The sequence below is a fragment of the Bradyrhizobium sp. T-1 genome (assembly GCF_053592855.1).
In genome coordinates this window covers 7646234-7759403 of record NZ_CM132115.1, presented here as the reverse complement: position 1 = coordinate 7759403, position 113170 = coordinate 7646234, and the positions used below count along the sequence as shown (strand labels likewise).

At 61.4% G+C, this 113170-nt stretch carries 103 protein-coding genes and 2 pseudogenes (2 of these 105 cut by a window edge); 53 read left to right on the top strand and 52 right to left on the bottom strand.

What is annotated here, in order from left to right; translation table 11 throughout:
* The 3 genes from ACWAT4_RS37090 to ACWAT4_RS37080 form a co-directional block, all read left to right on the top strand.
* A protein-coding gene (locus ACWAT4_RS37090; RefSeq protein WP_449729386.1) for a beta strand repeat-containing protein crosses the window boundary here: on the top strand, positions 1–2810 show its 3' portion. Its footprint begins 1153 nt before the window's first position; the window shows 2810 of its 3963 coding nt (coding positions 1154–3963); its start codon lies beyond the left edge, outside the window; its stop codon occupies positions 2808–2810.
* A complete protein-coding gene (locus ACWAT4_RS37085; RefSeq protein ID WP_449729385.1) occupies positions 2792–5287 on the top strand; it encodes a phage head spike fiber domain-containing protein in 2496 nt (831 codons plus the stop codon). The genes ACWAT4_RS37090 and ACWAT4_RS37085 overlap by 19 nt, the downstream gene beginning before the upstream one ends.
* A gap of 67 nt (positions 5288–5354) precedes the next feature.
* A complete protein-coding gene (locus tag ACWAT4_RS37080; protein WP_449729384.1) occupies positions 5355–5585 on the top strand; it encodes a hypothetical protein in 231 nt (76 codons plus the stop codon).
* 72 nt (positions 5586–5657) lie between these two features.
* Here the strand turns inward: ACWAT4_RS37080 and ACWAT4_RS37075 are convergent, their stop codons facing one another.
* Entirely contained in the window at positions 5658–7178 is a 1521-nt protein-coding gene (locus ACWAT4_RS37075; RefSeq protein ID WP_449729383.1) for a DUF2235 domain-containing protein, read from the bottom strand.
* A gap of 240 nt (positions 7179–7418) precedes the next feature.
* Between ACWAT4_RS37075 and ACWAT4_RS37070 the strand changes: the two genes are divergently transcribed.
* From ACWAT4_RS37070 to ACWAT4_RS37060, 3 genes are all read left to right on the top strand, one after another.
* Positions 7419–7652, top strand: a complete 234-nt coding sequence (locus ACWAT4_RS37070; protein ID WP_449729382.1) for a hypothetical protein — start codon at positions 7419–7421, stop codon at positions 7650–7652.
* Positions 7652–7879 carry a hypothetical protein gene (locus tag ACWAT4_RS37065; protein ID WP_449729381.1) on the top strand — a complete coding sequence of 76 codons (228 nt, stop codon included), beginning with the start codon at positions 7652–7654 and terminating at the stop codon, positions 7877–7879. The genes ACWAT4_RS37070 and ACWAT4_RS37065 overlap by 1 nt, the downstream gene beginning before the upstream one ends.
* 117 nt (positions 7880–7996) lie before the next feature.
* On the top strand, positions 7997–10129 hold the full coding sequence (locus ACWAT4_RS37060; RefSeq protein ID WP_449729380.1) for a KAP family P-loop NTPase fold protein: 2133 nt from the start codon (positions 7997–7999) through the stop codon (positions 10127–10129).
* 10 nt (positions 10130–10139) lie between these two features.
* Here the strand turns inward: ACWAT4_RS37060 and ACWAT4_RS37055 are convergent, their stop codons facing one another.
* Both ACWAT4_RS37055 and ACWAT4_RS37050 read right to left on the bottom strand, forming a co-directional pair.
* Complete coding sequence (locus ACWAT4_RS37055) at positions 10140–11696, bottom strand: hypothetical protein (protein ID WP_449729379.1); 1557 nt, start codon at positions 11694–11696, stop codon at positions 10140–10142.
* Positions 11697–12069: 373 nt separating this feature from the next.
* Positions 12070–12345, bottom strand: coding sequence for a DUF2285 domain-containing protein (locus ACWAT4_RS37050; protein ID WP_449729378.1), 276 nt, complete (start codon positions 12343–12345; stop codon positions 12070–12072).
* Positions 12346–12741: 396 nt separating this feature from the next.
* Here ACWAT4_RS37050 and ACWAT4_RS37045 point away from each other — a divergent pair, with 396 nt between their 5' ends.
* The gene (locus ACWAT4_RS37045; protein WP_449729377.1) at positions 12742–14631 is read left to right on the top strand and encodes a ParB/RepB/Spo0J family partition protein; all 1890 of its coding nucleotides are present in this window, start codon (positions 12742–12744) and stop codon (positions 14629–14631) included.
* 282 nt (positions 14632–14913) lie between these two features.
* Complete coding sequence (locus tag ACWAT4_RS37040; RefSeq protein ID WP_449729376.1) at positions 14914–15282, top strand: DUF2958 domain-containing protein; 369 nt, start codon at positions 14914–14916, stop codon at positions 15280–15282.
* Between the two features lie 3 nt (positions 15283–15285).
* Here the strand turns inward: ACWAT4_RS37040 and ACWAT4_RS37035 are convergent, their stop codons facing one another.
* Positions 15286–16245 (bottom strand): glycosyltransferase family 32 protein, encoded by a 960-nt coding sequence (locus ACWAT4_RS37035; RefSeq protein WP_449729375.1) that lies wholly within the window; start codon positions 16243–16245, stop codon positions 15286–15288.
* 134 nt (positions 16246–16379) lie between these two features.
* Here ACWAT4_RS37035 and ACWAT4_RS37030 point away from each other — a divergent pair, with 134 nt between their 5' ends.
* Both ACWAT4_RS37030 and ACWAT4_RS37025 read left to right on the top strand, forming a co-directional pair.
* Positions 16380–17027 (top strand): tyrosine-type recombinase/integrase, encoded by a 648-nt coding sequence (locus ACWAT4_RS37030; RefSeq protein WP_449729374.1) that lies wholly within the window; start codon positions 16380–16382, stop codon positions 17025–17027.
* A gap of 31 nt (positions 17028–17058) precedes the next feature.
* Positions 17059–17814, top strand: a complete 756-nt coding sequence (locus ACWAT4_RS37025; RefSeq protein ID WP_449729373.1) for a TIGR02391 family protein — start codon at positions 17059–17061, stop codon at positions 17812–17814.
* Between the two features lie 24 nt (positions 17815–17838).
* Here the strand turns inward: ACWAT4_RS37025 and ACWAT4_RS37020 are convergent, their stop codons facing one another.
* From ACWAT4_RS37020 to ACWAT4_RS37000, 5 genes are all read right to left on the bottom strand, one after another.
* The gene (locus tag ACWAT4_RS37020; protein ID WP_449729372.1) at positions 17839–18159 is read right to left on the bottom strand and encodes a hypothetical protein; all 321 of its coding nucleotides are present in this window, start codon (positions 18157–18159) and stop codon (positions 17839–17841) included.
* A gap of 79 nt (positions 18160–18238) precedes the next feature.
* Complete coding sequence (locus ACWAT4_RS37015; RefSeq protein ID WP_449729371.1) at positions 18239–18673, bottom strand: hypothetical protein; 435 nt, start codon at positions 18671–18673, stop codon at positions 18239–18241.
* A 170-nt stretch (positions 18674–18843) separates the two neighbouring features.
* Positions 18844–19080: a hypothetical protein gene (locus tag ACWAT4_RS37010; RefSeq protein ID WP_449729370.1), complete on the bottom strand. Its 237-nt coding sequence runs from the start codon at positions 19078–19080 to the stop codon at positions 18844–18846.
* Between the two features lie 28 nt (positions 19081–19108).
* Positions 19109–20422, bottom strand: a complete 1314-nt coding sequence (locus tag ACWAT4_RS37005) for a DUF4407 domain-containing protein (protein WP_449729369.1) — start codon at positions 20420–20422, stop codon at positions 19109–19111.
* Between the two features lie 424 nt (positions 20423–20846).
* Positions 20847–21362: a hypothetical protein gene (locus ACWAT4_RS37000; protein ID WP_449729368.1), complete on the bottom strand. Its 516-nt coding sequence runs from the start codon at positions 21360–21362 to the stop codon at positions 20847–20849.
* A gap of 267 nt (positions 21363–21629) precedes the next feature.
* Between ACWAT4_RS37000 and ACWAT4_RS36995 the strand changes: the two genes are divergently transcribed.
* The 4 genes from ACWAT4_RS36995 (at position 21630) to ACWAT4_RS36980 (ending at position 27361) form a co-directional block, all read left to right on the top strand.
* Positions 21630–25034, top strand: a complete 3405-nt coding sequence (locus tag ACWAT4_RS36995; protein ID WP_449729367.1) for a tetratricopeptide repeat protein — start codon at positions 21630–21632, stop codon at positions 25032–25034.
* A gap of 264 nt (positions 25035–25298) precedes the next feature.
* Positions 25299–25937 (top strand): hypothetical protein, encoded by a 639-nt coding sequence (locus tag ACWAT4_RS36990; protein WP_449729366.1) that lies wholly within the window; start codon positions 25299–25301, stop codon positions 25935–25937.
* Positions 25937–26614 (top strand): hypothetical protein, encoded by a 678-nt coding sequence (locus ACWAT4_RS36985; protein WP_449729365.1) that lies wholly within the window; start codon positions 25937–25939, stop codon positions 26612–26614. The genes ACWAT4_RS36990 and ACWAT4_RS36985 overlap by 1 nt, the downstream gene beginning before the upstream one ends.
* Positions 26615–26722: 108 nt before the next feature.
* Complete coding sequence (locus ACWAT4_RS36980; protein WP_449729364.1) at positions 26723–27361, top strand: hypothetical protein; 639 nt, start codon at positions 26723–26725, stop codon at positions 27359–27361.
* A gap of 1 nt (position 27362) precedes the next feature.
* Here ACWAT4_RS36980 and ACWAT4_RS36975 read toward each other — a convergent pair whose 3' ends face one another.
* Positions 27363–28922 (bottom strand): type IV secretory system conjugative DNA transfer family protein, encoded by a 1560-nt coding sequence (locus ACWAT4_RS36975; protein ID WP_449729363.1) that lies wholly within the window; start codon positions 28920–28922, stop codon positions 27363–27365.
* A 395-nt stretch (positions 28923–29317) separates the two neighbouring features.
* Here ACWAT4_RS36975 and ACWAT4_RS36970 point away from each other — a divergent pair, with 395 nt between their 5' ends.
* From ACWAT4_RS36970 to ACWAT4_RS36955, 4 genes are all read left to right on the top strand, one after another.
* Positions 29318–29539 (top strand): hypothetical protein, encoded by a 222-nt coding sequence (locus ACWAT4_RS36970; protein ID WP_449729362.1) that lies wholly within the window; start codon positions 29318–29320, stop codon positions 29537–29539.
* On the top strand, positions 29536–29931 hold the full coding sequence (locus ACWAT4_RS36965) for a hypothetical protein (protein ID WP_449729361.1): 396 nt from the start codon (positions 29536–29538) through the stop codon (positions 29929–29931). Before ACWAT4_RS36970 ends, ACWAT4_RS36965 begins: the two co-directional genes overlap by 4 nt.
* Before the next feature lie 251 nt (positions 29932–30182).
* Positions 30183–30518, top strand: coding sequence for a plasmid mobilization protein (locus tag ACWAT4_RS36960; RefSeq protein WP_449729360.1), 336 nt, complete (start codon positions 30183–30185; stop codon positions 30516–30518).
* Positions 30515–31975 carry a relaxase/mobilization nuclease domain-containing protein gene (locus tag ACWAT4_RS36955; RefSeq protein WP_449729359.1) on the top strand — a complete coding sequence of 487 codons (1461 nt, stop codon included), beginning with the start codon at positions 30515–30517 and terminating at the stop codon, positions 31973–31975. The genes ACWAT4_RS36960 and ACWAT4_RS36955 overlap by 4 nt, the downstream gene beginning before the upstream one ends.
* 154 nt (positions 31976–32129) lie before the next feature.
* On the opposite strand, the gene ACWAT4_RS36950 is transcribed toward ACWAT4_RS36955, so the two are convergent.
* On the bottom strand, positions 32130–32306 hold the full coding sequence (locus ACWAT4_RS36950; RefSeq protein ID WP_449729358.1) for a hypothetical protein: 177 nt from the start codon (positions 32304–32306) through the stop codon (positions 32130–32132).
* A 260-nt stretch (positions 32307–32566) separates the two neighbouring features.
* Between ACWAT4_RS36950 and ACWAT4_RS36945 the strand changes: the two genes are divergently transcribed.
* The 3 genes from ACWAT4_RS36945 to ACWAT4_RS36935 all read left to right on the top strand — a co-directional run bounded on the left by ACWAT4_RS36945 (position 32567) and on the right by ACWAT4_RS36935 (position 40001).
* Positions 32567–33721 (top strand): tyrosine-type recombinase/integrase, encoded by a 1155-nt coding sequence (locus ACWAT4_RS36945; RefSeq protein ID WP_449729357.1) that lies wholly within the window; start codon positions 32567–32569, stop codon positions 33719–33721.
* Positions 33722–33859: 138 nt separating this feature from the next.
* Positions 33860–36436, top strand: a complete 2577-nt coding sequence (locus ACWAT4_RS36940) for an AAA family ATPase (protein ID WP_449729356.1) — start codon at positions 33860–33862, stop codon at positions 36434–36436.
* 139 nt (positions 36437–36575) lie between these two features.
* Positions 36576–40001 carry a DEAD/DEAH box helicase gene (locus ACWAT4_RS36935; protein WP_449729355.1) on the top strand — a complete coding sequence of 1142 codons (3426 nt, stop codon included), beginning with the start codon at positions 36576–36578 and terminating at the stop codon, positions 39999–40001.
* 255 nt (positions 40002–40256) lie between these two features.
* Here ACWAT4_RS36935 and ACWAT4_RS36930 read toward each other — a convergent pair whose 3' ends face one another.
* From ACWAT4_RS36930 to ACWAT4_RS36910, 5 genes are read right to left on the bottom strand one after another with little or no spacing between them, the layout of a single operon-like run.
* A complete protein-coding gene (locus ACWAT4_RS36930; RefSeq protein WP_212426073.1) occupies positions 40257–41024 on the bottom strand; it encodes an ABC transporter permease in 768 nt (255 codons plus the stop codon).
* Positions 41021–41785 carry an ABC transporter permease gene (locus ACWAT4_RS36925; protein ID WP_449729354.1) on the bottom strand — a complete coding sequence of 255 codons (765 nt, stop codon included), beginning with the start codon at positions 41783–41785 and terminating at the stop codon, positions 41021–41023. The genes ACWAT4_RS36930 and ACWAT4_RS36925 overlap by 4 nt, the downstream gene beginning before the upstream one ends.
* A complete protein-coding gene (locus ACWAT4_RS36920) occupies positions 41782–42588 on the bottom strand; it encodes an ABC transporter ATP-binding protein (RefSeq protein ID WP_449729353.1) in 807 nt (268 codons plus the stop codon). The genes ACWAT4_RS36925 and ACWAT4_RS36920 overlap by 4 nt, the downstream gene beginning before the upstream one ends.
* Positions 42585–43286, bottom strand: coding sequence for a GntR family transcriptional regulator (locus tag ACWAT4_RS36915; RefSeq protein ID WP_212426076.1), 702 nt, complete (start codon positions 43284–43286; stop codon positions 42585–42587). The genes ACWAT4_RS36920 and ACWAT4_RS36915 overlap by 4 nt, the downstream gene beginning before the upstream one ends.
* Positions 43287–43298: 12 nt before the next feature.
* Complete coding sequence (locus tag ACWAT4_RS36910) at positions 43299–44249, bottom strand: ABC transporter substrate-binding protein (RefSeq protein ID WP_449729352.1); 951 nt, start codon at positions 44247–44249, stop codon at positions 43299–43301.
* A gap of 88 nt (positions 44250–44337) precedes the next feature.
* On the opposite strand from ACWAT4_RS36910, the gene ACWAT4_RS36905 reads away from it, so the two are divergent.
* The 5 genes from ACWAT4_RS36905 (at position 44338) to ACWAT4_RS36885 (ending at position 49246) form a co-directional block, all read left to right on the top strand.
* Positions 44338–45327: a fumarylacetoacetate hydrolase family protein gene (locus ACWAT4_RS36905; protein ID WP_449731313.1), complete on the top strand. Its 990-nt coding sequence runs from the start codon at positions 44338–44340 to the stop codon at positions 45325–45327.
* A 61-nt stretch (positions 45328–45388) separates the two neighbouring features.
* Positions 45389–46165: a cyclase family protein gene (locus ACWAT4_RS36900; protein WP_212302646.1), complete on the top strand. Its 777-nt coding sequence runs from the start codon at positions 45389–45391 to the stop codon at positions 46163–46165.
* Positions 46166–46615: 450 nt separating this feature from the next.
* Positions 46616–47569: a hypothetical protein gene (locus ACWAT4_RS36895; protein ID WP_212302645.1), complete on the top strand. Its 954-nt coding sequence runs from the start codon at positions 46616–46618 to the stop codon at positions 47567–47569.
* 11 nt (positions 47570–47580) lie between these two features.
* The gene (locus tag ACWAT4_RS36890; protein ID WP_212302644.1) at positions 47581–47910 is read left to right on the top strand and encodes a hypothetical protein; all 330 of its coding nucleotides are present in this window, start codon (positions 47581–47583) and stop codon (positions 47908–47910) included.
* A 367-nt stretch (positions 47911–48277) separates the two neighbouring features.
* The gene (locus ACWAT4_RS36885; RefSeq protein WP_212303881.1) at positions 48278–49246 is read left to right on the top strand and encodes an IS110 family RNA-guided transposase; all 969 of its coding nucleotides are present in this window, start codon (positions 48278–48280) and stop codon (positions 49244–49246) included.
* A gap of 247 nt (positions 49247–49493) precedes the next feature.
* On the opposite strand, the gene ACWAT4_RS36880 is transcribed toward ACWAT4_RS36885, so the two are convergent.
* Complete coding sequence (locus ACWAT4_RS36880; RefSeq protein WP_449729351.1) at positions 49494–50531, bottom strand: thermonuclease family protein; 1038 nt, start codon at positions 50529–50531, stop codon at positions 49494–49496.
* A 226-nt stretch (positions 50532–50757) separates the two neighbouring features.
* Positions 50758–51216 carry a hypothetical protein gene (locus ACWAT4_RS36875; RefSeq protein ID WP_249149089.1) on the bottom strand — a complete coding sequence of 153 codons (459 nt, stop codon included), beginning with the start codon at positions 51214–51216 and terminating at the stop codon, positions 50758–50760.
* A gap of 326 nt (positions 51217–51542) precedes the next feature.
* Here ACWAT4_RS36875 and ACWAT4_RS36870 point away from each other — a divergent pair, with 326 nt between their 5' ends.
* From ACWAT4_RS36870 to ACWAT4_RS36860, 3 genes are all read left to right on the top strand, one after another.
* On the top strand, positions 51543–54599 hold the full coding sequence (locus ACWAT4_RS36870; RefSeq protein ID WP_449729350.1) for an ATP-binding protein: 3057 nt from the start codon (positions 51543–51545) through the stop codon (positions 54597–54599).
* A 272-nt stretch (positions 54600–54871) separates the two neighbouring features.
* A complete protein-coding gene (locus ACWAT4_RS36865) occupies positions 54872–56092 on the top strand; it encodes an OpgC domain-containing protein (RefSeq protein ID WP_449729349.1) in 1221 nt (406 codons plus the stop codon).
* A 10-nt stretch (positions 56093–56102) separates the two neighbouring features.
* Complete coding sequence (locus tag ACWAT4_RS36860) at positions 56103–56591, top strand: DUF2059 domain-containing protein (RefSeq protein WP_212297394.1); 489 nt, start codon at positions 56103–56105, stop codon at positions 56589–56591.
* On the opposite strand, the gene ACWAT4_RS36855 is transcribed toward ACWAT4_RS36860, so the two are convergent.
* From ACWAT4_RS36855 to ACWAT4_RS36820, 8 genes are all read right to left on the bottom strand, one after another.
* On the bottom strand, positions 56588–57700 hold the full coding sequence (locus tag ACWAT4_RS36855) for an ABC transporter permease (RefSeq protein WP_449731312.1): 1113 nt from the start codon (positions 57698–57700) through the stop codon (positions 56588–56590). The genes ACWAT4_RS36860 and ACWAT4_RS36855 overlap by 4 nt on opposite strands.
* A 2-nt stretch (positions 57701–57702) precedes the next feature.
* A complete protein-coding gene (gene rbbA, locus ACWAT4_RS36850; RefSeq protein ID WP_449729348.1) occupies positions 57703–60474 on the bottom strand; it encodes a ribosome-associated ATPase/putative transporter RbbA in 2772 nt (923 codons plus the stop codon).
* Positions 60471–61538: an HlyD family secretion protein gene (locus tag ACWAT4_RS36845; protein ID WP_212426080.1), complete on the bottom strand. Its 1068-nt coding sequence runs from the start codon at positions 61536–61538 to the stop codon at positions 60471–60473. The genes rbbA and ACWAT4_RS36845 overlap by 4 nt, the downstream gene beginning before the upstream one ends.
* A gap of 200 nt (positions 61539–61738) precedes the next feature.
* Positions 61739–63235 (bottom strand): sugar ABC transporter ATP-binding protein, encoded by a 1497-nt coding sequence (locus ACWAT4_RS36840; protein ID WP_449729347.1) that lies wholly within the window; start codon positions 63233–63235, stop codon positions 61739–61741.
* Positions 63232–64329: a hypothetical protein gene (locus tag ACWAT4_RS36835; protein WP_449729346.1), complete on the bottom strand. Its 1098-nt coding sequence runs from the start codon at positions 64327–64329 to the stop codon at positions 63232–63234. Before ACWAT4_RS36835 ends, ACWAT4_RS36840 begins: the two co-directional genes overlap by 4 nt.
* Positions 64326–66449, bottom strand: coding sequence for an ABC transporter permease (locus tag ACWAT4_RS36830; protein WP_449729345.1), 2124 nt, complete (start codon positions 66447–66449; stop codon positions 64326–64328). Before ACWAT4_RS36830 ends, ACWAT4_RS36835 begins: the two co-directional genes overlap by 4 nt.
* A 78-nt stretch (positions 66450–66527) precedes the next feature.
* On the bottom strand, positions 66528–67544 hold the full coding sequence (locus ACWAT4_RS36825) for a sugar ABC transporter substrate-binding protein (RefSeq protein WP_212297387.1): 1017 nt from the start codon (positions 67542–67544) through the stop codon (positions 66528–66530).
* A 46-nt stretch (positions 67545–67590) separates the two neighbouring features.
* Complete coding sequence (locus tag ACWAT4_RS36820) at positions 67591–68562, bottom strand: ABC transporter permease (RefSeq protein WP_212297386.1); 972 nt, start codon at positions 68560–68562, stop codon at positions 67591–67593.
* Between the two features lie 377 nt (positions 68563–68939).
* On the opposite strand from ACWAT4_RS36820, the gene ACWAT4_RS36815 reads away from it, so the two are divergent.
* Complete coding sequence (locus ACWAT4_RS36815; protein ID WP_212426084.1) at positions 68940–69884, top strand: helix-turn-helix domain-containing protein; 945 nt, start codon at positions 68940–68942, stop codon at positions 69882–69884.
* A gap of 49 nt (positions 69885–69933) precedes the next feature.
* Here the strand turns inward: ACWAT4_RS36815 and ACWAT4_RS36810 are convergent, their stop codons facing one another.
* Positions 69934–71139, bottom strand: coding sequence for an ABC transporter substrate-binding protein (locus tag ACWAT4_RS36810; RefSeq protein WP_449729344.1), 1206 nt, complete (start codon positions 71137–71139; stop codon positions 69934–69936).
* Between the two features lie 163 nt (positions 71140–71302).
* Here ACWAT4_RS36810 and ACWAT4_RS36805 point away from each other — a divergent pair, with 163 nt between their 5' ends.
* Positions 71303–72070 carry a FadR/GntR family transcriptional regulator gene (locus tag ACWAT4_RS36805; RefSeq protein ID WP_212426086.1) on the top strand — a complete coding sequence of 256 codons (768 nt, stop codon included), beginning with the start codon at positions 71303–71305 and terminating at the stop codon, positions 72068–72070.
* 66 nt (positions 72071–72136) lie between these two features.
* Positions 72137–73744 carry an acyl-CoA synthetase gene (locus ACWAT4_RS36800; protein WP_449729343.1) on the top strand — a complete coding sequence of 536 codons (1608 nt, stop codon included), beginning with the start codon at positions 72137–72139 and terminating at the stop codon, positions 73742–73744.
* A 132-nt stretch (positions 73745–73876) separates the two neighbouring features.
* On the opposite strand, the gene ACWAT4_RS36795 is transcribed toward ACWAT4_RS36800, so the two are convergent.
* A complete protein-coding gene (locus tag ACWAT4_RS36795; RefSeq protein WP_449729342.1) occupies positions 73877–75070 on the bottom strand; it encodes an MFS transporter in 1194 nt (397 codons plus the stop codon).
* A gap of 179 nt (positions 75071–75249) precedes the next feature.
* On the opposite strand from ACWAT4_RS36795, the gene ACWAT4_RS36790 reads away from it, so the two are divergent.
* The 3 genes and pseudogenes from ACWAT4_RS36790 (at position 75250) to ACWAT4_RS36780 (ending at position 78178) form a co-directional block, all read left to right on the top strand.
* Positions 75250–76053: an MBL fold metallo-hydrolase gene (locus ACWAT4_RS36790; RefSeq protein WP_449729341.1), complete on the top strand. Its 804-nt coding sequence runs from the start codon at positions 75250–75252 to the stop codon at positions 76051–76053.
* A gap of 141 nt (positions 76054–76194) precedes the next feature.
* Positions 76195–77215: pseudogene (locus ACWAT4_RS36785) on the top strand (alpha/beta fold hydrolase).
* Positions 77216–77230: 15 nt separating this feature from the next.
* Positions 77231–78178, top strand: a complete 948-nt coding sequence (locus ACWAT4_RS36780) for a fatty acid desaturase (RefSeq protein WP_212426090.1) — start codon at positions 77231–77233, stop codon at positions 78176–78178.
* Between the two features lie 57 nt (positions 78179–78235).
* Here the strand turns inward: ACWAT4_RS36780 and ACWAT4_RS36775 are convergent, their stop codons facing one another.
* Both ACWAT4_RS36775 and ACWAT4_RS36770 read right to left on the bottom strand, forming a co-directional pair.
* Positions 78236–78475: a hypothetical protein gene (locus tag ACWAT4_RS36775; protein WP_212297377.1), complete on the bottom strand. Its 240-nt coding sequence runs from the start codon at positions 78473–78475 to the stop codon at positions 78236–78238.
* A 98-nt stretch (positions 78476–78573) separates the two neighbouring features.
* Complete coding sequence (locus tag ACWAT4_RS36770; protein WP_212426092.1) at positions 78574–79596, bottom strand: helix-turn-helix transcriptional regulator; 1023 nt, start codon at positions 79594–79596, stop codon at positions 78574–78576.
* 87 nt (positions 79597–79683) lie between these two features.
* Here ACWAT4_RS36770 and ACWAT4_RS36765 point away from each other — a divergent pair, with 87 nt between their 5' ends.
* Together ACWAT4_RS36765 and ACWAT4_RS36760 are read left to right on the top strand one after the other, a co-directional pair.
* Positions 79684–80322 (top strand): glutathione S-transferase family protein, encoded by a 639-nt coding sequence (locus ACWAT4_RS36765; protein WP_449729340.1) that lies wholly within the window; start codon positions 79684–79686, stop codon positions 80320–80322.
* The gene (locus ACWAT4_RS36760) at positions 80306–80773 is read left to right on the top strand and encodes a DUF6157 family protein (protein WP_449729339.1); all 468 of its coding nucleotides are present in this window, start codon (positions 80306–80308) and stop codon (positions 80771–80773) included. Before ACWAT4_RS36765 ends, ACWAT4_RS36760 begins: the two co-directional genes overlap by 17 nt.
* Before the next feature lie 3 nt (positions 80774–80776).
* On the opposite strand, the gene ACWAT4_RS36755 is transcribed toward ACWAT4_RS36760, so the two are convergent.
* From ACWAT4_RS36755 to ACWAT4_RS36740, 4 genes are all read right to left on the bottom strand, one after another.
* Entirely contained in the window at positions 80777–81562 is a 786-nt protein-coding gene (locus ACWAT4_RS36755; protein WP_212426094.1) for an enoyl-CoA hydratase/isomerase family protein, read from the bottom strand.
* Between the two features lie 12 nt (positions 81563–81574).
* Positions 81575–82684 carry a cyclic nucleotide-gated ion channel gene (locus ACWAT4_RS36750; protein WP_212297372.1) on the bottom strand — a complete coding sequence of 370 codons (1110 nt, stop codon included), beginning with the start codon at positions 82682–82684 and terminating at the stop codon, positions 81575–81577.
* Between the two features lie 155 nt (positions 82685–82839).
* Positions 82840–83058 (bottom strand): hypothetical protein, encoded by a 219-nt coding sequence (locus tag ACWAT4_RS36745; protein ID WP_212297371.1) that lies wholly within the window; start codon positions 83056–83058, stop codon positions 82840–82842.
* A gap of 118 nt (positions 83059–83176) precedes the next feature.
* A complete protein-coding gene (locus tag ACWAT4_RS36740) occupies positions 83177–84622 on the bottom strand; it encodes a TAXI family TRAP transporter solute-binding subunit (RefSeq protein WP_449729338.1) in 1446 nt (481 codons plus the stop codon).
* Between the two features lie 404 nt (positions 84623–85026).
* On the opposite strand from ACWAT4_RS36740, the gene ACWAT4_RS36735 reads away from it, so the two are divergent.
* Together ACWAT4_RS36735 and ACWAT4_RS36730 are read left to right on the top strand one after the other, a co-directional pair.
* Positions 85027–85374, top strand: a complete 348-nt coding sequence (locus ACWAT4_RS36735) for a DUF3307 domain-containing protein (protein ID WP_177248139.1) — start codon at positions 85027–85029, stop codon at positions 85372–85374.
* Between the two features lie 206 nt (positions 85375–85580).
* A complete protein-coding gene (locus ACWAT4_RS36730) occupies positions 85581–85979 on the top strand; it encodes a hypothetical protein (protein ID WP_212297369.1) in 399 nt (132 codons plus the stop codon).
* Between the two features lie 55 nt (positions 85980–86034).
* On the opposite strand, the gene ACWAT4_RS36725 is transcribed toward ACWAT4_RS36730, so the two are convergent.
* Both ACWAT4_RS36725 and ACWAT4_RS36720 read right to left on the bottom strand, forming a co-directional pair.
* On the bottom strand, positions 86035–86349 hold the full coding sequence (locus tag ACWAT4_RS36725; protein ID WP_449731311.1) for a YkgJ family cysteine cluster protein: 315 nt from the start codon (positions 86347–86349) through the stop codon (positions 86035–86037).
* A 5-nt stretch (positions 86350–86354) separates the two neighbouring features.
* A complete protein-coding gene (locus tag ACWAT4_RS36720; protein ID WP_025575324.1) occupies positions 86355–87053 on the bottom strand; it encodes a helix-turn-helix transcriptional regulator in 699 nt (232 codons plus the stop codon).
* Between the two features lie 112 nt (positions 87054–87165).
* On the opposite strand from ACWAT4_RS36720, the gene ACWAT4_RS36715 reads away from it, so the two are divergent.
* A complete protein-coding gene (locus ACWAT4_RS36715; RefSeq protein WP_212297368.1) occupies positions 87166–87441 on the top strand; it encodes a hypothetical protein in 276 nt (91 codons plus the stop codon).
* A gap of 38 nt (positions 87442–87479) precedes the next feature.
* A complete protein-coding gene (locus ACWAT4_RS36710) occupies positions 87480–88208 on the top strand; it encodes a glutathione S-transferase family protein (protein ID WP_449729337.1) in 729 nt (242 codons plus the stop codon).
* A 77-nt stretch (positions 88209–88285) separates the two neighbouring features.
* Here the strand turns inward: ACWAT4_RS36710 and ACWAT4_RS36705 are convergent, their stop codons facing one another.
* The 9 genes from ACWAT4_RS36705 to ACWAT4_RS36665 all read right to left on the bottom strand — a co-directional run bounded on the left by ACWAT4_RS36705 (position 88286) and on the right by ACWAT4_RS36665 (position 97262).
* Positions 88286–89437 (bottom strand): ABC transporter substrate-binding protein, encoded by a 1152-nt coding sequence (locus ACWAT4_RS36705; RefSeq protein WP_212297366.1) that lies wholly within the window; start codon positions 89435–89437, stop codon positions 88286–88288.
* Positions 89438–89528: 91 nt separating this feature from the next.
* A complete protein-coding gene (locus tag ACWAT4_RS36700) occupies positions 89529–89948 on the bottom strand; it encodes an acyl-CoA thioesterase (protein WP_212297365.1) in 420 nt (139 codons plus the stop codon).
* Between the two features lie 15 nt (positions 89949–89963).
* Entirely contained in the window at positions 89964–90725 is a 762-nt protein-coding gene (locus tag ACWAT4_RS36695; RefSeq protein ID WP_212426096.1) for an SDR family NAD(P)-dependent oxidoreductase, read from the bottom strand.
* Positions 90726–90747: 22 nt separating this feature from the next.
* A complete protein-coding gene (locus ACWAT4_RS36690) occupies positions 90748–92631 on the bottom strand; it encodes a feruloyl-CoA synthase (protein ID WP_449729336.1) in 1884 nt (627 codons plus the stop codon).
* Positions 92628–93437, bottom strand: a complete 810-nt coding sequence (locus tag ACWAT4_RS36685; protein WP_212297362.1) for a crotonase/enoyl-CoA hydratase family protein — start codon at positions 93435–93437, stop codon at positions 92628–92630. The genes ACWAT4_RS36690 and ACWAT4_RS36685 overlap by 4 nt, the downstream gene beginning before the upstream one ends.
* 260 nt (positions 93438–93697) lie before the next feature.
* Positions 93698–94159, bottom strand: a complete 462-nt coding sequence (locus ACWAT4_RS36680) for a DUF3237 domain-containing protein (RefSeq protein ID WP_449729335.1) — start codon at positions 94157–94159, stop codon at positions 93698–93700.
* A 10-nt stretch (positions 94160–94169) separates the two neighbouring features.
* Entirely contained in the window at positions 94170–95489 is a 1320-nt protein-coding gene (locus tag ACWAT4_RS36675; protein WP_449729334.1) for a TRAP transporter large permease, read from the bottom strand.
* 2 nt (positions 95490–95491) lie between these two features.
* Complete coding sequence (locus ACWAT4_RS36670; RefSeq protein ID WP_449729333.1) at positions 95492–96001, bottom strand: TRAP transporter small permease; 510 nt, start codon at positions 95999–96001, stop codon at positions 95492–95494.
* A gap of 244 nt (positions 96002–96245) precedes the next feature.
* A complete protein-coding gene (locus ACWAT4_RS36665) occupies positions 96246–97262 on the bottom strand; it encodes a TRAP transporter substrate-binding protein (protein ID WP_449729332.1) in 1017 nt (338 codons plus the stop codon).
* A gap of 265 nt (positions 97263–97527) precedes the next feature.
* Between ACWAT4_RS36665 and pobA the strand changes: the two genes are divergently transcribed.
* Together pobA and ACWAT4_RS36655 are read left to right on the top strand one after the other, a co-directional pair.
* Positions 97528–98697: a 4-hydroxybenzoate 3-monooxygenase gene (pobA, locus tag ACWAT4_RS36660; protein WP_212297358.1), complete on the top strand. Its 1170-nt coding sequence runs from the start codon at positions 97528–97530 to the stop codon at positions 98695–98697.
* Positions 98698–98931: 234 nt separating this feature from the next.
* Positions 98932–99351: a PaaI family thioesterase gene (locus tag ACWAT4_RS36655; RefSeq protein WP_212297357.1), complete on the top strand. Its 420-nt coding sequence runs from the start codon at positions 98932–98934 to the stop codon at positions 99349–99351.
* Positions 99352–99353: 2 nt separating this feature from the next.
* Here ACWAT4_RS36655 and ACWAT4_RS36650 read toward each other — a convergent pair whose 3' ends face one another.
* Positions 99354–100238, bottom strand: coding sequence for a LysR family transcriptional regulator (locus tag ACWAT4_RS36650; RefSeq protein WP_449729331.1), 885 nt, complete (start codon positions 100236–100238; stop codon positions 99354–99356).
* A 123-nt stretch (positions 100239–100361) separates the two neighbouring features.
* On the opposite strand from ACWAT4_RS36650, the gene ACWAT4_RS36645 reads away from it, so the two are divergent.
* A complete protein-coding gene (locus ACWAT4_RS36645) occupies positions 100362–100991 on the top strand; it encodes a pyridoxamine 5'-phosphate oxidase family protein (protein WP_212445244.1) in 630 nt (209 codons plus the stop codon).
* On the opposite strand, the gene ACWAT4_RS36640 is transcribed toward ACWAT4_RS36645, so the two are convergent.
* Complete coding sequence (locus ACWAT4_RS36640) at positions 100988–102073, bottom strand: AbrB family transcriptional regulator (RefSeq protein ID WP_212297354.1); 1086 nt, start codon at positions 102071–102073, stop codon at positions 100988–100990. The genes ACWAT4_RS36645 and ACWAT4_RS36640 overlap by 4 nt on opposite strands.
* A 100-nt stretch (positions 102074–102173) precedes the next feature.
* Positions 102174–102449, bottom strand: a complete 276-nt coding sequence (locus tag ACWAT4_RS36635; protein ID WP_212426105.1) for a PsiF family protein — start codon at positions 102447–102449, stop codon at positions 102174–102176.
* Positions 102450–102637: 188 nt separating this feature from the next.
* Here ACWAT4_RS36635 and ACWAT4_RS36630 point away from each other — a divergent pair, with 188 nt between their 5' ends.
* A complete protein-coding gene (locus ACWAT4_RS36630) occupies positions 102638–103135 on the top strand; it encodes a hypothetical protein (protein ID WP_188104093.1) in 498 nt (165 codons plus the stop codon).
* A gap of 106 nt (positions 103136–103241) precedes the next feature.
* On the opposite strand, the gene ACWAT4_RS36625 is transcribed toward ACWAT4_RS36630, so the two are convergent.
* Entirely contained in the window at positions 103242–103790 is a 549-nt protein-coding gene (locus ACWAT4_RS36625; protein WP_212297352.1) for a TetR/AcrR family transcriptional regulator, read from the bottom strand.
* 107 nt (positions 103791–103897) lie between these two features.
* Between ACWAT4_RS36625 and ACWAT4_RS36620 the strand changes: the two genes are divergently transcribed.
* The 5 genes and pseudogenes from ACWAT4_RS36620 (at position 103898) to ACWAT4_RS36600 (ending at position 106710) form a co-directional block, all read left to right on the top strand.
* On the top strand, positions 103898–104326 hold the full coding sequence (locus ACWAT4_RS36620; protein ID WP_212297437.1) for an acyl-CoA thioesterase: 429 nt from the start codon (positions 103898–103900) through the stop codon (positions 104324–104326).
* Between the two features lie 3 nt (positions 104327–104329).
* Positions 104330–104806, top strand: a complete 477-nt coding sequence (locus ACWAT4_RS36615) for a PaaI family thioesterase (protein ID WP_212297351.1) — start codon at positions 104330–104332, stop codon at positions 104804–104806.
* 40 nt (positions 104807–104846) lie between these two features.
* Positions 104847–105230 (top strand): CidA/LrgA family protein, encoded by a 384-nt coding sequence (locus tag ACWAT4_RS36610; RefSeq protein WP_212445246.1) that lies wholly within the window; start codon positions 104847–104849, stop codon positions 105228–105230.
* Positions 105227–105948: pseudogene (locus ACWAT4_RS36605) on the top strand (LrgB family protein). The gene ACWAT4_RS36610 and the pseudogene ACWAT4_RS36605 overlap by 4 nt, the downstream one beginning before the upstream one ends.
* 87 nt (positions 105949–106035) lie before the next feature.
* Positions 106036–106710 carry a DsbA family protein gene (locus ACWAT4_RS36600; protein WP_212297349.1) on the top strand — a complete coding sequence of 225 codons (675 nt, stop codon included), beginning with the start codon at positions 106036–106038 and terminating at the stop codon, positions 106708–106710.
* A gap of 84 nt (positions 106711–106794) precedes the next feature.
* Here the strand turns inward: ACWAT4_RS36600 and ACWAT4_RS36595 are convergent, their stop codons facing one another.
* The 3 genes from ACWAT4_RS36595 to ACWAT4_RS36585 all read right to left on the bottom strand — a co-directional run bounded on the left by ACWAT4_RS36595 (position 106795) and on the right by ACWAT4_RS36585 (position 109172).
* Positions 106795–107001, bottom strand: coding sequence for a hypothetical protein (locus ACWAT4_RS36595; RefSeq protein WP_212297348.1), 207 nt, complete (start codon positions 106999–107001; stop codon positions 106795–106797).
* An 82-nt stretch (positions 107002–107083) separates the two neighbouring features.
* Positions 107084–108154, bottom strand: coding sequence for a carboxylesterase family protein (locus ACWAT4_RS36590; protein ID WP_449729330.1), 1071 nt, complete (start codon positions 108152–108154; stop codon positions 107084–107086).
* A gap of 28 nt (positions 108155–108182) precedes the next feature.
* Positions 108183–109172, bottom strand: a complete 990-nt coding sequence (locus ACWAT4_RS36585) for a S1C family serine protease (protein ID WP_212426109.1) — start codon at positions 109170–109172, stop codon at positions 108183–108185.
* Positions 109173–109471: 299 nt separating this feature from the next.
* Here ACWAT4_RS36585 and ACWAT4_RS36580 point away from each other — a divergent pair, with 299 nt between their 5' ends.
* From ACWAT4_RS36580 to ACWAT4_RS36570, 3 genes are all read left to right on the top strand, one after another.
* The gene (locus tag ACWAT4_RS36580; RefSeq protein WP_449729329.1) at positions 109472–110890 is read left to right on the top strand and encodes a M20 family metallopeptidase; all 1419 of its coding nucleotides are present in this window, start codon (positions 109472–109474) and stop codon (positions 110888–110890) included.
* 261 nt (positions 110891–111151) lie between these two features.
* Positions 111152–112942, top strand: a complete 1791-nt coding sequence (locus ACWAT4_RS36575; protein WP_212426111.1) for a peptide ABC transporter substrate-binding protein — start codon at positions 111152–111154, stop codon at positions 112940–112942.
* A gap of 22 nt (positions 112943–112964) precedes the next feature.
* A protein-coding gene (locus ACWAT4_RS36570) for an ABC transporter permease (protein WP_212297343.1) crosses the window boundary here: on the top strand, positions 112965–113170 show its beginning. 754 nt of this gene lie beyond the right edge of the window; the window shows 206 of its 960 coding nt (coding positions 1–206); it begins with the start codon at positions 112965–112967; its stop codon lies off the right edge, out of view.

Below are 113170 nucleotides of genomic sequence, written 5' to 3'. Positions count from 1 at the left end.
CGGCGAATGACGGTGGAATTTACGCGCAGGGTTACAGCTCGGTCGGCACGAGCGGTGTTGCTCTCGGCACCGTTGGTGCGGGCACGCGCATGATCTGGTACCCGAAAAAGGCCGCGTTTCAGGTTGGTGGTGTTGATTCAGTCAACCCGAATGACACGTCGAGTGCTTGGCGCGACGATACGAATATCGGAAATTACTCTGTCGCTTTGGGACAGGGTTGCAAGGCTTCCGGATCGAACTCGTTCTGCGTGGGGCAATATGCAACAGCCTCCGGCACACAAGCATTTGCCATGGGAGGCTCCTTCGCCACAGCAAGCAGTACCGAAGCGACTGCGATGGGGCATGCCGCGAATGCTGCTGCTAGTAATGCTTTTGCGATCGGTTACACTCCATCGGCCTTCGGAACTCAGGCCATTTCGTTTTCGACCGGTGGTTCTCAAGCCAGCGGCAAAGCCAGCATGGCACTTGGCTATCAGGCGCACACCGGCAGCAGCTATGGCGGCAGCGGCGGCGACTATTCGATGGCCGTCGGCCTTGGCAGTACAGCCGCCACCATGCCTTATGTCTCCGGCACCTATTCGCTCGGTATCTTCATGGGTGATCAAGGCGGCGCGGCTGTGACAGCCGACAAAGTGATGGCCATTCTGGGTGGCAATGTCGGCATCGGGACGACCAATCCGCAGGCGCTGCTGGATGTGTATTCAACCAGCAACGGCATTTTGCCGCCGCGCATGACGACGGCGCAGCGCAACGCCATCAGCTCCCCCGCCACGGGCCTGGCCATCTACAACACCGACTATGACGAACTCGAAACCTACAACAGCGTGACCTATGGCTGGGAAGCGGTCGGCGCAGGCGCGCTGGATGCCGCCGGTTCGAATGGTCAGGTGCAGTGGAACAACTCCGGCATTCTCGGCGCCAGCAGTAACCTCTATTGGGATAATACGAATATAAGGCTGGGCATCGGCACTTCAACAATAAACAACGCGCTCAGCTTCGGCGGCGATGCCGGAAGAACAATAGCCGTTGAAGCCGCAAGCTCTGGCGCCGGTAACGGCCTAACCATCCGCGCGGGTAATGCGCAGTCCGGCTCGACCAACCAGAATGGCGGCAACCTGACCCTGATTGGCGGCATCGGCACCGGCAACGGCAGTAGCGGCGGCCAGATTATTTTCCAGACCACGACCAACGGCGCTTCCGGCACCACTTATGAATCGTGGAGCACCCGCATGAGCATTTCGGGCAATAACGGTGGTGTGCAGATCAATTCGACTTTCACACCGCCGACCGACATTTTCACCGTCGGCGGCAATATCAGCCTTTTCAGTAACCCCAGCAGCGGCGGCATCGGTGGTCTGAATTTCAGAGGCTTGAATGCATCGGGAAACCAGATTGTGTTCGCCAGCACAGCGGGCGGTATTACGTCAAAAGTAGCGGGCGCCGAAAACGGCTATATGAATTTCGCCGTTTATGAGGCAGGTACCAACACCACCACGATGCAGATCAATGATGTTGGGGGTGTCGCAATCGGCAACAGCTATATAGCCGCGCTGGGCACTTCCTCCGCGCCCAGCAACGGTCTCATCGTTCAGGGCAATGTCGGCATCGGGACGACAAGTCCTGCTGCGCTACTCGAGGTCAACGGGGCTGCCCTGATTGATACCGGTGCAGTGATCGGTACTGGCGCGAGCTCACCCTATCTGCAACTGAAAGGAGCGACAGCATATAAGACCATCAAAGACGATGCGGGCACACTTGATATCTGGAATGGTCCGCAATCTCAGGCGCTCATGTCCATACAAGAAGGCGGCAATGTCGGCATCGGGACGACGGCACCGAGTGCTGCTCTCGACGTTGTGGGAACGATATTGGCGCGTGATAACACGACCGGAACCAATAACCAGGTTTACATCAACGCTGGAAACTCAACCACGGCCGGAAGCGCCTCCGTCAACAGACTCCGTTTTGGAGGCAGCGAAAGCCCAAATGCCTATTTCACAATTCAGGGCGTCGGGAATATCGATGCACTCACCATCAACGGTACCAGCGGCATCTACAATGTCGGTATCGGAACCAACGTGCCGCTTAACAAGCTCGATGTCTCGGGCGGTTCGGTGATCGGCGCGGGCTATATCGGCACCACCACCGCGCCCAGCAACGGTCTTATCGTGCAGGGTAATGTGGGAATTGGAGCCACATCGCCATCCTATCCGTTGTCTGTGACATCGGCTTCAGCAACTCAGGCTGCATTTGTAAGTACGGGCACTAACAGTGCCATGATCGTTGTCGATGATTTTGGCGGCGGCAATCAGTCTTCCCTGAAACTCCGGGATGCAGGCTCTGATATCTACCAGATCGGCAAACAGGGCGATAACAGCTTCTTCATTTGGGACCAGGCGCACACGCGTGATTCCCTGCGCATCAATACGTCAGGCAATCTTTTGTTGGTGCCTGTCGGCGGCAATGTCGGCATCGGGACGACTTTGCCGCAAGCAACACTCGATGTGCATGGGTCGATGTTTGTTGAATCTGTGAACGCGGGCTCAGCGACGTCCATCGACTGGTCGCAGAGCACGACGCAATACACGACGGCAAGCTGCGGCTCGTTCACCTTCACAAACATGCAGGATGGCGGCACCTATCAATTGTTCGTCGAGGGGACGACCTCGGGAACATGTTCGTTCAGCCAGAGCGGGATGACCTTCAAAATGCCAAGCAATCATGGTGCGACGACCGCAGGCACCATGACGGTCTATTCCTTCACGCGCGCGGGTACCAACGTCTTCGTCGCATGGATACCCGCATACTGAGGCTCATTCTAGCGATCGTATTGCTGGTCTTGCCAGCTACGGCTGCTCATGCCGACAAGGTCTCGTTGCCGCACTGGCAGTCAACGCAGTGGTACCACAACGGATCGACGCTGGATCTCGATTTCTATAATAATCGCTACTACCTGAACGGCACCAGCTATTCGTTCCTAAACGATTTCCTGAACGGCGCGGGCACCTTTACCCGCAGCGACAGCAGCACCAACGCCACCTATTTCGACAACACCGGCACCCTGCAAACGGCTGCCAGCGGCGCGGTGCGGCCGAATTACACCTATAACGGATCGTCATGGGTCTATAGCGGCGATCTGCTAGAGGAAAGCCGCACGAACTATGCGTTGAACTCAGGAGATCCCAGCCAAAGCAGCTGGTCTGCACCACAGGGCAGTGTCGTCACGTCTAGCCCTGCTACCGCACCCGATGGCGTTTCACCGGCTTACGAGTATGTCCCGAACACCACGAACACGCTCCACTATATTGGCCAGGATGTCTCGTCGCGCACGCAGCTGTTGAGCACCTACTATACGTGTTCCGTCTATTACAAGCCGGCGGGATACAATCTCGCACAGCTTGAGCTGTATGGCATGTCGTACGTCACTTCCACCACCACCGTTCAGTTTGCCAATGGATGGTACAGGGCCATCATTACCGGCCAGTCTCCTGCAAGCGCGACGGGCGGCGTGCCGCGCTGCATACTTTACCCAAATGTTTATGGTGGCTTCGCTGGCGATGGAACGTCGGGCATCTATGTCTGGGGTATGCAGATGGAGGTTGGCGCGTTCCCGACCTCTTACATTCCAACATCCGGCAGCATCTCGACGCGCGCGGCGGAAAGCTTCTCCGTCTTTTCGCGTTCGGGCAGCGGTTCTGCAACATACTTTGATTCAACTGGCATCTTGCAAGTTGCCAACGCCAATGCGCCGCGTCGCGATTACGATCGAACGACCCACGTTTCTAAAGGCCTGCTGATCGAGGAAAGCCGGACGAACAGCATCCGCAACAATACAATGGTCGGTGCCGCTGTCTCCAACACGACCGAACTTACGACCACCGGCACTTTCAGCGGCTGCTCGGGTTCAACTTGTACCGGCTGGACCACAACGATCAATGGCGGCGCCGGTTCGGTCAGCTTTGCATCCAATACGGCAACGCTCACCGGCGACGGTACGAATGCGGCGTCAATCTATCAGGCTATCCCAACCGTATCGGGGTACACATACACACTTGCCGTGACTGCTGCCCAGGCTGTAACGGTGCAAATGGGAACATCTGCGGGCGGAACGAACCTCGGTGCCGCCACCAGCACCACGGGTATATCTCCCGCCTATTTCCAGTTTACGGCAACAACGACGACGTCATACATACAAATCAACAATACCAATGCCACGCCGGCCAATGTAACCGTGGTTTCCGTGCAAAGCGCCGGCGCATTTCCAACTAATTGGGCTGTAGGAACAAACAACGGAAGTTGGGACAATGTTATAAAAAAAGTGTCTGCGATCGGCTTTGTGAACGGCATGGATTATATTGACCTAAATTTCTCCGGAACATCATCATCGGCGAGCCAAAATTTCTCTATTAAACCAGAAAATCTAAATGTGGTTTCGGCATCAAACAGCCAGGCCTGGACCTATAGCGCCTATGTAGCCCTCGTCGGCGGCAGCCTCGCCAATGTAACAAGTGAGGCTTTGGGCATCGACCAGTATGACTCGACGCCAGCCTATCTGAGTGGCTTGACAACTAGCTTCACTCCAACATCCACACTTACCCGCTATACATCGACCCAAACAACCAATAACGCATCGATCGCCTATGTACGACCCGTGATGTATTTCGGTTTCGGGAATGGTGCTGTCATCAACGCTACCATTCGGGTTGTCATGCCGCAGCTTGAGCAAGGTGCATTCCAAACTTCCATTATTCCCACCACGACAGCCGCAGTCACACGCAGCAGAGACAGTTTCGCCATCCCGACCGGAGCATGGTGGAACGCAACAACCGGAACATTCCTGTCGTGGAGTTACGGGCAGCAGAATTCTCATGACACCAACTACGGTCGTGTCATCGGTGGTGACTACCCAAAGGCATTTGCGGGCTTTGGTGGCAATCTTACCAGTGCAAACCCATGGAATGGCTCTTCGCAGTATACGCTTGCCGGCACTGTCACGGCTTCATTAACGACACCGGTCAAGATGGCCTTCGCATGGGATCAGAACGCGACGACGGCGACCGCCGCGATGAGTAGCGCACAGTACAATTCAACCGCTTGGAATGGTGCTCACAGCGTTTCGTCATCTACCTACAGCGGGGACTGGACGACCAACTACCTTTATCTGGGGTCAGGCGGCATCAGCGGACAGAATGTTGGTGGCTACGATCCACTAAATGCGGGCCTCTTGCGCGTTACGTTCTTTCCAATCCGCATGCCGGACGCCGCAATGGCAGATTTCACGCGGTGACCGAGACTTTAGGGATCAGGTGGTCTAACCTTGGCGAGCTTATCGCGTGCGCGCAAGGAACCGACAAATGAGCGACTACATTTATGACGAGAACGGGAAGCAACTCGCCTGGATCGAGAACGGCGATATTTTCGTTGCTGCTGAGGGAAAGCGAAAGATCGCGACCGTCCGCAACGGTCGGCTCTACTCGTTGCAGGGGGAGCCTCTGGACCTCTTCCTGAAAGGCACGGGCGTCATTGGCCTGGACGGCAATGCTGAAACCCCTGTCGAATTCAGGAAACTTTGCGGAATCGAGTAAGCATCTTCAACGGATGGTCACTAGGCGGGTTGCGCGGCTCGCGCGCGAAACATGCTTCAAGAACGGTGCAGGTCAAAGGCGGCCCACCCAGCCACCATTCTTCCATTTCAGTTCGATGTCGTCGGCGACGCACTGCGGCGGCGGAGCTTGGCTCTCGTCAAAGTAATGCCTGAAATCCACATGAACCCGCATGTTGTTCGGGCGATAGGCGGCCATGCGGTCGTAGAGCAGGACCGATGCCGCTTCGAAGCGCCGGTAAACCGATTTGTGCATCGGCGATTTGGATATGCCAGTCTCGGGATCGACAGGAATGGGGCGCACGCCCGCCTTCAGAAATCCGCCCGCCTGCTCGTTATGCTGCGGCCCGGCTGGGTCAGGCGAGAGTCGCAGCACGCTGCCGTCGTGCTTAAGCCCGTCCGGAATGAGCGAAGAGCCGGCCAGCATCCAGTTGAGCGCAACGTCCGACAGGCGCGCTTCATTCTCCAGATAGCCGCCACCAACATCAGCGTGCACACCGGGAAACCAGACCTGTTCAAAGAATATATTGCCGAGCGCATCGCGCGTTGATGTGCGTGACTCGTCCAGTGGGGCCCAGCCAACCCGCGCAAAGTCCGCGCGGTTCTCGTCGATGGATATCGCATGCTTGGCGTAGGGAACGTTTGGGTTAAGCGTCGTGTCGTAGAATTTATGTTTCGGCGGCGCGAAGTGCAGCGTGGCGAGGCGCTTGAAGAAGCCATAGCCCGGCAAGGGTGGTGCGACCTTTAGATAGTTCTTCAATGTGAGGAGAACTGCGGCCGCAACGCCGAAGCAGCTGAGATCACGCGTCAGGCGCCCAGCCCAGGGATAGGTCGGCTCGAGGCAACCGCCGATATAGTGCAGGCCGACCAGCAACGCGACGCCGACGCCCGCCAGGACCCAGCCGAGATATTTGTGGCCAAGCGCTGCGACGGTGTCGAAGACGCCGATGAAGTAGGGAACGACGTTGGCCTGCTCGATATTGCCGACGGTCTGCGAGCTCCCGTGCTGCCGTCGAAACTCGGCAGCGATTGCGGCGCGGGTCTCCATCAGAAATTTCCAGTAGCCATGAGCATCCTTGCGGCTATAGGACGGGCAGAACTGATAGACGTCTTTGACGGCATGCTCCGCGAGTTCTTGTATGCTCTTCGGATCGCGGCGCAACGCGGACCCGTCAGGAAGATGTCGCGGGATGCCGCATTGCGACAGAACGCCCGCGACCGATCGTACTGTATAGGCGCCCCGGCTGAAGCCGATCAGAAAAACGCGGTCGCCTTCCTCGTAAAGGCTGATGATCGCCGCATAGCAATCGACGATGTTGCGCGTGATCCCGAGACCCGTCGCCATGCTGGCAAGGTTGTAGAGCCAGCGCATCCAGCCAATCTTGAAGTGGCCGCCGTCCGATGCCGAGCCAAGGCCGGGATCATAGAAGGCAACCTGCTGGGATGGCTCGATCTTGGTGTCGGGGCCCACGCGGCAGGCGCGGTAGAGCTTGTAGACGTTGGTCCTGGCTTCATCGAAATTGATGCCGCCGGCCTGGCCAGTGCCGTCGGAAAAAATCACAATATTCTTCGGCATCGCACACTGATCCCCCAAAGTGCGCCAGATGCAGACCTTTATCACAGATTGTAGGCGCTGAAGTATGTGACTTCGGCGTTCGCAAACCGCCGCGCCTCTGGTCCTTCTTGACCCGGCGTCGTCTACATCCGGTCGAGGCGGTTTCGACGCCGTGCTCTTGTTGCTCCTCCCAACGTTTAACTTGATTGTTTGTTCCTGTTTTGTTCTCATGGCCACCTTTCCAGTTCTGAGAGGCGGGACATGCCGGACATTGACTTCATCCGGGGTGAAATCGAGCGCATGCGCGCGCAGGTCGGGCGGCAGCGCAGGGAGATCCTTCTGCTTCAGCGTGCAGGCATTGCCACGGCCTCCGCTGAAGCCTTGCTCGGGCGGATGCAGGCCAAGATCGAAAACCTTTGTGCCCAGCGCGACGCGCTGAAGAAGCTTCAGCCGGGGCCCGTCAAGGGCAAGGTGCTTGGCGGTCGGAGGTGGTGATGGGCGAGCTCAAGTATTTCACCGACAGTACGGATCAACCGCCATTCCTCAAGGCGCTTGCGGAAGTGCGGCGCATCGGCGTCCACGAAGGCTGGTGCTACCACCATGTGCAGGCAATCATCATTGCCATCGATCAGTACGCCGAGGCAGCCACCGGTAATCGCGAGTTCTTCTGGAACAGACCGCAGTCGATTGGTGGAAGGCGCAGGAGCAACGAAACTCCGTAAGTCTGCTTGCGTAGCGAGTCTACGACTGAGCACCGTTTTCTGGATCTCGCCTTGCGGCTGTTCGTGCTCTATTCTACAGGTCTACGTAGAACCTTTTTTAATCGGACGCATTGCGCAATGGCCAGCAAAGACCTTCCCGACGATCCGACATCTGCTGCTCTCGAAGTTGTCTCCAGCTCACCGGGTCACCCAGAACGCCCCATCGAACGAGCAAGCGAGGATGCTCTCGGCAGGATGAACTTTGTGCGCCGCCTGACGGACGCGCTCATCGACAAGGGCACCACCAAATCTCGCGGCATCGCAATCGGCATCACGGGGGCCTGGGGCAGCGGCAAGTCATCCGTCCTTAACCTCTTGCGCCAACATATCAAGGAGACTTACCTGCAGGCGCTGGTGGTAAGCTTCGATCCGTGGCTCGTGTCCGGACGGAATGACCTGATATCCGAATTCATCAGCGAGCTGATCCGCACCATCAACGCCGATCCGAAAGCCAGTGAGCGGCTTAAGAAGATCGGTGGCACAATCGCAAAATATGGAGAGCTTATCGCGCCCGCCGCCGCCACCTGGATTCCCCTGCTCGGACCGATCATCAAAGGCGGGAGCGGCCTGATCAAGGAGGCCGTGAAGAGCGATGAAAGTCTCACCGGGCTCAAATCCCGGCTCATGAAAGAGCTGGCGGCGATTGATGTTCCGATCGTCGTGCTGATCGATGAGCTTGACCGCGTTGAAGACGAGGAAATCCGGACCGTCGCTCAACTGGTCCGGTCCGTCGCCGACTTTCCCGGTATTTCCTACGTGCTGGCTTACGATTCCAAGCGTGTCATACAGGCGCTCGGTCGCGGCGCGAATGGCGCAGAGGCCGAGGATCGGGGCCGGGCCTATCTCGAGAAAATCGTCCAGCTTCAGATTCCGCTTCCGGTCATCTTCGCCAACGAACTGGCGCATCTGCTGGCAAGCGAATTGTCCGCTTTGACGAGCCAGCTTCGCCTGCCGAACAACTTTCAAAGCATCGAGCGCTATCAGAAACTGGCAAAGCTACTCACTGAAGAGGTCATCGATACCATCCGGGATATCTCCCGGCTGACGGGAACGTTTCACGCCATCGCCGGCATGCTCCGCGACGAGGTCGATTGGATCGACCTGCTGGGCTTCTGTGCACTGCTCACCAAAGCACCGCAAACCGTCGAGGTTATCCGTGCAAAGCCGGATCAATTCACCGACGAGATCTTCTCGGAAGCCGGCATGATCCGCGCCATGACAAGCGAGAAGCAGTCTCCAGACGAGCGTCTCGAAGGGCTTCTGCCTGCCTCGGAAAACAACGAGAGCATCAAACATCTCATCGGCTTCCTCTTCCCCGCTCTTTCCGGCTCTTCCCGCGGCTCAAGTCGCGATGACACGCGCTTTGATGCGCTCTTTCGGCGCAGGCCGCTCCTGACGACGTTGCGTCTGGGACTGGTGCCAGGCGAATATTCCCGCGCGGAAATCGAGGCGCTGTTTATCAAGAGCCCCGCGGATATCGCGGCCAAGCTTCGCGAAGCCTATCAATCCGATACGCTCACACAATTGATCGATAGGTTCGACGACATCTACTCCGAGCTTCCCAGCATCGATCACGTAAATCTCTGGCAGGGCATCGCCGAGTTCGCCAAGAAGCCGGATTGCGAGTGGATCACATCGTACAGCCCGATGCATGAGGTGGTGCAGAATCTCGCCGAAGTCCTTGAACGTTGTGTTCGACGTAATCCCTCATTTCAGGGTAAGGCCACGACGATCTTCAGCAATTTGCGCAATCAGGGCGAAGACGAATTAACCGCGCTTTGGCTCAGGCGCCAGATCTTCCTGCATGGCCTGTTTGGCCGGGACCGGCGCTCCGAAAATGCTCCCATATTGACCGACCAACAGACTGAAGCCGTGGCCAAGGACATGTCGCATAACTGGCGCACGCAGCATCTCTCGCGCAAGCTCATCCCTTGCCGTTGGGATCTTTCACCCCTTTACACGATGCTCGATACGGGAATCTGGGACGATCCCTGCCGCAAGGTGCTGGATGACGAACTGGCGGATGATCGCGCGCTCGACGCCTTCACGCTGATGCTGTTCGGCGGCAACTACACCAATGGCAGGGAAACAGTCGAACAGATGTGTTCCTATGATCCCTATATGGCCCGCGTTGAGGCGCGTCTCGCCTCCATTGATCTTCACGAGACGGTTCGCGTCGCGATGGAGAAGGCCAAGCGCGGCGGCTGGTAGTCTGATTGCATCAGGCCTTGGGAGCTCGTCTGCGGCGTTTTGCTGGGGGAGGTGCGGTTGGAAGATCGTCACCCCTGAGAAGCAGCCCCTCATCGATTCGGGCCGGCTCCTGGTATTCGGGATTGGTCAGAAGAACGTTAAGGACGAAGCGAAGCAGGTCTGAGGCAATCAAGCGCTCCTTCGCATGGCTTGTGTCGAGTGGTTCGGACGCCTTCTGCGAACGCTTCTTGCGCCGGCCATGGACGATGGCGGACCTTGCTTCGTAGAGACGCTTGACTTTGGTCGCAATCTCACCCGTGGGAAAAGCGGGATCGGCGTGCAGCAAGGCTAGAGCGGCTGCCCGAAGCCGCAGCTTGTAAGACAGCGACTGGTTTTGATCATCGCCAAGAAGCAGCTCGAGGCCGATCGTGCCGTCAAGGATCGCGTCGGCTGCATCGGTTCGCGTGAGGCATCCATTGAGGCGGTTCAAGGCGAGTCTGATGGCCTCGCTTGGGCTGCCGACGACTGCTTGATAGATTCGGCGTACCTCCTTCATATCGTCAGCCGTAACCGTGGCACCCGGTTCGGCCCAGCCATACTTGTCATATTCTTCCGGATAGCGGCGGAGCGTGGTGCCATAGACCGGCGTCAGATCGCAGAAATAGTCGAGCGCCCAGCCGCGCGGGACCCATAGCAGCTGTGCGTAGCCCGTGTTAATGCCGGTCGCAATCCTGAGAGCACCAAAGAAGCTGTCAATGGCATCGAGGACGTTCGATGACGCCTCGTTGAGCGACCTGCTCACTTCATAAATATTCTCGACTTCGAGGCTCCAGCCATTGGAGACGAAGGCGTGTGTCGCGGCCCCCACGACCATCCCCGTCGCGCCGGAGCCCAGCGTGCTCATACGAGCTCTTGCCAACTGGAGCTTCTTTGGCAGGCGGGTAATGTAAGTCGTATTGCTGAGACGGAAATGATCGACATCGAAGTGAGTCATCGTGACCGGGATAACGAGTCGCAGATCGAGCTTTCGCAGGATCGTGCCCAGTACCAACGGTCGAATAACGACTTCACGATGCTTCGCATCGATCGGAGCGTTCAGCCCATGCAGATGCAAATAGCGCTCGACAGCCCCAGCGACCAGGCTGTCGACATGGAAATCTGAAGCCCTGCCGTTGTAGACGAACTGAGCCAGATCGAGCCTCTTGCCGATGTCGTGATCTCGCAGGAAAGCCGCGAGTTCAACGCCTTTTGGCAATTCAGCTTTCGAGGACATCCCAGAGATTGCGCCGAGAAGCCCGCGAGGGCGAACTCTGCCGACATAGTCGCGCGGGCTGTTGTCTTTGTAGAAACCAGCCTCATGGAAATGAGGAAAACCACTGTCCAGCCTCGACATCGACGGATAATCGTGATGTGGCCCGACATATGCTCCCGGCTTTTTGACCTCGGTGATCACCGCCGCATGAAGCTCATCGAAAGCTTGCTCGAACAGATCGAGGTAGCGGTCGAATTCCTTCCACTCCTTCGTCGCTTCCAACTCCTCTGGTTTGGGTGGCTCTGACGTCATCTGGAAGGATTCACCGGTTCGCATTGAAGTTTTCGTTCTCGGAATCGTATACCCCATACAAGGGCACGAGTCTCTTGCGGGCGCGTCCGCCTGCGGACCGGGCTCTATGAGCGGGCTCACCGAGCCATACTGTCTCGGCCCTGCGGGTGACGATCCCTCGCGCAAGACATCAGGTGCTTCTCGCCGGGGGCACTCGCTGAAGCGGCCCGGCGGCAAGCCGCCGTCGCTATCACTGCCGCGTCAGACGGGTGCCGCTGTTAACCGGTCTCGTCGCTACACTCGTCCCGCGTGTCCCCTTCGGGGTCGCTATGCTCACGCGGTCCGGGTGCCATTTCATCAGGGCGATGCGCATCCGCGCACGCCGGTTCAGGCCTGTCGTTGCCTAGCCCAAGCTCGGCTAGCCCTGCCTTAGCAGCAGCTTGTACCCATACTCGGTCATCCATTTGGCGCGGGCGAGGTGACTTTCGTAAGCGCGTCGGGCCCGTATCGGCTCAAGTTCGGCATCGATTTGCAGCACGATTTCAGTCACCCTGCGCCAATCGGCGCCTTCCGCATTCGCATGGAGCATGCGCAGATAGATGAAGATGTGCTTATGGTCATACGGTGTCAGCGCCGCCGGATCAGACGGTGCTGTTTCCGACATGTCGGGATCGAGCGGGATGATCTTTTGCATTCCTGGACCTGAACTCAGCTTGATAGATTCTCGGAGCGAGAACTTCTCCGCCGAATGCCGTCGCGCATAGTCCCGATTTATGCACCACGTGGTGCCGCCGCAGCACCACTCTCCCCGAGGCTTTCGAAATACTTCTATTCCCAAGCGCTGCGCGCCCCTTTCGTTCTCTAAAGCATTGTATCGCCGCTGCCGCGGCAGCAGCTTAGGGGCGCGGCCCCTCAGCGCGGCGCAAGGGCAGGCCTGCGGTTTTGGCTCCCCCACGCTCCGCGCGGTGCCTCCAAAAAAGTTGTTCCAACTTCCTTCAGCCCTTGCGCCTTGCACACCTCGCTACTCGCCGCGAGGCAGGGGTTATGGCGGCTTTTTGCCGCGCACAACCCCAGCCAAGAAGGAAAAACCATGAGCAACAGAAAGAAAATCCCCGCCGAAGCCCGCAAAATCGTCTTTGTGCCGCTCGGCAAATTGAAGAAGTCACCGAAGAATGTCCGCAAGGTGCCGCACACAAGTGCGGAGATCGAAGCGCTTGCCGCCAGCATCGCCTCACTCGGCATGCTGCAATATCCCGTCATCGAACCCGAACTTGGTCCGAAGGATAAACCGACCGGCCACTATCTGGTCAATGCAGGCGAAGGACGCCGCCTCGCGCAATTGCTTCGCGCGAAGCGCAAGCAGATCAAGAAGGACGAGCCGATCCCCTGCATCCTCGACACCGAGCACAGCGCGACCGAGATCAGCCTCGCCGAGAATGCTATCCGCTCAAATATGCATCCCGCCGACGAGTACGAAGCCTTCGCCGAGCTGCACAACAAGGAAGGTATGGGCGCCGAAGATATCGCCGCCCGTTTCGGCGTGACCCCTGCCGTCGTCAAGCAGCGCCTCAAGCTGAGTGCCGTAAGCCCCGCGCTTCTCGCGCTCTACCGCGAAGGCGAGATGAATCTCGAGCAACTCACCGCCTTCACCGTCACCGATGATCATGCACGGCAGGAAGAAGTCTGGGAAGCGCTTGGCTGGGACACTGGCCGCCGCGCCATCCTGCAAGCCCTGACAGAAGGACAGGTTTCCATCAGGGACCGCCGCGCTGTATTCGTCGGGGTCGATGTCTACGAAAAGGCCGGCGGCACCATCATTCGCGATCTTTTCGATGAGGAAGGCGGTTACCTGACCGATACGCCCCTGCTCAACCGGCTCGTGCGTGAAAAGCTGCAATCCGCCGCCGAAAGCGTCATGGCCGAAGGCTGGAAATGGGTCGAAGTGTCATCCGAGTTCGATTATCAGCGCGTCTCGTCCATGAGCACCATCGATACCGTGGCGAAGGAACTGAGCACGGACGATCAGCAGAGGCTAGAAGCGCTGCAAGAGCGGCTTGAGGCGCTTTGCAGCGAGTCCGAGCAGGACGACCCGTCCGAAGAAGCCCTCAACGAGATCGAACGCCTTGAACAGGAGATCGCTGCTCTTACCGAAGAGGTCTTTCGGGCTGAGGACATCGGTCGAGCCGGAGCGTTCGTTGCCTTGGGACGCGAAGGCGAAGTCCGCATCGAGCGCGGCTATCTTCGTCCCGAAGACGAGCAGCAGGAAGAAGGCGAGGGCGAGAGCGAGGACGAAGCCACGCCGAAGGCCGCGACGGAGGTTGAAGGTCTTTCCGCCGCCTTGGTCGCCGAACTGACCGCCCATCGCACGGCGGCGCTGCGCAACGATCTTGCAGATGCTCCCGAATTGGCATTGATCGGAGTGACCCATGCGTTGGCCGCGAAGGCGTTCTATCGTTTCGAGACCCTGTCCTGCCTTGGCATTACGCTCAATCAGACGTCACTGTCGGCAGGCGGGGTTGAGGAGAGCACCGCAGGGCAGGCGATTGCCGCACGGCATGAAGCTTGGGCGGCGCGGATGCCGGACGAGGGTGGGGCGCTCTGGCCGTTTGTGGCCTCATTGCCGATGGACGAACTAATGTCCCTGCTCGCGCATTGCGCATCCTTGTCCCTGAATGCCGTGCAGCGTCCGGGCGACGACTCTCGGGAAGGTGCCATCGAACATGCGGCAACACTGGCTAAAGCGATGCCGCACCAAATGAGCCGCTACTGGCAGCCGACCGTCAGCAACTATCTTGGCCGCGTCAGCAAGGAACGTATCCTTGAAGCTGTGCGCGAAGGCGTTGACGACGATGCCTCACGGCGGATCGTCAACCTCAAGAAGCAGGCGATGGCCGAACGTGCCCAGCAACTGCTGGCCGGGAGCGGCTGGCTGCCGCCCCTGTTCAAAGCCGCAGATGGCGCTGCCCGGATGGCAGCCTGATCGGGAGGAGAGCCGCGCGAGTGCGGCTCTCCTTTGCCTTTGCACAATCCGGCGCAGGCGAGGGTGAGGCGTTTGCCGTCCTTCGCCACCGCGCCGGGATTGGCGATCTCACATCGTTTCCGTTCAGCCTGCAAGGCGGCGCTCGCTGTCAACACCGAACGGGTGCCCGCCTACGGCCTGCCTCCCCATTACGGTTTTGACCGCTTCGCTCGTCCCGCCTTGCGCATCCGAACGGCAACGAGATCGCCAATCCCGGCGGTCTTCGAGCCGAAAGGACTTACCATGAAACTCCTCACCTCTACCCAGCGCCAGAAGCTGATCGAGAATGGCCGCCGTCAGGCCGAGGTCAAGGGCACGCCCGCCGAGATCGACTTCGAACCAGTCGTGAAGCTGTTCACCCCGGATGCGGCCGCTACATGGCTGTTGACCGAGATCGATCCGTCGGATGACACCGTTGCGTGGGGTCTCTGCGATCTCGGCATGGGCTTCCCGGAATTCGGGACGGTCAGCCTGACCGAGCTTGCCGAATACCGTGGCCGCCTCGGGCTCGGCATCGAGCGTGACCTGCACTTCAAGGCGCGCGGACCGATCTCGCGCTACATCGATGCGGCGAACAAGGCGGATCGTATCGTTGAAGATATCGATAGCTAGGGCTTACAAGGGAGGCGCTTTGCAAGCGCCTCCCTTGGTCATTCCTTGCGAATGCGCCGGGAGTGGAGGCGGTTGCCGCACGGACTTCGTTGCGACAATGGGCCGCTTCTTTTCCTCGTGTGCCCAATATCCTCTCAGCTGCTCGGGATATTGAAAGGACTTCTTGGTAAATTGACCCTGCCGGCAAACCAATCGAAATGGCTCAATCCGGAGAGAGGAGTTCCCGGCAACAAGGTCGATCACGGTCGGCCCCGTCATGTCATAGACGCTCGTGATGGTCCCCGACGCTATATTCTCCGCAATCTTTGCTGCGACGGCGGCGAGCGCGGGATGGGACGGCTCGGCGGCAAGAAAATAGTTGGTCAGCCGTCCGTCCTTCGCTCGCACGAAGAGTTCGGATTGGTCCGCGCTCAGCAGATATTCGGGCGACCAGGAAAATGCTGCGTCAACATCGAGGTAGACTCCTCCATTAGTGAGTAACACAAGAACGCGCCAAAGATCTGCTTTGGCAGCGCCAATCTGTAGGCTCAGGTAAGTCTCGACAAAATCTGGGTGGTGGCTCTTGATGAACGCTTCGCATTCCGGGTCATCGCAGAACCGAAACTCATGTGTTGGCGCTACCAATCGATTGAACAGATAGTTCACGTAGATCGAAAGCGTCACGTCGTGCGTATAGTTGGTCAGCCAGACAACGCGGGGAATTTGCCTTGGCGCGCGCGGCGACAGTAGCGGCGGCGACAGCGCGGGTATCCGGTAGCGTTTGTGCGGTCTGAGGCGAATATCCAGATAGAAGAACAGCTTCAGGATGTTTCCGACCAATTGCATGCAGTCTGTGCTGAAGCGCCGGACGGCAAGCCCGAACAAATGCGACCAACCGTGCTGCGCACCTCGACCGCAGGCGTTAGCTTCTTCTGCTGATTTGATGGTGAAACGGAATGGCCTGAAGTGTTGCAAGTCCTGCAAATGGCCATTGAAACAACGCGTCGGCGCGGGTTAAAGTTCCTAGCCATTTTGGTAACTGCACGCGCTCTCGCAGAAAATAAGGGGATTCCTCGTGCTGAAACACTTCAGGCCATTTTGTTTCAGGCGAGGGTGGGATGCTGGATCGTGCAGATGCCGGGATGAGTCTATTCGGGGCATCGGGCTGCCGTAAGTACCTGAACGCCGCCGAGCGGCGACGGTTCGCCAAGGCCGCCGGTCGAGCATCCACCGAAATCCGCCTGTTCTGCCTTACCCTTCTTCTAAGTGGCGGTCGGATCTCCGAGGTCCTCGCCCTGACGCCCGCCGCCATCGACCTCGATAGCTGCGTGGCCATCATCCGTACCCTGAAACGCCGCAAGCCGGGGGTGATACGGCAGGTGCCGCTTCCACGCAGTCATATCCAAGAGCTCGACCGTGCCTTCGGTATCCGCCGCCGGCAGCGTGATCCGCTGGAAGCCTCGATACGCCTCTGGCGCTGGAGCCGGACCACCGCCTGGCGGCGCATTAAGGAAATTATGACCATGGCCGAGGTTGGCAATACAGCCGCCATGCCAAAGGGCCTGCGCCACGGCTTTGGGGTTCACGCGAGCACAAGCCTCGTGCCGCAACATCTGATCCAGCGCTGGCTCGGGCATGCCTCACCCAAGACAACGGCCATTTATTGTGACGTTTGCGGCCCCGACGAAAGACTGTTCGCTGCGCTGATGTGGGGTAGCGGTCGCCGGGGGAGGCGGATCAGACGCGCGCCGCGGCATACGATATGATCGATCACCGACTCACCTGACAGATCGTTTTATGAACCTCGCTGACATTCTACCCGATGCAGACGCCGTGATCGCTTTGGAACCGGATGAGTTGGGCCTGCGCATCCTTCAAGTACTGTCGCGCTGGCCCGACCACGTGAGGCAGTTGGAGCTTGGCGTGTTCACGAATTCCGCGCTGGGCTCAACCAATCCGCCGAGCGGGCCTTATCCGACGAACAAACGAGGAGAGCTTGAACGGGCGATACGCGAGGCCTGGTATTGGCTTGAAGGTGCGGCCCTCCTGATCCCGCACCCCGGCTATATGGGAGCGCATACGCTCCGGGTTCTCAGCCGGCGTGCCCTCAAGCTTGCCGAAGAGCCCGATCCCATGCGGCGGCTTGGCGCGCGTCGGCTATCCAAGGAATCCTTGCATCCAAAAATCCGCGAGGATGTCTGGCAGCAGTATCATCGCGGAAAGCTCGACACCGCAGTGTTCGAAGCGATGAAGGCTGTCGAAGTCGCTGTGCGCGATGCTTCCGGCCTGACGACCAAGGATATCGGCACAACTCTGATGCGGAAGGCCTTCGATCCCGTATCGGGGCCGCTCACCGATACGAGTACCGATATGGCCGAGCGGGAGGCTCGTGCTCACCTCTTCAGCGGTGCCATCGGATCGTACAAAAACCCGCATTCGCATCGCTACGTCGCGCTTGACGATCCCGACGAGGCCGCCGAGATCATCATGCTGGCTAATCACCTGCTCCGTATTGTTGATGCGCGCACCCAAAAGACCAATGCAACTCCATAGGAGCGCGTTTCCGTCGGCGCCTCCTTAGTTCCTGTACCTCGCTGCCCTGCTCCTTGCACTATCCTCCCGCTCGGCGGGACGCATGTGCTGGGGCAGTTGCGGATGTCTTTGCTGCTGCCTCTTCGCATTGGCTGCGACGAATTGTTCAAGACCGGACATGATGATCGAAATTCCTTGGCCGCCGATCAGAACGGCAAGAATATCCCAGAACCACCACGCACCGTCAGGCCATACGAGCCAGATGGCAAGGCCGAGTATCAGGCCGCCGAAAGCGATCCAGATGAGAGCCTTCATGATATAGGCGATGTAGAGCACAAGGTTGGCAGTGCTGACGGCGGTATACATGCTGGTCCCTCGTGGACAGATCGATTCGGCGAAGCGTCGGGGACGCTCTTACAACGTCCTTTTGCTTTGCGACGTGCATTTAGTTGGGGACGCGCGGCGCTGGGGGCGGCAAGCGCAGCAGTTCTTCGAGCCAGGCGTCGTCATGCGGCGGTGGAATGACCGGTTCATACCTGCAGGAGCAGCACCGGACCGGAACGGAAGATGCGTTGGTGAAGTCGTGGCTATCTTCAAAGAGCGGATCGAGCCTCTGATCGCGAGATTCAAGCTGATCGAGGCCCTCGCATCCAAGCGCGATACCCCACCAGCCTGCCATGAATGCAACCACGTTCCACAGAGGAGCCTGCTGCGCCGGGCCTGTTGCGAGGTAGTAAGCGAGGCCGAGGAGAAGGGCCGCCGATATAACATGGCAAATGCTGTTTGCCACCTCGAAGGTGACCAAGGCCATGCGGATAGCAGTGTAATAGGAGTCGACGATCGCCTTGCGGAGCTCTGCGCGCGCTTGATGCTGAAACAAAAGATGCCTCCTGTTGAATGGATTGAAGTGCAGAGAGGATGAGCCTTGATGTCCGTGGGGTCGACTGAAGCGTGCAGTACCGGTGAGGAATGATCGGTAATGCGTCGAAGGCGCCCCTTGAAATGAAGGGAGGCTCGGCGAGGCCTCCCTTCAATCGTGTGCATCGGTAGTCAATCCTGGTTCGGCTTGCCGAGACGGCGCGCTTCCTGCTCCTCGATGTATTTGAGGAGCGTGGATTTGCGCGCATAGATCGTCGCGGTGCCGAGATGGAAGATGGGCAATCTTCCGCGCGAGACCAGATAGAACACCTTCCGCTGATATTTGGCGCTGCCGTAGAGGTAAATGGCGATTGCGCGAGCGCCCTCCAGAATGTCTTCCGGGAGCTGGTTGTTGTGCATGGCAGACATGGTGATGCATCCCTAGTTGGAAAGTGAATCAGGCAAGCGGTGGAGGCTGGTGGCCGTTGAGGGGCGATTTCCTCGGGCGGCCCCTCTTCCTGCGTGGTTCAGGCGCGGGTGGCTCAGGGTTGGGCCGCTCGCCGTTCGGAACGCCACGAGGCGGGCTCGGGGTCGGCGGCGGTTCGTCAGGTGGCAGATCTTCCGGTGGCCGCCGGGTGATGGCAGCCTCCAGATCCCGCGCTGCAGCGGACGTGCTCTTCAGATGCTCGCAGTAGAGAGCTACGGAGAGCCGGGTCGGGCATTGAGCGATGAACAGGATCAGGACCCAGAGCTCAAGTCCGATGCCAACAACATCGACCAATCCGATTCCAACAGCCACAAGGTTGTCCTCGCGGCTGAGCGTGCGCACCGCCTTGAGCCGCTCTAGAAATCCGTGGCCGATGTCGACAAAGCGAGGATCGCTTTCCGTCATCGTGCGGATGGCATTACCCCGGCTGGCAAGCTTGTCGGCGTACGCTTTCGCGGCGTCTTGGGCCTTCTTGTCGGCGGCGGCGCCTTTGGCCTCGTAGCCTTGCAGTGCCGACGTGGTCAGCATGCGAGCGGTTTCCGTGCCCGGACGCAGTTGCTGCCGATTGGACTGCCGCGCAGCCTCCCGTAGGTTCGCAACGTCCTGCGCGCGCAGTGCGTCGGTCCCTTTCTTGACTAAGTTGGCTTCGTCGGTTGCACGTTTGGCCGCCTCTTGCAGTGTCGCAAGGTCGCGATCGAAGGTCTTCGTGTTCTCCGCGGTGATCGCCGCGTTCTTCTCCGCCGAGAGCTTGGCCAGGTTGGCATTGATCTCAGACGCAAAGAAACTCTGGCCCGCGATCGAGCCGACGACGAGTGCCTGAGCGATGCCGACAACGGCTCGGGCGGTGAGGGCGGCATACCAGGTGATATCTTCGGAACGGGACCCGAGTTCGGCACCGACCTTGATCAATTCCTGCTTCCCGGCGTGATAGAGACCGCGCACATGGAGAAATGCGTCCATACGCAAGAACATGTAAGCAAATCCGGCCCCAGCAGCGGCATGCACGGGATTGAAGAGGCCCTGCGCGCCGAACACACCGTCAAGAGCAACTGTGACCGCAGCAGTCGTATAGGAAAACAGCGCAAGCTCCGCGGCTCCCCGATTTCGAAGGGCCACAACGTCGGACAGATTCCCGAATTGCTCGACGAGAGCTGTCTTCAGCCCGCCGAATTTGATCATTACCTTGTCGGATACGGCGAGCTTGAAAATCCGAGATACTCGGACTGGTGAGCGGTCAGGTGACAGGCCAGCATCAGGCGGCGGACCAAAAGGATCGAAAGTCATTGAAGGTCTCCAAGGAGTTGAGAGGCATGAGGGGTCCTTCCGAGCGTCACGGGGACGTCGGTTGATCGGAAACGGATCGCGCGGAAACGCGCGGACGTCTGATGGGAAGACGGGATCAGTTGGGAGGCGGCACGCGGATGGCTGCGCCGCCCGGCCATGCCCCCTCCGGTGGCGGGCCGTAACCAGCCATCAACAGCGCCGCCGGCGGGTATGCCGCGTTGCTACGCTTCCAGAGAGAGAGGCTTGGAATGGGAAGTGGGGTGGCTTTGGCCTTCATGGCGTCCTCGCTGAAAAAATGCGCAGGACGACTAATGATCATGCCGCTTCCGGGAAGGACAAACGGGAAATCGTTGTCCAGAGTGGGAAATGACTGGGAAAAAGCAAATTCTTTGGGTCGGTCCCGGATTTTTCTCAGCCAAGCCGGCTAGGCAGGTGACGGCACGGAGCGCGTCGACTGCGTCGGAAAGCCCTTGGGTGGCGCTGGTGCCGGGCGGCTTGTCTCTTCAGCCGTCATGGTAAATTGCTCCAAGACCTCGCCAGTCTTGTAGTCCCGTTCAATTTTGTATGGCCCGTCCTCCGGTCGGCGGTAGTACCGGCCATAAACCAGGTACTTTTCTTCGATCACGACACCACTGTCCCAAAGGAGCCAAGCCGGCCCCTCTTTTGGATCACGATGCAACACACCGTGTCGGTACCATTTCTGCTGAACGATCTCATCGTTTTGGTAATCGGTGACGGCAGGACCGTCTTCCCGGTGCAGCTTGCCTTTCCAATAATATTCTTCTGAATCAACGACGCCCAATTCGCGATGACGGTCGATCCGAGCCGGTCCTTCGTTTTCCGGACGATGGAGCTCTTCGTTAAGGCGATACTCCTGCCGCCAAACGAGGCCGGTCTTTTTGTCGAGCCATACGACATAATCCAAATCCCCATCCGACATGAAGTCTCCACCAGTAGTTGACGCTTCAATCTACAGTAGATGCATGTGGTGGACCAAGTGTTCGAAATGGTTTCATATATATATCTAGTATTTAGATGACATTTTACTTTCAGTTTCGCTGGCTAACACTGAAGTTAATTCGAACCTCAGCTCAGTGCTGTGTGTCGCGAGGCGGCTGTTGAAGAGTGCAAACTGCCCGATGATGTCGCTTGTCGCCAACGCAACCTAAGACAAAATGGGCTCTGTGATCCTCAACCAAAAGTTCTCATGCCGCCCGCCGATGAAGATCAGAACATTCCTGTCGCTGCTGGCTCCGGTCAGCCGGAAGCTTCAAGCGAGTCTGAGGAAAAGCGCGATCCCAACGCGGAGCGGGCGGCACGGCTCATCGGCTCAATTGTTAACGAGATGCGCGCGAGGGCAGCAAACGGTGAGATCACAAATGAAGACCTGAGAAACGCGTATACCAAGAACAATGAGATCGAAGAATGGTTCAGGCCCACGTCAGGGAAGAAGAGACTTCAGCCGAACGTCAACGAGTTGTCATTCAACCCTTCTGAGATCAAAACATATGGACATCTCTTCGGCGCGGGAGATTGGGGCCATCAGTACATTTCCTTGGATGGAAAGCGCGCAAAATCTTTGCCGCAGGTCAGGCACGTAAGAACACTTGGGGCGTCGCTCAAACTGCTCGGCATCTGTGATAAGACCGAAGCGCCATTACTGAAAGCGAAAGAGCCCGCCACATGGTTGCCGTTTCTCGAGAGCGCGCTAAAGGCGATTAATCCAGAGTTCGACGTCACGTATGGCGGGACGTTCGCAGCCGCATCGCCCCCCAGTCATGGCGCGAACGATCAGAAGGACAATGCCCAGCCTATCTCCTTGAAGACCGAAGGGGAGCAACCGAGGGAGGTCCCTGCATTTGAACTAGCTCAGCCGGCACCAAAATTTCTGGTTCAACATCTCCGCGCTATTGCTGCGGTCGCCGTAGTTGCTGTGTTGGTCCTGTCCGCTGCGATCATCAAGCGGTTTCCGGCGCCGCCGCCCAGGAACACCCCCATTGAAGCTGCTCCTGAGACCGCTTCACAAGGAACGGATCTCGCAGCTCCGGTACCAGCCGGCACAGCCCCATTTCTTTCCATCCTCGATCTCAAGGCCATGCTTGGCGCAGCCGCTGGCACCGACCAGAGCAATGCGAGCGCACTTCCAATCTCTAAGCTCGACCCGCGAATGGCCGAGGCCGAGCGACTCAGCGCCGCCGGTGACCAAGCGGCAGCAGATCGCTTAACGAAGGAGATCGGCGACGATTGGGCCCGCGCGGTTGTGGTTGGCAATAAAATCGGCGCCGAAACGCATCGTCAGCGGGGCGCTCACGCTTACGGCAATAGGAATTATGACGGGTCCATTGACGAATACTCCCAAGCGATCAATGCCGATGCGACGGCAGACGATTATCAGCACAGGGGGCTCGCCTATCAGGAGAGCCATAGGCTCGCGGAGGCGCTGGGCGACTACAGCGAGGCCATCCGCAGGGCGCCAGATACCTTTGCCAGTGCCTATAATAACCGAGGCAATGTGTACCAAGACCAAAATCCGGCCAACCTGGATGGCGCGATAAGCGATTACACTCAGGCGATAAAAATCGACAATCAAATGGCGTTCGCGTTTAACAACCGAGGCAACGCCTACCAACGAAAAGGCCTATACGACCTCGCGATGAAGGACTACCAGGAGGCCATTCGTCTCGATCCGGGATACGCCTATCCCCACAACGGTCTCGGTAACGTCTATGATCAACTCAACCAAACAGACAAGGCGATCGCGAGCTACAGCGCGGCGATCAAGATCAATTCCAATTATACAAGAGCCTTAATCAATCGCGGCTACGCTCAATTTGCCGCCAACAAGTTCGAGCAAGCTATCGCAGATTTCGACCGGGCCATCGATCTCATCAAGAAGTCTCCCGGTTTCGACAAGAATCTCGCTGCGCGCACCTACGCCGGCCGCGGGCTTGCTCTCAACATCACCTTGAAGCCCGACAAGGCGATCCCGGATTTCGGCAAGGCGATCGAACTCGATGCCGGGTTGGCCATGGCCTATGCCGGCCGCGGCTCCGCATATGGGGCGCTGCAAAAAGACGATCTCGCTTTCAAAGACTTCGCAGAGTCGATTGAGCGAGATCCAGCCGCAGTACCCGCCTATATGATGCGTTCAAGTCTCTATTCCGCCCGCGGAAAACTCGATCAGGCAATCGCCGACTACGACAAGATGATCAGCCTCGCTCCAGATCAGGCTTGGGGTTATTTCGGTCGGGCAATGGCGCGCGCCAGATTGAATGACAGGTCCGGATTCCTCGACGATCTTCAGAAGGCAGCAGAGCGCGCTGGGAACGACCCCGTGATATCGAGCTGGGCCGAGACGTATAAGCTGTTCTTCGATGGTGACTACGTTCATGCGCTCAACGCGATGGAGCCGATGTTCTCGGAGGCGCAGAAAAATAACTTGCTGATATTCCCGAGCGCGCTCATCTTGCGCGCACAGATTTATGCGGCCAAAGGAGACTTAGATCCAGCGATTGCAGATTACGACCACGCGCTGGAGGTCGATCCCCACAATTACGGGCTCTATCTCAGCCGCGGCAAGATCTTCGAGCAGAAGGGAGATGCCAGAAAGGCAATCGCAGACTATGGCCAAGTCCTGGAAAACGATCCGGCGAACGTTCCCGCGCTTCTGGCGCGCGGCAAAGCTCTGTACGAGAGCCATTCCGACACAGCGGCCGAGGCTGATCTGAACGCAATCATCAAGGGAACGCCATCAGGCCGGGACAGAGCCGAAGCCCATCTTTATCTTGGCCACATCTATATCGCGAACGATCCGGACCGAGCGATCAAAGAATATCAAGAGACCATCGACGCACGCGTCGGCGAGCTAAGCGTCGCTGCGTTGTTTAGCCGTGGACGTGCGTTCGATGCCAAGAAGGACTTTGACCACGCAATTCAGGACTATTCTGAGGTTTTGAAGGTTTCACCGCGATCGACAGATGTTTATGGTATAAGAGCACGCGCTTATCGGGCGCTCGGCCAGTTCCCTCAATCGATCTCCGATTTCACCGTCCAGACGATCAACGCCAAGCGCAGTCCGCGGCCGTGGGACAATCGTGGGGACACATACTACGCAGCGGGCAAGTTTCCGAAGGCTGTTGAGGACTACTCCCTCGCCGTCCAGGCCGACGATAAGTTCGTCGATGGCCATTTCGATTTGGGAAAGGCGTACTATGCTCTTGGACAATACGATCTTGCAGCTCAATCCCACGCCAGAGCTGCTGCTTTGGATCCGGGCAGTGTCCGGATCGCGTTGCGCCTTTATATAGCGCGCGTACGCGCCGGTGACGAAACCGCGAAAGGCAAACTCGAAGAGAGCGCGAAGCATCTGGACCAATCCGAACCGCTCTACCCAGTTGCTTCACTCTTTCTTGGCCGAACGCCTGTCGACGGATTGTCGGCGCCTCGTGACGAAGACGACCGTTGCGAGACCCAGCTCTACACAGGAGAGTGGTACCTTCTCCAGGGGAGCAAAACTAGCGCCGCACAAAGCCTCGGCGCCGCGCTCGTCACATGCTCGAAAGCGGACATGCCCTATTACGATGCGAAGATCGCCCTGGATCAGATGCACTAGCACTACTTTAGCAGAATGTGTTTGCGCCATTCATCTGGCCGTGGCCCGGAAAGACCTGCACCGCGTCGGAGCCGAACTCCTTCAAACACTTGCGCAGAAATTCTCGTGAACGTCCAGGTCGCGGCCGTCCCATTGCCCACCTCCGACTCCATGAAACACCTAATCTTGGTGTCCATCAAACCGGCAGCAGCTCCCTCGCCATTTGACCTTTCAGGTTTACACGGTAAAGTTTTGTTCTTGGCTTACTTATAAATGAGGGCGAAGATGCTTTCTAGGCGCAATGTGATGTTGGGTGGTCCTGTTTTGGTCGCGTCTGCAATTCTAGCGCCGACTAACGCAGAAGCAGGACTTGGAGGAATCTTCAAAAAGGTCGTAACCACAGCCGTTCAGGGCGCTACGTTCATCACAAACCCCGCGCAGCAAGTCGCCGCTGCCACGAAAGTCTTAGCTCCGCTTGTGAATCAAGTCTCGCCTGACGCTGGTCGCGCCGTAGAAATGGTGAACAAGATTGCGAGTAATAGTTCTACGCTTGAGGGGAGGCTGAGCATAATTGCGGGACTTGGAGTCACGCAAGGTCTGCCCCTTTTCGTAAATACCGGCTACACGCAGGAAGATGTTCCGACTTATGCAGAGCAATCCGCGCGTCCCATGTTTTTTTCATCCAGCGACGAAGCCGAGCTTCGGGCAGATCCAACTGCATACGTGGCTAAGAATGCTGAGCTTATTGCGGATCAGGTGAAGACGTTTCCATACGCAGTCATCGGCAAAAGTTATCTCGTTGACGCCGGCGGAGTGCTTCTTGATAGGATTGAGGGGCAAGCGCCAAAAGGAGCGGGCTTATACCCATCGGTGCTCAGTATTGGAAATCTCCTTAGGCTTGTCTCCATTTTTCGCGGTGTATGATGTTCAAGAGCCTGTTCGTCGTTTTGATTGTTCTAGCATTGGTGACGGAAAGCAAGGCGGCGGACTGTGGAAATGGAAGCCTCCAGTGCGCTCCGATGTGGGGATTGTATTTAGATCATTCGCTTGAGCGAAAATATCTCACGCAGCTATATGACAAGCTTGTTCGTGCGTCGGATAACGACCTTAGCAAGTTCTACAATGATGCCTTATCGACGGCTGTAAACGAGATTAAGAACAAAGCTGACGACAAATCCTTCAAGTTTTGGATTTTGGTAATAAACCCCAGTGCGACGGAACAGACGGCACATTTCCTTGTGCGTGCAGCTAACAACGCAACTGATCTCAGTGAGTCAGAGCTGAATTCCAGGTATCTGAATTGCGCTCTGGCTTCGGACCTGTGTCCTCCACCGGACAAAAATGTAAACGTCTTTGATCCAAAAAGCTCTCAAGACAAGGCGGTGGACGCTTACAATAAATTGCTAAAAGAACTGGATGACGGAGATGTCGTCGCCGAGACGAAGATTAGCGTTCCGCCTAATTCGGTTAAAGCGATCGGCATCGCCATTCCCGACGACGACGATAAAGAGCGCGTCGTGCTATCGCTACTCGGTGGCCATGCAGCTACAAGAGTTAAATTCGATCATCGCGATATTCTGCGAGTTGGATACGCCAACTAGACGGGTGCGGGCACAACGTCGGAATGTTTTGTAGTCTGTGGGTTTGGCTCTCGTGCGGCAGATTCGGCGTGCTAGTCTTGTAGGGATCAACAAACATCGAGCCCCAAAGTGGTAGTCTATCGTTCTCCGGGAATCAGGATTGACGAAGATTGCCTCAACCGCCTCGAAGGTTGGCTCGATGCGGCAGCTATTGAAACTCACGAAGCGGGCCATCAAGACGGTGGCGGCCCATTCAATGGCTACGAACGATCGCTCACGCATAGTGGCGGCATCCAAATTGTCTACCGGGATCTCAATCGAGGTCTGCTGTGCAAATGCTTACGGATGCTCGCATTTGGTACTGTATCATTATTTGGTCTTTGGATGACCTTCCCGATCCTGAACCTGTCTGGCAAGCCTATGTTCGCGGGGCTTACAGCCCTTGCTTTGGTCGACCTGCTCATTGTGCGCTTCAAGATCAAGGCAAGCCACAGCGTCGAAATCCGCCCTGACTGCATGATCATCGACGGCGAGGACATCTTCTGGGCCGAGGATATCGGCGACAACTGGCCCGAGTTGAAGCCGGACGAGGAAGACCCGACGAAAATGAGCATCGCCGGGATCTGCGGCACGCGGTTGATCGAATACATGACCGCCAATCGCATCGACGAAAATGACCGCACGCCCGAGGTGCTGATGGCTCATCTGCATGAAGCCATGGAACAGATGTGGGGGCGGCGCGAAGTGACCTTCGCGCCGGCTCCCTAGTTCAGTCCTCCCATAGCGAGCGGAGATCTTGGCGGCCGCGCGCGGCGTGCATTGCACGCTCGCGGATCATCTGCACCTCAGCATGCTCGAGGCGCAGCGCCGCTGCGGGCGGCATGCCTTCCATCAGTAGCAATTGGCTGTGACGCTGACGTGAGAAAGCCGTGCGTAACTCGAATGGGGCGATCAGCTTCTCCATCCGGCTCGCTGCGTACCGCAGCGTTTCCTCGTCGCCGTTTGCGAAGAATTGCAAAAGTCCGGCATTGCCGAGGAATGTTTCCCAGCCGGTCTTGTAATAGCGTTGAAGCTGCGTGATATCCTGAAGCACCACCCACAGCTTGACGCCAAAACCGGGGAAGTACGCAGCCGCACGCTCCATGATCTCCATATGACCAAGAGTCGCGAACTCCTCCATCATGAATAGGATCGGGGGACGCGTGCGCGGGTACGGCCCCATTCCTTCAAGCACGGTGCAGGCAAGTTGCACGATGAGCCTCAGCCAGCGCGAATGCTTTTCCATGCGGCCAACCGGCAGGCACAGGAAGATGGTGGCAGGCCGGTCGCCACGCAGCGCCGACAGACGGAAATCCGAGCGCCGCAAGATGCGGCGAAGCATCAGACTGTCGAGAAAGTCCGTCTGTGTTGCTGCCGTGCTGAACACACTGCCGCGCTCCGTCTGGGGGGTGTTGAGGAAACGGTTCGCGGCTGCCGCCGCAATCCCGCCGAAGCGATCGCCAAGCGATGCCATACGATTGAGGAGAGCCCGCACGGCAATCTTGTTCGCATCGAAGTATGCCTGTTTTTCCTCCTTGGACGCCTCGGCAAGCGCCTTGGCTGCCGCCACTTTCACGGCTTCCGCGAGCGGCTTGTATGTCAGGCACAACAGTTCGCGCACTGTGACGAGATTACGTTCCTCCTTCGCCAGTGATAACACCAAAAGAATGATGCCGGTCAGCAACGTGCGTGCGCTGTCGTTCCAGTGCTGTGAACGGCTGTCGCCATCAGAGACGACGAGCGCGTTTGTGATCGATGCGACATCATCGATGAGCGTCGGACTGGCAGGATCGAGTTCATCAAGGGGATTGTAGCATGCGCTGGTCTCGCCGGATTGACCGAATGGGTCGAGCGGGTAAACATCGTGGCCCATAGCGCGGCGGAAACCTGCCGTGCGTGCCAGTTCACCCTTCGGGTCAAGAACCAGAGCAGATCCTGAATAAAGGAAAAGGTTGGGTTCGAGGACGGTTGAGGTCTTTCCGGCGCGCGCGCCCGCGATCGTCACCATCGGGCGGTCATCCAGATAGCCAATAAACTCGTCGCCGAGCTTGCCCAAAATGATCTGACCGAACTCGAACCGGTAGCGCAGCAACTCACTTGGCGACATCCAGTAGTTCATACGCTCGCGGTCGACCTCGAGGCGGGGCAGCAGGACGCCGCGCGGGAGCGCCTTGCCGTACAGGTCCCGCGTCCTCGCATCGAAATTTGGCAGCGTTGGATAAGTCCGTAGCTGCACATCTCTCGCCAAAGTCCGCCATTTCTTCCGCTCACTTCTAAGCCAGTCAAACATGGTCACCTCCGTTGTTGACCGCTTCAGCGGTAACGGCCTTGCGAACCCACGTCGTTCGGAATCTCCGGGAATGTTCGGTAGCCACGTCTGACTAGTGGTGTGGGCGAAGACGGCGCCGAGTTATTGTTACTATCTTGCCTTCACGTTCCTTGACGCTTGGGCGTGGTCGCCTGTTGCTCATCTCCTTTTTGAGAAGCCCACGGGGCTTGAAAGACGCGGGTTCTATTGTCCCTTCCGCCGCTTGGCCCATCCCTCAAAAAAGACAGAAGCCTTTCGCTGCGCGAAGAGGGCTTTGCTTTTTTGACCTGACGGCAAGGGGAGGGCCGCGTCGGAAGGGCCAATCACGAACCGCATCAAGCCCCGCTGTGGGGCTTCTTTCAAAAAGGAGAAGTATCATGAGCAACAGTCAACCGGTTTTCATCGCCTATAGCGTCAAGGAACGTGAAGGCAAGCAGCCTATCTGGCGGAAGATCGGCGTCGCTTTCGCCCACACCAAGAAGCCCGGCTTCAACATCGAACTTGCGGCCTTGCCTGTCGGCGATCGCATTGTTCTGCTTGAGCCAAAAGACGACAAAGCCGAAGTCGAGGCAGATGCCGACAAGGGGGGCGCTCAATGAGCGCCCCTTTCTCGCTCGATACGCCTTCCAACATGCGCGACTTGCCAATGTTGAAGCGTCTCAGAGAGTTCTGGCGTCCTTACATGATGGACGGCGACGGTAGACCCGAGCCGTTCGCATGGGCCGCCAACGGCGGGTACGCCGCCTGTTTCGATCCCAATAGCGGTCGTGTCTTTGCGACCATCTGGCACGACGGATACGGGAAATTCCACCCCGTCGTCTTCGTTCCGATACGCGTGGCAACCCGTATCATTCGGTATGAGCCGGTGATCAACATTCGCTTGCGAGCGCTTCCTCGGATCGCAATCGAGCTGTTGCGTTTGAAGTGCAACTCAATGCGCGAAGCACAGGATGAACTCGAAAGGTGCCTTACCGCCTGGCGAGTTTTCTAGCACAGTTGCATCAGATCAAATGAAAGAGCTCGCCTAACCAGCGGGCTCTTTTTTTGTCAGAAGATATTCGGGCGGAATAATCGCGAATGTCTCAGATTACGAATCCTTTCGGTAGGTCTGACGAAGGTCGAAGTTTAAATTGGGCAAAAGGTAGCGAGTTGTGTTTCGCGGACCGCGAAACCTCGTTTAGGGGCCAATTCTTATGGCCCCTAAAAACCCAGGACGCATGCGCTCTGCAAAGAAAGAGAAAAATGGCCAGACCTCGAATTTCAAATCCGCGCAACATGCCGCTAAAACTGTATTTCACCGCAGGTGAGCTCGCGAGCATAAAAAGCCGTGCGGAAGCACTCGGCATGAGGCCCGTGCACTTCGGACGGGCGGTACTGCTCGCCGGCGGACATCTTGCTGTCCAAGCCGAACGCGCGTCGAGTGCTACAGGCCAGATCTTGGTGCAACTCTCACGGCTTGGTAACAACCTCAATCAGATGGTGCGTCATCTCCATATGACGAATGACCCATTGCCTGCCGATCTTGAACCCCTGCTCGCCGATATTCGCGCGATCCTTACTAGGGAGCAGCGACGATGATCCCGAAGATTTCCGGCAGCGGGTCGTCTTTCAAAGGTCTCTCCGATTATCTGATGCACGATCCGAAGGCACAGACCGATGAGCGCGTCGCCTGGACCCATACGCACAATCTCGCGAATGACTATGTGCCGGCCGCCGTGAACGAGATGTACATCACCGCAGAAAGTGCGGAGTGGCTAAAGCAACAAGCCGGCGTTCGCGCGGGCGGCCGTCCGACCGAAAATCCAGTCAAGCATGTAAGCCTCAATTGGGCTATCGAGGATAAGCCCTCGCGCGAGCATATGATCAAGACCGGCGAGGATTATCTCCGGCATATGGGCTGGTCAGATCACCAGGTCATCATGGTGGCACACCAGGACAAGCCTTATGCCCACCTTCATATGGTCATCAATGCCATTCATCCGGAAACAGGCAGGGCGCTCGACGACAGTTTAGAAAAGCGGCGCAGTCAGGAATGGGCGCTCAAATATGAGCTGAGGCAGAATCGCGTCCATTGCACAGAGCGGCTCAAGAATATGGAAGATCGCGAGCAGAATATGCCGCGCAATGTGTGGATGGATTTCAAGCCGAACGAGCAGGAATTTCTAAAATCAGAGAAGCAAATCCTCAATAATGCGGAAATTGAGCAGTACAAACCGGAAAATCGGCACAAAGCAGAGTGGGAAATCTTCAAGCAATATCAACGCGACGAGCGTGGTGAATTTATTGCCGATGGAAAAGCAAAATTCAAACAATTGCGCTCCGAAATTTACCGCGAAGTGCATGCCGATTTTCGGGAGCGCTGGGCTGAATATTATAAGGCCGAGAAAAATGGGACTGAGAATGCCCCTGCGCAGCTCGCCGCCGTAAAGGCCAAAATTGTTGCCGATGAAAAAGCCGCTCTTGAACCGAGGCGCGAAGCGGCTTTTAAGCAGCTTCGTGAGCAGCGTCACGTAGAAAGGGAAGCTTTAAATGCTCAACAGCGGGAGGTAAGGGCCGAATTCAGGTCAAGGCTCGAAACCGGCATGGATAATTCCGACTTCTTTGCCGGCTTGGCAGCGAAGCGGGACAATCGTGGTGCGGTGCAAGCAGGGTTTCGTGAAGCCGGCCATGAGACTACGTCGCGGCGGATTGACAATGTTGAGACGCCATTCGTCGGCAAGCTCATCGATGCCCGTCTCGAGCCGATCTCGCGAGAGCCGTTCCGGCCCGATGTCAGGCAGGGCCACGCCAGGGAAAAGGATGCGGGCAACTTCGCCAAGAGCCGAGCGTTCGGTGCTGTGAGCGGGCTTGCCGACGGCGTGTTTTCTTTCCTGACGAATCTCGGATCGGCTCCTCCCGCGCCTGTGTCCGCAGCGGAGAGGGCGGACCAGTTCCGTGAAGCTGCTGAAAATGCTCTCAAACAAGAACAGCACCGTGGTCGCGAAGAGGAGGACGCCGCCTGGCGCGAGCGGCAGAAGGTCCATACGCGCGAATAACCAAGGGGCCGGTCCAGCCACGACCGAGCCCCCAGCGATCCCGGCACCTAGGGCGGAAGAGCTGGATCGAGGAGCGAGACCTCTTTTGGTCTCTTCTCGTTACGGCCTATCCCAAGAAAGCTCCCAAATCGAATGGTTGGATTCGACGCCATCGTCAGACGATGGAGCACTGTTTGAGATCAATGCTGAATTCCGTAGGAAGCTTGCGGGTCTGCGCTTTCTGCCACGTCATGCCCGCGCGGGAGCCCGGCGCGAAGCGCGCGAATGGCGAAAAGCGGCCCTGAAGGCTCTTCGAGAAAGATGCGCTGCGGAGCGAGAGGCTGAACATCAACGGAGACGCCATATTCTGAACGGGCGTAGAGCCGGCAGGTACCGAGCCTATGAACCTTGATTATTCGGTTGCGTCGCTGAATCTCACTCGTCTAGAATCGGATTGGGAATATGTGGGAATGTTTTGCAAAGCATACTCCCCGCAAGAGGATTTTTGGGAAGCGCTCATTGCACGCGTGCTAGTTTGTTGCAGGAGTAGTCATCATGTCGATCCGCAAACGGACCTGGAAGAATGCCGACGGCACCGAAAGGACAGCGTGGTTGGTCGACATCATGGACGCCAACGGCCACCGCGAGCGCCGCCAGTTCGATAGCCGGCGCGAAGCCGATGCCTTCCGCATCTCTACCGAAGGCAAGATGCGCGACGGCACCTTCCGCGGCGACGCTTCGAAATTCACGGTGCAGGAGGCAGCGGATCAGTATCTGGATTATTGCGAGGGGCGGCGTCAGCGCGGCGAACGCATGACTCGCCACCACTACAATGTCATCGAAGGACATATCCGCAATTACATCTGCCGTGATCCCAAGCGCCACGCTGGAAGAACGCGCCCGGCGCGCCTAAAGGAATTCGATAGAGGTATCGCTGCCATTCGCCTGTCTCAGTTAACAGCGCGGTCTGTAGGCGATTTTCGCGACCGGCTGCGAGATGCCGGCGTCTCAATTGTCGTGACCCGCAAGATCCTGAGCACATTGCAGCAGCTGCTTCAGTATGCGGTCAGCCGAGACATGGTCGGCGTGAATGTCGCGCGTAGCGTAAAGGTCATCGGCAAGCGCGGCGAGGGCGCGCGCAAGATCGTGCCGCCCACCAAGGAGGCCATGCGAGCCCTGCTCGGCGTCGCCGATCAAGATTTTCGGGTAAAACTCGCCTTCGCGAGCTCGACCGGCGTTCGAGCCGGCGAGTTACATGCCCTGCGCTGGCGACACATCGATCTCGTGAAAGGTGAGGTCGAGGTCGAGGCGCGGGTCGATGCCTATGGCGAAGAAGGTGTGACCAAGACCGCCGCCGGGATGCGAGCAATCCCACTGTCGCAGTCGCTCATTCTGTTGCTCAAAGAATGGAAGCTGCGCACGAAGCGAAAGAAGGCCGAGGACCTGGTGTTTCCAAACCGGCGCGGCTGGTACACCGGCCATGACAACATGGTCAAACGAAAGTTCCTGCCCCTGTTCGACGCGCTTGAGGCGAAACACAAGGAAGACCCTGCCCAGCATTCAGAGGTGCCCGCGCGCTTCAACTGGCATGCGCTGAGGCATTTTGCGGTCTCATGCTGGATCGATGCCGGATTAAGCCCGAAGACGGTCCAGACCTTCGCCGGCCATAGCAGTCTTCAGGTCACGATGGACCGCTATGGGCACCTGTTTAAGTCCGACGACCATAGGAAGGCCATGGACGCGATCGCCGAAGACATGTTCGGCTGAGCCAATTGCCGACGAAACATTGTCACAACTGACGAAATGTATTGTCATTTCTCTGACAAATAGCGAGTATGGCTGCATACAACCTAATTTATTGCCATGCCCGCGAAGAACTCAGCCAGATCCGCTCTGGATATCATATTGGATTGGTCGCAGGACCGGCCGGAGTGGCAGCGCGACGCTTTGCGGCGAATTGTCGTCAACGGATCGCTGCAGGACGGTGATATCTCTGACCTCATCGCCCTGTGCAAGAAGGAGCACGGTGATACCGGCGTAAAGCTCATAGCAAAGCCGCTAATCAAGAGCGACTTGCCGGCGACCCCCGGTGCTGGGGAGTCGATCTCGCTTAGCTCCATTTCCGGCATTGAAGGAGTCAATCAGCTTGCGCGTGACCAGCAGCTACCCTTTGGTCCAACAGGTCTTACCATCATCTATGGCGACAACGGCGCCGGGAAATCCGGGTATGCCCGCGTCTTGAAGCGCGCATGTCGAGCCCGTTTCCCTGGTCAGATTATGGCTGATGCCTATGATCAGGCGAGCCCGAAGCTGGCGACGGCTGCGATTGGATATTTGCGCGGGGGCAAGGAAAAGCCAGCCGTGCAGTGGACGGACGATGACCAGCCTCATCCGACCCTATCCGCCATCAACGTCTTTGACCGCGATTGCGGTGCCGTTCATGTGCGCGAAAAGAACGAAGTGGCGTTTCGCCCGTTTGGCCTGGATGTTCCCGACGAGCTGGCCGGCGCATGCCAGCGCCTGAAAACCGCCTTCACGACCGAGCAAGCGTCGTTGCAAGCAGCGCGGGACGTGGTCTTCGCAAAGCCGACATGGAAGGGCACGACCGCAGTCGGCAAGATCATGTCCTCCTTGAATGCGGCCTCAGATCTTGGTCCCCTTGAAACATTGGGTAAGCTGAGCGCCAAAGAGCGCGACCGCCACAAACGGCTCGTAGAGGATTTGGCCAAGGATCCGGTGAAAGCCTCGTCCGAGCAGGCGCTCTATGCCGATGAGCTGCGAGCCCTTGCCGCGCAGCTCTCTGAGGCCGAAGGCCTAGCCAGCGACGCAACTCTCCAAGGTCTCCAATCGCTGCATGAGACGGCCAAGGGGCACCGACAGGCGGCAACTTTGGCCGCGACCAAGACGTTTGAATCGTCAGCACTCGGCGGCGTTGGTGACGCCGCCTGGAAAGCGCTGTGGGAGGCTGCGCGGAAATATTCGCAACAAGTTGCCTATCAGGATGAACATTTCCCAGCGTGCTCTCCCGATAAGCTGTGTGTTCTCTGCCAGCAATCCCTTTCGGTAGAGGCGCAAGGACGCATGACAGCCTTCGAGGCCTTTGTCCAATCAGATGTCGAACAACGGGCTGTCGATGTGGAGCGCACGTTTTCAGAAGCACTGAAGGGATTTGATCGGAGGCGCATTAGCCTCCACGGGACGGCGCGCCGCAAGCTTGCCATTGCGGACCCGGACTTGGGCCGAGATATCCTCGGCTTCCTCGCGAGCGCCCGCCTTCGTCGGCTCTTGTGCAGGCGCGCCATAGCGGATGGAAAACACCGCGAGATACCCAAGCTTCCGAACAGCTCGGCTAAACGGGTTCAGGCTCTCGAAACCGCAGCTCGTGACTACGCCAAAGAGCTTCTGGAAGCCGCCGACCTCAAGGGGCGTGCGCGCCTCGAAGCCGAGCGCGACGAACTGACCGATCGTATTGCGATTCAAACTCTCCTCGACAAAGCACGTATTGAAGTCGCGCGACTGCGGTCGCTCCAACTCCTGGCCGGCTGTGTAAATGACACAGCCACGACCGCCATTACGCGCCTCGGCAACACAATCGCCGACGAGGTGATCACGCCAAAAATGCGCGACAGATTCCAAGAGGAGATCGTTCGCTTGGCGGCCGACAAGGTTCGCGTTGAGATCGTGCGTGCTGGTGGAAAGTATGGCTCTCCGGTCTACCAGGTAAGGCTGTTTGCCAACAAGAATGCGCCCGTGCATAGCGTCTTAAGCGAAGGCGAACAGACCTGTGTGGCGCTTGCCGCGTTTATCGCAGAACTTGCTACGGCTCCCCACCAATCAGCTCTCGTCTTTGACGACCCGGTCACGTCTCTCGACCATCGTTGGCGCGATAGGGTTGCACAGCGGTTAGTTGAAGAAGCGTCCGTCCGTCAGATCATTGTCTTTACTCATGATCTGGTGTTTGTGAACGACCTCAATGATAAGGCCGAGCAGCTCAAGATGCCGGTGAAGCTCGTCTCACTTTCACGAGGCCCGTCCGGCACCGGCATGGTGGCCCAAGGCCTTCCTTGGATGGCATCCAATGTGCGGGATCGCGTCGATAAGATGGAGAAGGACGTTCGCGCTGCTAAGCTATTGTACGATAAGAACGACGAGGTTGCGTACAAGGAAGAAGTGCACAGAATCTATAGCAACCTGCGCAGCACATGGGAACGCGCCATCGAAGACGTCGCCTTTCACGGCGTGATTTCGCGCCACAGAGACTACATCAACACAAAGAACTTTCGGAAGGCGACGGTCCTCGCTGAGGCCGATGTCGACGCCTTCGAAAAGGGGTTTCAGAAGTGTTGTGACCTCACCGATGCGCATGATGGGTCACGGGGAAGAAACGCCGCACCGCCCACGCCTGACGAGATGCTCAACGACGTTCAGGCGGTGCGAGCCTGGGCCGACAGCCTTCGTCAGCGTCAAAAGGCAATCTCCTGAGGTGAAGGGGTAATTCCTAATAAGTGTGGCCTGGAATAACTGCAACTTAGCTCTTGCCCTGATTGAATAGGGGCGTACCCTGAACTTTTCGGTGAGCGCCGATTCTCGATGGTGTTTGCCTATTTGTTTGGACGCATAGTTGAGCGATAGCGAACCCGTAGCTCGCGATCTGTTCGGTGAGCCTGTTGTTTCTGCGAAGTCGGGCCGCGGAAAGCGTGACGCTGCGCCCAAGCCGCCCGCCGCCGAAGTATCGATCCCTGTTATTAAGCAAAGCTTGCCTCTAGTCAGGCTGAGCCTGCCAGCTCGGTTTCACGAAGAAGGCTCGGTCCTCGGAAATCCGCTGCGCCGATTGGCATTCAAGCAAGGACCCTACGAAGGTACTTTGGAGCCAGTTAAACTCAAACATCTTTCCGCGTTTCGCTTCACGTTCGAGCCGAATTCCTCGCTACTCATCGTTTCGAAGAAGACAACTACTGCAACGGGCGATGAGCCGTTGCTTCTTGCCCCTAGAGCGGAAGACGTTGACGCTATTCGCGACGTACTTGATCGAGGCGAAGGCGTTTGGTTGTCGCCGCGTCCACGTCGACCATCAGCACTCAGTGAAGAGGAAGCTGCGGAAATCTGTGAGGGTGTGTTGGCCTCGTGGCAGGACCAATTTTCGCCCCGCGAGGGTGCATTTGGTACCAATACATCGCCGCCCGTTCCCGGCCTCCGCAGGCCTCAAATAGGTGCGCTCTACGCGGCGCTCGCCCACGCCACAAGTTCAACCGAGCCCGCTACAATCGTCATGCCGACGGGGACCGGCAAAACCGAAACCATGCTGGCGATCTACGCGCACGATCGCATCTCGCGCCTAATGGTGGTTGTGCCGACGGATGCTCTGCGTGAACAGATTGCAAACAAGATGGTGACCTTGGGCGTCCTCCAGGAGCAACAATGCCTGACGTCGGCAATCAGGTATCCAATGGTCCTCCAGTTGGAGCATATCCCAAAGAATGTCCAGGAGGTCGATACACTATTTCGACGGGCGAACGTGATCGTAACAACCATGCCTGTTGCCGGTAGGGCCGATCCCGCGGTTCAGGAACGGATGGCACAACTCTGTGGCGCCCTCTTCATCGATGAAGCACATCATATCAAGGCGCGCACCTGGCGCGAATTTCGCGCTTGGTTTGCGCATGCAGCGGAGACCAAGCCGGTCTACCAATTTACGGCGACGCCGTTCCGGGAAGATGGCGGAAAGGTCGATGGGAAGTTTATCTACTACTACCCACTCGCTAAGGCGCAGGCTGAGGAATATTTCGGAAAGGTCGAGTTTCGGGCCGTAAGTGATTTGGATGGCGCCGAGGCCGACGACGAGATCATGAGGCAGGTCGGCGAAGTACTACAACGTGATCTTAAGGCCGGCTTGAATCATCTGGCTATGGTGCGCTGCAAGTCGATTGGCCGTGCCGAAGATCTCTACCAGAAGTACGCGGCGCTGTATCCGCTGTTCAATCCCGTACTCGTGCACAGCAATCAGAAGTCATCGGAGCGAGGCGAGAATCTTGCAAAGCTCAGGCGCTTTGAGAGTCGCCTCATCGTTTGCGTGGACATGTTGGGAGAGGGTTTTGATCTCCCCGAGCTGAAGATTGCCGGTGTCCACGACGTGTTCGCCAGCGTGGCCGTGACCCTTCAATTCGTGGGACGCTTCGCTCGCGCACGCACTGACCTCGGCACAGCAACGCTCATTGCAAATACGGACCAGGATCGTGTCGATAGGGCGCTCGCCAAGCTCTATGCTGAAGAAGCTGACTGGAACTTGCTGATCTCAACGATTAATGCGGATCGGGTTGGCCGTGAAATGGAGCGCGCTGCCGTGTTCGAGGGGTTTGAGGGCGATCTCTCAGAGATACCCTTGCAGACCATCGAACCTTCGATGAACACGCTGGTCTTTGTGGCAAAAGACTGCAATCGATGGGACCCCCACCGCATAGAAGATATCGTGCCTCAAGGCTCTTTCGTCGGCATGAAGCTCAATGAGCACCAGCGTATTGCCGTTTGCGTTCTCCGCCATGAAACGATCGCCAAGTGGACCGCCTCAAGCACAGCCACGGATGTCGTCTGGGAGTTAATCCTCGCGCATTGGGACGAGGAAAATGGAATCCTCTACGTAAGCAGCACGGGCGGTTCAGCCACGGACATGCTCGCGAAAGCAATCTGTGGAGATCAGGCCACGCGCATTCGCGGCCAGGACGTGTTCCGCTGCTTCCACGAATTCAACCAGCTCGTCATTCGCAATCTGGGCATGACGCACCGCCAGGGCGGCGGTACCCGGTATTCGATGCTTATGGGAATCGACGTCAGTGACGGAATCGACAGTTTGATGCGAACGGAAAGGATTCAAAATAACATCTTTGGCTCAGGTTTCGAGGATGGAGAACCCAGAACGCTCGGTTGTTCGATTAAGGGAAAGTTTTGGTCGCATGCCAAGGTTCACGATCTTACAGATTGGACTCAGTGGTGTCACCGAATTGGAGCTTTGCTCACCAATAGCAGCATTCCCGTGTCGGCGGCGTTTGCCTCAGCAATGCGCCCGCGGCAAATAACCGAAAGGCCCGACGCCCACCCGCTCGTGATTCATTGGCCCATGGGCGTCCTGATGTCGTTCGAAGAGCGAGTTGAAGTCCAGTTCGGCAGCACAATATGCCCGCTTGCGGAGTGCGATCTTGTCCTTACGAGCCACGAACTGACAGGACCAATCAGCTTCAGCGTGCGCAGCGGCGATCAAGAGGCGTCGTTTGAGGTGAGGTTTACCGGTAACGAAGCATCTTATCCTCAGGTGGCGGGCTCCCCGTGTACGATTAAGGGTCGCCGTGGCGTGGTCCCATTGGCGGACTATTTTGCCGATGATGCGCCCCAGGTCGATTTCGGCGATGGTTCTTTCCTGATCTACTCCCACCTCTACGTGCCACCGGCAGAGACTGACCTAGGTCCCGTTCTCGATGAAACGCTGACCGCTTGGGACTGGAAGGGAACAGATATTCGCGTTGAATCTCAGGGGCCGGAACGCCGCGCCGATTCAATTCAATACCGAGTCTTGCGTGAACTTGAAAAGGAAGACCTGGATATCCTGTTCGATGACGACGGAACAGGTGAGTTTGCCGATATTATTGCCATCAAGACACGTGAAAACGTCGTTGAGGTGCTCTTGTGCCACTGCAAGTACGCTTCGAGCGACACGGCCAAAGCGCGCCTTGACGATGTCTATGTGGTCGCCGGGCAAGCCCTGAAGTCAGTGCAGTTTTGTCACAAGCCAAAGCGCTTCATTCGTAACATGATAAACCGTGAGCGTCGGCGCCTCGATCGTGACGAATCCACGCGCTTTGAGCGCGGAACCCTCTCTATGCTGCGGCAGCTCTATTCAAGATGGGATCAATATCGTTTTGAGTACAGGGTATGGATTGTCCAGCCCGGTGTGTCCAAGGCGGCGGTCACCCAACCCATTCTTCAACTCTTGGGCTTTGTGGAAAAGTCCCTCCGGGACCATCGCCGAATACCGCTTAGGGTCATCTTGAGACCGTGACGGCATTACAAGATTTTCCTGATCCTTCCGAAGCAGCACGCCGCGTTCCCACCCCTTCCACGGCACAAAATTGGCACAACGGAATCGCTTGATCATTGAATAAATTCAATTATTTGTCCGATCCGACCACCCTCATAACCTGAAGGTCATAGGTTCAAATCCTATCCCCGCAACCAAATTCGGAATGACCGGTTCCGATACGAAAATGGCCCGCTGCAAAGCGGGCCATTTTTGTTTGGCGATGTGATCGCAATGCTACCGGGCCGCAGCCTGCCAGGCGAGCAGCCGCTGCTCGACCAGCGACACCGCAATCGAGGTCAGATATCCGGTCGCACCGAGCAGGATGACGCCGGCGAACAGGTCGGCGGATCGGAACGCGCGGGCCGAGAGCAGGACCCACTGACCGAGGCCGTCGAGTCCGGCCAGGATCTCGCAGACCACCGAGAGGATCAGCGCGACCGTCAGGCTGAGCCGCATGCCGGCGAGGATGTCGGGCAATGCCGAGGGCAGCGCGATCTTGCCGATGATGGCGGCGCGCGACATCTGCAGCGAGCGGGCGACCTCGTAGAGCCGCGGCTCGACTGCGGCAAAGCCATGAATGGTTGCGAGCATGATCGGCCAGATCGCGCCGAAGGCGATGACGAACAGCGCCATGCCTTGCGTCAGCCCGAGCATCGCGATCGCGACCGGGATGATCGCCGAGACCGGCAGCGGCCGCAGGAATTCCAGCGACGGCGCCACATAGGCGCGCATCATCCTCGACGATCCGATCAGTGCGCCGAGCGCAATGCCGGCGATCGAGGCCGCGAGCCAGCCATAGGCCATGTGCTCGAGCGTGCCGAAGAGCTTGCTGGCGAGATCGCCGCTCGAAAACCCGCGCACCAGCGCGGCCCAGGCCCTATCAGGACCGGGCAGAAAAACCGGCGACACCAGGTGCAGATTGGCAATCAGCTGCCAGGCCGCGATGAAGCCGGCCGCGACCAGGATGCTTGCGACACGCCAGAGGATCGCTGCGCGGTTCATGGATTGTCTCCGGCGAGCGCGGCGCGGCCGAACAGGCGGCGCTGGGCCGCAATCAGCAGGATGTTCAGCGCGTAACCGATCACGCCGATCCACAAGAGATAAGCGAGCATCAGGTCGGCGCGCAGCGCCTGCTGCGCCAGCATGATGCCGGCACCTAAGCCGATCGGATTGATCGCGATCTCGACGGTGACGGCGACGATCAGGGCGATGCCGGCCGACAGGCGAAAGGCGACGAAGATCCGCGGCAGCGCGGCCGGGATCACGATCTTCGCGATCCGTTGCGTCGCGCTCAGCCGCAGGGCCCGCGACACTTCCATCAATCGCGGCTCGATGCTGCGCACCGCGCTGCGCGTCATGATCAGCATCGGCCAGACACAGGCGAACGCCACGATCACGATCTCCATCCGGTAGCCGAAGCCCAGCGCGATCAGCGCAATCGGCAGCAGCGCGATCGAGGGAATTGGGCGGATCGCCTCGACCGTCACCTCCATCAGCCGGTTGAAGGGGTGCGAGATGCCGAAGGCGATGCCGAGCGAAAGCCCGATGGCGCTGCCGATCGCAAGGCCCGCAAAGGCGGCGAACAGCGTGTCGCGGGTCGCGATCGGAATCGACAGATCGGCAAGCGCTGTGGCCAGCGCCGCGAGGATCGCGCTCGGCGGCGCCAGGCTGTCGCTCTGCAGCTGGGTGAGGCGCGCCCAGAGCTCGAACGCCAGCATCAGCGCCAGCGGCAACAGCAAGGGCCTGGCGCGGTCGACGCTCAATGTTCGCTCGCCTTGATGAAGTCGAACAATTGTCGGCGCAGCCGCAGGAATTCCGGATGCTCGCGGGTGGCGAGCTGGTCGCGCGGGCGCGGCAGGTCGACGTCGAGCTCGATGCCGATCCGGCCCGGATGCGGCAGCAGGCCGACGACGCGGTCGCCGAGATAGATGGCTTCGTCGAGATCGTGGGTCACGAAGATCACGGTCGTCTGGCTCGCTTGCGTCAGTGACAAAACCTCGTCCTGCAAGCCCTGCCGCGTCATCGCATCCAGCGCGCCGAACGGCTCGTCCATCAATAGCGTCGTCGGCTCCTGCGCAAGGCAGCGCGCGATCTGCAGGCGCTGCTGCATGCCGCCCGACATTTCGGTCGGATATTTGTCGGCATGGCCGGGCAATCCGACCTTGCGCAGCAGCGCCTCGATGCGCGCGCCGCGCTCGCGCGCCGGCACGCGGGAGGCCTCCAGCGCCAGCGAGATGTTTCCGGCCGCGGTCCGCCACGGCAGCAGCGCCTTGCCGTAATCCTGGAACACGATCGCGACTTCGCGGCGCGGCTCGGTGATCTCTTCGCCGTCGAAGGTCACGGCGCCGCTGGTGGGGCGGTAGAGGCCCGCGGCGAGCCGCAGCGCCGTGGTCTTGCCGCAGCCGGAGGCGCCGACGATGCAGAGGAATTCGCCCGGCCGCACCTCCAGATCGAGATTCTCGATGATGGTCTTGCCGCCGAGCCGCAAGGTCGCGGTGTTGAACGCGATCAGCGTCTTTTGCCGCCGCGCGGCGCGCGCCTCAATGATCCGGGCAACGACGCTCATGATTGCTCCCCGCCGGCCTGCGGATAGACGAAATCGATGGTCGAGTGCAGATGCGCCGCCAGCATTTCTTGCGCGGCGGCGAGGTCGCGCGCGAGCACGTGGTCGGCCAGCATCTGGTGACTCCGGATGAACCCCTCGCCGCTGTCGATGGCACCCATCATCACGCGGCGGTAGCGATAGGCTTGGTCGTAGAGGTCGGAATGGGCGGCCAGCATGCGCGGCGAGCCGCAGGCCGCGAGCAGGGCGGTGTGAAAGCCCTTGTGCAGCCGGTCGAAATCGGCCGCGCCCTCGCGGAATTCATTGCCGGTGCGCTCGATGTGCCGGCGCATCTGGTGCAGCGCGCTGATGATGCCGGCCTCCCAGGCGGCATCGCCGTGAAGGATGGCGAGCCTGACCGCCTCGATCTCCACCGCCGTGCGCATGCAGGTGATGTCGGCGAGATCGTCGCGGCTGACCTCGGCGACACGAAAGCCGCGCTGGCCGATGCCGACGATCAGGCCGCGCGACATCAGCCGCGACAAGCCTTCGCGCAGCGGCGTGGCGCCGATCTCGTAACGCTGCACGAGATCGACGATGCCGAGCCGCGATCCCGGCGCGAGATCTCCGGCCAGGATGTCCTGCTCGATGAGGTTTGCGGCGCGCTCGCTCAAGGTGCCTTCGGCCGGCGGCCGTTCGGAAGTGCGCTCGGGAGCAGGCATCGTCGATGTCCTTTAGTTCAGCACCAGTTTCGCGGTGTCGAGCTTCGATTGCAGCATCTTCTGCGACGACATCACGCCGATCCACCAGGTGAGGTTTTCCGGCTTAAGGTTCGGCTCGGACTGGTTCGGCGGCGTCGCCTTGACGAGCTCGAGCGGCTGCTTGGTGAACTTGGCGATCGAGGCGGAGGCCTTCTCGCGATCGCTGTTGACGATTGCGGCGGCCTCCGCGATGGCCTCGCGGAATCTCTTTACCGTCGCCGCATTCTTCTCCGCCCAGTCGCGCGAGGCGGCATAGAAGATGATCGGATCGGTGCGGGCGAGTTCGGCGCCGTAGCGCGCGCCGACCGAGCCGAGCCCCGCATTGCTCATGCGCGTGACGAACGGCTCGGCGGTGAGCACGGCATCGACGCCGCCGGACTTGATGATGTCGGCCATGGTCGGAAAGGTGACCTCGACGAAATTGACGCTCTTGGGATCGACGCCTTTCTCCACCAGCCATTTCACGAACAGCACATGGAGAAAGGCATTCAGGCCCGGCGCGCCGACCTTCTTGCCGATGAAATCCTTCGGCTCCTTGATGGTGATGCCGTTGCGGACGAAGGCGGCGATCGCAGTGTTGGAGGTCGGGTTCATCACCGAGGCGCCGGCGATCGCGACGAGGTCGAGGCCGCCGTCGACGGCCTGGAGAAAGACGGTGGAGGTGGGGCCGCCGACCTGAATCGAGTTCGACAGGATCGCCGCTGGGATGTTGGAGTTGATCGCGATCGGCGTCATCTCGACGTCCAGCCCGTGCTTCTTGAAGAGGCCTTCGTCGACCGCGACCATGGCCGAGGCGCAGTCGGAGGTTGCGGTGCAGCCGATCTGGATCTTGGCCTGCGCCAGCGCGGGGGCCGTCACGGCAGCCGAGATCCCAACGCCAAGCGCGAGACCCGCCAACATCGCCCCTATCTGCGTTCGCCTCACCGCGCTCTCCCCAATTTGTATTTTTCAGGCTTGTTTATCGATATTTTATCTGATCATATATTTCTAACGATAGCAAGGGGTGCCCAAGGTGAAGCTCGCAACATTCAGATCGGCCGGTCAGGAGAAGGTCGGAGCCGTCCACGCCAACGACAGCCAAGTGTTCGACCTCGCTGCCGCCGCCGCGCGGGACGGTGGGGCCGATCCGGCCTTCGGCTCGATGCTGGCGCTGATCGACGCGGGGCCGCGCGCACTCGATCGGGCCCAGGCCTTGCTCGACAAGCACGGCCGGGACGCGACGCTGTCGGCGGCCGTCAGCGCCGTCGACATCCTTGCGCCGGTGCCGGAGCCGCGGCAGATGCGCGACGGCATGTCGTTCGCGCTGCATATCCTGCAGGCGCCGCGCGGGCAGCGGAAGCTCGCCGCGCGCGCCAAAGGCGACATGGCGGAATTGGCGCGCATCGACGCCGAGCCGCTCGGCGAGTTGCCCGAGGTCTATCGCAAGCAGCCGATCTTCTACATCACCAACCGCTTCAGCGTCCGCGGCACCAACACCACAGTGAAATGGCCGCGCTACAGCAAGGTCATGGACTACGAGCTCGAATTCGGCATCATCACCAAGAACAAGGGCGCGAACATCTCGGCGGCGAAGGCGAAGGATCACATCTTCGGCTACACCATCTTCAACGATTTCTCCGCGCGCGACGCCCAGCGCATCGAGATGGAGGGGCGGCTCGGCCCGGCCAAGGGCAAGAGTTTTGACGGCGGCAACGTGATGGGTCCCTGGATCGTGACGCCGGACGAGATCGGAGATCCCTATCATCTCAAGATGGAGGCGCGCGTCAACGGCGAGACCCGCTCGAAAGGCGTCTCCGAAGGCATGCTGTTTTCCTTCGAGGAGATCATCGCTCACGTCACCCAGGACGAGACGCTGATGCCCGGCGAATTCATCGGCTCCGGCACGGTCGGCAATGGCTGCGGCCTCGAGCTCGGATGGTTTCTCGAGCACGGCGATACGATCGAGCTCGAGGTCGAGAAGATCGGTATCCTGAAAAATCGCGTCGAGCGGCAAGATACCTGAAGGGTCGCCTGAAGGCCGCCAATCAAAAACAGTCAACGAGAACAATCAACGAGGAAGCGCCATGACGAGCAAGCTGATCGACATCTCCGTCCCCCTGCAAAACGACGTGCCGGCCGATCCGCCCGGCAATCATCCGACGATCCAGTATATCGACCACCGGCAGGGCCTGCCGCGTATGCTGCAGTTCTTCGACGGACTGAAGGCCGAGGATCTGCCGGACGGGCAGGGCTGGGCGGTGGAGCAGGTCAGCCTCTCGACCCACAACGGCACGCATCTCGACGCGCCCTGGCATTTTCACCCGACCATGAATCGCGGCGAGCGGTCCTGGACCATCGACGAAGTGCCGCTGGAATGGTGCTTCCAGCCCGGCGTGAAGCTCGACTTCCGGCACCTGCCGGACGGCTATGTCGCAACGGCCAAGGATGTCGAGGCCGAGCTCAAGCGCATCGGTCATGAGCTGAAGCCGCTGGAGATCGTCGTGGTCAACACCAGCGCCGGCGCCAAATATGGCCGGCAGGACTACGTCATTTCGGGCTGCGGCATGGGCTATGAAGCCACCATGTACCTGCTCGAGCGCGGTGTGCGCCTCACCGGCACCGACGGCTGGAGCTGGGACGCGCCGTTCGTTCATACCGCGAAGAAATACGCCGAGACGAAAGACGCCGGGCTGATCTGGGAAGGCCACAAGGCCGGCCGCCATATCGGCTATTGCCATCTCGAGAAGCTGCACAATCTCGAACAGCTGCCGCCGACCGGCTTCAAGGTGTCATGCTTCCCCGTGAAGATCGAGCGCGCCTCGGCAGGATGGACGCGAGCGGTGGCGATTCTGGAGAGCTAGTGAGCTAGGCAGGTTTGCGTGCGCGCCAGTCACGCGTCGAATGGTCGGCATCAGCATTTGTCGGCCCCGGCGGTTGCGCGTCCCAACCATACTCACGGACTTGACCACTCGAATTCCGCTTTTGGGCGCAAAGCGAGCCTTTGTATTTCAACCGCTTTACGTCGGCTTGTGACCCCGAACCAGAAATCGCGTCTCGCGTGCTCGATCCGTTAGGAGCCTAGCTTCTTGGTCTTTGGCGCCCCCAAGGCTTCCTCTGTGCATAACCCGCAACTAACGCATTTCCATGCAATTATTTCGCGCATATGCTGCGTTGTGATATTGGGGGTTGTTATGAGAGCGCGAGGCATTTCCGGGGGACGACGACTTCTGTTCTTTGCTCTTATCGGACTCGCTTCAAGTGGATGTGCCATCCATCCGCTACCCGGCGATCTGGCTGGCGTAGGAACGAGCGTGATTGTAAAGCAGATTCGTTGTGAGGCCCGCGCTGCCGGTGTGCAGGCACTGTTGAACTATTTGGCCGACGACGACAATTTTCGTAACGGTCAAGTCGATTTGACTTCGCATACGATAGGGACAGATCTCCTCAAGAGAGCTAAGGACGACCCGGAAGCTGTTGCCAAATTTGATCCCAGACAATTGAAGGGAAGAGCCAGACATATCGTTGATATCCTCTACAGCACGGGCATTGCGTACAATTTTGATCTGACCGGGTTGGAGATGAATAACTTCGACCCTCAGATAAACTTCATTCGTCCCCTGCCGGTAAGTTCCGTCGTGTCGATGAGCGCAAGCGGGAGCTTTGATCGGTCGCGACAAAACGAGCGCATTTTCACGATCACCGATACTCTTGGCGACTTGATCGCGAACACCAAACACCCGACTTGCACGCGCCCGGTCGACGAGAATTACATTTATCCGATTGCTGGAAGGGTGGGCATCGACAAGGTGGTCGACGATTTTCTCAACCTTACGATTTTTGGGAATCTGGTCGCCGAGAACGACAAGCCCAAGGGTACGGTCAATGTTAAAGGGCCGCCAACCATGGTCGATCAACTACAGTTCGTGACAAAGATCGGTGGCACAGCTACGCCCAAGATCGTGTTCGCGCCTGCCGGCCGCGCCTTCCAGGTGGCTGATGCGAGCTTCGGCGTCACCGCCTCGCGAACGGACACTCATCTACTCACAGTGGGCATCTACCTGGATCAAGCGGCGGCCCAAAAGTTGGATGCGGAGCCCTATCTGCCCCACAGGCTGCCAGTAACACAGGCTGCGGCCGTTGGTGTTCCACATCGCGGCCAGTTCGTCACTTACTCTGGTGGACCTGCGGAGCGGGGAGCTGCGGCCGCTGTTGAGCAGTTCCTTGCCCTCAAAATCTTCAAGCCAACGATCGTTGTTGCTCAGTAGGGAGAATGCTCATGGCAAAGAAGGTCGTGCGAAAGACTGCGACGAAAGCAAAGGCCGCTCGGAAGAAGAAACCGAGGCCGGGCGACGCTTCGCACGTTGAATTCGGAGCCCATGGTTTGGCTCACATTCTGAATGCAGTGAAGACGGCAGGCTTGACTGAAGAGTTCAATAAGCACGTGGGCAAAGCCGGGACATTCGTTAGAGTGCGCCGAACTGGCCTGAAGAGCATCAAACAGTTTGTCGACAGCAAACCCCAATTGGCCGAACTGTCGGATCGAATGGGCCGTTGCAACTGTCCGAAGGACGATCCGGACTGTATCTACTTTGGCCCGACCGGATGACGTTCCGCCGGCGATCGTTGGCGCGCGGCGCCGCAGCTCGTGGGATGGGTTGAGCGAAGCGAAACCCATCGCCTGACGGGCGGAGTCAGCACCAGCAATCGTTGGTGCGATCTGATCAAGAGAACAAAGTTTGATGGGTTCCGCTCCACCCATCCTTGTATTAGCCCGATCGCTTATATTGAGGGCCGTTCCGTGAGGAATGGCCCAGCCCGGGAGGCCGCCCGAACTGGGCCGCCGTTCGATCGGATCGGTACCCACCGAAGCCTTGAGGGCTGTCTGACGTAGCGAGATCGCGATCGGCACTTCATCGGGACCCGAATGGTTGAACGAACTTAAGGTTCGCATCACAAGGGAGGGATCGACGAAGATGGCCAAGTCTACCACGATCTGTGCCGGGATCGATACCGGCAAACGGAAGCTTGATGTGGCGATCGAGGGTTGCCGCGAGCCGTTGCAAGTGAAGAACACGTCGGAAGGTCACGCGGCTTTGTTGGCGTGGCTGCGACAGCATCGCGTCAAACGCATCGGCATCGAGGCGAGTGGCGGTTACGAACAGCCTGTCGTCGCCGAACTGCGGCGCAAGCGGTTTGTGGTTGTGGTGTTTCAGCCGGCTCAGGTCCGGGCCTATGGCAAATTCCACTTGCAGCGTGCCAAGAACGATAGGATCGATGCCGCTCTTATTGCCGCCTGCACCGCAGCGGTGCGCAAGATCCATGCTGCGCCCGATCCGCGGTTACTGCGGTTCGCCGAGCAGCTGACCATGATCGATCAGATCGGCGAGGATATCGCGCGCCTCAAGAACAGGATCGAAAGCTGCCGCAATGTGACGATTAACAAGATCTGGCACGAGGATATCGCTCGCCTGGAGCAACGCGAGAAGGCCGCACTCAAGGCCCTGGTCACCTCGATCCGCAAGCACCCTGATCTTGCCAAGCGGCTCGCGCTGATCAACAGCGTCGACGGCATCGGGCTGCCGACTGCCGTTGCCATCCTGGTGCGTCTGCCTGAGATCGGCCGGATCACGCGGGAGCAAGCCGTCGCTCTCGCCGGCCTTGCGCCCTATGACGACGACAGCGGCGACCAGGTCGGAGTGCGGCATATCGAGGGCGGACGAAAGCGGCTGCGTCGCGCCCTTTATACCGCCTCACTGGCTGCATCGTTTCGATGGAACCCGCAGCTCATCCAGCTCTACCAACGCCTGACCGCAGCCGGAAAGGAGCACAAGCGCGCGCTCGTTGCCTGCGCCAGGAAGATGCTCATCTTCGCCAACACAGTGGTGGCTCGCGGCACGCCATGGTGCGGCGAACCGCCGGTGAGATCATTCCCTGTTTCTTAGTTCGACCGGGACGTGTTTCTTCGTCCCGACCTACGGTCCCTCACGACGCCGCGCGCAGCGTCCGTCAAGGATGGCCGTCGCTCGCCCGCACCTCACCTGATCTGCCGCCAGGCCACGCCTTGACGGATGCGAGCACGGCGTCATCATGGCAGGCGCCGACGATCCGAAAGGCAAAACACAGCCGCCAGTTAATGGTTGCTACGCGCTGCTACGATTGCCCCGCGCGAGCATTTCGTAACGAAGTTTGTCAAAACCCCGCAATCACCTTCCCATCCCGCCCAACCAGCGTCGACGGCGCCTCGCCGAACACCAGCCCGTCCGGCTGAAACTTGATCGTCTTGCCGCCCTCGACGAACTCCGCGAAATTCCGCGGTGTTGCGGAGTGCACGCCGTTGCTCAGGAAATCGTCGATCTCGTAGCAGGTGTCGGGCTTGCCGCCGGAGCCTGCGCTCAAGAACTTCTGGAAGTTCTGGCTGGTCACCTTGGCCGTCTTGCGCGCCGACCAGTTGGTATAGCGGCGGAAGAGCTTTGGCAGGATCACCGGGCCCTTGTCGGTTGCGAGCACGTCGGTCTCGTTTGTCTTGGGCTCGCGCAGGCTGAATTCAAAGGCGGGAATGGTTTTGGCGAGGTTCTTCCAGACCGGCAGCTTCTTGGTGCGCGCGGTCTTGGCGAGCGCCAGGAAGCCCCTGATCTCGTCGTCGTTCATCGAGGAGTAGAATGTCGGATAGGCAAAGCCGTGCTCGACCAGCCAATGGTTGATGTCGACCGTCTTGTTCGCAATCGTCACCTCGATATCGCCGACCAGCCGTCCATAGGTGTCGAACACCTCGTTCGGCGTATCGACATGGGTGAACACGCGGCAGGCGAGCGTCGCCTCGCCAGCGCCGGCGAGGAAGTCATGCAGCGCCTTGGTCGAGGTCGCGCCGAGAAACTGCCGGTAGGAGTGCGTGACCTCGTGATAGGCTTGCCGCTTCGCGTCCGTCAGGCCTTTCTTCTCGGCGGGGGAGAGCGGCGACGGCATGTAGTGCAGCTCGGGCGCGTCGATGCCCTGGAGGCGGATGGTGAGCTTGCCGTTCTTGATCGGCGCGGTGTTGGTCCGGCCCTTGACCTTGGCATTGTCGAAGACGTGGGTCGGCTGGAACGGCGATTGATCGTTCTCGCGGAAACGGATCGCGTCTGCGGCGACATTCACCACGACCTTCGTGGTGTCGGCGTCCGAGCGTCCCTCTGGCCAGAACTGACTGACCTCGATCGTGCCTTCGACCTCGAGCAATCCAACCGGCATCGGTCGCTCCTCCTCATGAGTTTCGCGGCCGCTTCGATAGCGCGACTCGCACATGCAATCGAAGGTAGCGGACCATCTTCGTGCGACAGGCCCATGACGGGAGAAAGTGTAGTGAGACGCCACGGGGCCGGCCTGGTGCGTTCGCCACACAGAAAAAAACGCGGGCCGGCAAATGCCGTCCCGCGCAATTCAGATCAGATGGTGATGCTGCGATCGAGCCCGAGGATCAGCCCTTCTCAGGCCTGTGCGGACAGACCATCGTCAGATGGAGCAGCGTCGGCTTGTCCGATCCCTTCTTGTAATCCCACTCCAACCGGATCTCGTGCCGGTCCGCCAGGGCATCGCCCGGCGCGTGGACAATGATGTTGGTCTTCATCGGGATCGGCGGCTCGGAGTTGAAGCACTTCCGGACGCAGGCATCGAGCAGGTCGCACCGCGTCAAGGGAATGACCCCAGGCTCGTCTCTGGACAGCGGGACAGTGTTCAGCTGGGCGCTGAGGTCGACGCGAGCCCGGCCCTTCTCCTTATGCCAGTGCTTGGCGCTGCCCTCCGGCCATTTCGAGGCCGGTGTCAGAATCAGGTGATACTGGCCGTATTCCAGAGTCGGTACATCGATGTCGTCCGATGCCTTCAGCTTGGCCACGCTCTTCTTCATGTTGGCCAGAGGGAAGTAGTTGCTGTTCATCAAATCTCTGAATGGCTTGCCTCTATAAGGTCTCGACCCCATCGCCTTTTTCCCCTCAATATGTCTTTGGCTGTGCGAAAATACATACAACTCCGCGACGCCGGCCGGTTTGACCAACCCTGCGCCGCCGAAATATATGCCCCCCGTGCTGGGATGTATTGACGCTACCACTCAGGACTGTGTTTCGTCCAGATCGCCACCCGCGCTGTGCCCAGCTAACGGCGCGGAGCGGACGCGATTGCTAAGTAGGTCTCGATGGGTATTCTCATCGGAAGTCGTCCGCGGATTCTGATCGACAGACGGGCCGCGGCCTTTGAGGCGCAGGAATGCATTGCTTCGCATGTCAATCGGCGATCAATCCGGACGATAGCTGGTGCTCCAAATGCGGGGCCGCAGTGCGTCAACGGGTCGATCCCGACAGCGAACGTCGGTTTGTGACGATTCTTCGTGCTGACGTCATCGATTCCACGGGTCTCGTCGCCGAACTGGAGCCAGAGGAAGCGGTCTCGCGCCTCGAGCCGGCGCTCACGGCCATGAGGGCGTCCGTGCGTCAGTTCGGCGGCATCGTCAGCAAGGAGCTGGGCGACGGGCTTTCCGCTGTGTTCGGCGCCCCGATCGCGGACGACAACCATGCGCCGATGGCGTGTCATGCCGCGATCGAACTGGTCCGGCGCGTCGCAAGCCTGGGTGATCCCGCCCTTCAGGTCCGGGTCGGCCTGCACTCCGGCCATGTCGTTGCCTACATGGTCGCCAGCGAATTCTCCAAGGTTTACGAGATTGGCGGTGCTGCCCAGCATCTGGCCGCGCGGCTGGAGCAGGAGGCCGAGGCGAATCAAATCTACGTTTCGGAAGCCTGCCAGCAGCTCGCCGACGGCCATGTCCGGTTCGAGTCCCTCGGCGGCAAATCGCTGCGCGGCTTCAGCCAGCCCGTGCCGGTCTACCGGATCGTCGGTGCCAGCGATCTGTCGAGCTGGCGGGTCCGGCGTGCCCGCAGTGTCTCCCGATTCGTCGATCGCACCACCGAGCGAGCCCTGCTGGACCGCAGTTCGGAACAGGCGAGGGCGAGCCGGCAGACCGTGCTGCTGCTCGGCGATGCCGGCATCGGCAAATCGCGGCTGGCGCATGAGTTTGCGCAGAAGCTCAAGGCCGAGGGTTGGCGGTTGATCGACGCCGAGTGCAGCCCGAATCTGCAAGGCGCGCCATTCAGCACGCTCAAGCGGATCCTGCTGTCGGCCATCGACGCAGCCGCGAGGGATCCTGCCAATCCCGGCGATCTCCTCAGGGACCTGTCCACGATCCAGAGAAGCGCGCTCGACGCGGTGCTCGATGTGCCGATCTCGAATCCGCAATGGGACGAGCTCGAGCCTCATGCCCGCGGCCGCGTGATCTCCGATGCAAGCTGTGCGGTCATCCGGACTCTGGCCGGCCGCCAGCGGACCATCCTTCTGTTGGAGGATCTGCACTGGATCGACCGGGCCAGCGACGTCGTCGTCGCCGCCATCGCTTCGCTGGCGGTGCCCGATCTCCTCGTGCTGCTCACCTCCCGCCCGACCGGCATGCCGGTCTGGATCGCGCGCTGCCACGCCGAGGTCGTCGCGATGCGGCCGCTCGACGACGATTCGGGCCTGGAAATGCTGTCCGACATGCTTGGATCCGCCGAGACCAACGCCGATCTGAAGAGCCGGATCATTTCCCATACGGCCAACGTGCCGCTGTTCATCGAGGAGGTCTGCCGCGGACTGAAGGACAGCGGCACCTTGCGCGGCGAGTGGGGCGACCTCGCTCTCGTGCGTCCGATCGACGAGCTCGGTATTCCCACCAGCATTCAGGGTGTGATCGCGGCCCGCCTCGATCGCGTATCGAGGCAACAGCGCCTGGTGTTGCAAGTCGCGGCCGCCTTGGGCCCGCGATCAAGCGAAGCCGTGGTCCGCAGAGTCTCGGAGCTGCCTGAGGATGACTTTCAGGACTGTCTCGCCTCGCTCGACCGAGCCGAGCTGCTCGTCAGGATCGATAGCGATCTCGAGAATTCGCTCGAATTCAGGCACGAGATGGTCCGCCAGGTGACCTATGAGTCGATGGTCGAAAAGGTGCGCGACAGCGTCCATGCGCGGGTGCTCGCGGCTTTCGAGAGCGACGAAACCTGGCGGGATGATCCCGACGCCCTCTGTTACCACGCCATGCGCGCCAAGGATTGGGCGAAGGCATTCAACTACGGGAGAAGCGCCGCACAGAAATGCCTCGTGCGCTCGGCCTATGCCGAGGCTGTCGACTACTTCCGGACCGCGATGAATTCGCTCGACAAGACGCCGTTGACGCGTCCGCGGGAGACCAACGCCATCGATCTCCGGATGGAGGCGCGCATGGCGTTCATCTGGTCGGGTCGCGTCGCCGAGTGGGTCGATCTCGGAAAGGAGGCGGACCAACGGGCCAGCCAGATCGATGACGTCGGCAGAAAGGTCGCGGCCCTGACGGTCATGGCGGGTGGGCAGAACTTCTACGGGACGCCGGCCGAGGCCGTCGTTCTTGGCGAGGAAGTCGTCGGTCTTGCCGAGGAGTCGGGCAATCCGGGGTGGCGCAACCTTGCGCAATACAATCTCGGACAGGCCTATTTTCTTGCGGGTCGATACCGCGAGGCCGAGCAGACATTCGCGCGGGCGCGCGCACATCTCCTCGCGCCGGAAGCGAGTGCACCATACGGCACGCCGCCGAAATACACCCTCCTGCTTTGCTGCATGATGAAATGCTTCACCCACATCGTCATGGGTGAGTTCGACTCCGCCGAGCGGCTCCAGCGAGAAGCCGCTGCGATTGCGGACGAGACCGGCCGTCCCTATGACCGCGTCGCTGCCGCCTATAGCGGCGGCTGGCTGATGCTCGGCCGGGGCGATCCGGCGGCGGCCGCTTCCATTCTCGAAGGCGGCTTCGTGCTGGCGCAGAAGCACGGCATCCGCCTGTTCGTGCCGGCGCTCGCCTGCCATCTCGGCATCGCCTATCTGGAGCAGGGGCAGCTCGACCGCGCCCGCCGCATGCTGGCCGAGGCGCGCGAAGAGGCGCGCAGCGTCGGCTATACCTCGGCGGTGCTGCGCTCTTCGATCTCCCTGGCGCTGGCGACCAACCAGCTCGGCGACGTGCAGGCCGCGCAGAACATGCTGCGCGAGGCGCGCAACACGGCGCGCCAGCAGGGTTTTTCCGGCCTCGAGGCCGAGGCCCTGTACGGCGAAGCCGTGGTGACGCCTCCCTCGAGCCGGGAGAACCGGGCCGTCATCCTGGCCGCGCTGCGCGCCACGATCGCGATCGCGTCCGACAGCGGCGCGCGGCCGCTGCAGCAGAAGGCCGAGGCGATGCTGAACGGCGTGCTCGCCGAGGGCGATCAGCCGACCTGAGACAGGCCTCCGGCATGCGAGCCCCTTCTTCCCGGCGGGCCAAATGAGTTTCGCTGGCGATGCAAGGACTTAGCTACTGTGCATGGGGTTGTTTTCGCCTTTGTGGGGTGCGGCCCGGATGTGGCCACAAAGCCCCTTGCGCGGGCGCCAAGGTGGGCTACCGTCGGCCGTCCATCTAACTTCAGGGCTAGGTGACGATTTGTTTGATATTTTTTAGCATGTGATTGCATCGGCGCCGCGATGGCGCGACGCCCACCCGACGAGGCGGGGCCATGATCATACGGGACCATGCAGCACTGTTGGCGCCGGTCGAGCGCGACCTGCGGCTCGACCTCTTCCGCGGCATCGGGTTGTGGATGATCTTCCTCGATCACATCCCGCACGACGTCGTGGCCTGGCTGACGCTGCGCAATTACGGCTTCAGCGACGCCGCCGAATTCTTCGTCTTCATCTCCGGCTATCTGGTCGGCTGGATCTACGGCCCCGTCGTCGCCGGCGGCTGGTTCCTGGCCGCGCTGAAGCGGCTGTGGCGGCGGGCGGCGGAAATGTACGTCGCCCACATCATGCTGTTCCTGCTGTTCACGGCGCAGATCGCCCGCACCGCGCGCCGCTTCGACAATCCGATGTACGAGCACGAGTTCAACGTGTTCAATTTCCTGTCGCATCCGGACGAGCTGATCGGGCAGGCGATCCTGCTCAAATACAAGCCGGTCAATCTCGACGTGCTGCCGCTCTACATCACGCTGGTGCTGGCTGCGCCCTTCATGATCTGGTGCCTGGTACGCCGTCCGAACCTGACGCTCGCCGCCTCCGTGGTGCTGTACGTGCTGTCGCGCCGGTTCGACTGGAACATCGCCTCCTATCCGCCCGGCACCACCTGGTACTTCAATCCGTTCTGCTGGCAGCTGATGTTCGTGTTCGCCGCCTGGTGCGGCATCGGCCAGATCGACAGGATCGGCAAATGGGTGTGGTCGAGGGCTACGATGACGCTGGCCGCGGCCTGGCTCGTCTTCGCTTTTCTGATCGTGATGACCTGGCACGTCCACACGCTCGAGGCCCTGGTCCCGAAATGGATGATCAAGGCGATTTACCCGATCGACAAGACCGACCTCGACATGCTGCGCTTCACGCATTTCCTGGCACTGGCGATCTGGGTGACGTATTTCGTCTCGCGCAAATGGAAGGCGCTGCACACCGGCTGGCTGCGTCCCGTCATCCTCTGCGGCCAGCACTCGCTGCCGATCTTCTGCCTCGGCGTCTTCCTGTCGTTCTCCGCGCACTGGATCCTGACGCAATACACCAAGGGCGTCTGGGAGCAGCTCGCAGTCTCCCTCGTCGGCATCATCATCATGGTCGGCGCCGCCTGGCTGCTCGATCGCGCCGAGCGGGTGCCGAGCCTCTTCGTGAGAGTGTCCGAGGTCGAAGAGCCAGACGCTGCCATCGAGAGTGCCCCGGCCGCAACTGGCGCCGCGGCTGCGCCTGCGAGCCGGTGAGGAGAGGCCCATGTCCAGACGCATGTTGACGATCGCCGGCATCCTCCTGCTCCTCGTCGGCGGCGCATCCGCGCAAGCGCCGTCGCCGGAGGCGATGACGACGGCGCGCAAGCTCATGGTGACGTTGAAGATCACCGATCAATACCGCGCGCTGCTGCCGCAGCTTCTGCTCAAGCTGCGGCCGGTGGTGGCGCAGGACAGGCCGGAGATCGAGCGCGACTACGACGCGATGACGGCGCCGGGCGCCCAAATCTACGCGCCGTTCTTCGCGACCATGGTCGAACAGACCGCCGCCGTCTATGCCGCAAGCTTCACCCTGGACGAGCTGCGCCAGATCGAGGCGTTCTATTCGCAGCCGGCCGGACAGAAGCTTCTGGCGCAGTCGGATGCGCTGGCACAGGCGAGTGCGCAGATCGGCCAGAACGTCAGCCAGAAGGCCGCCGACGAATTGAAGCAGCGCCTGATCGAGGCGCTGCGCCAGAAGGGCCACAAGCTCTAGGCCAGGAAGGCGCGGAAACGCCGCAGCGCGATCAGGAAGAACACGACGCCGATCACCGTGAGCGCGAGCAGCTGCGGCCAGACGGCCTCGAGGCCCGCGCCGCGGAACAGGATGGCCTGGGCGAGCATCACAAAATGCGTGTTCGGTGCGGCCAGCATGATGTCCTGGACGAACTGCGGCATACTTTCCCTCGGCGTCATGCTGCCCGAGAGCGTCTGCAATGGCAGCAGGGTCATGATCAACAGCAACCCGAACTGTGGCATCGATCCGGCAACGGTGGCGAGAAAGATGCCCATGCTGGTGGTGGCGAAGAGCTGCAACGCCGCGCCGAGCAGGAACAGCGCCACCGAGCCGTCGATCGTGACCGCCAGCCATCCCTTCACCACGAACAGGATCGACAGAGTGGAGGCGACCAGCACCACTGCTCCCATCGACCAGACCTTGCTCACCATGATCTCCAGCGGAGAGACAGGCATCACCAGGAGGTGCTCGATCGTGCCGTGCTCGCGCTCGCGGATCAGCGCCGCTCCGGTCAGGATGATCGAGAGCATGGTGATCGAGGTGATCACGTGGTCGATGGCACCGAACCAGGACTTCTTCAGTTCGGGGTTGAAGCGCGCTCGCAGCGCCAGATCGATCGGTGGGGTCTGCGCGTTGCGGGTGTGCGCCAGAAATTCCGCGATTTCCGCGCTGACGATCTGCTCGACATAGCCGCCGCCATTGAACGCCTGCGAGATGCGCGTCGCGTCGACATTGAGCTGGATCGCCGGCGACTTGCGCGCCAGGAGATCGCGCTGGAAGTCCGGCGGGATGTCCAGCGCGAAGGTGTCGAGGCCCGCATCCATCCTGCGATCCATCTCGTATAGCGAGATCAGGCGCGGCTCGGAAAAATAGGGCGCGGTGAAGGCCAATCCGATGCGGGTCGAGGCCGGTGAGTGATCCTCGTCGACGATGGCGATCGCGGCGCGGTTCAAGGTTTCCGGCAGGGCCTTGGCGCCGGCATAGACGGCGAGCGTGAAGGAATACACGATGAGCACGAGTAGCATCGGGTCGCGCACGAGGCCGCGCAATTCCTTGATGCCGAGCCGAAGCACGTTGTCGATGCGCATGGTCAACGGGCCTGTTTCTTCAGCAGCATTGCGCCGGCTGCCACCAGCACCGGGATCATGATGGCGAGTGCCAGCAGATCGTTGTGGAGAGTTTCGAATCCCAGACCCTTGGAGAAGGTGCCGCGCGAGATCGTGACGAAATAGGTGGTGGGATAGAGCCGTCCGACCAGTGCGCCTAACCCCTGGAGCGACGAAACTGGATCGATCAGTCCCGAATACTGGATGGCGGGAATCAGCGTGATCAGCACCGTGCCGAACAGCGCCGCGATCTGGCTGTTCATGAAGGCGGAGATCACGAGCCCCATGCCGGTCGTGGCCGTGACGTAGAGCAGGGCGGCCAGGGCATAGGTCGCAAAGCTTCCAGTGAAGGGCACGCCGAAGACAACGAGCGCGAAGCCGACGAGGAGGAGGAAGTTGCCGAATGCCAGCACCACATAGGGCAGTTGCGTGCCGAGCAGGAATTCGAGCCGCGTCACCGGCGTTACGTAGAAATTGACGATCGAGCCGAGCTCCTTCTCGCGCACCACTGCGAGCGCGGCGAGCACCGCCGGAATCATGACCAGCAGCAGCGGGATGATTCCAGGCGCCATGGCGACGACGCTCCTGACATCAGGGTTGTAGCGATAGCGCAGCTGGAGCTGGTAGGAGCCGGCGATCGCCGCTTCGCCATAGAGTTCGCGGCCCTTCTGGGTGAGCCACGTCGCGTGAATCGCCTGGACGTAGGAACGCAGCGTCTCGGCGCGGGTCGGGTTGGCGCCGTCGACCCAGGCGCCGATTTCGACATGCCGGCCGCGGCTGACGTCGCGGCCGAAGCCCGGAGGCAGCTCGATGGCGAGACCAATCTCGCCGGCACGCATGCGGCGGTCGAGATCCGCGTAATCCGTGATCGGGGCTTTTTCCGTGAAGTAGCGCGACCCCGCGATCTGAAGGCGGTAATCGCGGCTGATGGCGCTATCGTCGCGGTCGAGTACGGCGAAGGTCAAGTTCTCGACGTCCATGCTGATGCCGTAACCGAGCACGAACAGCAGCAGCACGCTGCCGAGGACCGCGAGCGTGGCGCGGATCGGATCACGGAGCAGCTCGAGCGTCTCGCGGCGTGAATAGGCGAGCACGCGGGTCGGATTGAATGCCGCACTGCGCCGGCTTGAAGGCGCAGTCGTCGCTGATGCGGGTGCGGGAGATCCAGCAGGCTGGCTGGCCAGCTCTGCCGTGTCCGCGATGGCCTGTTCCAGGCAGGCGATGAAGGCCTGCTCCAGCGTGGCGCTACCGCGTGCCGCTACGATCGCGGCTGGCGTGTCTGACGTCAGCACCCTGCCGGCATGCATCAATGAGACCCGGTCGCAGCGCTCGGCCTCGTTCATGAAATGGGTCGAGACGAAGATGGTCACATTATCCTTGCGCGAGAGCTCGGCGAGTATCTGCCAGAAGCGATCGCGTGCAACGGGATCGACGCCGGAGGTCGGCTCGTCGAGAATGAGGATGTCGGGCGCATGGATCATGGCAACCGCCAGCGACAGACGCTGCCTGAGGCCAAGCGGCAGCGCATCGGGCAAGGCGTCGATCACGTCCGCAAGATCGAATCGGGCGATCATCTCGTCGGTGCGCGCGGCGATGGTCTCCTCCGGCAGGTCGAACAGCCGCGCATGCAGATCGAGATTCTGTGCGACCGTGAGCTCTGAATAGAGCGAGAAACCCTGCGACATGTAGCCGATGCGCCGGCGCACGGACATGTCGCCGGCGTCGATCGCCTTGCCGAACAGCCGCGCGCTGCCTTCGCTCACCGGCAACAGGCCGGTGAGCATCTTCATGGTCGTGGTCTTGCCGCAGCCGTTCGAGCCGAGGAAGCCGAAGATCTCGCCCTTTCTGATGCGGAAGCTGACGTCATCCACCGCAACGAAGTCATTGAACCGCCGGGTCAGATGCTCGGCCTCGATCGCGATCTCGTCATGGTCCTCGCTGCGCGGCGGGATGTCGACGCTGGTGTGGTTGCTGCGGTCTGCCTCGGGCAGAAGACCAATGAAGGCCTCATCCAGTGTATCGGTGCCGGTCTGCCGCTTGAGTTCGTCGGGCGTTCCCGTCGCCAGCACGCGGCCGGCATTCATCGCGATCAGGAAGTCGAACTGGGCGGCTTCTTCCATATAGGCGGTCGAGACGATCACGCTCATGCCGGGGTGGCCGTTGCGGATCGCGGCGATCAATTCCCAGAACTGGCGGCGCGACAGCGGATCGACCCCGGTGGTCGGCTCGTCCAGGATCAGCAGCTCAGGATCGTGGATCAGCGCGCAACACAGGCCGACCTTCTGCTTCATGCCACCAGAAAGTTTTGCCGCCGGCCGGTCGGCGAAAGCCGTGAGCCCCGTGTCTCGCAAAAGGCCTGCGATGCGCCTGTTTCGCTCCGCCTTGTCGTGTCCGAACAGGCGGCCGAAGAAGTCGATGTTCTCGTAGACCGACAGCGTCGGATACAGATTCTTGCCGAGCCCCTGCGGCATGTAAGCGATGTCGGGGCACACGTTGCGGCGATGGCGCGCGCTCGCCATGTCGCCGCCGAGCACGTGGATGCGGCCCTGCTGGATCGCGCGTGCACCCGCGATCAGAGCGAGCAGGCTCGACTTGCCGACGCCGTCGGGGCCGATCAGGCCGACCATGCAGCCGGACGGCAGGTCGAGCGTGATGGCATCGAGCGCCCGGGTTTTGCCGTAGCTCAGGCCCACGCCATCCAGATGCACGACGCTGCCGACGGCAGCCGTGGCATCGGCTGTGGCAGTCGCGCTCATCTCGTTAGCTTGATCTTGAGGTTGTCGGGCCATTGCGCGGCTGGATCGAGCTGCACATAGGCCATTCCGGGCAGACCGGTCTTCACGTGCTCGATATGCTGGCGCAGCAGTTCGGGCGCGATATGCGCCTTGATCCGGAACATCAGTTTCTGGCGCTCTTCCTCGGTCTCGACGGTCTTGGGCGTGAATTGCGCGACGTCGGCGACGAAGGTGGCCTTGGCAGGGATCACGTATTGCGGGATGGCATCGAGCACGAGGCGGACTTCGGCGCCGATTGCGACACGGCCGGCATCGGAAGTCGGCAGGAAAAACGTCATGTAGACATCGCCGAGGTCGACCATGTTGAGGACGCGGCCGCCGGCGGCGAGCACTTCGCCCGGCTGCGAGACGCGGTATTGCACGCGGCCCTCGCGCGGCGCCTTCAATACGCTGTCATTGAGGTCGGCGTTGATGCTTTCGATGGCGGCCTTCGCGGCCTCGACTGCGGCACCGGCGTCGATCACCATGGCGCGAGAGGAGCTGATTGCCGCTTCCGATGCTGCGACCTGCGCCTGGGACGCGGCGAGTGCCGCCTTCGCCGTGGCGTTGGCGGAGCGATCGTCGTCCAGCACCTGCTGCGATACCGCGCTCGTCCGGATCAATTGCTCGGAACGATCGAGCTTGCGGCTCGCGGTGTCCAGCTGCGCAATGCGCTGATCGACCACGGCCTCGGCAGCCTTGCGTTCGGCCTCGCGCTGGTTGACGAGGCTCTTGGCGGTCTCGACGTTGATCGTTGCGCGTTGAAGCTGCGCTTCGGCCTGGCGGCGCTGGGCCTGCAACTGCTCGGTGTCCATGCGCGCCAGAATCTGGCCCGCGTTCACGAAGTCGCCCTCGTTGACCAGGATCTCGCGAATGCGGCCGGGCGTCTTGGTGGCGATGTCGATCTCGACTGCTTCAATGCGGCCATTGCCGCGGGCGAAGCCTGCCGGCAGTGGATTGGAATCGCGATGCAGCCAGTAGTAATAGCCGCCGCCCGCAAGGAGAATGGCGATCGCGGCGATGATGCGCCCCGGTGTGAAGTTCATTTGATCATAACGCCGCGTAGCGGCGCCCACATGTTGCGACACGAACGCCCTTCGCTAACCGCGCGAAGGGAGCAAGCCCAACATGCAGCGATTTTTGCAGCGCAACTTGATGCAGATCAGACGATGGCTATTGCCTTTGCCCAAGGTTCAGGCAATTCCTCGACCTGGAGCGGGCTGATGACAGCGGGTGCGTTCAAGGTCTAGTGAATCGCCGCGTACATGATCTTTTCTTCCGTCGCCTCCAGCGCGGAGAATTCCTCCACGACCTTGCCTTGGCGCGAGACCAGGATGCGGTCCGAGAGCGCCATGATCTCGGGCAGATAGGATGAGATGACCACGACCGCCTTGCCCTCGTCGGCGAGCCGGTTGATCAGTTCGTGAATTTCGACGATGGCGCCGACGTCGACGCCGCGGGTCGGCTCGTCGAAGATGATCAGGTCGGGCTCCTGCACCAGCGACTTGGCGATCACGACCTTCTGCTGATTGCCGCCGGACAGCTCGACCACCTTGCCTTGGTCGCCGATGGCGCGAACCTTGAGCCGCTCGATCCAGGTCTTGCCGACGCTGTCGGTTTCTCGCCGCGACAACATCATGCGGCCTCTCGGAAATTTCGACAACAGCCCAAGATAGATGTTGCGTGCGATGGAAGCGGTCTCGAAGAAACCCTCGACCTTGCGGTCCTCGGTGACATAGGCGATGCCAGCCTTGACCGCCGGCGCCGGCACCCGGTAGCGCACCGGCTGGTCGTGCAGCAGGACCTCGCCGCCATGGAAGAAGTCGCGCTTGAGGACGCCGGCGACGATCTTGAAAGTCTCGGTGCGACCCGCGCCGACCAGACCGAACACGCCGGTGATCTGACCCGCGAACACCGACAGCGAATTGTTCTTCACCATCGGAGCCATCTTCAAATTCTGCACCGTGAGCACGCGCGCACCTGCCGGCCGCACGTTGCTCTTCCGCGCGCCATAGAGCGTGTTGGAGAGATCGCGCCCGACCATGGCCTGCACGATCGCGGCGCGGTCGAACTTGGCGACATCGTCGGTCACGACATGCCTGCCATCGCGCAGCACCGTGATGCGGTCCGCGAGCAGCAGCGCTTCTTCCAGGGCATGCGAAATGAAGACGATCGAGACGCCGCGCCTCTTGAGGTCGCGGACAAGGTCGAAAAAATATTTCTTTTCTTCCGGCGTCAGCGATGCGGTCGGCTCGTCGAAGATGATGACCTTGGCGCGGTGTAGAACGGCGCGCGCAATCTCCACCATCTGCTTCTTGGCCGCGCCAAGGCCGCCGACAGTTGCGGTTGGCGTGACATCGAAATTGAGCGATTGCAGAAACTGCTGCGCGGCGATGTAGATGCCGCGTAGGCGGTTATAAAACTTCTCCTGCCCTAGAAACAGGTTCTGCGCGACCGTCATGGTCGGCACCAGACTGTTTTCCTGGAACACCATGGCGATGCCGAGATTGCGCGCCTCCAGCGGCGTCCTCGGCGCGACATCGGCGCCGTCGACCATCATGGTTCCCGACGACAGCGTCACCACGCCCGCCATCACCTTCGTGAGGGTCGACTTGCCGGCGCCATTCTCGCCGACCAGTGCGTGGATCTCGCCGCGGCGAAGGTCGAAGTCGACCCCGTCGATGGCCGGCACGCCGGCATAGAGTTTCGTCGCCTTGCGCAAGGAGAGTGCAATATCGCTCATGTCCGAAACTCCTCGGCAAGGCCAGCAAGGGGCAGTTTCAGGACTCGGCCGGGGCCCTTGGCAATCAGGACGAGGTCGCCACCCATCTCGACGGCCGCGACGACGCCGTGGTTGATGCCGTCGACCCGGCTGTGCAGCGAATAGAGCGGCTGGCCATCCGCATCGAGACGGATCACGAGGCCATAGGAGCGCGGCGGCGCCCATGGCTTGATGACGCCCATGGTCTTGATGTGCGCGCCCTGCATCGGCTCCTTGAACGAACGCCCGGAACGCAGGCGCGGTGCGACCCAGTAGGCCGGATCGATCTCGGCCATCATGCGGCGCCGATAGCCGGGTTCGCGCAACACGAATTCGACCAGCTGGGTCCGTGCGGCGAAGGCCGTCAGCCAGTAACCGCCGCCGGAGGCCTTCGACAGCCGCGATGGATAGACGGGGAGGTGAGTGAGCACGACCTTGGGTGATGCGCCGAGCCCGATGAGAACAAGGCGATGACGCCAGCTCTCGCTGACCAGCATGGCCTTGCCATGGGCGCAGGCGCCGAAAGCATAGCCGAGGCCCTGGGTTAGTCGTGTCACGGCTTTCGCGCCGGGATCCAGCTTGAACACGCGGCCGGTCCGATTGAGTTCAAGCAGGTCACGAGCCCAATCGTCGACGCCGCATGTCGTCGAGCCGTCCGTTGCAATCAGTGTGTTATCTTCCGCGAATGCCAGCGCATTGACGGCATTGAAGGCGGCGTCGGTGAACGTCACGCTCGGCTGCTCGGCCGAGGGGCTTGCGTAAACACGCACCTCGCGCCCGCCGAGCGCGATAGCGAGGCCGCCACCGGGAAGGGCGCAGAGCGCCGAAATCGGCCGCTCGAAGCTGCGCACCTCCGAGGTCGAGCCACCACTCAGGCACATCAGCCGCTGGCCGTTCGCAATAAACAGGTTGCTTCCATCGGTGGCGAGATCCTCCGGCGCCTCGCATGTCAGCAAGGTCTCGGCCGATTCCAGCTTCTGGTTGGGTTTCAACGCGCCGTCGAAGGACGGCACGGTGATGGTGGCGTCGCCGCGCCCGAGAAAGCGGTTGGCGAAGTCTCTGACGGCCGCAATCACGACTGCTTCCCCCACCGCTTGTCATACTGGACGAAGTTCGGATCGGCGTTGTCGAGCTTGTAGCGGCCGATCCGGTTGTTGAGGATGCCGCCGAGATAGAGATAGCCACGATGCTCGCGCATCGAGGTGATCATCGGATGGTTCTCGCCGTGCAGATCCCAGAACGATTCGACGATCTTGCCCTGCTCGTTGAACTTGACCACGCAGCCGGTATTGATGTTGGGGAAAAGCCATTCGTCGACCGGCACGCGCTTGGCCATGCGGCGGCGGAAGCCCGGCATCTTCCAGGCGAGGTCGAGCGAGGGGCTGCGCATGCCGACCAGCGCCAGCCAGTAATTGCCGTCAGAGGCGAGGTTGATGTTGTCGGGATAGCCCGGCAGATTGTCCATCACCACCTCGACCGCGCCTTTCTTCGGTCCCGCAAACCAGTAGCGCTTGATCGAGCAGCCAAAGGTTTCGGCGAACAGGATCGACTGGCCGTCGCTGGCGACGCAGATTCCGTTGGGGAATTTGAGACCGCGCAGCTCGGTGCGGGTCGCGCCGGTCTTGGTGTCGTAGGAGATGATGCGGCCGTTACCGCGCGCTTCGAGACCATCGATCGGCCATTCGTCCATCTCGTAGCGCACGGTCGCTTCCGAGAAGAAGATCAAGCCGTCGTCGGTGATGTCCAAGTCGTCGGCGAGCCGCAGCCGGCTGTCGTCGTTGACCGAGCGCATGCTGCGGTTGGTCTCGTCGGTCGCCTTTTCGACCGTGCCATCAGGCTTGATCCGGTAGAGCCCCATGCCGCCGATGCAGACATAGAGATTGTCGTCGCGGTCGAACGCCATGCCGAGCGGCTGGCCGCCGATATGCGCGAACACCTCCATCGTCTGATAGTCGGGGGCCAGGAAACGCATGATATCGCCGTGGCGGGAGCCCGCGTAGAGGTTGTCGTGGCGATCGAGGATGACGTCTTCCGGCGCTTCGATGCGGCCGAGGCCGATTGCCTCGACGTTGCGCAGCTTGTCGTTCTGCTCGAATGGCCCGCCTTGTCCGATTTCCGTCGGTGGCGGCGGCGGCAGTTCGTGGTAGGTCGGCGCAACGTAGACCTTGCTGATGATGCGGGTCCGGTTCTTTTGCCAGCGAATGTCGACCATGGCTGCGACGAGCAGGATACCGGCCAGCGCCATGCGGTTGACGCCGCCGCGCGCGTTCATGGTCGTGAGGCCGTTGGTGATCAGGAGCACGATCAGCACGCCGACGGCGGATTTGGCCACCGAGCCCTTGCCGCCGCCGAGCGTGATGCCGCCCAGCACGGTCGCCGTCAGCACGATCACCTCCAGCCCGACGCCGATGTCGCCACCGACGGTGCCGAGCCGAGAGGCAAAGAACAGCGCGCCGATGCTGGTCAACGCACCGCTCGCGACGTAGCAGAGCGCAATGGTGCGGCGAACGGGAATGCCCGAATTATAAGCCGAGCGGCGTGAGCCGCCGATCGCCGTGATGTGCCAGCCCGGCCGCAAGCGTGTCATGAAGATGTGGCCGAAGATGGCGATGACCATATAGGCCAGCGCCACGGTCGGAATGCCGAAGACCGAACCGGCGCCAATGAAATCCCAGGACGGGATGTCTGGAAAGGCCGAAGCGATCGCGTTGGAGTAGCGCTGAATCAGCAGATCGTAAGCCGAGCGGTAGATGATCAGCGTGATCAGCGTGGTGATGAAGGCGCGCAGCCGCAGATATCCGACCAGGAGGCCGTTGACCGCGCCGAGCATTGCGCCGCAGAGCAGCGTGGCGACCACCACCGCTGGGACCGGCCAGCCCGCGACATCAAGCAGATAGAGGGCGCAGAAATCGGTCAGCGCGAAGATCGATCCGACGGAGAGATCAATGCCGCCGACGATGACGACCAGCGCCAGCCCGAGTCCAATGAAGCCGATCTCGCCGGCCTGGCGCGCGGTGTCGGCGAGGCTTGCTGGCGACAGGAAGTTGTCGATGGATCGGCTGAACGCGAAGCCGACGATCAGGAGAAGGATGACCGGGATGGCTGTCTCGGTCCATCGCTTGGACAGGATTTCACCGAGGAGATGATCAGGCCAGTAGCGGTAACGCAGGCTTGTGATTGTGTCGCGCATCGGCATCCCAGCGGGGCGTGGAAGTAATCGGAAGCAGGATCCCCGAGCGTTGATGGCCCGGGGATCTGGAGCGTCGGCGCCGACCTATTTCTTGAGGTCGCTGAGATTCCAGCAGGCCGTCTGGCTGTCGGCGTTCTCCTTGGTGATCGGAATCAGCGTGGTGTATTCCGAACCCTTGATCGAGCCGGGCTTGGCGCCCGACGACAACAGCCATTTGATCGTGCCGGCCATCTGTGCCGCCTGGGTCGGCACGTCGTAGCTCATGTTGAGGTCGAATGCGCCTGACTTCACCAGCTCGCAGGCACCCTTGCGTTCGCCGCCGCCCGAGGTGGCGAGGAACACCTTGCCGGTGAGACCAGCTTCCTTGACGGCCGCCGCGGTGCCGATGTCCATGCCATCCCAGAACCCGACGATGCCGCAGAGATCGGGATTTTGCTTCAGGACGGTTTGCGTAATCGCTTTCGCCTTGGCGGCATCCCAATCGGCGGCCTGGCTCGACGCCACCTTGATCTCGGGATGCTTGGCGAGAACATTTTCGACGCCCTTCAGCGTGTAGGCGCTCGCCGCGGCCGAGAGTGCGCCTTGCACGATCGCGATCTTGTTCGACTTGCCCTCGCAGGCCTTGACCACGGCCTCAGTCTGACGCTCGCCGATCTCGACCCAGTTGGCACCGACGAACGCAGAGCTGCGATAGGCCGAGCCCATGTTGATCTGGATGACGTAGATGCCCTCGTTCTCGGCGCGTTGCAGCAGCTTGGCGTAGGTCTGCACGTCCGGATTATGGACGACCATCACCGCCGGCTTCTCTGAGATCAGCGAGGTGACGGCCTGCGCGCCGGCATTGGTGTTCCAGTTGGCGTCGCGGATCACGAACTTGACGCCGTACGGCTCGAGCTCCTTCTTCAGGCCGGCGTACCAGCCCTCGGTGAGGTCGAAGTTCATCGCGACCGGCACGTAGGCCACGGTCTTGCCGGCGAGCGCTTCTTTGAACGGCTTCTGGAACGGTTCGTCCAGGCCCTGCTGAGCGAGAGCCGGTCCCGTCAGTGTCGCCAGAGCCAATGCGGCGAGGGTTGCCCTTGCCGGGCTGCCGAAGGTCTTCATTGCTTCCTCCTTGGTTGCGGTCGTCGTTGCAGTTCTTGTCGATCGTTCAGATGTCGCCCTGCTGTGCCGTTTCTTCGTTGCGCGGATTCAGGAAGGAATCCGTGATGACGGCGAGCAGCAGAACCATGCCTTTGATGAGATTTTGCCCGGCGTAGGAGATGTCCATGATGGTCATGCCGTTGAGCATGGTGCCGATCAGCAGCGTGCCGATGATGACGTTCAGCACGCCGCCGCGGCCGCCTGACAGCCCGATGCCGCCGAGCACGACCACGAGGATCACGTCGTAGATCAGCGTGGAGTTGAATACGCGGGTCGGCATCGAATTAACCGATGCGGCCATCACGAGACCGGCAAAGCAGCCGATCAATGCCGCGATCACATATTGCAGCACGATGATCGGGCGGGAGGGAATGCCGGTGACGCGCGCGGCGTAAGGGTTGTCGCCGATCGCGTAGATATAGGCGCCCCACCGGGTCTGGCGCAGCAGAAAGGCGACCACGAGGCAGGCGATCGCGAACATCACGATCGAGGTCGGAATGCCGAGAATGGCGCCCTGTCCCAGCCTTTCGAAGCCGTCCATGCCCGGGCTCCATTGCACGACATCGAGCTGGAACAGCGCGGCTTGTCCGAGCCCCGCGAGCAGCAGCCCGGTTGCGAGCGTCGCAAACAGCGAAGGTACCTCGGCATAGGCGATCAGCCAGCCATTGACGAGGCCGAAGGCGATCGTAAGCAGTACGGCGATCAGCAGCGAGAATGGCAGCGAATGGCCGTTCTGCACCATCTGCAGCACGAGCCCCGGAGGAACGGCGAGGGCCGCGATCAGCGAGATGTCAATGCCGCGGCCGATCACGACGATCGCCATTGCGAGGCCAAGGATGCCGAGCACTGCCACGTTCTGGAGCAGTGTGAGCATATTCTCCGCAGTCAGGAAGCCGTTCAGGAAAATCGAGAACACGAGAAACAACAGCGCAAAAACGGCGAAGACGATCTCCTGCTGATTGAACCGGAAGCGCTTCATTCCCTTGTTGCCTTTCTTGGACGTCGGCCACTGCGAGTCCATTATGACGATCGGGTCTCTAGGCGGCAGGTCTGTGGAAGCGGAGTGCTTTCAGAGGGCAAGACATCGCCCACGGCCCCGCCGTTCAAGCGGTACATCGTGCTGCGCGGCAACTGGTCTGACGTGGTGCAAGCCAACGTTTCCCGCCCATCTCGTTGATCGTTTCTTGTTCATAGGCCACATGCCCGAACGCGGCTTGCTTCGGAGCGCAAAGCTTTTGCTTGTCCGCGCAAACTTGTCTTGCGTACAGGCGGCGGCAATCTAGAATTCCGGCGTTCGGCCAGCTTGTGCGACGCACAAACATTGTTCATCTTGGCCTTGCGACGGATGGGTGAACGATGGACCTGATATTTTCGACGGACGACCTCGAGCCGTCCAAACGTTTCGCCGCGTGGCAAGGCGCCATTTGCGACGTCTACGTTCATGTCGACGTCAATGCCGAAGAGCGATCCGACTATCAGGGCTTTATCCGCAAAGCGAATTTCGGCGCGATCACCATGACCGATGTGCTGCTGTCGGAGCAGGTTATATCCCGGCGAGAGCGGCACATCGCAAAGCTCGACAAGGATTGCTACTACCTCGAATTCGTCCAGCAGGGCAGGATCAACGTTCTTCAGGCCGGCCAGACCATGCGTTCGAACGCCGGAATGAGCACGGTCTTCTCGGCTTCCGAGGCTTATGACCTCGAATGCATAGGCAAGGTGCGATCGCTCTACCTCGAGATACCCCGCACGGAGTTCGCCGAACGCTTCAGCGATGGGCGTCTGCCGGTCATTACTACCTTGACGACCAGCCGCGGCCTGGGCCGGATCGCCGCCGAGTTCTGCGCGACCCTTGCGCAGGAAGGCGCGCCGCTGGACGAGATTGCAAGGGCGCGGCTCGGCGGCGAACTGATGGACGTGCTGGCGCTTGCGCTCGACATGGGCGACAGGGAGGAATTCTCCGAGGATGCAACCGCGCAGCAGGCCCGCCTGCGGTCCGTCAAGGCCTGGATCGAAGCGCATCTCACCGACGCGGACCTGTCGCTCGAGAGGATCGCGAAGAGCAATGGCGTGTCGCTCAGGCATTTGCACTATCTCTTCCGGCTCACCGATGTCTCTGTGTCGGAATGGATCTTGGATCGGCGGCTACAGCGTTGTTACGACGTCCTGACCCGTTCCGAGCTGCGCTCGCTGTCGATCACCGAAGTCGCCTATCAGTTGGGATTCAGCAGCTCGTCCTATTTCAGCACGGTGTTTCGAAGGAAGTTCGGGCACAGCCCGTCTGATTTGCGCCGCCGCTAGAGTTGGACTTGCAAACGCGCGAGGTGATGCAAGTCAGTCGCCGGCGGCGTTACTTCACCAGTGGACAGCCGCCGTCCTTCAGGGGACGAAAAGCCTGATCCGCCGGCACCTCGGCGAGCAGCCTGTAATAGTCCCACGGCGCCTTGGATTCCTCGGGCTTTTTCACCTGAAACAGGAACATGCTGTGCACCATGCGGCCGTCTTCGCGCAGCACGCCGTTGTCGGTGAAGGCATCCTTCACCGGAAGCTCCCGCATCTTCGCCATGACGGTCTTGGTGTCCTTGCTTCCGGCAGCCTGCACGGCCTTGAGGTAATGCAGTGTCGCGCTGTAGGTCGCGGCCTGGTTCATCGTCGGCATTCGCTTGACGCGCTCCAGGAAACGCTTGCCGAAGGCGCGGGTCTTGTCGTTGAGGTCCCAATAATAGGCCTCGGTGATGATCAGCCCCTGCGCCAGCTTGAGGCCCAGGCTGTGAACGTCGGAGATGAACATCACGATCGCAGCCGGGTTCTGGCCGCCGGCGACGATGCCGAATTCGCCGGCCTGTTTGATTGCATTGATGGTGTCGCCGCCGCCATTGGCAAGGCCAATGATCTTGGCCTTTGAGGCCTGGGCCTGGAGCAGGAAGGACGAAAAGTCCGCCGTATTGAGCGGATGCTTGACGCTGCCGAGCACCTTGCCGCCGGCCGCCTTCACCACATCGCCCGTGTCGCGCTCGACGGAATGGCCGAACACGTAGTCGGCGGTGAGAAAGAACCAGCTGTCGCCGCCGTTTTTGACGATGGCGCTGCCGACCGTATGCGCGTTGGCGTAGGTGTCGTAGGTCCAGTGCGCGGTGTAGGGCGAGCAGGACTTGCCTGTGATGTCGGAGCTCGCCGCATCCGTCACGATCATGATCTTCTCGTACTGCTTCGACAGCGCCATCACCGCGAGCGCAGTGGCCGAGGTCGGCAGGTCGATGATCATGTCGACGCCTTCGGTCTCCCACCATTTGCGGGCGATGGTGGAGGCCACGTCGGGCTTGTTGAGCACGTCGGCCGCGACCATGTCGATCGGCTTGCCGAACATCTTCCCGCCGAAATCCTCGATCGCCATCTTGGCAGCCTCGACATTCCCCTGGCCGCCAATGTCGGAATAGACCGAGGAGAAGTCGGAGAGCACGCCGATCTTGAGGGGAGTCTGCTGGGCGGAGGCGGGAGGGCTCAGGACAGCCGACAGCAAGCCGGCCGCAGACACGAGGGCTGCGATAGGTCGCATGGACACGTTTCCTCTGACGGGACTGTTTCGTCCCTTTGTCCGACAAAGTTAATGGCGAGTTCCGGAGGAGTCAATTTGCTACGTGTATGCCAGAATGGCCGCAGTTTGACGCGCTAACGGGTTGACCCTATGCTTTGTCGGACAATCGCCATTGGAGCTGAATTTGTCCCTCGCGCCGCTCTTCCGTCCGATCGATGTCGCGCCGGCCTATCAAAAGGTTGCGGACGCCATCGAACGCGAGATCGTCAACGGCCGTATCAAACCCGGTGATCCCATTGGCACCGAGCACGATCTGGTACGGCAGTTCGGCGTCAACCGCTCGACCATTCGCGAGGGCATTCGCGTGCTTGAAGAAGGCGGGCTGATCAGCCGCGATTCTTCGCGCCGCCTGCACGCCTGCCTGCCGCGCTACAGCAAGCTGACGAGCCGCCTCAGCCGTGCACTGGTGTTGCATGAGGTCACGTTTCGCGAGCTCTATGAGGCCTCGATGACCTTGGAGGTCGCCAGCATCGAAGGCGCAGTCGAGCGCGCGACTGAGGAGAACCTCGCCGAGCTAGCCGACAACCTCCTGCGCAGCGAGGCCGTGGTCGGGGATGCTGCGGCGCTGGCCGAATGCGATGCCGAATTCCACGTACTGGTCGCAAAGGCTTCGCAGAACCGCGTGCTCCAGCTCGCCCGCGAGCCGGCGGCGCAATTGTTCTATCCCACCACCGAGATGATCGTGACGGGCGTGGCCGAAGGCGGTCCGCGCCTCGTCGCCGCGCACCGCCATCTGATCGATGCGATCCGCCGCCGCGACAGCGAAGCCGGCGTGCTCTGGACCCGACGGCATCTGCAGGACTGGCGGCGTGGTTTCGAGAAGATCGCCTCGCTCGATCGATCCGTCGAGCACATGTACATGGAGCACGCGCAGGCGGCCCGGCGCAGATAACGCAAGAAGACAAGACGCAAGATTTCAAACAAGAAGTCCAGCAAAAAGCATCATATGGAGGGACACATGACCGGCGACACCGCAGCCATCATCTCGAAAGCGCGCGAGCATTCCATCGGTGACCTCTTGCGCCGCTCGGCGGGCCGGAAGCCGACCAAGCTTGCGGTGAGCTGCGGCAGTGTGAGCTGGACCTTTGCCGAGATGGACGCGATCTGCAACCGGCTCGGCCGCGGTTTGCTCGGCCTTGGCGTCAAGAAGGGCGACCGCCTCGCGGTGCTCTCGCGCAACTCGCACGCCTTCGCCGCGCTGCGCTTCGCCGTGGCGCGGATCGGCGCGGTGTTGGTGCCGATCAATTTCATGCTCAATCCGGACGAGATCAATTTCATCCTGAAGAGCTCCGGAGCAAAGCTGCTCGCAACTGGCCCTGATTTTGTGGAGTCCGCACGGACCGCAAGCGCAAAGGATTGTGCCGTTGAGAAGATGGTCTGGCTGCCGGGCGAGGATCCCGTCACAGCGCCTGCGGGCCTCACCACCTTCGATGATCTGCTTCATGCCGACGGCTCGTTCCTCGAGGCATCCGTCGATAGCCGCGATCTCGCGCAGATCGTCTACACCAGCGGCACGGAATCCCTGCCGAAGGGCGCGATGCTGACCCATGAAGCCGTGATGTGGCAGTATGTCAGCTGCATCATCGATGGCGGCATGAGCGCGGACGACAAATTCCTGCACGCGCTGCCGCTCTATCATTGCGCGCAGCTGGATGTGTTCCTCGGGCCGCAAATCTATCTCGGTGCCTCCGGCGTCATCACGGGCAAGCCGACCGCCGACAACATCCTGGCGCTGATCCAGGCGAACAAGATCACCTCGTTCTTCGCGCCGCCGACGATCTGGATCGCAATGCTGCGCTCGCCGAATTTCGACAAGACCGACCTGTCGACGCTTCAGAAGGGCTATTACGGCGCCTCGATCATGCCGGTGGAGGTGCTGCTCGAACTGCAGCGCCGTCTGCCTGACGTGAAGTTCTGGAACTTCTACGGCCAGACCGAGATCGCGCCGCTCGCGACCGTACTCCGGCCGGAGGATCAGCTCCGCAAGGCCGGCTCGGCCGGCAAGCCCGTGCTCAATGTGGAGACGCGCGTGGTCAATACGGCCATGGAGGACGTCAAGGTCGGCGAGGTCGGCGAGATCGTGCACCGCTCGCCACACCTGCTCTCCGGCTATTACAACGATCCCGTCAAGACCGCGGCGGCGTTCTCCGGCGGCTGGTTTCACTCTGGCGATCTCGCCACCGTCGATGACGAGGGCCACATCACCGTGGTCGATCGCGTCAAGGACATGATCAAGACCGGCGGCGAGAATGTCGCGAGCCGCGAGGTCGAGGAGATGGTCTATCGCATCCCCGCGGTGTCGGAGGTCGCCGTCGTTGGTCTGCCAGATCCGCGCTGGATCGAGGCGGTGACTGCGATCGTCGTGGTCAAGGCCGGCGAGACGCTCGATGAGGAAGCCGTGGTGAAGCACTGCGCCGGCCAGATGGCGCATTTCAAGGTGCCCAAGCGGGTCATCTTTGTCGACAGCCTGCCGAAGAATCCGAGCGGCAAGTTGCTCAAGCGTGAGCTACGCCAGCGCTTCGTCGGGGCTGATACCCTCGACAAGGCCATCCAGAAGAATTTCTGAATGTGAGCATGTGTTTTTTTGCCTCTCCTCGCTTGCGGGGAGAGGGGAGCCTCCGCGAGTCTAACTGATACTGTGTTCGCGGAACCAGCCCCCTCTCCCCGTAAGAATGGGGAGAGGGAAAAGGACCCCGGCTCAATACTTCTTCACATGCGCGCCGAATGCCAACCACAGTGCCGTTGAGGCGAGGCCGAAGCCGCCGAGCAGCAGGAAGGTCGGGCCGTAGCCGATCCATTGCGCGATCCAGCCGCCGAGCGCGGGGCTCAAGCTCGCGCCGACACCTTGCACGGTGATGACGGCACCCTGGCCGAGATTGATGCGACCGGTGCCATCCAGCGAGCGCGCGACCATGCCGGGGACGGCGACTGTCTGTAATCCGGTGCCGATCCCGTCGAGCACCTGCATGGGGACGACGCCCCACCATCCCGTCACGAAGAACGCAAGCATGCCGCGGACGGGTAAGAACATGAAGGAGACCAGGATCACCGGCCAGTAGTTGCGTTTTCCCGCGGCTTGCATGGCGACCAGCGATGTCACCACCATGACGCCCTGCGCAATGACCACGGTGGTCGCCACGAAGCTCGGGCCGTTGGCTTGTCCCTCAGCCACCGCCGCAAGACCATAGAGCGGGACGATCGCTGCATTGCCGAGATGGAAGATGGCAAGCGCAAGCGCAAGCGCCAGGAGTGGCTTGTGCTTGAGGAGGACGGACATGGCATCCGGCGGGTTCTTGCTCTCGTCCTCCTTGCTGCCGCGGGCCTGGCGATCGTCGATCGCCTTTGCAGGGATCATCAGCACGCAGGCGATTGCGATGGCGCCGAACACGGCCGCGAGCACGAACACCGCGACGTAGCCGAACTTGTAACCGAGATAGCCCGAGAGTGCGGCGCCGACCATGTTGCCGGCGTGGTTGAAGGCCTGATTGCGCCCGTTCAGCGCATTGAAACCCTTCTGCTTGGCGATGCCGAGCGTGATGCCGGTGACTGCCGGCACGATCGCGGCGCTCGCCAGCGATTGCGCGACTTGCGAAAACGTCACTGCCCAGAAATTCTGCGAGATCAGGATGATGGCGGACGCGAGCACCACGAAGATGCCGGGGATGACCACCCACAGCCGCTTGTTGCGGCTGGAATCGATGAAGCCGCCAATTGGCGTCGTGACCAGCATGCCCGCGACATTGCCGATCGTCAGCGCGGTGCCGATCAAGCCGGTGGCCCATCCGCGCTCTTGGAGGAATACGCCGACGAACGGTCCGATGCCGGACTGCATGTCCGCCATGAAGAAATTGACGGCGAATAGGGGCCGGATCCGGGAGGGGCGCGATGTCATCGAAACGCTGAACTTGATGCTGCCGATCGCATGAGGTCTCGCGCAGGTGGAAATGGCCGGCCGTTTGCGCCGGAGCGGTCTGAAAAGTAACATGCGCTAACCGCGTTGGTTCCTCCGGACTGCGATTGGAGGGACGCGATGTCACCTCATGTGTGTCCGCTCTCATTCTGGATCACGCTATGCCCCTTTGGACCTGCGAAACCTGCGGCGCGCAATTCCCGGACGCCGGAAAGCCGCCCGCATCCTGTTCGATTTGCGAGGACGAGCGGCAATATGTGAACTGGAAGGGACAGGCCTTCCTGGCCCGCGAGACGCTCGCCGAGCGTCACCGCCTCGTCTGGCGCGACGATCTCGGCCTCACCGGCATGGCGCTTGAGCCGAGCTTTGCCATCGGCCAGCGCGCGCTGCTGGTCCCCGATGACAAAGGATGTGTGATGTGGGACTGCATTCCGCTGGCGACGACGGAGGCGATTGCACAGGTCAAATCGCTTGGCGGTCTGACAGCGATCGCGATCTCGCATCCGCACTATTATGGCGCACTCGCCGACTGGAGCGAAGCTTTTGGCGATGTGCCGGTCTATCTTCACGCCGACGATCGCCAATGGGTGACGCGTCCGCATCCGTCGATCGTGCATTGGACTGGCGACCATCATCGCATCTCGGATGACGTCATGCTGCTGCGGACCGGCGGCCATTTCGCGGGCGCCACCATGCTGCATTACGCGCGCGGCGGGGACGGCAAAGGTGCGCTGCTCACCGGCGACATTGCGCAGGTGACGATGGACCGTCGCTTCGTCAGCTTCATGTACTCTTATCCGAACTACATGCCCCTGAGCGCCGCCGCGGTGCGGCGGATTGCAGCCGCCGTCGAACCCCTCGCCTTCGACCGCATCTATGGCGCCTGGTGGGGGCGCAACATTGCCTCAGGTGCCAAGGTTGCCTTCGCGGCGTCGGTGGAGCGATACATCGCGGCCATCGCGTGATCCGGCAGCCAAAATCTCCATTGCCTCCGTCAAATAAGTGGACTATTGGTACAGTTATTAAGCTCGACGCAACGATGCGTTTGCTGGTCAGGCATGATCGATGCATCGTGTTCTGCAGTCGCATGAGCGGGAGTTGGATGCATGACGGGGCAGCCTGATTACGAGATTTTCGAGGCCGGCGATGTCCCGCTTCAGTCGGGCGCCGTCTTCCCAGCGATGAAGCTCGCCTACAAGACTTACGGCGCGCTGAATTCAGCCAAAGACAACGTCATCCTCTATCCGACCTCGTTCAGCGCGCAGCATGTCGACACCGAGTGGCTGATCGGACCCGATGGCGTGCTAGATTCCACCCGCTATTTCATCATCATCCCGAACCTGTTCGGCAACGGTCTGTCGTCCTCGCCGTCGAACTCTGGCAGGGGGGGCATTCCCAGAAGTCACCTATCACGATGCCATTGCGGTCCAGCATCGCCTGCTGACCGAACGCTTCGGCATCACAAGACTCGCGCTGGTCTATGGCTGGTCGATGGGCGGCATGCAGACCTATCACTGGGCGGCGCTGCATCCTGCGATGGTCGCACGCGCCGCGGTGGTCTGCGGCAGCGCGCGCTGTGCGCCCTACAACTATGTGTTCCTCGAAAGCGTAAAGGCAGCGCTCACCGGCGATCCGGCCTTCCGCGACGGCCGTTTCGTCGAAAAACCTGTCGCCGGCTACCGTGCCATGGGCCGCGTCTATGCCGGCTGGGCGATGTCTCACGGCTTTTATCGCGACGACCTTTGGCGCGAGGCGGGCTTTACCTCGCTGGAGGACTATCTCGTCCGCAACTGGGACACGACTTTCGCGCGTCGTGACGCCAACGACCTCCTCACGCAAGCCGGTATCTGGCAGCGCGGCGACATCAGCGCTTGCCCGGCCTTCGGCGGCGATCTGGATCGCGCACTCGGCGCGATCAAGGCCCACATGCTGCTGATGCCAGGCGCGACCGATCGCTATTTCGATGTCCGTGACAATGAGGATGAGCTTGGCAAACTGGTCAACGCAAAATCGGCGGTGCTCCATCCGATTCCTTCGTTGCACGGGCATCGCGCCGGCAACCCCGTCAACAATCCGCGCGATCAGGCCTTCCTCAAGGCCGAGATCGCAGCGCTTCTCGACAAGTAGGCGAGGTCCTCGATCATGACTGACGCGACCGCTTCGGAGCCGGGCCATCGCCTGAAGCCGCTGAGTCCGGCAATGCTGCGAGAATTGTCGGTGCGCTCGAATTTGAGGGGGGCCACGCAGAGCCTCGGTCATTACGGCACGATCGTCCTGGTCGGTGCGCTGATCGGGATGACGTCATCGCGCTATGGCGTGCTCTGGGCGCTACCCCTGATGGTGATGCAGGGTTATCTGGTCGCCTTCCTGTTCATGGCGGTGCATGAGACCGCGCACAAGACCGCATTCAGAAGCCGCGGCCTCAATCTCGGGGTCGGCTATCTCTCGGCCTTCCTCATCGGCCTTCCTTACGAATATTACTGCCTGTTTCACTGGGACCATCATCGCTACACCCAGGATCCGGCGAAGGACCCGGAGCTGATCGTCGGCGTCAGGCCTGCATCCGACACGCAGCTTGCAGTCGCCTATAGCGGATTGCTCCAGATCGCCGGCCGGCTACGGCTGATGCTCGGCCATGCCGTCCTCGGCAAGGTCGTCGTGCCCTGGATCCCCGAGAACAGGCGCGCGACCACTGTCGCCGAGGCACGTGCCTATGTCGCACTTTATGCGCTGCTGTTCGCGCTCTCGCTGTGGTTCTCGTCTGCGCTGTTGCTCTGGATCTGGATCGTGCCGCTGATCATCGGGCAATTCTTCCTGCGGCCCTATCTCTATGCCGAGCACACCGGCTGTGACCGCACCCGCAGCGCGTTCCAGAACACCCGCACGACCTATACCGGCTTGCTCGTCAAATGGATTGCGTGGAACATGCCCTACCATGTCGAGCACCACGCCTATCCTTCGATCCCGTTTCACGCGCTGCCGAAATTGAACGAGATCGTCGACGACGAGATCGTCTATCGCGGGCGTGGTTACATCAGAACGACGCGTGAAACCTGGGCCTGGTTTCGGCGGAACCGGCAGAGCGCCTAGCTCAACCGCAAAACTCCGGCCGCAGCGCGACCGGAGCTTTATCGGAAAGGCACGATATCAATAGATCCCGTAGCCGCAGACATTCACGACGCGCACGCGCATGCCGTGGCGGGTCTGGACGACGCGCTCCTGGTAGCAATTGCTGACGCCGGTGTTGACGTAGAGACCGCCATAGCCAAAGCCCCAGCCGGGACCCCAGTGATGATGGAAGCCATGAGCCGACGCGGCGGTGGGCGCAAGAGCGGCGATACCGAGAGAGCCGGCGGCGATCAAACCAATTGCAAGCTTACGAAACATCTTCATTCTCCAGTGTGGCGCGGGGCCGTTGTTGTGTCCCTGCTTCTCGGTCGGGTCGAGATGCGATTGCGTTCACACGGGCAGGGGAGAATCGTGTTTCAGGATTGTTTCGTCGGCTGCGGCGAAGTGCGTCTCGGCCGGGCTTTCCGCGCCGCCGTGCGGTAACGCGCGGCCATCCCCTGCGTCAGCTCTGCCATCTTCTCGCGGAGATCGGCGGGCTCCAGCACCTCGGCCTCGGGGCCGAGCCGCAGCAATTCGGCCGCAGCGTGCCACGACGTCTTGCCGGTCGGCACCCTTGCGATGCGCCAGCCGTCTGCATCGGCGGCGTCCTCGATCTCCGTGCGCGCCTTGACGTAAGGCTGGCTCAGCGCGTCGAGCAACTTCACCCCGAACGGCGAGAGCCGGACGATCGCGACGTTCGGATGCATCTCGGCCTCGAGCCGCAGCGTCGCGTCCTGCCAATAGGCGGCGAGATCGAAATCGGCGGGACGGTCGAAGCAGTCGTCAAGCACCACGCAGTCGAGCACGCGCGCGACGCGATAGGTGCGCACACTGCCGTCGACTTGTCCGGCGAGATACCAACTGCCGCCCTTCAGCACGAGGCCGAGCGGGGCGACACGGCGCTGCTTCTCGGCGCGCCAGCTCTGATAGCGGATCTTTATCAATGCTCCGCGCAGCGCGGCACCCGCAATGGTGCGCAGATGTTTTGGTTCTTCGGCCTCGCCGAACCAGCCCGGGGCATCTAGATGGAAGCGCTCCTGCATGCGCCCAGCGTCTTCGCGCAGGTTAGCAGGCAAGGCCGCCATCAGCTTGTTTTGCGCGGCGATCATCGTGGCGTCGAGCCCGAGCGCTGCGGCCGGACCTGGGAGCCCTGCGAGGAACAGCGCACCAGCTTCGCTCTGCGACAAGCCGTTCAAGCGCACGCGATAGCCGCCGAGCAGGCGGTAGCCACCCTCCGCGCCGCGGTCGGCATAAACGGGAACGCCGGACGCCGCGAGCGCATCGATATCGCGATAGATCGTGCGCACCGAGACCTCAAAGGCCTCCGCAAGCTCAGGCGCAGTGACCTGCCCCTTGGCCTGGAGGGTGGTGAGGATCGAAAGCATCCGGCTCGCACGCATGGTTTCTTAAACCATACCTGACACAGGATGTCAGGTATGGTCGGCTAAAGATGCGCGCATCGCAAGCCGGCCCGAGGGAGACCCGCCATGACAGACACGAACCGCATCACGCTGTATTATTCGCCGCAGAGCCGGGCGACAGGCACAAGGGTGCTGCTGGAGGAACTCGGCGCGCCCTACGATCTCCACGTCCTCAACATGAAGGCCGGCGAGCAGCGCCAGCCGGCCTATCTCGCCATCAATCCGCTCGGCAAGGTGCCGGCGATCCACCACGGCGGTGCATTGGTGACCGAGCAGGTCGCGATTACGATCTATCTCGCCGACCTGTTTCCGCAGGCCGGCCTCACGCCTGCGCTGAACGATCCGCTGCGCGGGCCTTACTTGCGCTGGATCGCCTATTACGGCTCATCGTTCGAGCCGGCCCTGATCGACAAGTTCATGCAACGCGAGCCCGCGCCAATCACGCAATCACCCTATGCCGACTATGATACCATGCTGGGTGCGCTTGAGGCGCAGCTGTCGCAAGGGCCATATCTGCTCGGTGCGCGCATGACCGCCGCCGATGTCCTATGGGGCGTCGCGTTCAGCTGGACCATGATGTTCGGCATCGTGCCGAAGAAGGACGTTTTTGTCCGCTATGCCGAGCGGATGACTTCGCGGAGCGCTTTCCAGCGCATCAACGCGGCGGACGACGAGATGGCGGCGCAGCATGCCGCGGCGGGATGAAGAGGCCGAATCTCATATGACCAGACCGATCCATACGACTAACTGTTTCGACACGTTCATTCGGGTTGCTGAGGACTGTCCGGCGCGCTTCGGTGAGGAGCCGCCGCCGCGGGCAGGGCGACCAACAGTGGCCGGCCTGCAATATGCGATGATCGCGAATGCACCTTATAGGTACACGTCGGACGACGTGATCTTCGCGACCTCGGCGCATGGGCGTGAACTTGGAGCCAAGGTGACCAAGTCGGAGAGGACCGCTGCCCGCTCTGCGTTCTTCTCGCGCGGACAGGCCTGCATGCGAGCCTCGGGCCTCGGCAAGCGCTACGGCTGGGGTGTGCACGCCGACAGTGAGGGCCGAATCGCGATCTACGCCGTCGACAGCAAACGCTATCAGGCGCTGTCGCGCGATTCAAAGCTCACGCAGACACGTGCGATGCGGTCGAAGCGGGGGTGATCCTCAAAAGCGCGGCGCTCTCTTCTCCGCAAACGCCTTGATGCCTTCCTTGATCTCGTCGCCACGCATGCTGTCCCGGTGACGCCGGTCGGCAGCGGGCTCGTCGAGTTCGCCACGAGCAAATTCGTTGATGGCGCGCTTCATGCCGCGCATCGCGTTCGGCGCGTTGCCGGCGAGGATATTGGCGAGCTTGTCGACTTCCTCGTCGAGGAACTCCACCGCCACCATCGCGGTGAGATAGCCGAGCCGCAGCATCTCCGGCGCGGTGATCTTCTGCGCGGTGAGGAACAGCTTCTTGGCGTTGTCGACGCCGAGCCGCGTCACGTAGCGTTTGATGCCGCTCGTGTAGTAGTGCAGCCCCAGCCGAGCCGCCGGCATGAACATTTCGGCGCTGTCGACGCCGATGCGGAAATCGCAGGCGAGCGCGAGGTCGGTCGAGCCGCCATAGACGCCGCCATTGAGTCGGCAGATCGTCGGCACGCCGAGATCTTCCAGCCGATTGACGACCACCTCGAAGGCAGAGCCCGCGCTCTGCTGCTCGTTGACGCTCACCGCCCGCTCGGCGACCGAATTGAGGTCATAACCGGCCGAAAACGCGCGTCCCGTCCCGGTCAGTACCAGCACGCGGATATCAGGATCGGCCTCAACCCGGTCGAACAGTTTGACCAGCTCGCCGAGATCTTCGGCCTGGAGCCGGTTGAGATGCTTGGGCCGGTTCAGGCGGATGGTGGCGCGGGCTCCAGCGATTTTGAGCGCGGGGGGACTTGCCGCGTCGGCTGTGTCCGACATTCTTGTCTCCATTTACTTGTTTTCGAGCGTGCGGCGCTTCGCCTCGGCGTCGATGGTCTCGGCCAGATCAGGATGCCGCGCCATCAACACGCGGAAATCGACGAGGTCGAGCACCAGCAGCCGCGACACTTTCGTGGTCGACACATTGGCGCCGCGCATGTTGTTGCCGAGCAGCGCCATCTCGCCGAAGAAGGCGCCTTCGCCGAGCTGGACCTTCTTGCCGGGGAGGTCCACCTCGACCGCGCCGGCGGCGATGAAATACATGCAGTCGCCCTGCGCGCCCTTGCGGATGATCATGGTGCGGGCCGGCAGCTCCATGGTGCGCAGCATGTGCGTGACGTCGGCGATGGCCGCAGGCCCCAGCGCCGCGAAGAACGGCACCTTGCTGACGGATTCCCAGGTCTTGAGGAAATTGTCACGCCGGGTCTCGGCGGCAAATCCGGTCGCGAGAATACCGGTCCAGAGACCGAACACTCCAAGGCCGGAGATCATCACCAGCGCGGCCACCATGCGACCGAGCGGGGTGACCGGCACGACATCGCCATAACCCGTCGTGGTCAGCGTGACGACCGCCCACCACAGCGCGGCGGGGACGCTGCCGAACGTCTGCGGCTGCACATCCCGCTCCAGGAAATACTCGGCGACGGAGGCGAGGAAGACCACCATCAGGAAGATCACGAGCACGCTGACCAGCGGCCCTGATTCCAGCACGAGCACGCGGCGGAGCTGGCGCAGGCCGGGAATGCCCGGCACTACCTTCAAGACCCAGAGCACGCTCAGCAGCCAGGCCGTCTTGGGCTCGGCGCCGAAGATCAGCGCGACCGGTACGGCCAGCGCCCCCAAGGTGTCGACCAGCCCGGCGGAGGAGGTCATGTAGAGGCCCAGCCGCCCCTGCCCTGCCATATGGCGCAGCCGGACCAGCCATTCGAAAACGAAATAGACGAGACAGGCCCAGAGCAGGAAATCGACCCAGCGGTGGGCCGTCTCATAGGCCGGATCGAGTGTCAGCAGCACCATGCTGACCACGCCGACGATCACGGCCACATAGGCCGCCTTGGTCATGTTGCGGCCGGCGGTCGCGGCCACGAATTGGGCCAGAGCGGGAAACATCGGCTTGGACATGCGGGATGGCGGCTCGGTCTTGTGCTTGCAGCCCCGGGATGGGACTTCGGCGCCAAAGTGCCCGCCCGCACTGGGGCCGTCAACGATGGGGAGCCAGCACCTTCTGCCCGGATCAGGGCGCCGATGCTGGGTGCCTAGGCGTTGCGTTGTGGGCGCTATTTGAAATGTGGAGGTTCGTCATAGCCTCGGCGGCTGCTCAAGAACAGCAGCATCATCAGGCCGATGCCGACGACCACGGAGAACCCCGCCCCGAGCGCCAGTGCCACGTAACCTCCCGTCGGGATCGGATCGCCTTCGACCGCCATGGCCGAATAGCCGAAGTAACCAACCGCAACCAGCATTCCCAGCAAGATGGTGAGAAGGAGCATACGCATGGTGCGTTCTCCGGTTGTACCTGTAACCAACGGTTGCGCCAGGCAAACTGTTCCAGGAGCCGGGGCAGCGATTTGCCAGGGAAGACAAGACCTCCGGTCGCAGGCAGGATTCGATAGGTCAGGCACTCTGAGCTGTCTTCACCACCACGACATTGCTGTCATCATGCGGGGGAGGGGCAGACTCGCGGGCGGCGCTCTCGATTTCGCTGGCGTGACGCTTCAGGTAGTCGCGGCGCATGCCGATTTCGTCACGGACGAATTCATAACCGAGCTTGAAGGTGTCGAGCCCGTCGGTGCTGATCGTGCCGTCGCGCAGGCCGATGACCGCGCCCCGCAGGATGCTCTCGAGCTCGTCCTGAAGGCATTCGAGCTGATCCAGCGAATGAGCGTGCTCGATGCGTTCGCCAATGTCGAGAATGGCGGTGGAGAGCTCGCTCGCCTTTTCCGGCGCGATGCGGGTGATCTTGGCGTAGATCGCAGCGAAGATCGAGCCGATGACGCTGAGCGCGGCGGCGCCCAGATACATCATGTCGCTGTACTTATCCATGAACGACTTGGTGTCGTCGTTGATGTAGTCGGCCGCCCCCTGATGCGCCATCACGTAGGCATCCTTCTCGACCGAGGCCGGCTCGATGTGGGTCGCGAAGCCATTGTCGAGCCCGAGCGCGGACTTGTTCTCGTAGACGATGCGCGCGATGTCGCCGGCGGTGGTCGCCGACATCTTGGATTGCGCGACCAGCAGCCATTCGAGCCCGATCGTGTCGAGATCGTCGTCAGGAATCTCGGGCGATGCGGACAGCGTGCCGGCCGTCAGCGTCTCATCGGAAATGCCCGGGAATTTGCGCGCCAGCGCCTTGGCTTCGTCGATCGCATTCAACGTGAAGCCGCCGCGTTTGGCGACCTGCTCATAGGCCTTGTCGCGTATGGCCTTGGAGGCGTGAACGACGGCGATCACCGCGTTGAAGCCGTTGGCCGGTGCGAACAGCTTGTCCAGCGTCGCGCCTTGCGGCGCCATCTGGATCCTTGCGGCGTCGGGGCCGTCGGGAATGTCGAGGAGGTTGCGGACGAAGGCGAGCGAGGCGTCGTTCTCGGCGAGAACCGCGACCTTCTTCTTCTTTAGCTCGGCCAGTGACTTGATCTTCTTGTTGCCGGGACCGAGCAGCAGCACGAGATCGTGGTCCAGGATCGCCAGTGTGCGTGCGCGCGCGGGCACTTTGGCATCGGTGCGCAGGACGACGAGATCGGCCTGCCTGCGGTCGAATTGCGCGACTGCCTTGGCGTTGTCGGGGCTATTGACGATCTTGACCCGGAAGCGCGAGGCGTTGGTCTTCAGCACGTTGGCGAGCTTTGTCGCGAACAGCGCCTCGTCGCTGTTGGGGGCGCCGACGGCGAAGATCAGCGTCTCCGAATTGTGCAGCAGGGCTCGGCCGGCCCAGACGGTGGCCAGCGACAACAGTAGGGTCAGCACGACATACAGCAGGACCTGCTGCTGATTGGTCTTGATCACCTTGGGACGCCGGGGCGGCGGGAGTTCCGTCGGCGAGGTCGGGCCTTCAGCACTCATGGCAGCACTCTGGCCTTATTACAGGAGGCGCGGGCGGGCTCGGTGATCACCGGCGGCACGCACGAAAATTCCGTAAGCGTCTGAAAAAAGAACAATAATCCTCTACCTGAGGATGATAGCGCCCCAGCCACAGAAAGCAAATTCCGCGCCGAAGGTAACCTCAGCCGATCCCGCGCCGATGGGAGAGGCTATCACCGTTTAGCCACAGTTGGCGATTTTCCAGTTCCCCCCGGCTGCATTCCGGCGCGGGAGATGTCATAAATCACCGGTCCCGAGGACGTGTCGGGTCCAAGAAGAAGTTGCGCTGAACGCTCCATTTTTTCTTTTCGAGTTCAACGAGGGCGTCAGTTTTGTCGTTTCCACCCCTGTCATCGGCGGTTCCTGTCGAAGCGCTCATTGGCTGGATGTTGCTGCTTACTTTCAAGCACATCATCGCCGATTTCGTGCTGCAGACCGCCTGGATGGCGCATGGCAAAGACCAGAAGCATGGCTGGGCCTTGCCGCTTCTGGTGCATTGCCTGATTCACCTTGCGGTTGCGCTGCCGCTGATCCTGATCGTTGCGCCGAAATTCTGGTTCGTGGCGTTGATCGATTTCGTCATCCACATCACGATTGATCGCGCCAAAGGGCTGGTCTCGGCCAACTTCGGCGTCAACCAGGAGCACCCCTGGTTCTGGACCCTGATCGGCGTCGACCAGGCGCTGCACCATCTCACCGGCTTCGGTCTCTCCATCTTCATGGCTGCGAACTAGGCCCAGACCTCAGCCTGAGGGAGACCGCCAAGAACGGGAGTCGCGAAGCAAGGCCCCATGGGCAGCGCCACCCCCGTATTCAACCCGGGTAGGGGACCGTTCTGATTCGCGGCATAAAGCAAGGACACCGGGTGACTACCGCCCAGGGTGGTTAACCTTTCATTAGAGAATTACGCGGCATCTTCCCGATACGAGGGAGAACTGCAATGTTTTCAAGCCGCGACGCTTATGAAAGCGATTTCTGCCCGGTTCGCGACGAGCTCCTTGGCGAGATGTACCGCGCCAGCGAGGGTGGCCTGCCGAGGCTGGTTGAGAGTGTTTCCCCTGACGCGCGCGCCAGGTTGGCGCTGTTCTGCTATCGCCGCAGCCATCTTCATTCGCTGGCGGTCGCGATCGCAGGCAGCTGCAGCGAGCGCGACCTGATCGAGAACGGCGGCCGTGTCGGCTCGACGCTCTACGCGCTGTCGCGCGAAGGCTCGGCCAAATCGTCCCCGTCCCTGTCGGGGGGCCGCAAGCCGATCACGCTGTCGACCAAGCCGCTTTCGGTGCTCGCGCCGCTCGAGGACGAGATCGACGACGAGATCAGCGAAGCGGTTCCGGCCTAAGCGGCTTCTTGTTGGCGCATGATCTTGGCGGAAAACCGCTGCACACTTTTCCGGATCATGCGCTAGCGATCGCAGGCAGGCCGAACTTTCGCCGCGCCATCGCGCATTCGGCGTCGCCCGGCATGCAGGTGCGGCACACCTCCGGCCGCACCGCATAGACGCCGCACGCGGTCGCCTTGCCGATTTCTCCCTGCAACGCCGAACAACGATCGCCCTCGCAACGCATGCCGGATTGGCGCTCGTTGACGAGTGCGTCGGGGATCAGCGCCAGTTCCTCGTCGCTCTCGATCGAGAAGCGCGGCCAGTTCTGCGAGTAACCGCAGCAGGCGCCGCAGCTCTGGCAAAGGCCCGAGAGATCGATTTCTTCCATCGTCGTCATGTATCTTTCGGCGGGCCCCAGACCAGGCTCTGCCGCCATTTCGCGCGCAGCACGTCGCGCCGCTCCGGATATCTTTCGTCGAGATAGGTGGCGTCCACGACGCGATCGGTGCGGAAGCTGCGGAAGTCGCTGCGCAGTTCGCACCAGGCCGCGAGCAGGCGCACCGCTTCCAGGTAGCCGACCGAGATCGGCCAGATCATGCGCTCGCTGGGGCGGCCTTGCTCGTCGCGATAGCGCAGCATGATCTTCTTGCCTTCGTGGATCTGGGTGCGCGTGCGCGCCATGTCCAGCCGGTCCGGCTCCCTGTTCCAGCTCGGCCGCGCGCGGCTGGCCGGCTCCAGCACGAAGGGGCGCAGCCGCTCAGGCACCGTGTCGGCGATCTTGGCCATCAAATCTTCGGCCGCGCGCGCCAGCGTGGAATCGGCATGACCGGCGACCCATTGCGCGCCCAGCACCGCCGCTTCGATTTCGTCGGGTGTCAGCATCAAGGGCGGCAGATCGAAACCCTTCTCGAGAATGTAGCCCATGCCGGCCTCGCCGCGGATCGGCACGCGCTGGCCAATCAGCGTTGCGATGTCGCGATAGATCGTGCGTTTCGACGTCTCGAGCTCGGCGGCAATCGCGTCCGCTGTCAGCGGCTTACGGGTGCGCCTCAGCACCTGGATGATCTGAAACAGCCGGTCGGCGCGTCTCATGACAATTCTCTCGTCGTGGGCAGATCAGAAAACGGCGCGTGGCTGCTGACAGGATGTTGGCAGCAGGGGAGTTCTATACCGGGACAACACATCGACTGAAGAGGATTTGTCCATGATCATTCCAACCCATTTCGGTCCGGCCGGTCCGTTGTGGCGGACCCGGGCCCCGTTGCATGTCTCGCTGTCTGCCTGGGCCTTCAGCCGCCTCACGTTTTTCGATCTCACGGTCGCCGATCTCCGCATCGCGCTTGCGGCCATGCTGACACGCTCGCTGATCCAGGCTGCGGACGCGGTGGTCCGCCATGTCATGGGCCGCGCCTGGCGGGGGGCCCGTTTCGCAGAAGATATCACGGCTGCTGCCACCATGGTGGCAGCAGCCCGCCACTAGGTTCCATCAACTCTTTCGGTAGGTTCAGGAGAGCTCCCATGATTACGCTTTACGGCTTTGGTACCGGCTTTGGCCTGCCGGAAATCAGCCCCTTCGTCACCAAGACAGAAGTGCAGCTCAAGATGGCGGGACTGCCTTACAGGAAGGAGCGCGCGATGCCGCCGGCGTCGCCGAAAGGGCAATTGCCGTTCATCGACGATGGCGGCGAGGCAGTGGCCGATTCCACCTTCATCCGCGCCCATATCGAGCGCCGCTACGGCTTCGATTTCGACGCCGGTCTCTCCTTGCAGGAGCGCGCGCAAGCCTGGGCGTTCGAGCGCATGATCGAGCACCATGTCTACTGGGCGCTGGTCGGCGCGCGCTGGGTCGATGCCGCCAATTTCGCCAAGGGGCCGGCGCATTTCTTCGACGGCGCACCCGAGCACAACCGCGAGAAGCTACGGGAGGACGCGCAGTTCCGCGTCGCCGAGAACTACCTGCTCTCCGGTCTCGGCCGCCATGGGCCCGACGACGATGTCGATCTCGCCGTCCGCTCGCTGTTCGCGCTCTCGGTGCAGCTCGGTGACAAATCCTATCTGATGGGCAACAGGCCCAGCGGTGTCGATGCCACCGCCTTCGGCGCGCTCGCCGGAATTCTCACGCCGTTCTTCGATTCCCACCTGCGGGAGCGCGCGGAAGGGTTTCCGAACCTTACCGCCTATGTCGACCGGATGATGGATAACTATTATCCGGAGTTCGCCTGGACGCCGCTGCGGCAGGCGGCCTGACCCGCGCTCGGGAAGCGCGAAAGATAAAGAACCGGCCCGATGGGCCGGCTCCGGTCGTTTCAGAGAGTGCCGCCCTCTTACTTCGCGAGCGTGTATTTGCCGTCCTTGACCGTGAGCAGGATGCGTGAGCGGTCGTCGAGGCCGTAACGATCCTTTTCGGTGAAGTTGTAGACGCCCTGGCTCGCCGCGATGTCCCTTTCGGTCAGCCAGGCTTGGCGGATGGCCTCGCGGAATTCGGGCGTACCGGGCTTGGCCGTCTTCAATGCGGTCGGGATCACGCGCTTCAACACCTCGAAGGCGTCGTAGGAATGGCCCGCGAACTGGCTGCGGCTGTTCGGGCCGTATTTGCCTTCATAGGCGGCATTGAGCGCCAGGCCCGGCTTCTTGGTGAGCGCGCTGTCGGGCTGGTCTTCCGGGTCCATCACCGGGCCGGACGCCATGAGCACGCCTTCGGCGGCTTTGCCGGCGATGCGGATGAAGTCCATGCTGGCCGCGCCGTGGGTCTGGTAGATCAGGCCCTGATAGCCACGCTCGCGCAACTCGGTCTGCGGCAACGCAGCCGCGGTACCGGAGGCGCCGATCAGGATTGCGTCGGGATTGGCTGCAACGAGCTTCAGGACCTGCCCGGTGACAGACGTATCCGGCCGCGCGAAGCGTTCCTCGTCGACCATGGTCATGCCCATCGGCACGCCCTGGGCCTTGAAGTCGTTGAACCAGAGGTCGCCGTAGGAGTCGGAATAGCCGATATAGCCGACCGTCTTCACGTTGTGAGCCTTCATGTGCTCATAAAGCACCTTGCCCATGATCGGAATCGGCTGCGGCATCGACACCGACCACTTGGCGCGCTCGGGCGTGATCGGGAACGGCGCGAGACCGAAATGCGGAATGCCGGCTTCGTTCGCCACGTTGGAGACTGCGATCGAGGGCGGCGTCGTCGACGAGCCCATGATGATGTCGGCCTTGGATTCCGTGACGAAGCGGCGCGCGTTGGTGGTCGCCGTGGTCGGGTCGCCGCCATCGTCGAGCACGATCACCTTCAGCGGCACGCCGCCGATTTCCTTCGGCACGAATTCCAGCGCGTTGCGCTCGGGAATGCCGAGGGCGGCGGCTGGACCCGTGGTGGTCACGCTGATGCCGATGGTGATTTCGTTGGTCTGGGCCAGCGCGGGCAGGGCCGGTAGCGCCAGCGTAGCCGCCGCGATTGCGGCGGTCAGGTAAAAGCGTTTCATCTATTCCTCCCTTGACGTTATTCTTTGAAAGCAGAAATCGGGGATGAATTCAGCCCCGTCTTTTGGTGATGCGGCGATTTAGCTCCAGACTCTAACTCCCGGCGAACTTCGCTACCATTTCCGGCGGAAACGGTGCCGATTTCAATTTGTCGGGGTTAACGGGGTCGCGGCCGACCAGGACGCGGGTCTCAAAACCTTCGATCGCGAGCGCCTCGCCCTTGTAGACGTTGTGCTTCACCTCGAAGCTCGAGCGCTTGATGCTTTCGATCTTCGTCTCGATGGTGATCCAGTCACCGTAGGTCGAGGGGATGTAGAACTTGGACCGCGTGTCGACCATGGGGATGCCCACCAGGCCGTATTTGCGGACCAAGTCCTGCTTGGAGAAACCGGCGACCTCGAACAGGGTCGACGTCGAATCGTCGAACATCGCGAAATAACGCGGATAGTAGACGATGTTGGCGGGGTCGCAGTCGCCCCACTGGATCTGGACGTCGCGCCGGTTCACGAACATGCGTTGCGGGCCTTACTACTTGGGCGCCATGCGCAGCGAGCCGTCGAGGCGCACCACTTCGCCGTTGAGGTAGGAGTTCTCGACCATGTGCAGCGCAAGGGCGGCGAATTCGTCGGCGTTGCCGAGCCGGCGCGGGAACGGGATCGCGGCGGCAAGCGAATCCTGGGCTTCCTGCGGCAGGTTGGCGAGCAGCGGCGTGAGGAAGAGGCCGGGCGCGATGGTCAGCACGCGGACACCGAACTGTGCGAGCTCGCGCGCGATCGGCAGCGTCATGCCGACGATGCCGCCCTTCGAGGCCGAATAGGCCGACTGGCCGATCTGGCCGTCATAGGCGGCAACGGAGGCGGTGTTGATGATGACGCCGCGCTCGCCGCTGGCCTGCGGCTCGAGCTTGGACATTTCGGTCGCGGCAAGGCGCAGCATGTTGAAGGTGCCGATCAAATTGACCTTGATCACCTTGTCGAAATCGGCGAGCGCCATCGGACCGTCGCGGCCGACCACGCGCTTTGCCACGCCGATGCCGGCGCAATTGACCAGCACGCGGGCCGGGCCGTGAGCCTTGGTCGCCTGCGCGATCGCAGCTTCCGCCGAGGCGGCATCGGAGACGTCGCAGGTCACGGCGACGCCCTTGATCTCGGCCGCCACGGTTTCCGCAAGCTTGGCATTGAGATCGCAGACCGCGACTTTTGCGCCCTGCGCCGCCAGCTTTCGCGCGGTCGCCGCACCAAGCCCCGATGCGCCGCCGGTGACGATGGCTGCCTGATCCTTCAACAACATGGCGTTCTCCTTCGATGAATTCTTAGCCGACCGATATCACACGGTCGGATGGATTGGCAGCATAGAGCTCCTCGATCAGCGCACCGCGATGCTCGAGCACCGCGCGCTGGTTGATCGAGCCCTTGTCGGTGACCTCGCCCTTGTCGATCGAGAGCGGCGTGTCCATCAGGATCGCGCGTGTGACCCGGGTCGAGGAGCCGGTGGCCGAAGCGAGGAAGTGTGTCAGGCGCTCGCGAAAGGCCTCCTGAACCAGGCGGTCGCGCGCGGTGACGGTGAGGTCGTCGGCGGGCAGCGTTGGGTTGATCAGCCGGCAGCCGTCGAGATCGAGGACGACAAGCGCGGAGACTTCGTCGCGATTGATGCCGGCGATGACGACGTCGCGCACCAGCGGCGCGCAGGCCGCCGTGAGGCGCGCGCGCAGCGGGCCGACGCTGACCCAGGTGCCGCTCGCGAGCTTGAAATCCTCACTGACGCGGCCGTCGAAATCGAAGCCGGCATTGAGATCATCGGGATCGGCGGGCTTGAGCGCATCGCCCATCTTGTAGAAGCCCTCCTCGTCGAAGGACTTCGCGCTGATGTCGGGCTGGCGCCAGTAGCCGGGCATCACGTTCGGCCCCTTGGCCCGGACCTCCATCTTGCCGTTGTTCGGCACCAGCTTGGCATCATTGCCGGACACCGGCAGGCCAACATGGCCGGAGCGGCTGGTGCGCGGATTGACCGACATGAAGAACGGCGCGGTCTCGGTCGCGCCCAAGCCGGTCAGCATTGGCACGCGATAGCCTTTTTCCTTCACCGCGAGTTCGTCGAGACTGTTCCAGACGAAGGGCGACAGAGCCGCCCCGGAGAAGAACATCGCGTGCAGCCGGTCAAAAAACTTTGCGCGCAAGCCCTGGTCGTCGCGCAAATAGGGCAGCAGCGACTCGTACCCCTTGGGCACGTTGAAATACACCGTCGGCGAAATCTCCTGGAGATTGCGAACGGTCTCCTCGATGCCGCCGGGCACCGGCTTGCCGGCATCGAGATACATCGAGCCGCCATTGTAGAGCGTCAGCCCGATATTGTGATTGCCGCCAAAGGTGTGGTTCCACGGTAGCCAGTCGATGATGACGGGCGGCTCGTCCTTGAGAAAGGCGAGCGTCTCGCGCAGCATGACCTGGTTGGCACAGATCATGCGCTGGGTGTTGATGACGGCCTTGGGATTGCCGGTCGAGCCCGACGTCAGCAGGAATTTCGCGATCGTGTCGGGGCCGATCTTGCCGTGCACCGCGTCGAGGTCGCTGCGAACGGGCGTTGCCATGAGGTCGGCGAGCAGGGTGACGTCGCGGCCCGGGACATGGCCATAGGACGCGGCGATCTCGGTGCCCAGCGAAACATTGGCGACGAGCGCGTCGGCGAACTTGTCGGCGTCCTCGGCGAAAACGAGGCCCGGCGTCAGCAGCTTCATCAGATAGGACAGCTTGCCGTAATCCTTCGACACCAGGGAATAGGCCGGCGACACCGGGCAGAACGGAACGCCGGCATAATAGGCGCCGAATGCAAGCAACGCGTGGTCGATCGAATTGCCGGAGAGAATGACGACCGGCCGCTCCGCCGACAGGCCGCGCTGGATCAGGCCCGAGGCGATATGCCGGCTCGCCGTGAGCAGCTCCGCATAGGTGATCTTGCGCCAGCCGCGGCCGCCTTCGCGCTCCGCCATGAAGACGCGGTCCGGCGTCGTCGTCGCCCAGTGATGCAGGCGATCGGTGATGCGAACGGGATAGTCGCCGAGCGGCTGCTTCGGCCGCAGATAGATCGTGCCATCGGCGCGACGCTCGATGTCGACGACGGGATCGCCGAACGAGATCGGTCGCAGCGGAGAATTGCTCACGCCGCGCTCTGTGCTGGAAGAGGACGGCTGTGCACTCATGATTTCGGCTTCACCTTGGCGGTCTTGTGCTCGAGAAATTCGCGAATCCTGCGCTTGGCTTCCTTGTCACTCTGCGCGACCGTCGCCATCAGCGATTCCATCAGCAAGCCGGTCTGCGGATTGGCTTCCGCGATCATCGGCAGGGCCTGGAGCACGGCAAAATTCGTCAGCGGCGCGTTGGAGGCGATCTTGGTTGCGAGCTCCAGCGCCTTGGGAAGCCCGTTGCCGGCCTCCGTGACGTATTGCGCAAAGCCGTAAGAAGCGCCCTCGGTCGCGCTGTAGACGCGGCCCGTCAGCATCATGTCCATCATGCGCGCGACGCCGATCAGTCGCGGCAGCCGCACAGAGCCGCCGCCGCCGACGAAGATGCCCCGCTGCCCTTCCGGCAGCGCGAAGTAAGTCGAGGGTTCGGCGACGCGGATATGTGCGGCACAGGCAAGCTCCAGCCCGCCGCCAATGACGGCGCCCTTCAGCGCGGCGATGACGGGGACGCGGCTATACTGGATGCGATCGAACACCCGGTGCCACATCTGCGAATGCAAGAGGCCGCCGGTAGCGTCGTGGTCCTGGAGCTCGGAAAGGTCGAGACCGCTGGAGAAATGGTCGCCGATGCCGTGGATGACGACCGCGCCGATATCCTCGGGCAGGGATGCAAAGCGCTCGCCGATTTCCAGGATGATGCCGTCGTTGAGCGCATTGCGCTTGGCCGGCCGGTTCAGCCCTACGGTCAGAACCCGGTCCACCCTCTCGATCTGAAGCAGCCCGGAGGCGCCCGCGTCAGCGGTCTCGGCGTTTCCCTGTGTCATTTGCGTCCTTATCAGAATAGTTATGTTGTATAACGAATTTGGCGGGAGTCAATATGGGGCGATGAATTGTGGCGAATGCCGCCCCGCATACTATGCCGTCCCGGCGAAGGCCGGGACCCATAAGCACAGGGAGGAATTTGGCGAAGATTCGTCGTTCGGTACTCCGACCGCCGGCAACCGGTAGATCCCGCGGTGGATCCCAGCCTTCGCCGGGACGACGGCTAGCCTTCGTGCCAGCTGCAAACCGCTAAAGCCGGCCCTCACACCACCTGGTGCACGTCGATCACCACCCGGTCCGCATGCCGTGCCGCTGAGCCGACGAAAATGTGTTCCATCAGCCAGCGATACTTCTCGTGCCCGGTTTCGAACTTCGGGACGGTGCGAAAATAGATCAGCTTTGGATCGACCGGTTCGCCGCGCTTGAGCTTTTGCAACAGCTCGACCGGGCCGAAGCGCATGCCCTTGTTGTCGACATAGACCACGGCGCCATCGTCGGTCTCGAAGGCGTATTTGGCCTCGAGGTCGATCAGCTCGTTGGGACGGATGGTCTGGAAATCGGCGCCGAACGGCAGCACTTTGCCGGTGATCGCGCCCTGCACCTCGCCGCCGATAATCGGGATGATGCGACGGACGCCGATGCCTGTCTCGCCGGCCGTGATGACGTCGCCGATGCGGGCAGTGATGGTGAAGACGTATTTCGTCTCGATCGTCGGTGTCGTCATCACTTCACCCTCAATGCGCCATCATCCGCGTCGGCAGCCAGGTCGCCAACAGCGGGAAGGCGATCAGGATTACCAGCCGCACGAGATCGGTCGCTACGAACGGGATCACGCCCTTGAAGATCGTGGAGAATGACACGTCCTTCACCACGCTCTTGATGACAAAGACGTTCATGCCGACCGGCGGATGGATCAGGCCGAGCTCGACGGTCATTACGATGATGACGCCGAACCAGATCGGGTCGAAGCCGAGATGCGTGATGACGGGGAAGATGATCGGCACGGTCAGGATGATCATCGCCATGGCGTCCATCAGGCAGCCGAGCACGAGATACATCACCATGATCAGCGCCAGCACGCCGTAGGGGCCGAGGCCGAGGCCGGTGAGGAATTCCGTCACTTTCTGCGGCGTCTGCGTCACCGTCAGGAAATAGCCGAAGATCAACGCACCGATCAGCACGGTGAACACGGCGGCCGCGGTGCGTGTCGCTTGCAGCAGCGAGGCCAGCACCTTCTCACGGTCGAGTCGTCCCGTGACGACGCCGATGATGAAGGCGCCGGCGGCGCCGACGCCGCCGGCCTCCGTCGGCGTAAAGCGCGGCAGGAAAGGCAGGCCGTAGAGGCCGCCGATCACGAACACGAACAGCAGCACCGGTGCCCAGATGTCCTTCAGGCCGGCGAAGCGCTCGCGCCACGGCAGCACCTTGCCCTTGGGCAGGAGGTCAGGGCGGAAATAGCCGATCAGGAAGATCGTGATCATGTACATGGTCATCGCCAGCAGGCCCGGAATGATGCCGGCGATGAAGAGTTTTCCGATGTCCTGCTCGGTGATGATGCCGTAGACCGCGAGCACGGTGGAAGGTGGCAGCATCGCGCCGAGCGTGCCGCCGGCCGCGATCACGCCGGTGGCAAAGGATTGCGGATAGCCGAAGCGGCGCATCTCGGGATAGGCGACGGCGGAGAAGGTGGCGGCGGTCGCGACCGACGAGCCGCAGATCGCGGCAAAGCCGCCGCAAGCACCGACGGTGGCGATGCCGAGCCCGCCCCGCAGATGTCCGACAAAGCCGTTGGCGGCGCGAAACAGCTCGCGACTCATGCCGGAATTGCTGACGAAGGAGCCCATCAGCAGGAACATCGGGATGACGCCGAACGTGTAGTCGGTGACCGTGCGCATCGAGGTCTGGCCAACGAGCTTCAGCGCGGGCGTCGCGCCGACCAGATAGGAGAAGCCGGAGACGCCGACGAGACCCATGGCCATGCCGACGGGCACGCGCAGCAGCATCAGCGCGAACAGGGAAACGAAGCCGATAACGGCGACGGCATCGGTGCTCATGATTATTCCGTCGCCTTCAGCTTGGGGTCGTGCATGTCTTCGGGGTGGAAGATGAGCCGGTAAGTGCGGATCGCGATCAGCAGCACGGCCGAGACGTCGCCGATCCAGGCAATTACGAAGAAAGGCCAGGTCGGCATGTGCATGTCGAAGGTCTGGACGTTGTCGTTGTAGGTGCCGCGCACCTTGTCGAACAGCGTCCAGGTCTGCACCGTGACGACGAACAGCAGCACCAAGGTCGCGAACACGTCGATCCAGCGCTGGTAGCGCGGCCCGACATTGCCCCAGACCAGGTCGACCGTGATGTGGGTGCCGCGATAGGAGGTCGCCGCAATGCCCCAGAAAATGAGGATGCCGAGCAGCATGCGGCCGATGTCGAAACTGTCGGGGATCGAATAGTTCAGCGTGTTGCGCAACAGCACCGACAGGAAGATGTCGAGCGCGACGATGCCGACAAAGCCGGCCGCGATCCATTCGATCGTATCGATGACGCGATCCATCCAGGAGCGCTTCATGGGTTGGTGATCCCTTCGCGTGATGTCATTTTTGATCCGGGTCTCGCCGCGACGTTCGCCTCTCCCCGCGTGCGGGGAGCGGCCGACGCGCTTGGCAGCGCCCTTGCGTGCCAGAGCGCGGTGGGTGAGGGGGACTCTCCGCGGGCCCATCTGCTAGCTTCTGTGCCGAAGCAGCCCCTCACCCCGACCCTTTCCCCGTAAGAACCGGGCGAGGGAGAAGCGGAGCTCGCCGCGACGGCATCGCCTACTCAGCCAGCGCGTTGTACTTCTTCAGCGAGGCCTTGAGCTCCGCCAAGGCTGCGTCAGGATCGGCACCGGCCTTCTTGGCGCCGTCACTCCAGGTCTTCACCAGCGGTTCGGCTGCCTTCTTCCAGGCCGTCGTCTGGTCCGGCGTCAGTTTGTAGACCTCGTGACCTTCTTCCGCCTTTACCTTGTCGATGCCGGCATCCTCGAACTTGCCCCAGTGCTCGCCGACCACGCCCGCCATTTCGGTCGTGCAGTTCTTGTCGATCGCGGCCTTCTGCTTGTCAGACATGGAATTGTACTTGTCCTTGTTCATCACGAACACGAACGTCGTGGTGTAGAGCGGGGCCTCCATATGGAACTTAGTGACCTTGTCGATGCCGAACAGCACCAGGGAGCCCCAGGGGAAGGTGACACCGTCGGCGACGCCGCGCTCGATGATGTCGCGCACTTCAGGTGCGGAGGACTGCACATTGGTGCCGCCGAGCGCGGTGACGAAATTCGCCATGGTGGCGTGGGCGGGGCGGATCTTCATGCCCTTCACGTCCTCCGGCATCACGATCTTCTTCGTGCGGGAGTGGAAGGAGGAGGGCGAGTGGACGAAGGCGAGGCAGTATTTGACGTCCTTCATCTCCTTCTCGGCATATTTGCGGTACCAGGCGTCCAGCCCCATCGATCCGCCCTTGGCGTCCGAGATTAGGAACGGCAATTCGCCGGCGCCGATAATCGGGAAGCGGCCGGGCTGATAGCCTGGGTTGACGTAGGTGACGTCGGCGATGCCATCACGCGCCATGTCGTAGTGATCAAAGGCCTTACCGAGCTGCTGGGCTGGGAACACCTTGCCCTTGATGGTGCCGCCGGAATCCTTCTCCACCGCGGCTGCCCAATCCTCCAGCGACTTTTGCAGCGGATGCGAAGCCGGCACCCAATGCGAGATCTTCAAGTCGAAGGTCTTGTCCTGCGCGAACGCAGGCGTCACGCTCGCTGCCAGCAGCAAAGCCAGACATGCTTTCCTCATCACGTGTCTCTCCCTCTTTGCGACGGCGGGCTTCGATGGCCCGGTCTCATTAGTTAACATGTTATATAATTGGCTGGCGCGTTCAAGCCGGAACTGCCGCGGCGTGCCGCCGCGTCATCTATGTCAGCCATGTTGCATGGATTTGTCGCGATGCCGCGACGAGCGCTCCCCTTTTGCCCAACCGTTATATGTTATAATTATCGCGCGTGGACGACCGCGACAAGCGCGCCGCGACGAAAGCCTACAGGATCGGGAGGAGCAAGTATTGCGGACAAAAGTCGCAATCATCGGGGCCGGGCCGGCAGGATTGTTGCTTGGGCAACTTCTGAACCAATACGGCATCGACAATTTCATTCTGGAACGGCAGAGCCCGGATTACGTGCTCGGCCGAATCCGCGCCGGCCTGCTGGAAGAGGGAACGGTCGGGTTGCTTGATCAGATCGGCGCCAGTACGCGGGCGCATGCCGAAGGCCTGGTTCATGAAGGCATCGAGCTCGCCTTCGCCGGCCATCGTCATCGCATCGACATGAAGGCCGCGACCGGCAAGACGGTCATGATCTACGGCCAGACCGAAGTCACGCTCGACCTGATGAATGCACGCAAGGCCGCTGGCCTCTCCACCATCTACGAGGCCAAGGATGTGCAGCCGCACGATTTCGACGGCAGTCACCCGCGCGTAACCTGGGTCAAGGATGGCGTCACCCACACCCTCGATTGTGACTTCATCGCCGGCTGCGACGGCTTTCACGGCGTCAGCCGCGCCAGCGTGCCGGCCTCGGCGATCGAGGAATTCGAACGGGTCTATCCGTTCGGCTGGCTCGGCATCTTGTCCGAGACGCCGCCGGTCAGCCACGAGCTGATCTATTCCAACCACGCCCGCGGCTTCGCGCTTTGCACCATGCGCTCGATGAAGCGCAGCCGGCATTACGTGCAGTGCTCGCTCGACGACCATGTCGATCAATGGCCGGATGACCGCTTCTGGGACGAGTTGAAGCGCCGGCTCGACCAGGAGGCCGCCGACAGCCTCATTACCGGCCCCTCGATCGAAAAGAGCATTGCGCCCTTGCGCAGCTTTGTCGCCGAGCCGATGCGCTTCGGCAAGCTGTTCCTGTGCGGCGATGCCGCCCACATCGTGCCGCCGACCGGCGCCAAGGGACTGAACCTCGCTGCCAGCGATGCGCATTATCTGTCTAGCGCGCTCCGCGAGTTCTACGACGAGAAATCGAGCGCCGGGATCGACGCCTACTCCGCGACGGCGCTGGCGCGGGTCTGGAAGGCGGTGCGCTTCTCCTGGTGGATGACCTCGATGCTGCACAAGTTCCCCGACACCGGCAGCATCGGCGCGCGCATCCAGCTCGCCGAGCTCGATTACGTCACGCAGTCGCAGGCCGCGATGACGTCGCTGTCGGAGAATTATGTGGGCTTGCCGTTCTGACACTCGCCGTCATGCCCGGCGAAGGGCCGGCACATCCAGTACGCCGCGGCCTCTCGATTGCAGCCGCGCCGCCTTTGGAATATTGGATCACCCGCTTTCGCGGGTGATGACGGTGGCGGGGATGGCACGGCGCGTTTCAAACACCCGCGCAAATCCCGTTTAAAACTTTGTAATTGATGCGCCCGTCACGTCCATCGCGTTCAATGCTGGCAATCAGCAGCACACGAGACGCACATGACCTCCACCGACATTCCCGACGGCTTTGAGCCCTTGTCCCGCAAGAGCCCGCTCACCGAGCCCTGGGAGCCGCTCTACGCGAAGAAGACCGACAAGGCCATCATCATTGGCCTCCGGCTGGCACGGCCGCACACCAACGGCCGTGGCTTGATCCATGGCGGCCTGATCGCCGCGCTCGCCGACAATGCCATGGGCTATAGCTGCGCGCAGGTGACGAACTGGACCACTTCCTTCGTGACGGTCTCACTGTCGATCGATTTCGTCGGCTCGGCCGAGATTGGCCAGTGGTGTTCGATCGAGAGCGACGTGATCAAGACCGGCAAGACCATCTGCTTCGCGCAGAGCCTGATCAAGGCCGACGGCGCCGTGATCGCGCGGGCCAGCGGCACGTTCCGGGTGGTGCCCAAGAAAGGTTGAGCCTACCCAAACCGCCACTCCGCCGTCTCCACCACGAGATCGATGAAGGCGCGCACCTTGGCCGAGAGCAGGCGCGAGGTCGGATAGACGATGTGGATCGGCAGCGCCGGCTGCTCGTATTTCGCCAACACGATTTTCAGCCGCCCGCGCTTCAGGCCCTCGGCGGCCTGATAGGCCAGCACGCGCGTCACGCCGCCGCCGGCCTCGGCAAATTGCAGCGCTGCGTCGGCGCTGTTGCTGGTGAAGCGTGGGCTCGGCGTCACCTCGATGTCGCGGCCGTCCTGCACGAAATGCCAGTTCGAGGTGGGACCGAACTGGATGGTCTGGTGCTCGACTAGCGTCTCCGGCGTCTTCGGCTCGCCATGGCGCCTCAGATAGCCCGGCGTCGCCACCACGATCCGCCGCATCTCGCCGACCTGGCGCGCCACCAGCGAGGAATCGGCGAGATGGCCGATCCGCACCGCCGCGTCGACGGCATCCTCCACGAGATTGACGAGGTTGTCCGACAGCCTGAGCTCGCAGGCGACCTCGGGATAGCGCTTGAGATAATCGGTCATGACCGGGCCGACATGCAGCCGGCCGAAGCCGACCGGGGCCGACACCACCAGCCGCCCGCTCGGCCGGTTGCGCTCCTCCCGCGCCGAGCCGTCGGCTTCCTCGACATCGGCAAGAATCCGCCGTGCGCGTTCCAGATAGCGCGTGCCGACGTCGGTCAGCCTGACCTGCCGGGTGGTCCGCTGCAGCAACCGCGCGCCGAGATACTCTTCGAGCGCCGCGATCATCCGCGTCACCGCCGATGGCGACAGCCGCAGCTTTCGCGCCGCCGGCGCAAAGCCGCGCAGGTCAGCGACGGTGACGAAGACATGCATGGCTTCAAGGCGGTCCATGGGTATTATTGCATATATTGCAACGATGAAGTGTCAAGCGGGCCGATTGTTTTGATCGCCGGAAGGTCCATTTTGAGCTCTGAAAGACGCAGCAATGTGCTGGAATTCTCAGGAGATGTTCCGATGACTGCCGTACACACCTATGCCAGCGATGTTGCCTTCTCGCCGGCGGTGAAATCGATCCAGACCCGAAAGGGATCGCGCGAGGGCTATGCCCATGCCGAGCAGCGGGGATGGCGCACCGAGGTCGACGAGAACCTCGCGGCGTTCCTGGCCGATGCCAACAGCTTCTACTTTGCGACCGCCTCGGCCGACGGCCAGCCCTACATCCAGCACCGGGGCGGCCCGAAGGGGTTCTTGAAGGTGCTGGACAAGCAGACGCTGGCCTTCACCGACTATTCCGGCAACCGGCAATACATCACCCAGGGAAATCTGTCCGAGAACCCCAAGGCCTACATCTTCGTCATGGACTACGCCCACCGCCGCCGCGTGAAGATCTGGGGCGAGGCGCGCGTGGTCGAGGACGACGAGGCGCTGACGACGGCCCTGATGCCGAAGGGCTACCGCGCCCGGCCGGAGCAGGTGGTCCTGTTCAAGATCGCGGCGTGGGACACCAACTGCCCGCAGCACATTCCGCAGAAGTTTGACGCCCCGGATGTTGCGGCGGCGCTGGCGGCCAGAGACCAGCGGATCGCGGAGCTCGAGGCAGAGGTTGCCGTGTTGAAGGGACGGGCGACGGCAGTGGAGGGCTAATCGTCCACGTCGTCTTGTGTCCGGCCGAACAGATGCACGATGCCCGGCGTCGCGATCGTCACGAACACGAAACGCGAGAGATGATGGGCGCCGACGAAGATCGGATCGATGTGCAGCGTGAGCGCCAGCGCCAGCATCGCGTCCATCGCGCCGGGCGCGAAAGCAACGACGACGTCGGAGAACTTCACCTGGGTCGTAACGGCGACGATGCCGACGAAGATGGCGGAGACGGCGATGGCCACGGCAAACGAGCCCAGCGCCGCGTTGATGTGGCCGGCCAGCGTTTTGATCCGCATCCGGGCAAAGCGGCTGCCGATCAGCGCGCCGATGCCGACCAGCGATACGCCGCGCACCCAGTTCGGCAGGCCGCCGTCGACCCAGCCCGCGCCGTGCAGCACGCTGGAGGCGATCATCGCGCCGAACATCCAGCTCGCCGGAAACCTGATCAGCCGGAGAACGAGCGACGCCGCCAGCGATGCGGCGACCAGTTCGAGGAGATCGAGCGGCGAGGCGATCGTCGTCGTCAGCGACGGCGCGACGGAGGGGGCGACGCCCGCGATCGCCAGCACCATGGGCAGCGCCGCGGTGAGGATGATGACGCGCATGGTCTGCACCACAGCGATGCCCGGCAGGTCGGCGCCGCGTTCAACCGCCAAGATCGTGATTTGCGATAATGCGCCGGGGCTGCCGGCGAGGAAGGCCGAGGTGCGGTCCCAGCCATGGATGCGTTGGAGATAGTAGCTCGAGCCGAAGGTCGAGCAGAAGGTCGCGAGCGCCAATAGACCGATGGTCAGCGGATAGGCGCTGACCTGCTGGATCAGGTGTCGCGAAACGACGGAGCCGAGCGAAATGCCAAGCAGCACCAGCACGGTCTGGGTCAGCAGCGGCGGAACGGCGAGCTGGCGTCCGGCAATTGCGGCAAGCCCGACTGCAATCATCGATCCCGATATCAATCCGCCCGGAAGGCCCGCAACCAGGAACGCGAGGCCGCCAGCCGCGCCGATGACGAGCGTCTCCGCGGTGCTCAAAACCTTGGCACGGCTCGGCAATTCGAACGGGAAGGAGGCGGTGATTTGCTTCACGCCACCTTATCGCAAATCGGCGAGAGGCGCACAATTGCAGGCTCGTCATGCCGCAATGCGTGCGCCTCTCGCCAACGGCGAGGGGAGGATAGTGACGGGCTTACTTCTTGTCGGCGGCAGGCGCAGCCGCAGTGCCGGCCTTGGCGCTCTTGATGCACTCGGAGCGGAATTTCTTGCGCTCCTTGCCGTGGAGGCCCTTGGCATCCGCCTGCTTGGAGCATTCTAGCGATTCGGCCGAGTGCTCCTTCGGCGCCTTCTTGTCGGTGGTCGTGGTGGCATCGGTCTTGGCAGCCGGTGCCGCGGTCTGTGCGAAGGCGGTGCCGGTGGCGAACAGGGAGGCAATGGCGACGACGGCGAGACGGGAAGCGAGGGTCATGGTGTTGGACTCTTCTTGCGAGAATTGCGAAGGGACGCGAACGTCGGCCCGCGTTGCTGAACGCGACATGAATAATCTGAACGGCGGGATCACTATATTTTGGCTGCGAAGCCCACCGCTTCCTTGTCGGGCGTGCGGGACACGCTAGGATAGCAATCCTCGTTTTGCTTCCCTGAGGGAGACCAAGGATGACCATTCAAGCCAAATTGTTGTGTGCAATTGCGGTGTCGGGCGTCGCCGCGCTGGTGGCGAGCGCGCCGGCGCAGGCGCTGACCTCGCAAGAGTGCAGCGCGAAATATCAGGCCGCCAAGAAGGACGGCTCGCTCGGCACCATGAAGTGGAATGACTTCCGCAAAGCCCAGTGCGGCGCCGACGCAACGCCGGCCGCTGCGCCGACCGCGGCCGCCCCAGCTGCGCCACCCCCTGCAGCCGAGCCGAAGCAGGCAAAGAAGGAGGCCGCCCCTGCTGCTGCTCCGGCGCCGACTCTGCCGGCCGGCCCTGCGATCTTCCCGAACGCGGTTGATCCGAAATACGCCAAGGAGACTGCCGGTAAGGCGCGCCTCCACACCTGCGTCGACCAGTACAATGCCAACAAGACCACCAATGGCAATGGTGGCATGAAGTGGATCGAGAAGGGCGGCGGCTATTACAGCGAATGCAACAAGAAGCTGAAGGGTGCCGCCTAACGCTTCGAATTGATGCGATGGCCGGAGCAAAGCTCCGGCCATTTTGCTTGGTGACTGTTGCGCGTGATCTCTCGGAAAACCGCTACATGCGTTTCCGGATCATGCCCTAGTCCAATAGCTTCTCGGCTGATTTCGCCACGAGCTGCGACCGCTTGCGTGGGCCGCGCTCGATGAACAGCAGGCTCTGGCCGAAGATGAAGCAGTAGAATAGGAAGGCCTGCGCCTCGGCCGCCTCGGCCTCCAGGCCGGTCGCACGGTAGAGCTCGGCGACATGCTTGAGCCGCGCCGCATCCACGCTGGCCACAGCCGCAGCCGCACTCTCGTCGGAGCGTGCCCACTGCCGGATCGCAAGCTCGATTGCCATGCCTTCCGGATTGAGTCGCTCGGAGTAGAGCTGGATCATCGCCTTCAGCCGTTCACGCGGCTCTTGTCCGTCCAGGCTGGTCTGCTGCGCGATGGACGCCGAGCGTCCCTCGCGCCAGTGCACCAGCATGGCCTCGAGCAGTGCGGCGCGGTCGGCGAAGCGGCGGTAGAAGCCGCCCTTGGTGACGCCGAGATTCTTGGCAAGCACTTCGACCCGCACGCCCTCGACGCCGGCGCGGGCGAGCTCGCTGAACCCCGCCTCGACCCAGACATCGCCCCTGCCGTCGTTCATGAAGGAAGCCTCACCGGTTCTTGATACGCTGCCGTATTGCTAACGCGCCCTTCGCCTGATACGCTACCGTATCAAAATCAAAAATGCAGACAGGGGCAAGGATGGCGATGGAGCAGGCGGCGACCTATCGCGGCACGGTCTATCCGTGGCAATGCGATCACGTCGGTCACATGAACATCATGTGGTATGTCGGCAAATTCGACGAGGCCAATTGGAATCTGTTTGCCCGGCTCGGACTGACACCGGGTTATCTACGCTCATCCGGCCGCGGCATGGCCGCGGTGCAGCAGAACATCACCTACAAGCGCGAGCTGCTCGCCGGTGACATCATCGAGATCCGCAGTCACCTGCTCGAGCTTCGCGACAAGTCGATTCGCTTCCGGCACGAGATGACGAACGCCGAAACGGGCGAAGTGGCCGCGTTTTGTGAAATCACGGCGGTGCACATGGATCGTAGCCTGCGCAAATCCGCACCGTTCATCGATGCGATCCGCGAAATCGCGCTGAAGCATCTTGCCGAACCGGCCGAGGTCTGAAGCATGGCCACATTCGAGCCGAAAAACCCGGGCTATCGAGCGGCAACCGTCGCGATGTTCGAAGGACAGCCGGCGATGCGCACGCTCGGCATCGTGATCGTCCGCCTCGCACCGGGCGAGGTCGAGCTGGCCATGCTGCATTCGCCGGCCTTCACGCAGCAGAACGGTTTCATCCATGCCGGCATCATGACCGCGGGGCTCGACAATGCCTGCGGCGTCGCCGCTTTCACCCTGATGCCGTCCGAGGCCGATATCCTCACCGTCGAGTTCAAGACCACGCTGCTCGCCCCCGCCCGCGGCGAGCGCTTCGTGTTCAAGGCCGAGGTGGTCAAGCCCGGCCGTACGCTCACCTTCTGCGAAGCCAGGGCGTTTGCCGAGCATGACGGCAAGTCCACGCTGATCGCCACCATGACCGGCACGCTGATGGCGATGCTGCCCCGTGTTGCAGCTCCGCACCAACCGCGCGCGTCCCGCGCCTAGCGGCAATTGACAAGCTCTGTGGCGCATTCCTTGATGCGTCATGCTTGCGAGTCTCAGCCTCATCCTGCTCTGCCAATTGATCGGCGAGGCCGTGGTCCGCGGTCTCGGCCTGCCGCTGCCGGGCCCCGTGCTCGGCCTGCTGCTGCTTCTGATCCTGCTGCTTGCCCGCGACCGCTTTGCGCTGCTCGTGCACGGGCCGCTCCGAAACGACGGCGTGGAGACCGCGAGCAAGGGCCTGCTGGCTCATCTCTCGCTCTTGTTCGTGCCAGCCGGCGTCGGTGTCGTCCAAAAGCTCGACCTGCTCGCCTCCCACGGCGTTGCCATCCTGCTGGTGCTCGTGCTCTCGGTGGTGGTGACGTTACTCGCCACCGTCCTGACCTTCCGCCTGGTCAGCCGCCTGTTGAAGCAGCAGGACATCAGATGAAGGATAATCCGTTCTCCCTCTGGGTGTACCTGTCGCAGTCGCCGCTGCTCTGGCTGACGGTGACCCTGCTGGTCTATGCGACCACGGATGCGGTGTCGCTGGCGACGCGGCGCCATCCGTTTGCCAATCCGGTGCTGCATGCGATGTGGATCATCGGGGCGTTCCTGCTCGTAACAGGTACGTCCTACACCACCTATTTTGCCGGCGCGCAGTTCGTGCATTTCCTGCTCGGGCCCGCCACCGTGGCGCTCGCCGTGCCGCTCTACGAGAACCGCAAGCGCGTGGTCAGCTCCATCGTGCCATGCTGGTGGCGCTGGTGGCGGGCTCGGTGACGGCCGTGGTGTCGGTCGTGCTGCTCGCCGAGTTCGCCGGCCTGCCGCGCGACGTGGTGCTGTCGCTGGCGCCGAAATCGGTCACGGCTGGCGTTGCCATGGGCATCGCCGAATCGCTGCATGCGGATCCGTCGCTGGCGGCGGTCGCAGTCATCCTCACCGGCATCATGGGCGCCATCATCGTGACGCCGCTGATGAACCGCACCGGCGTGACCGATTTCCGCGCCCGCGGCTTTGCTGCCGGCCTTGCCGCGCACGGCATCGGCACGGCGCGCGCATTCCAGGTCGACGAGATCGCCGGCGTCTTTTCCGGCGTCGCCATGAGCCTGAACGCTTTGGTCACCTCGTTCCTGGTCCCCCTGATGGTGACCCTGCTGGTGCGATGACATCGTCGCCGCGACACTCTATATGGAACGTAACATTTTCCGGTTCCCGGCCGTAACTGCTGGCGGTGGGACGAAACGGGACGAGATATGACGGGATTTAGGAATAAAGGCCTCAACGGCGTTGGCCCGGTGCCCTCCCGGCGAGCGGCGCTGAAATTGATCGGGGCTGGTGCGCTGGCGGCTGGTGGAACCAGATTTGCCCTCGCAGCCACCGATGATGACGAGGTGCTGACCGAAGCCAAGGTGCTGCGCGATCCCGACGTTCCCGTCGCCGGCAATCCCGATGGTAACATCAGCATCATCGAGTGGTCCGACTACAATTGTCCCTATTGCCGTAAGCTCGAACCCGAGTTGCGCCAGGTCGTCCAGGACGATGGCAAGGTCCGGCTGGTTTTGAAGGACTGGCCGATCCTCGGACCTGTCTCCGTGACGGCTGCTCGCATTGCGCTCGCGGCGAAATTCCAGGGCAAATACCATCAGGCCCATGACGCCATGATGGGCGTCAGCTCGCGCCTGACCGAGTCGCGCATCAACGAGCTGCTCGCATCTGTCGGCGTCGACATGGATCGTCTCAAGAGCGACCTCGCCGCGCATGGCAAGGACATCGATGTGGTCCTCAAGCGCAACAACGACCAGGCAGAGGCCTTCGGCTTCCGGGGCACGCCGTCCTTCATCGTCGGCAAGTACCGCGTTCCGGGCGTGCTCAGCATGAACGAATTCGAGCAGGTCATCGCCGACGCCCGCAAGGCCAAGATGAACTGACGTATCGCTGAGCCGATCACGACCAGGAGAAAGGCGCCGCCGCGGATCTGCGACGGCGCCTTGTTCATGTCGGGTCGAACCGATTTACTTCGACGAGATCCGGACCCAGTCCTTATGCGCGCGGTCGCGCAACGCGTCCCAGTCGGCCTTCGCGACATCCCAGTTCACGATGGTGCGATTGGTGATCGCGACCTCGCCATTGGCGACTGACGACGTCTGCATGGAATCATAGACATAGACGCCGCAAGCGAGCAGCAGCGCGCCCAAAATCATTCCGAGAAAAGTCTGCATGGCGAACCTCCGGTGACGGGCGAATAACGTCGGCCCGCAGTGATGGTTCCGCGACAGTGCGGCGCAGGTAAGGACACTTCGTTCACGCCCCGTTCAGCCATTGCAGCAGCTCCGCGTTGATCTCACGCGGATAGGTGTGACTGAGATCGTCGATCTCGCGGTAGGTGACCTCAGCGCCGGCGGCGGCGAGCGCTCCCTGCGTCTGCCGCGCGGTCTGCACCGGAAACATCCAGTCGAGCTTGCCATGGGTGATGAAGACCGGCAGGCCCTGCAGGCGCGTGGCGTCGGCCATCTCCGCCATCAACGGATGGAAGGTCGCCGACACCGGCGCAAGATGAGTGAAGGGCGAGGCGCCATCGAGTCCGCTGACATAGCAGAAGGTACCGCCGTCGCTCATGCCGGTCAGCAGCATGCGCGAGGCGTCAACGTTCCAGCGGTCGCGCACGGTTTCGAGGATGCGCATGAGGTTGGGCGTGTCGGTGTCGTCACCCATCAGCGCCCAGGTCTGCCCGGTCGCAGTCGGCGCCACCAGGATCGCACCTGAGCTGCGGGCATCGCGCAACCAGCTCCATAGGAAGCCGCGGCCATTGCCGCTGCCGCCATGCAGCGCCATCACCAGAGGCCAGTCGCGATCGGGCGTGTAGTATTCGGGCACATAGACCGAAAAGCCGCCGCGGCTGCCGGGCTCGTTGTGATCGTGGTGGATGCCGGTGTGCTCGCCCGCGCCGACCTCGAGCCGTGACAGCAGCGCTTCATTCCCGCGATTGGCGCCGTTGAGGAAGAAGTTGCTGACCGGCGGAAATTGCGCCGACAGCGGATACAGTGCCTCCTGCGCGCGCGGCAGATGGCGCAGCGCGCGGAACACCGCGACGAGATCGCCGTTGCCGCGCTCGACGTCGCGGATGCCGGCAAAGGCCGCGAGCGTCTCGTTGCAGGCGCGATCGAGCCGCTCGCGCAGTCCGGCGAACTGCTCCGGCCATGCGCCAGTTGCTGCGTGTGCCGACCGTAGCGCATCATCCGGTGCGCCGATGGCATTCATCACCGAGGCGAAGGCCGGCGGATGCAAATGCCGGGTGAAGTAACCGAGCGCCTCCAGTGCATTGAGCAGCGGCGGGAGCACGGCTACGATGTCGTCAACGACGGCCTCGGTCATCGCCGCTTCCTATGCTGGATTGAAGCTGTCAGTGCAGTTTCGGCGCCTTCAAAAGCTTGAAGCGATCGGTCGACGTCACGGTCACGTCGAAGGTGACACCCTCATGATGCGCGGTGCCTTGATGATGCACGGTGAGAGGCACATCGACGCCGGCGGGGCCGAGGGCCCACATCTTCTTGTAGAAGGCTGTCTGGCTCGTCACTTTCTCGCCGTCGACCGCAAGGATCACGTCGCCGGTCTTGAGCTCCGCGCGCGCAGCCGGGCCATTGGTCGAGATCCCGATCACCACCACGCGGTTGTCGATCTCGGTCGAGAAGAGTCCGAGCCATGGCCGGGCCGGCTTGTTGACGCGGCCGAATTTGCGGAGATCGTCGAGGATCGGCTTCAAGAGGTCGATCGGCACGACCATGTTGACATGCTCGGCCTTGCCGTCGCGTTCACGCTCGAGCTGGAGCGAGCCGATGCCGATCAGTTCGCCGCGCTCGTTGATCAACCCGGTGCCGCCCCAATTCGGATGGGCGGGATAGGTGAACAAGGCTTCGTCGAGCAGATACTCCCAGTAGCCCGCGAACTCCTGCTTGGCGACGATCTGGCTCGCGACCGATCGCGTCCGTCCCCCGGCGCCGCCGACCACGACGCGGTCGCCGAGCCGTGTGTCCGCCGATGAGCCGAGCGGCAATGGCTCGATGTCGAGCGGGCCGAGCGCCTGCACCAGGCCGAAGCCGGTGACGGCATCGAAGCCGAGCACATGTCCTTCCACCACGCGCCCGTCGCCGAGATGAAGCCACACCGATTCCGCCTCGGTGATCAGATAGCCGATGGTCAGCACCAGCCCGTCATCGATCACGACGCCGTTGCCGGCGCGCTCGGTGCCGAGCGTTTCGGCGCTAAAGGCGTCCGGCGGGATGATGGCGTGTAGACCGACGACGGAGGCGAGCGCACGGTTGAGGTCGAAGCCGTAATCGCTCGCACGCGGCTGATTGGCCGGCGGCACTCTCCATTCGGTCAGAACGGTCATGGAGTTCTCCTGATTTGCGAGCGCGATCCCTTCGCCGCAAGAGGAGCGCGCGCGAAGCAGAGGTAATTTAAGCCGAGGGCGGTCGTCTTGAAAGACTTGACCTCAACTATTCCGGACGCTGTCGGCTCAATTCAATGATCGTGCCAGGAACTGCCGGTGCTCATCGCGGTGGCAACGTGCCGGACCGAGGGGTGGTCGCGCCGGCCGCATGGCTGATGTCCGGCGAGCCGCTGGTCGTTCTCGGGTGAAGCTGCTAACCATTGCCGCTTCGTTTGACCAAGAGATCACGGACCGAAGCAATGGACAACCGCAGCGACATCTGGCGTGGCATCGACACGATCAAGGGGCGTTTCATCGACCTCAGCGACAAGGTCTGGGGCATGCCCGAAGTCTGCTACACCGAGGCACGCTCCGCCGCCGAGCATCTCGCCGAGCTGCGCCACCAGGGTTTCCGCATCACCGAGAAGGTCGCAGGCATTCCGACTGCTGTGACGGGCGAATGGGGCGAGGGCGGTCCGGTCATCGCCTTCATGGGTGAATATGATGCGTTGCCGGGCCTCAGCCAGGAGGCGGGCGTTGCCGAGCATCGTCCGGTCGAGACTGGCGGCCATGGCCATGGCTGTGGTCACAATCTGCTCGGTTCCGCGGCGCTGCTGGCGGCAACTGCAGTGAAGGACTGGCTCGCCGAGAACAAGGTGCCCGGTCGCGTGCGCTATTACGGTTGTCCGGCCGAAGAGGGCGGCGCAGCCAAAGCCTTCATGGTACGCTCCGGCGCGTTCGAGGACGCCGATATTGCCATCACCTGGCATCCGCACAGCTTCTGGGAAGTCGCGGTGACGCCGTCGCTCGCCAACACCCGTGCCGACTTCATCTTCACCGGCCGCACCTCGCATGCGGCTGCTTCGCCCCATCTCGGCCGCTCCGCGCTCGATGCGGTGGAGCTGATGAATGTCGGTGTGAACTACATGCGCGAGCACATGCCGAGCGACGCGCGCGTGCATTACGCGCTGCTCGACACCGGCGGAATTGCACCCAACGTGGTGCAGGCCCACGCCCGCGTGCGTTATTCCATTCGAGCCCGTGATCTCCCCGGCATGAACGAGCTGGTCGGGCGCGTCAGCAAGATCGCAGACGGCGCGGCCCTGATGACCGAGACCAAGGTGGAGATGAAGATCATCTCCGCGGTCTCCAACATCCTGCCGAACACGCCGCTGGAGCAGGCGCTGCATCGGGTCATGGAAGAGCTCGGACCGCCGCATTTCGACGACGCCGACAAGGGCTTTGCCGGCCAGATCCGCGCGACGCTGACCGACAAGGACATTGCGTCGGTCTATTACGCGATCGGCATGGAGCCGACCGATCGGCCGCTGGCCGACTTCCTGGTGCCGCTGGACGCCAAGCGCAACCCGCTGGTCGGTTCGACCGACGTGGGTGACGTGAGCTGGGTGGTGCCGACCGTACAGGTTCACGCACCAACGGTTGCAATCGGCACGCCTTTTCACACCTGGCAGGTTGTGGCGCAGGGCAAGAGCCCGCATGCCCACAAGGCGATGGTGCAGGCGGCCAAGGCCATGGCCGGCCTCGGCATCAAGGCGTTGACCGAGCCGGATCTGATCAAGGCCGCGAAGGCGGATCTGACGAAGCGGACGGCCAAAACGCCTTATGTTTGCCCGCTGCCGGATCACGTCGCGCCGCCGCTCAATATGTCCGTGGCGTAGAATTCCATCTCGATACTTCGTCTGATCTCGCGAACAAATTTTTCGCAGTGCAACTTGGTTTCCTGCGGATTTTGACGCCGGAATGCCGAACCGTTGGGCTGCGGAACGAAGTTTTGCCCAACGGACAGCCAGAACATCGTTCGCACACACACGGTCGCAGTTGACGCGCGGCCTATTCAGTGTGCCATCTACGGCCAGTCAAAACTCGGCGGCCGTCCCGCGGCCGCCTGCATCCATACGGGAACCAGACGGGGGACAACCATGCTGGACAAAGAACTGCGTTCGATGATCGGTGACGTGAAGGACGGGCGGATGGATCGCCGTACCTTCATCCAGCGCCTGGCCGCCGTCGGCCTGACGGCCCCACTCGCCAACCAGCTTCTCTCGATCGGCGGCGTTGCGATGGCACAGAGCCCGGTCCCGTATCCGCCGACCAAGCGTGGCGGTGGTGGTCCGCTCAAATTGTTGTGGTGGCAGGGGCCGACCCTGCTCAATCCGCATTTCGCCACCGGCACCAAGGATCAGGACGGCTCGCGCCTGTTCTACGAGCCGCTCGCAAGCTGGGACGTCGAGGGCAACCTCAATCCGATTCTCGCCGCTGAAATTCCGTCGGTCGCGAACGGCGGCCTCGCAGCCGATGGCAAGTCGGTGACCTGGAAGATCAAGCCGGGCGTCAAATGGCATGACGGCAAGCCCCTGACGGCCGACGATGTCGTGTTCACCTGGGAATATGCCAGTGATCCTGCCACGGCCGCCGTCTCCATCAGCACCTACGCCGACATGACGGTCGAAAAGGTGGCTGACCTTACCGTCCGTATCCTGTTCAAGAATCCAACGCCGTTCTGGGCCAATGCCTTCGTCGGCGCTTACGGCTGCATCATTCCGAAACATCTGTTTGCGGACTACAAGGGATCGAAATCCCGCGAGGCGCCGACCAACCTGGCTCCCGTCGGTACCGGCCCCTACAAATTCGTCGAGTTCAAGCCGGGCGATCTGGTCCGCGGCCAGCTCAATCCCGACTATCACATGCCCAACAGGCCGTATTTCGACACCATCGACATGAAGGGCGGCGGCGATGCCGTCTCCGCGGCACGGGCCGTGATCCAAACCGGAGAATTCGATTTCGCCTGGAACATGCAGGTCGAAGACGAGGTGCTGCTGCGTCTGGAGAAGGGCGGCAAGGGCAAGACGGTCTATGCGACCGGTGGCGACATCGAGTTCATTGCGATCAACTTCACCGACCCCAATGCCGAGGTCGACGGGGAGCGGTCGTCGATGAAGACCAAGCACCCGATCCTGTCGGACCCGAACGTTCGCAAGGCGCTGGCGCTCCTCGTCGACCGCGAGTCGGTCAAGAAGGCGATCTACGGCCGCGCCGGGCGCACCACGGCGAATTATCTCAACGGTCCCGAAAAGTTCGTCTCCAAGAACACCTCCTGGGAATTCAGCGTCGAGAAGGCGTCGAAGTTGCTGGAGGACGCCGGCTGGAAGGTCGGTGCGGACGGCATCCGTGAGAAGGATGGAAAGAAGCTGAAGCTTCTCTACCAGACCTCGACCAACGGCCCGCGGCAGAAGACCCAGGCCATCGTCAAGCAGGCCTGCCAGAAGGCCGGCATCGACGTCGAACTGAAATCCGTCGTCGCCTCGGTGTTCTTCTCGTCTGACGTTGCCAACCCCGACACCTACTCGAAGTTTTATGCCGACATCGAGGAATTCCAGATCCCGATGACCCAGCCGGATCCGGCGCTGCACATGCGGCGCTATATCTCCGCCAACGTAGCCACCAAGGAGAACAAGTGGCAGGGCCCGAATTTCCCGCGTTACGTCAACAAGGAGTTTGACGAGGCGATTGCGGCGGCCGAGACCGAGACCGACCTGGTCAAGCGCGCGGCGCTCTACATCAAGTGCAATGACTTGTTGTGGCAGGACACCGTGTTCATCCCGGTGATGCACCGTCTTGTGGTGGATGCCAGCGCCAATGCGCTGCGGCCGGTCATCTCGGGCTGGGCCAACCGGACCGATAACATCCAGGACTGGTACCGGGAGGCGTGATCGTAGGCCGGGATCCTCCGCCATGAGCCAGTATGTCCTGCGCCGCCTTCTGATTGCCGTTCCGAGCCTGCTGGCGATTTCGCTCGTCCTGTTCGTCGTCCTGGCGCTTGCGCCAGGCGATCCCTTCAGCGAGCTCGCGACCAATCCGAACGTGCCGCCCGAAGTGCAGGCCGCGCTTCGGGCCAAGTTCGGCCTCGACGATCCGATCTACCTTCGCTACCTGCACTG

What these genes read in the sequence shown, in the direction of transcription:
- ACWAT4_RS37085 (WP_449729385.1), top strand. Translation starts at nt 2,792, where the DNA reads ATGGATACCCGCATACTGAGGCTCATTCTAGCGATCGTATTGCTGGTC.
- ACWAT4_RS37080 (WP_449729384.1), top strand. Translation starts at nt 5,355, where the DNA reads ATGAGCGACTACATTTATGACGAGAACGGGAAGCAACTCGCCTGGATC.
- ACWAT4_RS37075 (WP_449729383.1), bottom strand. Translation starts at nt 7,178, where the DNA reads ATGCCGAAGAATATTGTGATTTTTTCCGACGGCACTGGCCAGGCCGGC.
- ACWAT4_RS37070 (WP_449729382.1), top strand. Translation starts at nt 7,419, where the DNA reads ATGCCGGACATTGACTTCATCCGGGGTGAAATCGAGCGCATGCGCGCG.
- ACWAT4_RS37065 (WP_449729381.1), top strand. Translation starts at nt 7,652, where the DNA reads ATGGGCGAGCTCAAGTATTTCACCGACAGTACGGATCAACCGCCATTC.
- ACWAT4_RS37060 (WP_449729380.1), top strand. Translation starts at nt 7,997, where the DNA reads ATGGCCAGCAAAGACCTTCCCGACGATCCGACATCTGCTGCTCTCGAA.
- ACWAT4_RS37055 (WP_449729379.1), bottom strand. Translation starts at nt 11,696, where the DNA reads ATGCGAACCGGTGAATCCTTCCAGATGACGTCAGAGCCACCCAAACCA.
- ACWAT4_RS37050 (WP_449729378.1), bottom strand. Translation starts at nt 12,345, where the DNA reads ATGCAAAAGATCATCCCGCTCGATCCCGACATGTCGGAAACAGCACCG.
- ACWAT4_RS37045 (WP_449729377.1), top strand. Translation starts at nt 12,742, where the DNA reads ATGAGCAACAGAAAGAAAATCCCCGCCGAAGCCCGCAAAATCGTCTTT.
- ACWAT4_RS37040 (WP_449729376.1), top strand. Translation starts at nt 14,914, where the DNA reads ATGAAACTCCTCACCTCTACCCAGCGCCAGAAGCTGATCGAGAATGGC.
- ACWAT4_RS37030 (WP_449729374.1), top strand. Translation starts at nt 16,380, where the DNA reads ATGCTGGATCGTGCAGATGCCGGGATGAGTCTATTCGGGGCATCGGGC.
- ACWAT4_RS37025 (WP_449729373.1), top strand. Translation starts at nt 17,059, where the DNA reads ATGAACCTCGCTGACATTCTACCCGATGCAGACGCCGTGATCGCTTTG.
- ACWAT4_RS37020 (WP_449729372.1), bottom strand. Translation starts at nt 18,159, where the DNA reads ATGTATACCGCCGTCAGCACTGCCAACCTTGTGCTCTACATCGCCTAT.
- ACWAT4_RS37010 (WP_449729370.1), bottom strand. Translation starts at nt 19,080, where the DNA reads ATGTCTGCCATGCACAACAACCAGCTCCCGGAAGACATTCTGGAGGGC.
- ACWAT4_RS37005 (WP_449729369.1), bottom strand. Translation starts at nt 20,422, where the DNA reads ATGACTTTCGATCCTTTTGGTCCGCCGCCTGATGCTGGCCTGTCACCT.
- ACWAT4_RS37000 (WP_449729368.1), bottom strand. Translation starts at nt 21,362, where the DNA reads ATGTCGGATGGGGATTTGGATTATGTCGTATGGCTCGACAAAAAGACC.
- ACWAT4_RS36995 (WP_449729367.1), top strand. Translation starts at nt 21,630, where the DNA reads ATGCCGCCCGCCGATGAAGATCAGAACATTCCTGTCGCTGCTGGCTCC.
- ACWAT4_RS36990 (WP_449729366.1), top strand. Translation starts at nt 25,299, where the DNA reads ATGCTTTCTAGGCGCAATGTGATGTTGGGTGGTCCTGTTTTGGTCGCG.
- ACWAT4_RS36985 (WP_449729365.1), top strand. Translation starts at nt 25,937, where the DNA reads ATGTTCAAGAGCCTGTTCGTCGTTTTGATTGTTCTAGCATTGGTGACG.
- ACWAT4_RS36975 (WP_449729363.1), bottom strand. Translation starts at nt 28,922, where the DNA reads ATGTTTGACTGGCTTAGAAGTGAGCGGAAGAAATGGCGGACTTTGGCG.
- ACWAT4_RS36970 (WP_449729362.1), top strand. Translation starts at nt 29,318, where the DNA reads ATGAGCAACAGTCAACCGGTTTTCATCGCCTATAGCGTCAAGGAACGT.
- ACWAT4_RS36965 (WP_449729361.1), top strand. Translation starts at nt 29,536, where the DNA reads ATGAGCGCCCCTTTCTCGCTCGATACGCCTTCCAACATGCGCGACTTG.
- ACWAT4_RS36960 (WP_449729360.1), top strand. Translation starts at nt 30,183, where the DNA reads ATGGCCAGACCTCGAATTTCAAATCCGCGCAACATGCCGCTAAAACTG.
- ACWAT4_RS36955 (WP_449729359.1), top strand. Translation starts at nt 30,515, where the DNA reads ATGATCCCGAAGATTTCCGGCAGCGGGTCGTCTTTCAAAGGTCTCTCC.
- ACWAT4_RS36930 (WP_212426073.1), bottom strand. Translation starts at nt 41,024, where the DNA reads ATGAACCGCGCAGCGATCCTCTGGCGTGTCGCAAGCATCCTGGTCGCG.
- ACWAT4_RS36920 (WP_449729353.1), bottom strand. Translation starts at nt 42,588, where the DNA reads ATGAGCGTCGTTGCCCGGATCATTGAGGCGCGCGCCGCGCGGCGGCAA.
- ACWAT4_RS36915 (WP_212426076.1), bottom strand. Translation starts at nt 43,286, where the DNA reads ATGCCTGCTCCCGAGCGCACTTCCGAACGGCCGCCGGCCGAAGGCACC.
- ACWAT4_RS36900 (WP_212302646.1), top strand. Translation starts at nt 45,389, where the DNA reads ATGACGAGCAAGCTGATCGACATCTCCGTCCCCCTGCAAAACGACGTG.
- ACWAT4_RS36890 (WP_212302644.1), top strand. Translation starts at nt 47,581, where the DNA reads ATGGCAAAGAAGGTCGTGCGAAAGACTGCGACGAAAGCAAAGGCCGCT.
- ACWAT4_RS36885 (WP_212303881.1), top strand. Translation starts at nt 48,278, where the DNA reads ATGGCCAAGTCTACCACGATCTGTGCCGGGATCGATACCGGCAAACGG.
- ACWAT4_RS36880 (WP_449729351.1), bottom strand. Translation starts at nt 50,531, where the DNA reads ATGCCGGTTGGATTGCTCGAGGTCGAAGGCACGATCGAGGTCAGTCAG.
- ACWAT4_RS36875 (WP_249149089.1), bottom strand. Translation starts at nt 51,216, where the DNA reads ATGAACAGCAACTACTTCCCTCTGGCCAACATGAAGAAGAGCGTGGCC.
- ACWAT4_RS36870 (WP_449729350.1), top strand. Translation starts at nt 51,543, where the DNA reads ATGCATTGCTTCGCATGTCAATCGGCGATCAATCCGGACGATAGCTGG.
- ACWAT4_RS36865 (WP_449729349.1), top strand. Translation starts at nt 54,872, where the DNA reads ATGATCATACGGGACCATGCAGCACTGTTGGCGCCGGTCGAGCGCGAC.
- ACWAT4_RS36860 (WP_212297394.1), top strand. Translation starts at nt 56,103, where the DNA reads ATGTCCAGACGCATGTTGACGATCGCCGGCATCCTCCTGCTCCTCGTC.
- ACWAT4_RS36855 (WP_449731312.1), bottom strand. Translation starts at nt 57,700, where the DNA reads ATGCGCATCGACAACGTGCTTCGGCTCGGCATCAAGGAATTGCGCGGC.
- rbbA (WP_449729348.1), bottom strand. Translation starts at nt 60,474, where the DNA reads ATGAGCGCGACTGCCACAGCCGATGCCACGGCTGCCGTCGGCAGCGTC.
- ACWAT4_RS36845 (WP_212426080.1), bottom strand. Translation starts at nt 61,538, where the DNA reads ATGAACTTCACACCGGGGCGCATCATCGCCGCGATCGCCATTCTCCTT.
- ACWAT4_RS36840 (WP_449729347.1), bottom strand. Translation starts at nt 63,235, where the DNA reads ATGAGCGATATTGCACTCTCCTTGCGCAAGGCGACGAAACTCTATGCC.
- ACWAT4_RS36830 (WP_449729345.1), bottom strand. Translation starts at nt 66,449, where the DNA reads ATGCCGATGCGCGACACAATCACAAGCCTGCGTTACCGCTACTGGCCT.
- ACWAT4_RS36825 (WP_212297387.1), bottom strand. Translation starts at nt 67,544, where the DNA reads ATGAAGACCTTCGGCAGCCCGGCAAGGGCAACCCTCGCCGCATTGGCT.
- ACWAT4_RS36820 (WP_212297386.1), bottom strand. Translation starts at nt 68,562, where the DNA reads ATGAAGCGCTTCCGGTTCAATCAGCAGGAGATCGTCTTCGCCGTTTTT.
- ACWAT4_RS36815 (WP_212426084.1), top strand. Translation starts at nt 68,940, where the DNA reads ATGGACCTGATATTTTCGACGGACGACCTCGAGCCGTCCAAACGTTTC.
- ACWAT4_RS36810 (WP_449729344.1), bottom strand. Translation starts at nt 71,139, where the DNA reads ATGCGACCTATCGCAGCCCTCGTGTCTGCGGCCGGCTTGCTGTCGGCT.
- ACWAT4_RS36800 (WP_449729343.1), top strand. Translation starts at nt 72,137, where the DNA reads ATGACCGGCGACACCGCAGCCATCATCTCGAAAGCGCGCGAGCATTCC.
- ACWAT4_RS36795 (WP_449729342.1), bottom strand. Translation starts at nt 75,070, where the DNA reads ATGACATCGCGCCCCTCCCGGATCCGGCCCCTATTCGCCGTCAATTTC.
- ACWAT4_RS36790 (WP_449729341.1), top strand. Translation starts at nt 75,250, where the DNA reads ATGCCCCTTTGGACCTGCGAAACCTGCGGCGCGCAATTCCCGGACGCC.
- ACWAT4_RS36780 (WP_212426090.1), top strand. Translation starts at nt 77,231, where the DNA reads ATGACTGACGCGACCGCTTCGGAGCCGGGCCATCGCCTGAAGCCGCTG.
- ACWAT4_RS36775 (WP_212297377.1), bottom strand. Translation starts at nt 78,475, where the DNA reads ATGTTTCGTAAGCTTGCAATTGGTTTGATCGCCGCCGGCTCTCTCGGT.
- ACWAT4_RS36770 (WP_212426092.1), bottom strand. Translation starts at nt 79,596, where the DNA reads ATGCGTGCGAGCCGGATGCTTTCGATCCTCACCACCCTCCAGGCCAAG.
- ACWAT4_RS36765 (WP_449729340.1), top strand. Translation starts at nt 79,684, where the DNA reads ATGACAGACACGAACCGCATCACGCTGTATTATTCGCCGCAGAGCCGG.
- ACWAT4_RS36760 (WP_449729339.1), top strand. Translation starts at nt 80,306, where the DNA reads ATGCCGCGGCGGGATGAAGAGGCCGAATCTCATATGACCAGACCGATC.
- ACWAT4_RS36755 (WP_212426094.1), bottom strand. Translation starts at nt 81,562, where the DNA reads ATGTCGGACACAGCCGACGCGGCAAGTCCCCCCGCGCTCAAAATCGCT.
- ACWAT4_RS36750 (WP_212297372.1), bottom strand. Translation starts at nt 82,684, where the DNA reads ATGTCCAAGCCGATGTTTCCCGCTCTGGCCCAATTCGTGGCCGCGACC.
- ACWAT4_RS36745 (WP_212297371.1), bottom strand. Translation starts at nt 83,058, where the DNA reads ATGCGTATGCTCCTTCTCACCATCTTGCTGGGAATGCTGGTTGCGGTT.
- ACWAT4_RS36740 (WP_449729338.1), bottom strand. Translation starts at nt 84,622, where the DNA reads ATGAGTGCTGAAGGCCCGACCTCGCCGACGGAACTCCCGCCGCCCCGG.
- ACWAT4_RS36735 (WP_177248139.1), top strand. Translation starts at nt 85,027, where the DNA reads ATGTTGCTGCTTACTTTCAAGCACATCATCGCCGATTTCGTGCTGCAG.
- ACWAT4_RS36730 (WP_212297369.1), top strand. Translation starts at nt 85,581, where the DNA reads ATGTTTTCAAGCCGCGACGCTTATGAAAGCGATTTCTGCCCGGTTCGC.
- ACWAT4_RS36725 (WP_449731311.1), bottom strand. Translation starts at nt 86,349, where the DNA reads ATGGAAGAAATCGATCTCTCGGGCCTTTGCCAGAGCTGCGGCGCCTGC.
- ACWAT4_RS36720 (WP_025575324.1), bottom strand. Translation starts at nt 87,053, where the DNA reads ATGAGACGCGCCGACCGGCTGTTTCAGATCATCCAGGTGCTGAGGCGC.
- ACWAT4_RS36715 (WP_212297368.1), top strand. Translation starts at nt 87,166, where the DNA reads ATGATCATTCCAACCCATTTCGGTCCGGCCGGTCCGTTGTGGCGGACC.
- ACWAT4_RS36710 (WP_449729337.1), top strand. Translation starts at nt 87,480, where the DNA reads ATGATTACGCTTTACGGCTTTGGTACCGGCTTTGGCCTGCCGGAAATC.
- ACWAT4_RS36705 (WP_212297366.1), bottom strand. Translation starts at nt 89,437, where the DNA reads ATGAAACGCTTTTACCTGACCGCCGCAATCGCGGCGGCTACGCTGGCG.
- ACWAT4_RS36700 (WP_212297365.1), bottom strand. Translation starts at nt 89,948, where the DNA reads ATGTTCGTGAACCGGCGCGACGTCCAGATCCAGTGGGGCGACTGCGAC.
- ACWAT4_RS36695 (WP_212426096.1), bottom strand. Translation starts at nt 90,725, where the DNA reads ATGTTGTTGAAGGATCAGGCAGCCATCGTCACCGGCGGCGCATCGGGG.
- ACWAT4_RS36690 (WP_449729336.1), bottom strand. Translation starts at nt 92,631, where the DNA reads ATGAGTGCACAGCCGTCCTCTTCCAGCACAGAGCGCGGCGTGAGCAAT.
- ACWAT4_RS36685 (WP_212297362.1), bottom strand. Translation starts at nt 93,437, where the DNA reads ATGACACAGGGAAACGCCGAGACCGCTGACGCGGGCGCCTCCGGGCTG.
- ACWAT4_RS36680 (WP_449729335.1), bottom strand. Translation starts at nt 94,159, where the DNA reads ATGACGACACCGACGATCGAGACGAAATACGTCTTCACCATCACTGCC.
- ACWAT4_RS36675 (WP_449729334.1), bottom strand. Translation starts at nt 95,489, where the DNA reads ATGAGCACCGATGCCGTCGCCGTTATCGGCTTCGTTTCCCTGTTCGCG.
- ACWAT4_RS36670 (WP_449729333.1), bottom strand. Translation starts at nt 96,001, where the DNA reads ATGAAGCGCTCCTGGATGGATCGCGTCATCGATACGATCGAATGGATC.
- ACWAT4_RS36665 (WP_449729332.1), bottom strand. Translation starts at nt 97,262, where the DNA reads ATGAGGAAAGCATGTCTGGCTTTGCTGCTGGCAGCGAGCGTGACGCCT.
- ACWAT4_RS36655 (WP_212297357.1), top strand. Translation starts at nt 98,932, where the DNA reads ATGACCTCCACCGACATTCCCGACGGCTTTGAGCCCTTGTCCCGCAAG.
- ACWAT4_RS36650 (WP_449729331.1), bottom strand. Translation starts at nt 100,238, where the DNA reads ATGGACCGCCTTGAAGCCATGCATGTCTTCGTCACCGTCGCTGACCTG.
- ACWAT4_RS36645 (WP_212445244.1), top strand. Translation starts at nt 100,362, where the DNA reads ATGACTGCCGTACACACCTATGCCAGCGATGTTGCCTTCTCGCCGGCG.
- ACWAT4_RS36635 (WP_212426105.1), bottom strand. Translation starts at nt 102,449, where the DNA reads ATGACCCTCGCTTCCCGTCTCGCCGTCGTCGCCATTGCCTCCCTGTTC.
- ACWAT4_RS36630 (WP_188104093.1), top strand. Translation starts at nt 102,638, where the DNA reads ATGACCATTCAAGCCAAATTGTTGTGTGCAATTGCGGTGTCGGGCGTC.
- ACWAT4_RS36625 (WP_212297352.1), bottom strand. Translation starts at nt 103,790, where the DNA reads ATGAACGACGGCAGGGGCGATGTCTGGGTCGAGGCGGGGTTCAGCGAG.
- ACWAT4_RS36620 (WP_212297437.1), top strand. Translation starts at nt 103,898, where the DNA reads ATGGAGCAGGCGGCGACCTATCGCGGCACGGTCTATCCGTGGCAATGC.
- ACWAT4_RS36615 (WP_212297351.1), top strand. Translation starts at nt 104,330, where the DNA reads ATGGCCACATTCGAGCCGAAAAACCCGGGCTATCGAGCGGCAACCGTC.
- ACWAT4_RS36610 (WP_212445246.1), top strand. Translation starts at nt 104,847, where the DNA reads ATGCTTGCGAGTCTCAGCCTCATCCTGCTCTGCCAATTGATCGGCGAG.
- ACWAT4_RS36600 (WP_212297349.1), top strand. Translation starts at nt 106,036, where the DNA reads ATGACGGGATTTAGGAATAAAGGCCTCAACGGCGTTGGCCCGGTGCCC.
- ACWAT4_RS36595 (WP_212297348.1), bottom strand. Translation starts at nt 107,001, where the DNA reads ATGCAGACTTTTCTCGGAATGATTTTGGGCGCGCTGCTGCTCGCTTGC.
- ACWAT4_RS36590 (WP_449729330.1), bottom strand. Translation starts at nt 108,154, where the DNA reads ATGACCGAGGCCGTCGTTGACGACATCGTAGCCGTGCTCCCGCCGCTG.
- ACWAT4_RS36585 (WP_212426109.1), bottom strand. Translation starts at nt 109,172, where the DNA reads ATGACCGTTCTGACCGAATGGAGAGTGCCGCCGGCCAATCAGCCGCGT.
- ACWAT4_RS36580 (WP_449729329.1), top strand. Translation starts at nt 109,472, where the DNA reads ATGGACAACCGCAGCGACATCTGGCGTGGCATCGACACGATCAAGGGG.
- ACWAT4_RS36575 (WP_212426111.1), top strand. Translation starts at nt 111,152, where the DNA reads ATGCTGGACAAAGAACTGCGTTCGATGATCGGTGACGTGAAGGACGGG.